Origin of the sequence: Echinicola arenosa (assembly GCF_014841125.1) — a bacterium.
Classification (GTDB): Bacteria; Bacteroidota; Bacteroidia; order Cytophagales; family Cyclobacteriaceae; genus Echinicola; species Echinicola arenosa.
Map to the genome: position 1 here is coordinate 403,701 of NZ_JACYTQ010000002.1, position 115,343 is coordinate 519,043.

Annotated in this window: 86 protein-coding genes and 2 tRNA genes (2 of these 88 cut by a window edge); 37 read left to right on the forward strand and 51 right to left on the reverse strand. The window is 39.8% G+C overall.

Annotated features, from left to right (window positions below; all coding sequences use genetic code 11):
• From IFO69_RS06520 to cysS, 10 genes are all read right to left on the reverse strand, one after another.
• A protein-coding gene (locus IFO69_RS06520) for a RagB/SusD family nutrient uptake outer membrane protein (RefSeq protein WP_225444032.1) crosses the window boundary here: on the reverse strand, positions 1–368 show its 5' end (the start). It extends 1,180 nt beyond the left edge of the window; only the first 368 of its 1,548 coding nucleotides appear in the window; it begins with the start codon at positions 366–368; the stop codon falls past the left edge of the window.
• 11 nt (positions 369–379) lie between these two features.
• A complete protein-coding gene (locus IFO69_RS06525; RefSeq protein WP_225444033.1) occupies positions 380–3,775 on the reverse strand; it encodes a SusC/RagA family TonB-linked outer membrane protein in 3,396 nt (1,131 codons plus the stop codon).
• Between the two features lie 97 nt (positions 3,776–3,872).
• Positions 3,873–4,931 (reverse strand): FecR family protein, encoded by a 1,059-nt coding sequence (locus IFO69_RS06530; RefSeq protein WP_192009266.1) that lies wholly within the window; start codon positions 4,929–4,931, stop codon positions 3,873–3,875.
• Positions 4,932–5,145: 214 nt separating this feature from the next.
• Positions 5,146–5,745 (reverse strand): RNA polymerase sigma factor, encoded by a 600-nt coding sequence (locus IFO69_RS06535; protein WP_192009267.1) that lies wholly within the window; start codon positions 5,743–5,745, stop codon positions 5,146–5,148.
• 409 nt (positions 5,746–6,154) lie between these two features.
• The gene (locus IFO69_RS06540) at positions 6,155–7,204 is read right to left on the reverse strand and encodes a UDP-glucose--hexose-1-phosphate uridylyltransferase (protein WP_192009268.1); all 1,050 of its coding nucleotides are present in this window, start codon (positions 7,202–7,204) and stop codon (positions 6,155–6,157) included.
• 110 nt (positions 7,205–7,314) lie between these two features.
• Positions 7,315–8,469, reverse strand: coding sequence for a galactokinase (locus IFO69_RS06545; protein ID WP_192009269.1), 1,155 nt, complete (start codon positions 8,467–8,469; stop codon positions 7,315–7,317).
• A gap of 17 nt (positions 8,470–8,486) precedes the next feature.
• Entirely contained in the window at positions 8,487–9,566 is a 1,080-nt protein-coding gene (locus tag IFO69_RS06550) for an aldose epimerase family protein (protein WP_192009270.1), read from the reverse strand.
• Between the two features lie 130 nt (positions 9,567–9,696).
• Positions 9,697–10,713, reverse strand: a complete 1,017-nt coding sequence (locus IFO69_RS06555; RefSeq protein ID WP_192009271.1) for a LacI family DNA-binding transcriptional regulator — start codon at positions 10,711–10,713, stop codon at positions 9,697–9,699.
• Between the two features lie 76 nt (positions 10,714–10,789).
• Positions 10,790–11,779 carry a M28 family peptidase gene (locus IFO69_RS06560; protein WP_192009272.1) on the reverse strand — a complete coding sequence of 330 codons (990 nt, stop codon included), beginning with the start codon at positions 11,777–11,779 and terminating at the stop codon, positions 10,790–10,792.
• Positions 11,769–13,262, reverse strand: a complete 1,494-nt coding sequence (gene cysS, locus IFO69_RS06565) for a cysteine--tRNA ligase (RefSeq protein ID WP_192009273.1) — start codon at positions 13,260–13,262, stop codon at positions 11,769–11,771. The genes IFO69_RS06560 and cysS overlap by 11 nt, the downstream gene beginning before the upstream one ends.
• 397 nt (positions 13,263–13,659) lie before the next feature.
• Here cysS and IFO69_RS06570 point away from each other — a divergent pair, with 397 nt between their 5' ends.
• From IFO69_RS06570 to infB, 3 genes are all read left to right on the forward strand, one after another.
• Positions 13,660–14,130 (forward strand): ribosome maturation factor RimP, encoded by a 471-nt coding sequence (locus IFO69_RS06570; protein ID WP_192009274.1) that lies wholly within the window; start codon positions 13,660–13,662, stop codon positions 14,128–14,130.
• A 5-nt stretch (positions 14,131–14,135) separates the two neighbouring features.
• Positions 14,136–15,383, forward strand: coding sequence for a transcription termination factor NusA (nusA, locus tag IFO69_RS06575; protein ID WP_192009275.1), 1,248 nt, complete (start codon positions 14,136–14,138; stop codon positions 15,381–15,383).
• 72 nt (positions 15,384–15,455) lie between these two features.
• Positions 15,456–18,497 carry a translation initiation factor IF-2 gene (gene infB / locus IFO69_RS06580; protein ID WP_192009276.1) on the forward strand — a complete coding sequence of 1,014 codons (3,042 nt, stop codon included), beginning with the start codon at positions 15,456–15,458 and terminating at the stop codon, positions 18,495–18,497.
• Between the two features lie 313 nt (positions 18,498–18,810).
• Here the strand turns inward: infB and IFO69_RS06585 are convergent, their stop codons facing one another.
• From IFO69_RS06585 to IFO69_RS06595, 3 genes are all read right to left on the reverse strand, one after another.
• Positions 18,811–19,344, reverse strand: coding sequence for a macro domain-containing protein (locus IFO69_RS06585; RefSeq protein ID WP_192009277.1), 534 nt, complete (start codon positions 19,342–19,344; stop codon positions 18,811–18,813).
• A 230-nt stretch (positions 19,345–19,574) separates the two neighbouring features.
• Complete coding sequence (locus tag IFO69_RS06590) at positions 19,575–20,774, reverse strand: class I SAM-dependent methyltransferase (protein ID WP_192009278.1); 1,200 nt, start codon at positions 20,772–20,774, stop codon at positions 19,575–19,577.
• A gap of 2 nt (positions 20,775–20,776) precedes the next feature.
• Positions 20,777–21,766 (reverse strand): aspartate-semialdehyde dehydrogenase, encoded by a 990-nt coding sequence (locus IFO69_RS06595; protein ID WP_192009279.1) that lies wholly within the window; start codon positions 21,764–21,766, stop codon positions 20,777–20,779.
• 405 nt (positions 21,767–22,171) lie between these two features.
• Between IFO69_RS06595 and IFO69_RS06600 the strand changes: the two genes are divergently transcribed.
• Entirely contained in the window at positions 22,172–24,265 is a 2,094-nt protein-coding gene (locus tag IFO69_RS06600) for a lamin tail domain-containing protein (RefSeq protein ID WP_192009280.1), read from the forward strand.
• A gap of 53 nt (positions 24,266–24,318) precedes the next feature.
• Here IFO69_RS06600 and IFO69_RS06605 read toward each other — a convergent pair whose 3' ends face one another.
• Entirely contained in the window at positions 24,319–25,413 is a 1,095-nt protein-coding gene (locus tag IFO69_RS06605; RefSeq protein ID WP_192009281.1) for an isoaspartyl peptidase/L-asparaginase family protein, read from the reverse strand.
• 192 nt (positions 25,414–25,605) lie between these two features.
• Here IFO69_RS06605 and IFO69_RS06610 point away from each other — a divergent pair, with 192 nt between their 5' ends.
• The 4 genes from IFO69_RS06610 (at position 25,606) to lpdA (IFO69_RS06625) (ending at position 29,861) form a co-directional block, all read left to right on the forward strand.
• On the forward strand, positions 25,606–25,989 hold the full coding sequence (locus tag IFO69_RS06610; RefSeq protein ID WP_192009282.1) for a TraR/DksA family transcriptional regulator: 384 nt from the start codon (positions 25,606–25,608) through the stop codon (positions 25,987–25,989).
• Positions 25,990–25,992: 3 nt separating this feature from the next.
• Complete coding sequence (scpB, locus tag IFO69_RS06615; RefSeq protein WP_192009283.1) at positions 25,993–26,553, forward strand: SMC-Scp complex subunit ScpB; 561 nt, start codon at positions 25,993–25,995, stop codon at positions 26,551–26,553.
• Positions 26,554–26,705: 152 nt separating this feature from the next.
• Entirely contained in the window at positions 26,706–27,878 is a 1,173-nt protein-coding gene (locus tag IFO69_RS06620) for a pseudouridine synthase (protein ID WP_192009284.1), read from the forward strand.
• 603 nt (positions 27,879–28,481) lie between these two features.
• Positions 28,482–29,861 carry a dihydrolipoyl dehydrogenase gene (gene lpdA, locus IFO69_RS06625; protein WP_192009285.1) on the forward strand — a complete coding sequence of 460 codons (1,380 nt, stop codon included), beginning with the start codon at positions 28,482–28,484 and terminating at the stop codon, positions 29,859–29,861.
• Between the two features lie 59 nt (positions 29,862–29,920).
• Here lpdA (IFO69_RS06625) and IFO69_RS06630 read toward each other — a convergent pair whose 3' ends face one another.
• The 5 genes from IFO69_RS06630 to IFO69_RS06650 all read right to left on the reverse strand — a co-directional run bounded on the left by IFO69_RS06630 (position 29,921) and on the right by IFO69_RS06650 (position 32,981).
• On the reverse strand, positions 29,921–30,394 hold the full coding sequence (locus IFO69_RS06630) for a DUF4252 domain-containing protein (RefSeq protein ID WP_192009286.1): 474 nt from the start codon (positions 30,392–30,394) through the stop codon (positions 29,921–29,923).
• A 40-nt stretch (positions 30,395–30,434) separates the two neighbouring features.
• Positions 30,435–30,974: a DUF4252 domain-containing protein gene (locus IFO69_RS06635; RefSeq protein ID WP_192009287.1), complete on the reverse strand. Its 540-nt coding sequence runs from the start codon at positions 30,972–30,974 to the stop codon at positions 30,435–30,437.
• Positions 30,971–31,408, reverse strand: a complete 438-nt coding sequence (locus tag IFO69_RS06640; protein WP_192009288.1) for a hypothetical protein — start codon at positions 31,406–31,408, stop codon at positions 30,971–30,973. Before IFO69_RS06640 ends, IFO69_RS06635 begins: the two co-directional genes overlap by 4 nt.
• The gene (locus IFO69_RS06645) at positions 31,392–31,895 is read right to left on the reverse strand and encodes an RNA polymerase sigma factor (protein ID WP_192009289.1); all 504 of its coding nucleotides are present in this window, start codon (positions 31,893–31,895) and stop codon (positions 31,392–31,394) included. The genes IFO69_RS06640 and IFO69_RS06645 overlap by 17 nt, the downstream gene beginning before the upstream one ends.
• A gap of 1,013 nt (positions 31,896–32,908) precedes the next feature.
• Positions 32,909–32,981 (reverse strand) — tRNA-Phe (locus tag IFO69_RS06650).
• A 101-nt stretch (positions 32,982–33,082) separates the two neighbouring features.
• Here IFO69_RS06650 and IFO69_RS06655 point away from each other — a divergent pair.
• The 9 genes from IFO69_RS06655 (at position 33,083) to IFO69_RS06695 (ending at position 41,203) form a co-directional block, all read left to right on the forward strand.
• Positions 33,083–34,417 (forward strand): 4Fe-4S dicluster domain-containing protein, encoded by a 1,335-nt coding sequence (locus IFO69_RS06655; protein ID WP_192009290.1) that lies wholly within the window; start codon positions 33,083–33,085, stop codon positions 34,415–34,417.
• A gap of 50 nt (positions 34,418–34,467) precedes the next feature.
• Positions 34,468–35,262: a (Fe-S)-binding protein gene (locus tag IFO69_RS06660; RefSeq protein ID WP_192009291.1), complete on the forward strand. Its 795-nt coding sequence runs from the start codon at positions 34,468–34,470 to the stop codon at positions 35,260–35,262.
• 56 nt (positions 35,263–35,318) lie between these two features.
• Positions 35,319–35,537, forward strand: coding sequence for a PLDc N-terminal domain-containing protein (locus tag IFO69_RS21850; protein ID WP_192009292.1), 219 nt, complete (start codon positions 35,319–35,321; stop codon positions 35,535–35,537).
• Positions 35,538–35,545: 8 nt separating this feature from the next.
• Positions 35,546–35,758, forward strand: coding sequence for a PLDc N-terminal domain-containing protein (locus IFO69_RS06670; RefSeq protein ID WP_192009293.1), 213 nt, complete (start codon positions 35,546–35,548; stop codon positions 35,756–35,758).
• A gap of 12 nt (positions 35,759–35,770) precedes the next feature.
• Complete coding sequence (locus IFO69_RS06675; RefSeq protein WP_192009294.1) at positions 35,771–35,965, forward strand: PLD nuclease N-terminal domain-containing protein; 195 nt, start codon at positions 35,771–35,773, stop codon at positions 35,963–35,965.
• Between the two features lie 109 nt (positions 35,966–36,074).
• Positions 36,075–36,563 carry a hypothetical protein gene (locus tag IFO69_RS06680; RefSeq protein WP_192009295.1) on the forward strand — a complete coding sequence of 163 codons (489 nt, stop codon included), beginning with the start codon at positions 36,075–36,077 and terminating at the stop codon, positions 36,561–36,563.
• A gap of 53 nt (positions 36,564–36,616) precedes the next feature.
• A complete protein-coding gene (locus IFO69_RS06685) occupies positions 36,617–38,545 on the forward strand; it encodes an OmpA family protein (RefSeq protein ID WP_192009296.1) in 1,929 nt (642 codons plus the stop codon).
• A 151-nt stretch (positions 38,546–38,696) separates the two neighbouring features.
• Positions 38,697–39,860 (forward strand): AIR synthase related protein, encoded by a 1,164-nt coding sequence (locus IFO69_RS06690; protein ID WP_192009297.1) that lies wholly within the window; start codon positions 38,697–38,699, stop codon positions 39,858–39,860.
• Between the two features lie 14 nt (positions 39,861–39,874).
• Positions 39,875–41,203: a neutral/alkaline non-lysosomal ceramidase N-terminal domain-containing protein gene (locus tag IFO69_RS06695; protein ID WP_192009298.1), complete on the forward strand. Its 1,329-nt coding sequence runs from the start codon at positions 39,875–39,877 to the stop codon at positions 41,201–41,203.
• Here the strand turns inward: IFO69_RS06695 and IFO69_RS06700 are convergent.
• Together IFO69_RS06700 and IFO69_RS06705 are read right to left on the reverse strand one after the other, a co-directional pair.
• Entirely contained in the window at positions 41,184–41,552 is a 369-nt protein-coding gene (locus IFO69_RS06700) for a hypothetical protein (protein WP_192009299.1), read from the reverse strand. The two genes, IFO69_RS06695 and IFO69_RS06700, sit on opposite strands and share 20 nt — an antisense overlap.
• Positions 41,553–41,622: 70 nt before the next feature.
• Complete coding sequence (locus IFO69_RS06705) at positions 41,623–42,336, reverse strand: class I SAM-dependent methyltransferase (protein WP_192009300.1); 714 nt, start codon at positions 42,334–42,336, stop codon at positions 41,623–41,625.
• 38 nt (positions 42,337–42,374) lie between these two features.
• Between IFO69_RS06705 and IFO69_RS06710 the strand changes: the two genes are divergently transcribed.
• Entirely contained in the window at positions 42,375–43,733 is a 1,359-nt protein-coding gene (locus IFO69_RS06710) for an acyl-CoA dehydrogenase family protein (protein ID WP_192009301.1), read from the forward strand.
• Between the two features lie 5 nt (positions 43,734–43,738).
• Here IFO69_RS06710 and IFO69_RS06715 read toward each other — a convergent pair whose 3' ends face one another.
• Entirely contained in the window at positions 43,739–44,584 is an 846-nt protein-coding gene (locus IFO69_RS06715) for a UbiA family prenyltransferase (protein ID WP_192009302.1), read from the reverse strand.
• Between the two features lie 94 nt (positions 44,585–44,678).
• Here IFO69_RS06715 and IFO69_RS06720 point away from each other — a divergent pair, with 94 nt between their 5' ends.
• The gene (locus tag IFO69_RS06720; RefSeq protein WP_192009303.1) at positions 44,679–45,314 is read left to right on the forward strand and encodes a GDSL-type esterase/lipase family protein; all 636 of its coding nucleotides are present in this window, start codon (positions 44,679–44,681) and stop codon (positions 45,312–45,314) included.
• Positions 45,315–45,369: 55 nt separating this feature from the next.
• Here the strand turns inward: IFO69_RS06720 and gcvP are convergent, their stop codons facing one another.
• Positions 45,370–48,267, reverse strand: coding sequence for an aminomethyl-transferring glycine dehydrogenase (gene gcvP / locus IFO69_RS06725; protein ID WP_192009304.1), 2,898 nt, complete (start codon positions 48,265–48,267; stop codon positions 45,370–45,372).
• 200 nt (positions 48,268–48,467) lie between these two features.
• On the opposite strand from gcvP, the gene IFO69_RS06730 reads away from it, so the two are divergent.
• Entirely contained in the window at positions 48,468–49,964 is a 1,497-nt protein-coding gene (locus tag IFO69_RS06730; RefSeq protein ID WP_192009305.1) for a M28 family peptidase, read from the forward strand.
• Positions 49,965–50,038: 74 nt separating this feature from the next.
• On the opposite strand, the gene IFO69_RS06735 is transcribed toward IFO69_RS06730, so the two are convergent.
• Entirely contained in the window at positions 50,039–50,338 is a 300-nt protein-coding gene (locus IFO69_RS06735; protein ID WP_192009306.1) for a hypothetical protein, read from the reverse strand.
• A gap of 52 nt (positions 50,339–50,390) precedes the next feature.
• Positions 50,391–51,752 (reverse strand): DEAD/DEAH box helicase, encoded by a 1,362-nt coding sequence (locus IFO69_RS06740; RefSeq protein WP_192009307.1) that lies wholly within the window; start codon positions 51,750–51,752, stop codon positions 50,391–50,393.
• A gap of 74 nt (positions 51,753–51,826) precedes the next feature.
• Here IFO69_RS06740 and IFO69_RS06745 point away from each other — a divergent pair, with 74 nt between their 5' ends.
• The 5 genes from IFO69_RS06745 (at position 51,827) to IFO69_RS06765 (ending at position 58,114) form a co-directional block, all read left to right on the forward strand.
• The gene (locus IFO69_RS06745) at positions 51,827–53,167 is read left to right on the forward strand and encodes a dihydroorotase (RefSeq protein ID WP_192009835.1); all 1,341 of its coding nucleotides are present in this window, start codon (positions 51,827–51,829) and stop codon (positions 53,165–53,167) included.
• A gap of 84 nt (positions 53,168–53,251) precedes the next feature.
• Positions 53,252–53,327: transfer RNA gene (locus IFO69_RS06750), tRNA-His, on the forward strand.
• A gap of 364 nt (positions 53,328–53,691) precedes the next feature.
• Positions 53,692–55,608 carry an amylo-alpha-1,6-glucosidase gene (locus IFO69_RS06755; RefSeq protein ID WP_192009308.1) on the forward strand — a complete coding sequence of 639 codons (1,917 nt, stop codon included), beginning with the start codon at positions 53,692–53,694 and terminating at the stop codon, positions 55,606–55,608.
• A gap of 11 nt (positions 55,609–55,619) precedes the next feature.
• A complete protein-coding gene (locus IFO69_RS06760) occupies positions 55,620–56,909 on the forward strand; it encodes a glycosyltransferase family 4 protein (protein ID WP_192009309.1) in 1,290 nt (429 codons plus the stop codon).
• The gene (locus tag IFO69_RS06765) at positions 56,906–58,114 is read left to right on the forward strand and encodes a glycoside hydrolase family 57 protein (RefSeq protein WP_192009310.1); all 1,209 of its coding nucleotides are present in this window, start codon (positions 56,906–56,908) and stop codon (positions 58,112–58,114) included. Before IFO69_RS06760 ends, IFO69_RS06765 begins: the two co-directional genes overlap by 4 nt.
• Before the next feature lie 42 nt (positions 58,115–58,156).
• Here the strand turns inward: IFO69_RS06765 and clpB are convergent, their stop codons facing one another.
• Positions 58,157–60,769, reverse strand: a complete 2,613-nt coding sequence (gene clpB / locus IFO69_RS06770; protein WP_192009311.1) for an ATP-dependent chaperone ClpB — start codon at positions 60,767–60,769, stop codon at positions 58,157–58,159.
• A 238-nt stretch (positions 60,770–61,007) separates the two neighbouring features.
• Here clpB and rlmN point away from each other — a divergent pair, with 238 nt between their 5' ends.
• From rlmN to IFO69_RS06785, 3 genes are all read left to right on the forward strand, one after another.
• Positions 61,008–62,066 carry a 23S rRNA (adenine(2503)-C(2))-methyltransferase RlmN gene (gene rlmN, locus IFO69_RS06775; protein WP_192009312.1) on the forward strand — a complete coding sequence of 353 codons (1,059 nt, stop codon included), beginning with the start codon at positions 61,008–61,010 and terminating at the stop codon, positions 62,064–62,066.
• A gap of 133 nt (positions 62,067–62,199) precedes the next feature.
• Positions 62,200–62,670: an outer membrane beta-barrel protein gene (locus IFO69_RS06780; protein ID WP_192009313.1), complete on the forward strand. Its 471-nt coding sequence runs from the start codon at positions 62,200–62,202 to the stop codon at positions 62,668–62,670.
• Positions 62,671–62,700: 30 nt separating this feature from the next.
• The gene (locus tag IFO69_RS06785) at positions 62,701–63,180 is read left to right on the forward strand and encodes an outer membrane beta-barrel protein (protein WP_192009314.1); all 480 of its coding nucleotides are present in this window, start codon (positions 62,701–62,703) and stop codon (positions 63,178–63,180) included.
• A 50-nt stretch (positions 63,181–63,230) separates the two neighbouring features.
• On the opposite strand, the gene murQ is transcribed toward IFO69_RS06785, so the two are convergent.
• The 7 genes from murQ to IFO69_RS06820 form a co-directional block, all read right to left on the reverse strand.
• The gene (gene murQ / locus IFO69_RS06790) at positions 63,231–64,040 is read right to left on the reverse strand and encodes an N-acetylmuramic acid 6-phosphate etherase (RefSeq protein WP_192009315.1); all 810 of its coding nucleotides are present in this window, start codon (positions 64,038–64,040) and stop codon (positions 63,231–63,233) included.
• Positions 64,037–64,879 (reverse strand): N-acetylglucosamine kinase, encoded by an 843-nt coding sequence (locus IFO69_RS06795; RefSeq protein WP_192009316.1) that lies wholly within the window; start codon positions 64,877–64,879, stop codon positions 64,037–64,039. The genes murQ and IFO69_RS06795 overlap by 4 nt, the downstream gene beginning before the upstream one ends.
• Positions 64,880–64,883: 4 nt before the next feature.
• Positions 64,884–65,111 (reverse strand): cytochrome b5 domain-containing protein, encoded by a 228-nt coding sequence (locus tag IFO69_RS06800; RefSeq protein ID WP_192009317.1) that lies wholly within the window; start codon positions 65,109–65,111, stop codon positions 64,884–64,886.
• Positions 65,112–65,113: 2 nt separating this feature from the next.
• A complete protein-coding gene (locus IFO69_RS06805; protein ID WP_192009318.1) occupies positions 65,114–66,265 on the reverse strand; it encodes a formimidoylglutamase in 1,152 nt (383 codons plus the stop codon).
• A gap of 159 nt (positions 66,266–66,424) precedes the next feature.
• Entirely contained in the window at positions 66,425–67,729 is a 1,305-nt protein-coding gene (gene nqrF / locus IFO69_RS06810) for an NADH:ubiquinone reductase (Na(+)-transporting) subunit F (protein WP_192009319.1), read from the reverse strand.
• Positions 67,730–67,859: 130 nt separating this feature from the next.
• Positions 67,860–68,702: an acetyl-CoA carboxylase, carboxyltransferase subunit beta gene (gene accD, locus IFO69_RS06815; protein ID WP_192009320.1), complete on the reverse strand. Its 843-nt coding sequence runs from the start codon at positions 68,700–68,702 to the stop codon at positions 67,860–67,862.
• Between the two features lie 105 nt (positions 68,703–68,807).
• The gene (locus IFO69_RS06820) at positions 68,808–69,857 is read right to left on the reverse strand and encodes a mechanosensitive ion channel family protein (RefSeq protein WP_192009321.1); all 1,050 of its coding nucleotides are present in this window, start codon (positions 69,855–69,857) and stop codon (positions 68,808–68,810) included.
• A gap of 208 nt (positions 69,858–70,065) precedes the next feature.
• Between IFO69_RS06820 and IFO69_RS06825 the strand changes: the two genes are divergently transcribed.
• Positions 70,066–71,700 carry a carbon starvation CstA family protein gene (locus tag IFO69_RS06825; protein ID WP_192009322.1) on the forward strand — a complete coding sequence of 545 codons (1,635 nt, stop codon included), beginning with the start codon at positions 70,066–70,068 and terminating at the stop codon, positions 71,698–71,700.
• Between the two features lie 84 nt (positions 71,701–71,784).
• Entirely contained in the window at positions 71,785–72,579 is a 795-nt protein-coding gene (locus IFO69_RS06830) for a zinc metalloprotease (protein WP_192009323.1), read from the forward strand.
• Positions 72,580–72,628: 49 nt separating this feature from the next.
• Here IFO69_RS06830 and IFO69_RS06835 read toward each other — a convergent pair whose 3' ends face one another.
• The 11 genes from IFO69_RS06835 to IFO69_RS06885 form a co-directional block, all read right to left on the reverse strand.
• A complete protein-coding gene (locus IFO69_RS06835) occupies positions 72,629–73,750 on the reverse strand; it encodes a transporter family protein (RefSeq protein ID WP_192009324.1) in 1,122 nt (373 codons plus the stop codon).
• Between the two features lie 136 nt (positions 73,751–73,886).
• A complete protein-coding gene (locus IFO69_RS06840; protein WP_192009325.1) occupies positions 73,887–74,138 on the reverse strand; it encodes a DUF4834 family protein in 252 nt (83 codons plus the stop codon).
• A 23-nt stretch (positions 74,139–74,161) separates the two neighbouring features.
• Positions 74,162–76,981 (reverse strand): carbamoyl-phosphate synthase large subunit, encoded by a 2,820-nt coding sequence (gene carB / locus IFO69_RS06845; RefSeq protein ID WP_192009326.1) that lies wholly within the window; start codon positions 76,979–76,981, stop codon positions 74,162–74,164.
• A gap of 279 nt (positions 76,982–77,260) precedes the next feature.
• Positions 77,261–78,916, reverse strand: coding sequence for an LVIVD repeat-containing protein (locus IFO69_RS06850; protein WP_192009327.1), 1,656 nt, complete (start codon positions 78,914–78,916; stop codon positions 77,261–77,263).
• A gap of 360 nt (positions 78,917–79,276) precedes the next feature.
• Positions 79,277–80,677: a dihydrolipoyl dehydrogenase gene (gene lpdA, locus IFO69_RS06855; protein ID WP_192009328.1), complete on the reverse strand. Its 1,401-nt coding sequence runs from the start codon at positions 80,675–80,677 to the stop codon at positions 79,277–79,279.
• Positions 80,678–80,851: 174 nt separating this feature from the next.
• Complete coding sequence (gene odhB / locus IFO69_RS06860) at positions 80,852–82,393, reverse strand: 2-oxoglutarate dehydrogenase complex dihydrolipoyllysine-residue succinyltransferase (protein WP_192009329.1); 1,542 nt, start codon at positions 82,391–82,393, stop codon at positions 80,852–80,854.
• A gap of 123 nt (positions 82,394–82,516) precedes the next feature.
• Positions 82,517–85,315, reverse strand: a complete 2,799-nt coding sequence (locus IFO69_RS06865) for a 2-oxoglutarate dehydrogenase E1 component (RefSeq protein ID WP_192009330.1) — start codon at positions 85,313–85,315, stop codon at positions 82,517–82,519.
• 251 nt (positions 85,316–85,566) lie between these two features.
• A complete protein-coding gene (locus IFO69_RS06870; protein WP_192009331.1) occupies positions 85,567–86,382 on the reverse strand; it encodes an NAD(P)-binding domain-containing protein in 816 nt (271 codons plus the stop codon).
• A 96-nt stretch (positions 86,383–86,478) separates the two neighbouring features.
• The gene (locus IFO69_RS06875) at positions 86,479–87,108 is read right to left on the reverse strand and encodes a sterol desaturase family protein (protein ID WP_192009332.1); all 630 of its coding nucleotides are present in this window, start codon (positions 87,106–87,108) and stop codon (positions 86,479–86,481) included.
• A gap of 158 nt (positions 87,109–87,266) precedes the next feature.
• Positions 87,267–88,406 carry an N-acetyl-alpha-D-glucosaminyl L-malate synthase BshA gene (bshA, locus tag IFO69_RS06880; RefSeq protein WP_192009333.1) on the reverse strand — a complete coding sequence of 380 codons (1,140 nt, stop codon included), beginning with the start codon at positions 88,404–88,406 and terminating at the stop codon, positions 87,267–87,269.
• Positions 88,407–88,501: 95 nt separating this feature from the next.
• On the reverse strand, positions 88,502–91,453 hold the full coding sequence (locus IFO69_RS06885) for a glycoside hydrolase family 3 N-terminal domain-containing protein (RefSeq protein WP_192009334.1): 2,952 nt from the start codon (positions 91,451–91,453) through the stop codon (positions 88,502–88,504).
• 188 nt (positions 91,454–91,641) lie between these two features.
• Here IFO69_RS06885 and IFO69_RS06890 point away from each other — a divergent pair, with 188 nt between their 5' ends.
• The 5 genes from IFO69_RS06890 to recQ all read left to right on the forward strand — a co-directional run bounded on the left by IFO69_RS06890 (position 91,642) and on the right by recQ (position 98,043).
• On the forward strand, positions 91,642–92,052 hold the full coding sequence (locus tag IFO69_RS06890) for a hypothetical protein (protein ID WP_192009335.1): 411 nt from the start codon (positions 91,642–91,644) through the stop codon (positions 92,050–92,052).
• On the forward strand, positions 92,045–93,922 hold the full coding sequence (gene mutL / locus IFO69_RS06895; protein ID WP_192009336.1) for a DNA mismatch repair endonuclease MutL: 1,878 nt from the start codon (positions 92,045–92,047) through the stop codon (positions 93,920–93,922). Before IFO69_RS06890 ends, mutL begins: the two co-directional genes overlap by 8 nt.
• Before the next feature lie 3 nt (positions 93,923–93,925).
• The gene (locus IFO69_RS06900) at positions 93,926–94,717 is read left to right on the forward strand and encodes a rhomboid family intramembrane serine protease (RefSeq protein WP_192009337.1); all 792 of its coding nucleotides are present in this window, start codon (positions 93,926–93,928) and stop codon (positions 94,715–94,717) included.
• Positions 94,718–94,719: 2 nt separating this feature from the next.
• Positions 94,720–95,640 (forward strand): rhomboid family protein, encoded by a 921-nt coding sequence (locus IFO69_RS06905; protein WP_192009338.1) that lies wholly within the window; start codon positions 94,720–94,722, stop codon positions 95,638–95,640.
• 276 nt (positions 95,641–95,916) lie between these two features.
• Entirely contained in the window at positions 95,917–98,043 is a 2,127-nt protein-coding gene (recQ, locus tag IFO69_RS06910; protein WP_192009339.1) for a DNA helicase RecQ, read from the forward strand.
• 319 nt (positions 98,044–98,362) lie between these two features.
• On the opposite strand, the gene IFO69_RS06915 is transcribed toward recQ, so the two are convergent.
• The 6 genes from IFO69_RS06915 to IFO69_RS06940 form a co-directional block, all read right to left on the reverse strand.
• Positions 98,363–99,364, reverse strand: coding sequence for an acyl-ACP desaturase (locus tag IFO69_RS06915; RefSeq protein ID WP_192009340.1), 1,002 nt, complete (start codon positions 99,362–99,364; stop codon positions 98,363–98,365).
• Between the two features lie 323 nt (positions 99,365–99,687).
• Positions 99,688–101,133, reverse strand: a complete 1,446-nt coding sequence (locus tag IFO69_RS06920; RefSeq protein ID WP_192009341.1) for a SusD/RagB family nutrient-binding outer membrane lipoprotein — start codon at positions 101,131–101,133, stop codon at positions 99,688–99,690.
• Positions 101,134–101,145: 12 nt separating this feature from the next.
• Positions 101,146–104,430: a SusC/RagA family TonB-linked outer membrane protein gene (locus IFO69_RS06925; RefSeq protein WP_192009342.1), complete on the reverse strand. Its 3,285-nt coding sequence runs from the start codon at positions 104,428–104,430 to the stop codon at positions 101,146–101,148.
• Between the two features lie 830 nt (positions 104,431–105,260).
• Positions 105,261–106,835 carry a SusD/RagB family nutrient-binding outer membrane lipoprotein gene (locus tag IFO69_RS06930; RefSeq protein ID WP_192009343.1) on the reverse strand — a complete coding sequence of 525 codons (1,575 nt, stop codon included), beginning with the start codon at positions 106,833–106,835 and terminating at the stop codon, positions 105,261–105,263.
• A gap of 12 nt (positions 106,836–106,847) precedes the next feature.
• Complete coding sequence (locus IFO69_RS06935; RefSeq protein WP_192009344.1) at positions 106,848–110,117, reverse strand: SusC/RagA family TonB-linked outer membrane protein; 3,270 nt, start codon at positions 110,115–110,117, stop codon at positions 106,848–106,850.
• Positions 110,118–110,431: 314 nt separating this feature from the next.
• Positions 110,432–111,322, reverse strand: a complete 891-nt coding sequence (locus IFO69_RS06940; RefSeq protein WP_192009345.1) for an SMP-30/gluconolactonase/LRE family protein — start codon at positions 111,320–111,322, stop codon at positions 110,432–110,434.
• A 202-nt stretch (positions 111,323–111,524) separates the two neighbouring features.
• Here IFO69_RS06940 and IFO69_RS06945 point away from each other — a divergent pair, with 202 nt between their 5' ends.
• Entirely contained in the window at positions 111,525–112,781 is a 1,257-nt protein-coding gene (locus IFO69_RS06945) for a dipeptidase (RefSeq protein ID WP_192009346.1), read from the forward strand.
• 55 nt (positions 112,782–112,836) lie between these two features.
• On the opposite strand, the gene IFO69_RS06950 is transcribed toward IFO69_RS06945, so the two are convergent.
• Positions 112,837–114,414, reverse strand: a complete 1,578-nt coding sequence (locus IFO69_RS06950; protein WP_192009347.1) for a M1 family metallopeptidase — start codon at positions 114,412–114,414, stop codon at positions 112,837–112,839.
• Between the two features lie 382 nt (positions 114,415–114,796).
• Between IFO69_RS06950 and IFO69_RS06955 the strand changes: the two genes are divergently transcribed.
• Positions 114,797–115,343 carry the 5' portion of a porin gene (locus IFO69_RS06955; RefSeq protein WP_317173433.1) on the forward strand. 779 nt of this gene lie beyond the right edge of the window, so the window shows 547 of its 1,326 coding nt (coding positions 1–547); it begins with the start codon at positions 114,797–114,799; its stop codon lies off the right edge, out of view.

Consider the following 115,343-nt stretch of genomic DNA (forward strand, 5'->3'; position numbering starts at 1 on the left):
AGCAAAATATTGGCATTACTGATGACCTCATACATATTGTTCCAGTTTAACCGAAAATATCGATTGTTGTCATCATAAGTGAAATTACTCATTTTGGTAGGGTCTCCTGCGGCAGTGGAAAATCCCATATCTGCCGCATAATCAGTAATCATAACCAAATAACCTGCATAGTATAAATAAGCGTCTCCTGGATAAGGTTTTAACTTCGCATATGTACCTGTCAATGCTGCTTCTACATCACTTTCAGTGCTGTAAGCATTTTTTGTGGTGAGGTCACTATATAGTTCGGGTTCCAAATTGGTGCAAGACACAATCAAAGAAGCAACTATACCCGTATAAGTGAAATTGATATATTTCTTAAAATTCATGATATTCCTTTTTAAAATTTAGCACTAATTCCAATGGTAAATGTCCTCATGCTTGGATAGGAATTGAAATCCAGTCCTGCACCGGCATTGGCCGACTGTGCATTTCCACCATATTTGACCAAATTGTCATTCTCATAACCTTTGGTATCCACCTCCGGATCCCAACCTGAATACCCACTGATAGTGAAGAGATTCTCACCCATGGCATAAACTCTGATGGATTGAACTGCATTTGACTGAAGAGGTATATTATAACCTAATGTTACATTTCTCAAGCGCAAAAATGAGGCATCCTCTATGAAGTGATCATTGATATAACCTCCATATTGGGAATAGAAAAAGCCGTTTCTAGGAATATCAGTATCTGTATTTTCTGGAGTCCATCGATTAAGTGATTCAGCTGTCCTGTTCCACTCCAAGTTCATTCTTGTCATGTTCAACAAGTCATTACCGACTTTTCCGTAAAAGAATAGTGATAAATCAAAATTCTTGTACATGAAACTATTATTGAAACCAAATGTGAATTTAGGATATGCCGAGCCTATTATTCCTCGGTCTGCAGAAGTAATCAGACCATCACCATTGAGATCTTCAAACATTGGATCACCGGCTTTTGAATTAGGCTGTGGAGCATATGTTTCTCCTTCTTGAAGCACACCTACGTATTTGTACCCATAGAGTGAACCAAGAGGTTTTCCTTCTTGAATGATAGCGTAGCTTTCTTCAGAGACATTTCCTATTGGCTTTGAAGAGGTCAACAAAATCTCGCTTTGATCTCCAAGGCTAAGTACTTTATTTTTGTTTATGGCAAAATTTAAACCCGTCTTCCAAGAGAACTGATTATTAGTGGGAACTTGATATTCCATATTAAACTCTAAACCCTTATTCTCAGTGGCCCCTACATTGCTAAGTCCAGATGCATATCCAGAATACTTCGGAAGATTAACTCTTATCAGCAAATTGTCAGTTCGCTTATAATATCCATCTATGTTAAATTTCAAGCGATTATCCAACAAACTAAAGTCAAGCCCAGCATTGAATTGATCTGTAGTTTCCCACTTCAATTTACTATTCTCTGGAGAAGAGCTATTTAGAAAGGTACCTGCGGTATTGTTTACCCCATCAAAAGTGTATCTAGCTGTTGATACCAAACCATAAGATGCATAATTCCCTATTCGCTCATTACCAGTACGGCCATAACCTGCTCTGAATTTTAAATCAGAAAATAGGGATTGGTTTTCCATGAAACTTTCATCGATAACTCTCCAAGCAAAAGAGCCCGAAGGAAATATACCCCATTTATTATCCTCACCAAACCTAGATGAACCATCAGACCTAACGGTAAAGGTAAAGAGGTACTTATCGTCCAAGGAATAGTTGGCTCTGCCAAAGAAGGATATTAATATATTTTCAGTCTTGCTTGAACTGACTCCAGTTATGGTCGAGGCAGCACCTACATTGTTATATCCATAAAGATCTGTCGAGAACCCATAAACATTAATTCCATTGCTTTCATTGATGTATTTCTCGTAAGAGTAGCCTCCCATTACTTGAAGTGCATGGCGCTCTTTGATCAATTTTTCGTAGGTAACAAATATATCAAACAAATTATGGGTCAATGAATAATTGGAGAGGTTAGCAACCCCATCGTTAATTCCTCCTTGATAAGAATCTTTGGAAAGATATCCTCCCAAGCGGTCTTCTCTTATTTCTGTACCTGCATCCATTCTAGCCTTAAGCCCTTTTGCCAAGTTTAACTCCAAAAACATGGAACCGTTCAATTTACTTTTTTGTACATCATTTTGTCGGGCTGTAAGGTTGGCCAATGGGTTATCTCCTCGTCCTCCTGGTGGGCGTGCAAAGGAGCCATCCTGATTATAGACTGGCACAGTGGGGTCATAAGTCAAAATGCTATAAAGCACGTTTGAATTCAAAATGTTACCATCATAAACCTGATAATTGGAATTTTCCCGCTGAGCCATGATGGTCGCACCAGATTTGATAAAGTCATTTATTTCGTGATCCACATTGACTCGACCTGATAATCTTGAAAAATTGGTATTCTTCAAGACTCCTTCTTGATCAAAGTACCCAATACTCGTAAGTACCTTGGTTTTTTCGCTTCCTCCAGTTATTTGCAAACTGTAATTTTGAACTAAACTTCTTCTTGTAGTTGCCTCGATCCAATCGGTACTGACATCAGAGGCCAACTGAGAGGGAGTATAGGCACCGTTGTTAATATTCTCTTGACCATCTATTTCTTTATATAGATCATTCGCCAAATACATATAATCTTGACCATTCAACATATCAAATGGCACTATTATATTCTGGGTACTGGTATAGGCATTGACTGCTATATTACCTTGCCCCTCCTTTCCTCTTTTGGTGGTGATCAAAACAACTCCGTTCGCACCCCTTGAACCATAAATTGCCGTAGCAGAAGCATCCTTTAATATTTCCATTGAGGCAATATCTTCAGGATTGATATTAATTCCATTATCAGTTGGAAACCCATCCACAACATATAAGGGTTCATTGGAACTACTTACGGAGTTTGCCCCCCTAATTCTAATTGACATGCTTCCTCCAGGAGCCTTAGAATTTTGAGTAACGACTACCCCTGAAGCTCTACCTTGAATAGCCTGAGCCACATTACTCACAGTACCTCCAGAAGTCAAATCATCAGCATTCAAGGATGAGATTGCTCCTGTCAGGTCACTTTTTTTCTGCGAACCATATCCAACGACCACCACTTCATCCAACTGAGCCGCGTCTTCTTGTAAGACAATATTGAAAACCTCTTGATTGCCTACCAATATTTCCTTAGTAACATAACCCACAAAAGAAACCACCAAAGTTGCATTCTCAGGCACATCCAGTGAAAATTTCCCATCGATATCCGTGGCGGTACCTATAGTTCTCCCTTTCACCAATATGGTGGCCCCTGGTATTGAATTTCCTCTTTCATCCAGTACGCTTCCTGTAATTTTTACGTTTTCAATAAACGCTTCAGGGACAGCGGACTTGGAAAATAGACTTGCATCCCTGATTTGGACTGAAATATTTTCATTGACCTGCTTAAATGAAAGCCCGCTTTGCTCTGCTATTTTGTACAGTATCTTGGAAAGCGTCTCATTTTTCGAAACAAGACTGATCCTTGAAGGGTTATCATTAAACAGTGATTTGTTGAAATGATAGGTAAAACTAAGTCCACTCTTTTGTTCAATTTCCTTGAATACATGACTTAAGTCTTCATTTTCCAACTCCAATGAAATCCTTATTTTATCAATACTTTGAGCATCTGACGTTTTAGCCAGAAGAATTCCGGAAAAAAGACTTGTGATAAAGAGTATTAAGAATGAGTTTACAGTCATCCTAAATAATTTAAATAAATAGTTTTTCATATTTTTGTAGTGGTTTGAATGTAACAATTCGACTAACAGGACTGTTAACACTGATTCGACCCGGTTTAACAGTCCTTATTTATTTTTCATAGGCACTTTACATATTTTGACAATTCCCTCCTTTGATTACAATTTTTTTGGATCGACTATCAATCTCGTATTCAAAACCCAAAGCATACTGCAAGGAAATCAATACATTATCCAAACTTTCATTGTGGTATTTACCTTGAATTATGCAGCGGTTAGTTTGGGGAGATTGATTTTCTATCTCTACACCATACCATCTTTCGAGTTCAAATAGAACTTTTGAAAAAGGATCCTTATCAAAAAGTAATGTTTTATCTTTCCACATGGCTATCTGAGAAGCATCAACTTTCCCCACCTTAATCGTTTCTTCTTCTTTATGAAACGACGCCATTTCTCCAGGAATCAAAATGGCACGCTGATCCCTAGAATTTTGAGAAGAATCTGAAGCAATTACTTGTACTTTTCCTGTAACCACCGAAACGGCGATATTATCTTCATTTTCAAATGAGTTTATATTAAATGAAGTACCAAGCACCTTCGTGGTTACTCTACCTGTGTGCACCATAAAAGGCCTTTCTTCATCTCTTGTTACTTCAAAAAAAGCTTCTCCCTCAAGCCATATCTCCCGCTTTTCATTCGCAAAGAATTCAGGATAGCTCAGTTGGCTACTTGAATTTAACCACACAATGGAACCATCCGGTAAATGGATCTTACTCTTCTTACCAGAAGGGTTACTCTTAGTGTTTAAAGCTACTACAGAATTACTTTTAAAATCACTGGTAGACCTATTATCAGGCAGAAGCTTGTAGAATGCAAATGAAAGCGTTAAAAACAAAAGCAAAACAGCAGCACGGCTAACCCAAAATCCTATGTTTCTTGTTTTCGGAACAAGCTTATTTTCGCTTTGTATAATTTGTCGCTTTAAACGGCCAAAGACTAGCTCTTTGGATTCTTTTTCATACTCACTTAGTTGAAACTGATCTTGCTCGGGATCCATACGCGCAACCAAGGTTTTGTAAGCCTCCATTCCCTTTTGGGTCTGTAATATTTCAAAAACTTGATTGACTTCATCCTGATTACATTTATTAAGGAGAAATTTCTGTAATAAGTAATACTCTTGATGCTTCATTTATATTCTGATTGTATATATTATTACAGAAAATAGACAAAGTCCATATACTCCTTTACAAAATATTTTTTTTTAAATCTTTATCGATATCCGATTAACTGCTTAGTCAAAAAAGATATATGGAAAATGTTTTTTTATTACAAAGTATATTTACAAAATAATATATTAAAACAACAACATCCACTGTGCCAATTCAAAAGAAAACTCACCTTTACTAGACACTAAAAAATAGACTTAATATCATTAAAATTATAGAAACACCTAGCTTAATTAATCTCTCCAAACTCCTATTGGCCTTGATAATATGACTATTTACTGTCCCTTTAGAAATCCCCAAAATATCCGCTGCTTCCTCGTATGATTTCCCTTCCAACTTGCATAAACGGAAAACTTTCTGTCTCACAGGTGGAAGTTTAGCAACAGCGATATTAAAGCTATTTTCAAATTCCCTTTGAATTAGGACATCTTCAGGCCCACTTTCCAAACTGGATAATTGAGAGTCAGTAATTTCTCTTAAAAGAACTGGTTTTTTTGCGGCTTTATCCAATAGGTTGAGGACATGGTTTTTGCAAATTTTGTATAAAAATGGGCTGATTGATCTATCTTCCTGTACACGTTCTCGGCTATTCCATAATTTAAGAAAAACATCATGTACCGCCTCCTCTGCTAGCTCTTTTGATTTAAGAAATTTCAAGGCATACCTGTACAATGAAGGAAAAAAATGATCATATAATGCTCTGAAAGCAACTTCACTTCCTTTTTTGAAAGAAATCAACAGAAGCTTTTCATCAAAGTTGGTGTTTTCAACTGACATGTTTCGTATTCTAAAGAAGGCAACCTTAAGATATGGCACCTGAGCGGATGGACACTAAAATAATCTCCATTATCCATTTAGTTCTTGGACACCTTGATCTATTAGCAATGATAGACAAGTAACGCTGAACACTTCTTACCTAAACAAAGCAAAATGTGTTTTGGCAACCATAAATGGAATATAAAAAACATCATTAAATAAAAGAAACTTTTAATAAAAAAATGATAAGAATTCGAAAAAAATATATTGTTTTAATAAAGTAATGTGCTAGTTATTGATATGTTTCTAATGTATATGGAAGATTTTTCTTGTCACCGTTTCATTCAATTTACTAGGTATAACTAATATCAACTTCAAAAAAGTCCTCTCTCGAAATAGTCAAGAGAGGGCCGCAAATATATTCCACTTTTTATTTACCAGTTTTATAATGCTCCTTCGGTTGGCTTTTTAGAATTTTTACGGCTGATTCAGCGGTGATGTCCCTTTGTGGATTAGCTAGCATCTCATAGCCTACCATAAACTTCTTAACCGTGGCAGAACGTAATAATGGCGGATAAAAAACCATGTGCAAGTCCCACTCTGGATGGTCTTTCCCGTCGGTCATGGCCTGATGGATTCCAGCCGAATAAGGAAAGGACACCTTAAAAACGTTATCATACATAATGGTCAACTGACGATAAGCATCCGCCAATGCTTCCATTTGTGCTTCATCCATTTCTGCCAAAGAGGCAATATGGGTTTTGGGAGCTATCATGGCCTCAAAAGGCCACACTGCCCAGAAAGGAACCAAGCCTACAAAATATTCATTTTCAAAAAGGATTCGTTCGTTTTTCTTCAACTCTTCTTGTACATAATCCACCACCATGCTTCGTCCATATTTCTCAAAATACTGAGAAAACTTCTGCTGCTTTTTTGCTGGTTCTACAGGTACAGATTCTTGCGCCCAGATCTGTCCATGTGGGTGTGGGTTGGAGCACCCCATTACTGAACCCTTATTCTCAAAAATCTGAACGTAATTGATGAAATCCTTTCCGCCCAAACCAAGGTATTCCGCTTTCCACAACTCCACCACCTTGGTAATTGCCTGCACATCCAACTCTGGAATGGTCAAGTCATGTCGCGGAGAAAAACAAATCACCTTGCATATGCCCCGCTCACTTTTGGCTTTGAAAAACTCTCCTTCTGACAATTCCCCTTCTGGAATATCAGCAGTCAAGGCGCCAAAATCATTTTGAAAAACAAAGCTTCCTTGATAATCTGGATTTAGCTCCCCGTTCACTCGGGTATTGGTGGGGCAAAGGTAACAAGCTTCATCATAGGCCACCTTCTTCTCCTCAGCAGTATTTTCTTCCTGACCTTGCCATGGTCGCTTCCCTCGATGTGGAGAAACCTGAAGCCAGTCACCAGTGAATGGGTTGTACCTCCTGTGACTGTGGTCTTCAAAGTTAAAATCTGACATAATTCAATTCTAGGTATAAATAGGTTTAATAGTATTTCTTATTTTTTTAACATGGACCTAAACGTCATAAACTGAGATTAAAGTCTCTTAACAAGCATTGATGCTCTGCCCTAGGCTGTAACCAAACGGGTTCCATCAGTAATATTTACTTCATAGATTTTCAAAGCTTTGCCAAAGGCTTCATAATAAGCGGTGGCCACTTCTTTTTCAAATTGATCCTTACCTGACTTTTCGACCAAGTTGATAGTACAGCCACCAAAACCTCCCCCCATCATCCGCGCTCCAGCGACACTTTCATTTGATTTAGCGAAATCAGCCAAGAAGTCCAATTCCTTACAGCTCACTTCATACATTTCAGAAAGACCATCATGAGAGCCATACATCTGCTGGCCAAAGCCTTTGATATCTCCTTTTTCCAATAGCTCACAGCCCTTCAACAATCGCTCATTTTCTTCAATCACGTATTTGCTTCTGGTGTAAACCACCTCACTGACATCCCCTTTAGCTTCATCAAGCATTTCAAGAGTAACATCTCGTAGACTTTGAACAGCAGGATGGTATTTCTGTACCGCCTCAACCCCTTCTTGACACTCCCTTCTTCGATCATTGTAAGCTGTATCGGCTAAAGAATGCTTGACCTGTGTATCACAAAGCACAATTTGGTAATCACCCAATTCTATTGGAAAATAGCTAAAGTCCAAAGACCTGCAATCCAAGCGAATGGCATGGTTGTCCTTCCCCATCATAGAAGCAAACTGATCCATGATGCCGCATTGTACTCCTGCAAATTCATGCTCTGCTTTTTGGGCAAACTTAAGCATATTGAGTTTTTCAAGCCCCAAATCAAAAAGTGCTGAAAGAGCCAAGCAGACACCATTTTCCACTGCCGCGGAAGATGACAACCCTGCACCTACAGGAACATCGCCACCAAAAACAAGATCAAAACCTTTCAGCTCATAGCCTGCTTTCTGAAGTTGTGCTACCACACCCATGACATAATTTCCCCAGCCGCCTTCCATGCGTTCAAAGTCATTAATATTAAATGTCAAGGATTCTTGAAAATCAAAGGAGAAAAGACGGCATTCCTCTAAATCATTGGCCTGGACAGCAATGACAATTTCTTTGTCAATGGCTGCAGGAAGTACAAATCCTTCATTGTAATCTGTATGTTCTCCGATAAGATTTATACGTCCGGGAGATTTAACGACAATAGGCTCTTTGTCAAAAAGTTCTTTGAACTTTGACTGAATGATAGTAGGATTCATGGTAATCTATATTTGCTTTACTTTTTTACTGAAAATTTAAAGGTAGTGTAGCTTTCAAACCGCTCGTCTGGCCGAAGTATCACTGATGGAAAGTGAGGCTGGTTAGGAGAATCTGGAAAATGCTGCGTTTCCATGGCAATACCTCCGTGTTTTGGATAAATTTTTCCTTTACCACTTACACTTCCATCAAAATAGTTTGCAGTATACAATTGTATGCCAGGCTCTGAACTCTGAACTTCCATTTCAATACCTGACTCAGACGAATAAAGTGTGGCACCTGGATTATTCTTATCAAAAACAATGGTTTGATCCAAGCCATTGGCAATGACCGTTTGCTCATGATCTGAAAACACGGCTTCCTTCACTTTTTTGCTTTGTAGCAAATCAAAAGGTGTTCCTTTAACGGAAAGTATTTCGCCAGTAGGAATACTTCCTGCTACTACAGGGATATAAAAAGGCGCATTTGCCTGGATGTCATGATCAAGAATGGTTTTTGAAAAATCACCCGAAAGGTTAAAATAGGAATGATTGGTAAGATTGATTACGGTACCTTTATCAGTCTCGGCAGTATAGGAAATTTTAAGTTCACTTTCACCTTCCAGGCTAAAGGTAACACACACTCTCAGGTTTCCTGGATAATTTTCCTCACCATCTGGACTGAGATAAGTAAACTTCACTCCACGTTCAACAATTTCCGCTTCCCAAATCTTCTTGTCAAAACCTATCTTGCCCCCATGAAGATGGTGGTCCCCATTCGTAATGGCCAGTTGATAATCCTTTCCATCCAACTCAATTTTCCCTCTGTTGATCCTATTGCAAACCCTGCCAACTGTACATCCCATGAAAGCATTGGCCTTCAAATAGTTTTCGCTGATATACTCTTCAAAAGTATCAAAGCCCAACACGACATCTGTACTTTCTCCTTGCCTGTCAGGGACAAAAAGATGGGTCATTGTGGCCCCATAATTGGTTACACAAACTTTAGTACCATAATTATTGCTCAGGGTAAATAAATGGACATCCGTTCCATTTATTGTTTTGCCGAAAACAGATTGCTCGACTTGTATTTTGGTGTGGTTTGGCTTTTCGGTCGACAAAGAAGTCAGGTTTATTAATTGACAATTTTGATTTTTAGAAATGCCAAATTAATAGATTAAAAAATGTAATTCGGGGCAATGAAGACTTATTTTTGAAAAAAACGTTCCCGAAAACGTTTCCATTAATAATTCATTTTTGTGATGATTTCCTTACAATTAGTTCTGTATCCAAAACAATGGCCTGAGGCTCAAAATCCTCTGGGTTCATCAATTGGTCCAAAAGATTGTTTGCAGCCAATTTTCCCATTTCATATGCTGGCTGATCCACCGTGGTAAGGGAAGGCTCCAAAGCATCCGAGATCGGCATATTGGTAAAGCCCACCAAGGCAACATCAGCAGGTATCTTTAAACCTCTTGATTTTAAAAATTTCATCACATCAATGGCTACAGGGTCATTAATTGCAAAAATAGCATCTGGCATCTCTTCCAGATCCAATAGCTCCTGAGTTAGGATTTGAGTGCAATTTTCCGTCAAATCACTATGTTTCACTAAATCATTCTGGACCTTCATTCCATATTCATCCAGTGCTTTTTCATAGCCGGCCATCCGCTTCTTACTGATATACATTTCTTCCGGACCGGACATAAAAGCTATTCGCCTACAGCCTTGCCCAATCAAATGTTTTGTGACTTTATAAGCACCCAAACTATCGTCCACAGTCACTGTGGAAACAGGCAGCCCCTCATGAATCCGATCAAAAAGTACAAAAGGGATTTCTCTTTCGATCAGGTTATCCAAATGCTCATAGGAGGAAGTCTCCCGAGACAATGAAATCAGCAAACCATCAACACGGCTAGAGATCAGGGTGCGAATATCTGATTTCTCTTGATCAAAACTTTCATTTGACTGGCAAATCATCACATTATAGCCCCTGCTATAAGCCGTATCTTGAATACCACTGATATTGGAAGCAAAAAAATGGGAAGCCAACTGAGGAACAACAATCCCCAAAGTTTTGGTTTTGTTGACCCGGAGGCTTTGGGCCACAACGTTAGGGGTGTAATTCAGCTTTTCAGCCATGGCCAAAACCTTCTTTCTGGTCTCCAGCTTGATTTCGGGAGAATCCCTCAATGCTCTTGAAACCGTAGAAATACTGATTTTAAGCTTTAGCGCAATGTCCCTGATGGTTACTTGTCCCTTTTTCATTTTTTTCTTTGTTGCTCAAAAAATGAATATACATTTTTTACAAGAGAACACCTATTCCCCACACTTGGGACTAAGTTTATTCTTGGTAGATGGTGAATAAAACTGTCTCTCCAACAGCCTTAAGCGTTCGTTTATCAATAACCTCCATGTTATCGGAATGCTTGTGGTGGTACCTACCAAATCCAAAATCAGGGGAATAATCAATGATGTCAATCATTGGAATCCGGGCTATTTCATTTACAGGAATATGATCATCTGTGATCGCATGAGAATCTCTCATCTGAAAAAAATCACTGTGACCTATTGAATGGGCGAAATTCCATACTTTCGTCACAATCCCTTTTGCATATTGCTGAGAAACACCTTCTTTGTAAAAGCGAGCTCCTTTTGCTCCAACCATGTCCACCAAGATCCCATAATAAGCCGCATAGCCACGCTCATGAGGATTTCTGGACCAATATTGAGAGCCCAAACACCACCATTTGGCATCATCTGTCCCACCTTTGGCAGACTCAGGCTTTCCATCATCCTCACCATCAAACAAAATAAAATCAATCCCAATATCAGGTTTTAGTTCTGCATTTGAAATGCTTCTGGCTATTTCTAACAAAACCCCTACCCCACTGGCACCGTCATTGGCACCATCAATTGGTTCATTGATTCGCTCGGTATCTTTATCAGCAATCCTTCTGGTATCCCAGTGGGCTGCCAAAATTACTCTTTTCTTGGCTGATGGATTAAAGGAAGCAATGATGTTCATCAACTCCAGTTTTTTCCCATCATAGGCCTCGGCCTCAAATTCCTGAACCTCTACACCCAGCCCAAATGACTTGAATTTGTCCTGTAGCCAAGCAGCAGTGGCTTTGTGTGATTCGGTATTGGGAACCCTTGGCCCAAAATCAACCTGATCCTGAATGTACTGATATGCAGAGTCCACATTAAATACAGGAACATCACTCAAGGCAACCTCAACCTGAGGTTCTTCTACTACAACTTCACTTTTGTGATCTCCACATGCTCCCAAAAACCATAGTAAAACTATAGCCCAGACTAAATTATTCTTCATATGCCCAATCTACTTTATCTTTCATATCCTTTACCACTACACCAATTGATTTCAACGCAGACCTGATTTCATCTACCTTGTCATAATTTTTGGCCAGTTTGGCTTCTTGGTAAACCCTTAGAAGGATTTCCAGCAATTCCTGCTGCTTGTCAGACTTCTCTTCTAAAAGCCCTAATATTTCCTCTACAAAAACGACGAAAGTAGCATTTAATTTCTCAAAAACATCTTTGCCTAAAACTGATGCCTTCAGCTGACCTGTGTAAAGACTATTAATTTTCTTCAATAAGTTAAACAAATGTCCAATGGCTTGGGCAGAATTAAAATCATCGTTCATCGCCCTATAGGCACTTTCAATACTCTTTTCAATCTGCTGAATTTGCTTTTCATCCCTAACTACACCTTCCTCTTCTGTGTACTCCAAACTTTTAGCAATTCTCAATCCATTGATAATTTTTTTGTATCCTTTTTGTGCCGCCTTCAGAGCTTCGTTGGAGAAATCCAAAGTAGACCTATAGTGCGCCGTCAAAATAAAATACCTGATGGTCATTGGAGAATAGGCTTGATCAAGAAGATCATGCTTGCCAGTAAACAACTCCTGAAGGGTAATAAAATTACCAAGTGATTTGCCCATCTTTTGACCATTGATGGTAATCATATTATTATGCATCCAGTATTTAGCGGGGTCATGCCCATGACCTGCATTACCTTGGGCGATTTCACACTCATGGTGAGGAAACATCAAGTCCATCCCACCACCATGAATATCAAACTGATTGCCAAGATACTTGGAACTCATGGCGGTGCATTCTAAATGCCAACCGGGAAAGCCCAATCCCCATGGTGATTCCCACTTCATCAAATGCTCTGGAGAGGCATTTTTCCATAAAGCAAAATCAATCGGGTTTCTTTTTTCATCCTGACCATCCAACTCTCTGCTCCCACTCATCAATTCATCCACCACCCTTCCGGAAAGCTTGCCATATGGCTTTTCACTATTATACTTGAGCACATCAAAATACACACTACCATTTACTTCATAGGCAAAACCAGCATCCAAAATATCTTTTACCAATTGGATCTGCTCTGGAATGTGTCCTGTAGCCCTTGGTTCAATATTGGGTTTATTGGTATTTAGGGATTCCATATCCCTATGGTAAGTATCAGTATAGTATTGGGCCACTTCCATCGGCTCCAACTGCTCCAGCTTTGCCTTTTTGGCAATCTTGTCCTCTCCATCATCTGCATCTCCCTGTAAATGCCCCACGTCAGTAATGTTCCTTACATACCTTACTTTGTACCCAAGATGACTCAAATACCGATACACGGTATCAAAAGTGACTGCAGGTCGGGAATGTCCTAAATGTGCATCTCCATAAACGGTAGGTCCACAAACATACATCCCAACAAATGGTGGCTTTAGTGGCTCAAAAAGTTCTTTTTCACGCGAAAGCGTATTGTAAATCTTTAATTCTTTGGAAATCATAAACAAATTTAATTAAACCGACAGGAAATTAGCAGTCATTTGGGTCACAAAACTATCTGTTAAAATTCATTTTTCTGCCCTTTGGATGGAATAAAACTCAATCGAAACAAAAAAGATTCAGATTCAAAAATATTAAAATCAGCTTCGCAAAAAAGATAATCGACTTTTTAAATTCAAATATTCTTTAGGTAATACATGCTCCATGTACTGATTAAATGGATAGCACATAGGATTTCCGATCAAAAAAGGAGCTTATGATGAAAAAAACCTCGTTAAAAATATTATATGATCAAAAAGCCACTTTTTTTCCGAAAAAAAATTTATTACATTTGTACCGTATTAAGTCGTTTACGAGAGGGGACACAACGTCCCCTCTTTCATTATAGGTAAGTGTAGTATGAGTTTGAAGCAGACCATCGAGGAGATTGTAACGAAGCATTTGCCCGATGATTCTCATTTTGTGGTAGATGTCCTCATCAATGAGAAAGGCCCTAAGCAAAAAGTCAGCATTCTTATTGATGCAGATGGAGGTTTAAATATCGACACCTGCGCTACAGTCAGCAGAGCTGTAGGCGAAGAATTAGAAGCCAAAGAAATAATAGAAAAAGCCTATGTGCTTGAAGTTTCTTCACCAGGACTGGACCACCCACTTACTGGCAGGAGACAATATCAAAAAAACATAGGGAGGAACCTTCAGGTCACCATGGAAAATGGTGAGAAAATGGAAGGAAAGCTCTTGAGCGTAGACCAATCGGCCATCAACCTATTGGTAAAACAAAAAGAAAAAGGCAAAAAAGCTGTTGAAGTAGAAGCAACAATAGCTTTGGAGCAAATTAAGAAATCAATTGTATTAGTCTCTTTTAAATAAAAAAAATGGATGCTAAAGTTCTGATAGAATCGTTTGCAGAATTTGCAAGATCAAAAAATGTGGATCGTCCTACCATGATCCGCATCTTGGAAGATGTGTTTAGAGCAATGATTCGTAAAAAGTACGAAACAGATGAGAATTTCGATGTAATCATCAACGCAGACAAAGGTGACCTTGAGATTTGGAGGATCAGGGAAATTGTTGACGATAATTCGGAAGACATCTGGGATCATGACAAAATCAGCCTATCCGAAGCCAGAAAAATCGAACCTGATTTTGAAATTGGCGAAGAGACTTACGAAAGAATCGAATTGGAGGACTTTGGAAGAAGAGCCGTGATGATGGCAAGACAGACTTTGATCCAGAAGATCAAGGATTTGGAAAAAGACTTGCTTTTCCAACAATATGAGGAGTTGGTAGGTGAAATCATCACTGCTGAAGTTTACCAAATCTTAGGAAGAGAAATGCTTTTAATGGACGGTGAAGGCAATGAGCTGATCCTTCCAAAAGGAGAACAAATCCCTAAGGACCGTTTCCGAAAAGGAGATACCGTAAAATCCATTGTCCACAAAGTGGAAATGGTCAACGGCAACCCACGAATCATTCTTTCAAGAACTTCTCCAATTTTCTTGGAAAGATTGTTTGAAAATGAAGTACCGGAAGTTTATGATGGATTGATCACTATCAAGAAGATTGTCAGAGAGCCAGGAGAAAGAGCCAAGGTAGCCGTAGAATCTTATGATGATCGTATTGATCCAGTAGGTGCATGTGTGGGTATGAAAGGAAGCAGGATTCATGCTGTAGTTCGTGAACTTCAAAACGAGAACATTGATGTCATTAACTACACTGATAACTTAGAACTATATGTTTCGAGAGCCCTAAGTCCAGCCAAGGTCAGCTCGATTTCAGCCAATGAAGAAGAGAAGAGACTTTCTGTCTTTTTAAAGCCTGATCAAGTATCTTTGGCCATCGGAAAAGGAGGGTATAATATCAGATTGGCCAGCCGTTTGGTGGGCTACGAAATAGATGTCTTCAGAGAACTTTCTGATTACGAGGAAGAAGAAGATGTCGATCTATCCGAATTTTCTGACGAAATTGAGGGTTGGATTATTGAAGAGTTGAAGAAAACAGGTCTGGACACTGCAAAAAGCGTATTAGCATTGTCTACTGAAGACCTAACCAGAAGAACTGAGCTCGAAGAAGAAACTATCGAGGAGATCTTCAGAATATTAAAACAGGAATTTGAACAGTAAATCATTTGCCCTGATGGGATAACATTAGTGGCATATTTACATCAATAAAAAATTAGCAAGAGGTTTTAGCGTATGTCAGAAGAAAAAATGATGCGATTAGGCCAGGTAGCCAGAAAGCTCAATGTGGGGATTTCCTCAATTGTTGAGTCTATGGCCAAGAAAGGCTTTGATGTAGAGAGCAACCCTAACTCCAAGATCAGCCAAGATCAGTTTAACATGTTGGCTAAGGAGTTTAAGTCCTCTGCACAGGAAAAGGAGGAAGCGTCCCACCTTTCCATTGGTAAACGTCACAATGAAAACTTTACCATCAAAGCAGAATCTGAATCTGTGCCTGAAGAAGCAAAAAAAGAAGAACCAAACCAGCCAGTAGCGCCTGCTCCTAAGCAAGAAGAGAAGCAGCAACCTGCACCTGTAGAAACTCCTAAAAAGGAAGAGGGTAGCAAAGTTACTTCCGAAGCAGAGAAGCTTCCTGGCATTAAGGTATTGGGTAAAATTGACCTAAGTGGTCAAAACAAGGGCAAAAAAGAAGAGCCCAAAAAAGAAGAAAAACCAAAAGCTGCCCAGGAAACTCCTAAGCCAGCCGAAAAACCTGCAGAAGCTCCTAAAGCTGAAAAGCCAGTAGAAGCTCCTCCTGCAGTAGAAAAACATCAGGAAAAGACTCCTGAAAAACCAAAAGAAACACCTAAGGCTGAGAAGTCTGAGCAAAAAGAAGACGCTAAAACTACCCCTAAAGCTGAACCTGGGAAGGCTCAGACCTCTGACGCATCAAAAGTACAAAAGCCGCAAGCTGAGAAGCCCGCAGCAACTCCTTCTAACAAACCAGAAGAAAAAACCTCTCCATCAGAAACTCCTAAGACGGAAGTCAAAAAGGAAAATTCTGATTCAGTAATTTCTGCTAAAGCTGACGCGCTAAAAGGCCTAACTGTACTAGGGAAAATAGAACTCCCTAAAGATAAGCCGAAGAAAAAAGCAAAACCTGTAGCCTCCTCAGATGAGCGAGGAAAAGATAAAAAGAAACGCCCACGTAAGCGAATCGATAAGCCAGGAACAGGTGGTCCTGGAGCAGGTCAAGGCAATCGACCTGGTGGTAATGCAGGTGGCCCTCAGGGCAACCGAAACCAACAGGGAGGCGGTAATCGAAACCAACAAGGTGGACGTAAAAGACCTGGAGGCAACCAACAAAAAGGAGGCGGCAACCGATTCCAAAAAGTGGAGCCTACCCAAAAGGAAATCCAAGACCAAATCAAACAAACCCTTGCCCGTCTTCAAGGCGGTGGCAAGTCTGGAGGAGGTAAGAGCAAGAGCAGAAGAGACAAGCGTTCTGAAAGAACCAAAGATCACAATGTAGAAGGACAGGAAGAAAGCAAAGTACTAAAAGTAACTGAGTTTATCTCTGCAAATGACTTGGCTTCTTTATTGGATGTTTCTGTAAACGAGATCATCTCAGTTTGCATGTCATTGGGTATGTTTGTCTCCATCAACCAACGACTGGATGCCGAAGCAATCACCATTATCGCAGATGAATTTGGCTATGAAGTGGAGTTTACCAAAACAGATGAAGAAGAGAGTGAAGTCGAAGAAGTTGATAGCCCAGAAGATTTGGAACCAAGAGCTCCTATCGTTACCATCATGGGACACGTCGATCATGGTAAAACTTCCTTGCTGGATTACATCAGAAGCTCTAAAGTAACCAGTGGTGAAGCAGGTGGTATTACCCAGCACATTGGTGCTTATGATGTTAAAACCGACAATGGCGAAAAAATCGCTTTCTTGGATACTCCTGGTCACGAAGCTTTTACAGCCATGAGAGCCCGTGGTGCGAAAATCACGGACGTGGCCATCATCGTAATCGCGGCTGATGACAGCATCATGCCTCAGACGAAAGAAGCCATCAACCACGCTCAGGTGGCTGGTGTACCGATGATATTTGCTATCAACAAAGTAGATAAGCCAAATGCCAACCCGAACAAAATCAAAGAGGAATTGGCTAACATGAACCTATTGGTGGAAGAATGGGGCGGTAAATACCAGTCTCAAGAAATCTCTGCCAAGACAGGTCAAGGAATAGATGAATTGCTCGAAAAAGTATTGCTAGAAGCCGAAATCCTTGAACTTACTGCCAATCCAAACAGAAATGCAGTAGGTACCGTGGTTGAAGCCTCTTTGGATAAAGGACGTGGATATGTATCCACTGTGATGGTCCAAGCAGGTACTTTGAAAATTGGTGATATCATGCTGGCCGGCCAACACTACGGTAGGGTAAAAGCGATGTTTGACCATACTGGCAAAAAAGTGAAGGAAGCTGAGCCATCTACTCCAGTCCAAGTATTGGGCTTGAGCGGAGCTCCTCAGGCAGGTGACATCTTGAAAGTATACGACACTGAACGTGAAGCCAGGGAAATCGCTAACTCTAGAGAGCAGATCAATAGAGAACAAAGTATGCGTACCAAGAAACATATTACTTTGGACGAAATTGGTAGACGTTTGGCTATCGGAAGCTTTAAAGAACTTAACATCATTATCAAAGGTGATGTGGATGGTTCTGTGGAAGCCTTGTCTGATTCCTTACTGAAACTTTCCAAGGATGAGGTAAGTGTCAATATTATCCACAAAGGTGTTGGTCAGATTTCTGAATCTGACGTCCTTCTTGCTTCTGCATCGGACGCCATTATCCTTGGATTCCAGGTGAGACCTTCTACCAGTGCCAAGAAGTTGGCAGAGCAGGAAGAAATCGAAATCAGACATTACTCTATCATCTACGATGCCATTAACCAAATCAAGGATGCCATCGAGGGTATGCTAGAGCCTGAATTCGAAGAGGTGATTACTGGTAACATCCAGGTAAGGGAAGTCTTCAAGATTTCTAAAGTAGGAACCGTTGCAGGGTGTTATGTAACCGATGGATATGTAACCAGAAAGAATAAAATCAGAATTATCCGTGATGGTATCGTTATTCATGATGGAGAAATTGATCAGTTGAAGCGTTTCAAAGATGATGTAGCAGAAGTGAAAGCAGGTTATGAATGTGGTATTTCCATCAAAGGATATAATGACATCAAACTGGAAGACACTATCGAAGGATACGAAATGCGTGAAATCAAAAGAAAAAAATAATTCAACTAAATACACACGCTTAAAGTCAAAAGGACAGTTTTCTAACTGTCCTTTTTCTTTTTCATTTCCAAAACATTATTTAGCCTAACACAATAAAATTCAATCATGGGTATTGCTCTCGTATTGCTATTAAAAACCCTTTGTTACGCCTCCATTATCAGTATTCTGGCGGGTTTTATCAGACCTGTTTATGTACTTTGGTTTATGGACAGGTGTAACCGGTTAAGAGTTCTTCAAGTGTATGGAACATTGGCAGTATTCTTTTTCATACTGTATGAAGTCCTTAGTCACTTCTTGCTTTAATAAATATACCTTAAGGGATGAGTCTCTTCAACTCTTCTTCATGAATCCTAAAATCATTATCCCCAAACAACACAAAATAAATCTTTCTGATCGATTTTAATTCAGGCAGAATTGCCATGATTGATGAAAAAGCGACTTTTGCTGCTTCCTCCACAGGGTAACCAAAGATCCCAGTTGAGATGGCCGGAAAAGCAATAGAAGTCATTTGATAATCATCCGCCAGCTTCAACGCTTCCCGATAGCAATTACCAAGAATTTTTGCTTCAGGTTTATCCTTCCCATAGACGGGGCCAAGGCAATGAATTATATATTTGTTGGGTAGTCGAAATGCTTCTGTGATCACCGCCTCTCCTGGTTGTATGGGGCCAAGTGGAATGGCAGCTCGCTCGAGGTCTGGTCCTGCAGCTCTGTGAATCGCCCCTGCCACACCTCCGCCAGTCCTAAGCTGCGCATTGGCGGCATTGACAATCACATCAACATCGGATTGTTTGGTAATATCCCCTTGCCGATTGATCAGTTCAATATGATTGATTAACCTAGCCATCAAAAAACTTTCTGATTATCCGCTATGATGCCAGTAACCATAAATCCTTTGCTCAAGTGTCGGAAGCCTGTCAAACTGCCAAATAGAACTGAAGCCTGAAGCAATGGATACTTTAATCAAAAGGATCGCTTCGATTCGTTTTAATCTTTACTGGTAAAATTGCGGATATACATAAAGAACTTTAAACTCAACTAAGTTAACCTAAAAAAGAAGCATAATCAACCACCAGGCTAGCCCACTCGCTTACACTTATAAACCTTTGGTGAATCATCCAAGGTGGTCACTGCAAAAAGATATTCATCTCCTCCGTCCTGAAGTTTATATTTTTTTTTGATCATATCCGGCTTCAAGGGATGGTTCCTAACCAAAACATTTACTTTTCCAGATGGAAATGTCTTTTTGATCTGCTTTTTGTCAAGTTTTTGCTCTTCTAGAATTTCAAATACCCTTCCTTGAACTGGAGCAATCAACTGATCAGAGGTGTAGACATGAGTATTAGGATGCAATTTCTTCAATCCGTATTGTTGGGAAAAGGATTTAAAAGCTCCGGCTTTTAAAATAGCAGCAGAGGGAAGTACCAAATACTTCTCAGGGAAACCAAAAGTTGCCTGAGCAAGTGTTTCTTCCTCGTATGAAAACTCAAAAAATTCATCGAATTCTTCTGATAGGTTCCAGCAGCTTACCTTTGGCGAACCTACTTCAGCGTCTCTCTCCCAAATCAATAAAATCTCTTTTACCTCATTCTTGACACCGACGACATGAAGATGACTGACTGCTGGTATTTCGCGTAAAGCTTCTTTGATGTCCAACATGGGCGAAGCCTTTACCATAATATGCCTAGCCTTCCTAGCCATCATCTTCCAGTGACTGATTATATCTGGCTCACAATCCGCTAACTTATATAACTTCTGATTATGTCCTCCTCTTCTGGCCGGATCCACAAAAATCCAATCAAAAGCGCTTTCCGTTTCCCTCAAATATTCGATCGAATCACCGGACCGGACTTCATATTTACCTCTAATTTCACTAAGCTGGGAAAAATTCATGGCAGCAATTTCAGCCAATTTCGCCTGTCGCTCCAGATAAAGTACCTTATCGAAATGAGCCCCTAAAAAAAAAGTATCTACCCCAAAACCACCAGTTAAATCTACTAGGCTGCCCCCCTTTGCCAATCGGCTTTTAAATTTTGCTGTCAATTCAGAGGAACATTGTTCCAAGGAGATCGATGGGGGAAAAATAACATTATGATTGGCCACCCAAGAAGGCAACTTCACCTGAGCTTTCTTTCGGGCCGAAATTTGTTGGACGGCTTCCTTGACATCCAAGGAAGTATTTTGATGGTGCTTTAAAAGCAATTGTGCAGGATCTTCATGGAGATGATCCTGCACAAATTGAAACAATAATGGAGTATATATTTTGGAAGCTTCCAAATTTACACCAAGCTATGCTCTACTAGGTACTCAGCAATTTGAACTGCATTGGTAGCAGCTCCTTTTCTAAGGTTATCTGCCACAATCCACATGTTCAAAGTATTTGGCTGAGACTCGTCCCTTCTCAATCTACCCACAAAAACCTCATCGCGCTTGTGCGCATTCATTGGCATTGGGTAGACATTATTGGCTACATCATCCTCCACAATTACACCAGGTGTAGCTGACAATAGTTGCTTCACTTCAGCGATATCGAAATCTTCTTTGAATTCCACATTTACTGATTCTGAGTGACCTCCCATTACAGGAATCCTAACGGTAGTAGCCGTCACCTGAATGGATTGATCATCAAAAATCTTTTTGGTCTCATTGATCATCTTCATTTCCTCTTTGGTGTATCCATTCTCTTGGAATACATCAATATGAGGCAAGACATTTAAGTCAATTTTATGAGGGTATGCTTTCTCTCCGTCTTTTCCTTCCCGTTCATCCATCAACTGGTTTACCGCTTTTAAGCCACTTCCTGTAACCGATTGGTAAGTGGATACAACCACTCTCTTAATCCCATATCGCTCACGTAATGGCGCCAAAGCCAAAACCATTTGGATGGTCGAACAGTTTGGATTCGCTATGATCCTGTCATCAATCTTCAGAGATTTAGCGTTGATCTCAGGAACAACCAGTTTTTTGGTAGGGTCCATTCTCCAAGCAGAAGAATTGTCCACTACAATAGTACCTGCCTCAGCAAATTTCGGTGCCCATTCTTTGGACGTCTCTCCACCTGCAGAGAAAATGGCTACATCTGGCTTTTCAGCCACTGCCTGTGCCAGGCCTATCACTGTGTATTCCTTATCCTTGAAAGTAATCTTCTTTCCCGCAGACCTTTCACTGGCCACTAAAAGCAATTCATCAAAAGGGAAATTGTGCTCCGCTAGCACCTCAAGAATCTCTGAGCCAACTAAACCAGTCGCTCCTACAACAGCTAATTTCATCGTTGAAAACTTTCTATTAATTGATTTTTATAGTATTTTAAATTTTTCAGCTTGGTTTTTTTGAAAGATGGCTCCTATTAATAACGGAGTTAGAAATTTCATGGATTCAATTTTTATCTGCTGCCTATTTTGGATTGGCTGATGTTTATTTAGTCTCCCCAATTTAGCAGCCCAAAATTTTTAGGTATGAAATCTTACTGTTTTAATTCACCTACTTCTTTTTTTATTTGCTTTGGAATGCTACTTTTTGCATCCTTCCAAATCTCAAAAAAAGTAGAATCATCGCCCTTCTATTTTTCAAACCAGAGGCCTTCAAATTTTAGTGCCGCAAGTTACGGAAAATCATCCACTAACGGAGTAGAAAATCTTAAAATATCTACCGAACCCGAAAGATTAGATAAAAATTTGAATAAAAGACCGTTAGAGGAAACACCAAACAACCTGATTCACCACACAAATACTTCAATCCCAATCCTCTTTGGATTTACTAATAGCCAATTGAAAACCCAAAATTCAAGGATAGAATCAAAGGGTCAATTCAATTCACCTCCCATCAATCCAGATACAATCCCTGCCAAAATCGTCCATGTTAATCGCAGAAGTAAAAACTCCATCATGGTTACCTTTGATAAACCACTTGATCCTGTTTTTTCAGTTATCCCAAATTTTTATGACATTGATGGCAGGGCACCAATTGAAGTGACTTGGGCCAATTCATCCTTTCAAGTGATTCTGAACTTTGAATATCCAATTGACTCCCTGAATTGTACCCTAAAAGTAAGTGGAGTATTGGACTCAAATGGGAATAAAATTGTTCGCGAAAGCTTCTCCTTTAAAACAAACCGCAAAGCCAACGTTGCCCAAAAAGAGCTGGTCATCAATGAAGTCATGGCTGCACCAAAAAATGGAAACCCACTTCCCTATGCTGAATACATTGAGATCTACAATACGAGTGACCGAACTATTGCGCTTGGAGGCTTTCATTTAAAGAACTCCAGTCGATCAGCTGTGTTTCCAGTTTCTACTGTTTCCCCAGGGGAATATGCTATCATCGTTGATGAGGATGATGCTTCAGCATTTAGTGCCTTCGGAAAAGTGATTGGCCTAAGTACTTGGCCTAGGTTTGTCAACAGTAGCGATCAGGTCATCTTATGCGACCCAAACGACCAAATCATAGACCAATTAAGTTATAATCAGCAAAGCTATGGCAGCTCAGATAAAGCTAATAATGGCTACAGCCTAGAAGTAGTAAATCCCTTTTCCTCATGTAATCAGTCCCTACTTTTAAAAGCTTCAGAAGACCCTTCAAAAGGAACTCCAGGAAGAGAAAACTCCATATTTGACAATACTCCAGACATGGTCGCTCCTCGCCTTCTAAAAGCATTGGCATCAGACCCCTCAACAATTATATTACAATTCAACGAGAGCTTGAATACGGACCTTTCCAATGTTACTTGGGGATTCAATAAGACAGTTGAACTTACTGAAGCATTTGTTTCTCCAGAGAATAGCACTGAAATCATTTTGAAGTTAAAAAACAATTTATCTGAAAAAACAGCCTATCAAATTACCGTAACAGACCTTTATGACTGCGCTGGCAATTCAATTGATCTATCTTTCAATACCGCCAATTTCCAGATTCCTTCGGAAGCAGAAATAGGAGAGATCCTCTTAAATGAAATACTCTTCAACCCCAGAAGCGGAACACCTAAGTTTGTGGAGATTTATAACCACTCCTCAAAATACATTGACTTAGCCAATTGGAAACTTGCCAATGTCTCCCAAGACGCGATTGATAATAGAAAAATTATAGAAGAAAAAACCTTGATTATTGCACCATTTGACTACTTGGTGGTCACAACGGATATCAATCTTCTTCATCAAGAATATCCCAAGGGTGTTGTCTCTAAATGGATTGAAATCAATAATTTGCCCAGTTATCCCATTGCTGAAGGGAGTGTTGTTCTATTAAACCCTGAAGAAAGCCTCCAAGAACGTTTCGACTATTCAGATAAATTTCATCATGAATTGATCCAAAATACAAAAGGAGTTTCTTTGGAGCGCTTCACTCCTGAACATGAAACCAATGAGCCTAAAAACTGGCATTCTGCAGCAAGCACTGAAGGTTTTGCAACACCTGGCTATAAGAATTCACAAAGCCTGGAGCTGAACGATTTAAATCAAGAAATTCAAATTAGCCCTAAAGTCTTCCTACCTGATGCAACGGGCGAACAACCTTTTACAACTATAAGCTATAAAATGACAGAACCAGGTTACTTTGGCTCCATTAAAATCTACGGCACAGATGGACAGCTTATCAAAACCATCTGCCAAAATGAAAGCTGGGGAATTGTTGGTTTTTACACTTGGAGTGGTACCAACGAAGCAGGTATTAAAGTCAGACCAGGATATTATATTGCTTTGGTAGAAATGGTTCACCTAAACGGCCAAGTGTCAACAATCAAAGAAACAATCATAGTTGGAAGTAAATTACAGTAAACCATTTTTAAGAAAACAAGTGACCTCTCCAAGAACCAACGAGGTCACTTCCTTTACAAACCTTCATCCTCATCATTATAGATAAAAGTATTTGCCTTACCTTTCTCTTTAATATACCCTCTATACATCCCCGCGGAATTAAAAGGCATGCTAATATTGGCATCTTTATCGATAGATATAACACCTCCGCTTCCTTCCATTTTCACCAACTGATCCATGACCACTTCTTTAGCAGCTTGATCCAGAGATTTACCAGCATATCGCATGATTGAGGCAATCTCATGACCAACGACATTCCTGATGAAAAATTCTCCATGGCCAGTTGCCGAAACAGCACAAGTCGCATTATCCGCATAAGTACCTGCCCCAATTACAGGAACATCCCCCACTCTGCCATAGCGTTTATTGGTCATGCCACCAGTGGATGTAGCAGCAGCCACATTCCCCTCCGAGTCAACAGCCACTGCACCTACTGTCCCATACTTTCTATCGTTAAAATAAGGATCTTCCCATTCCATCTCACGAAGTGAGGAATGATCCAACTGCTGCTGTTCTGACTCAATGATTTTCATCAATTGTTCGTACCTTTTTTCCTCTCTAAAATAACTGGGATCAACTATTTCCAACCCTTGCTCTTCGGCAAATTGCTCAGCCCCTTTACCCACCATAAAAACATGAGGACTGTTTTGCATCACTTCAAATGCAGCAGTAATTGGATTCTTGACAGTGGTTATACCCGCAACAGCACCTGCATTTCTCGTTTTCCCATCCATTATCGCCGCATCCATTTCATTTCGAGCATCATGGGTAAAAACAGCCCCCTTGCCCGCATTGAAAAGTGGACTATCCTCCATCACCTTGATAGCAGCTATTACAGCATCTACTGACTTACCTCCCTTTTCCAAGACCGCGTATCCATGGTTCAAAGCCTCAGCCAGTTTTTCCCGATAAGCCTGTTCTCTTTCCGGGGTCATATTTTCTCTTTTGATAGTTCCTGCTCCTCCATGTATTACCAAGGCAATGGGCTGCTCTTGACTAACAACTACATTTTGATCTTCTAATTCCTCATTCTCCTCTTTAGTACCAGAACAAGACAAAAGGAATACAAAAAGCAATACAAACAAACTACCTGTTTTCGTTCTAAGCATATAATATATTTAAACCATTCAATGGACAATTAACGTATTAAATTAGTAAAGATATTTATATATATCCTTAGCTTTACGAAACACATTTAATTCTGTTGGTGATATTTTTGATTTTAAAAATGACGCCTTATTTTAGGGGACTTTTTGAAAGTCAAAAATTTATTTAGCCATCGACACTTAACACCTAATACTATGAGTCAAGAAGAGAAAACATCATATTCCAGAGAAGAACTAAAAGAGTTCGAGGAATTGATCAACAACAAGCTAAGCGTGGCCCGTGAAGAACTTCTCTCTTTAAAAGAGACACTTAGCAAAAAAAATGACAGTGGAACAGACTTCACCGCTTCCACTTCGAAACTATTGGAAGATGGAGCTGATACACTTGAAAGAGAAAGCCTGAGCCAATTGGCAGCCAGACAGCAAAAATTCATCATCAACTTGGAAAATGCTTTAATTAGAATTAAAAATGGCACATACGGTGTATGCGTTGATACGGGTAAGCTAATTGCCAAAGAAAGACTAAAAGCAGTACCTCATACCATGCATTCCATTGAAGCTAAATTAGCTAAAAAGTAACTATTGGAATTTTTACACAGACATATTGAAGCTTTGATATTCTGTTCACCTTCTCCGTTGGGCATTGGCGAGATCCAAAAGTGCCTGACGGAGATGTTTGAAACCGATGTCCCCAAAGAGCATGTTGAAGCGGCCATTAATGACTTGATCCAAAAGTATCAGCATGATGATTTTTCCTTCGCATTGGAACACCTTGGTGATGGCTACCAGTTTTTAACAAAGCCTGCCTATCAAACCAGTATATCTATTTTGCTCAAGCAGCAATCCACCAAAAGGCTCTCTACAGCCCAAATGGAGACCTTATCCATTATTGCTTACAAGCAACCTGTAACAAAATCTGAGGTAGAGCAAATACGGGGTGTTAATTGCGATTATTCCATCCAGAAGTTATTGGAAAAAGAACTCGTCACCATCAAAGGAAAATCCGACAGCATTGGCAGACCTCTCCTTTATGGCACTAGTGAAAAATTCATGGAGTATTTTGGCATCAATAGCCTCAGGGACCTTCCCCAGCCTAAAGATTTTTCAGAAGAAGAGAACCAAATCGGAAAAGAGCAGGATTAAACCTGTAGCCCTTGAAAATAAATATTTCTATTCTTTATCATTTATCCGTAAAGAAGTCCGTATCTTTGCACCCTAATTTCAGGAATCACAATTGATTCAATATTAAGGGATTACATTGACAAAACCTTATACAGCAGAGATGCTGCAACACTATGAAAAATCAAAACAGAAACAATCAAGACGGCAACAGAGGCAAAGGAAGACCATCAAATTCTTCCAAAAAAACCGGCCGAAAGCCATATGGCGATAACCAAAGGCCTTCTTCAAAGTCCCGTAGAGGTAAATTTGAAGGATACTCTTCTTCTGAAAGAAAAGAAAACAAATCTGCTGGAGACTTCTCTCCTTTGAAGAAATATAGCAAAGACAAACCATCCTTCCAAAGACCTGAAAATCAAGACAGCTCCAAAGAAAAAGGCGCTTTAAAGACGGTTTACAAGGGAAGAGGCAAAGATCAAAGGCCTGTTTTTGGAACAGAAAGAGTTGATGAAGAAAGAAATTTCCAAAAGTCAAGAAAGTTCAAAAACAACAGATTCATTAAAAACAACAGGGATTTCCAAGAAGAAAAACCTGAATACAACCTAAAAAAAGTAGAACGCAAATTATCCAAATCTTCCAGTTCCGAGATCAGGTTAAATAAATACATTGCCAACTCCGGCATCTGCTCTAGAAGAGATGCCGACAAGCTTATAGAAAAAGGTGAAATCAAGGTCAATGGTGAAGTAATCACCGAACTTGGTCACCGTGTATCCCTAACAGACAAGGTGGTATACAAGGGAAAAACAATCAACCCTGAGAAACCAGTATATGTTCTTTTGAACAAACCCAAGGACTTTATCACTACTACGGATGACCCCATGAACCGCAAAACAGTGATGCATTTGGTGCAGTCCGCATGCGATGAAAGGATTTTCCCAGTAGGTAGGTTGGACAGAAATACCACCGGATTACTTCTCTTCACGAATGATGGAGAATTGGCCTCCAAGCTTTCTCACCCCTCTGAGAAAATCAAAAAGATCTATCAAGTCACCCTTGATAAGCCTATCGGGAAAAGTGAAGTAGAGGCCATTTTGGAAGGACTCACCCTTGAAGACGGCTTAGTTGAGGTTGATGATCTTCAAGTTTTATCTAAAGACAGGACCATCTTGGGAATTGAAATCCACGTAGGGAAAAACCGAATTGTAAGAAGAATCTTTGCTCACTTAGGATTCGAAGTAGTCGCCCTTGACAGGGTTACCTATGCTGGGTTAACTAAAAAAGACCTTTCAAGGGGGCAGTGGAGATTCCTGACTGAAAAAGAAGTAATCAACTTGAAGTACTTCAAATAATATATTTCTCAAACAAACATATTGTTAAGTGCCTAGACTAAGTTTAGGCACTTTTTTTATACTTCAAATTACAATGACATTTTTTTGTAGTTCTATTACATAAGTTCCTTGAGGTGCATTTAAATATCGAATCCTTCAATTCACAAACAACACTTATTGATATAGAAAACAACTATAAACCAATCTTAACTCTAAAAATTGAATTAATTAGTTATTTTATAATACTAAATAGATATTTCTTTAGCAAAACAATCCCCATTAACTTCAATTCAGAACAATTCGTATGTTCTGTTATTCAATTTACGGGGAAGCCGAAAACCATTTTTCATTAAGAGTAGGCATTACTTCAAAATCACAATACCATGGATTTACTTTCATTTTTATTGGAATTGTTACTTTCCCTTTTAGGCGGGCTGTAATTTCAAACCACTAATCGCTCGACCAATCCTTATCGGTCGAAAACGTACTAAAAGCTGCTTTCTAAAACAAAGTGGCTTTTTTTTGCTTTCAAACATTTTTTTTTGATTTTCAAAAAAGAAAAACCTACGCTCTAGACAGGCACAAAAGTTGTTCAATAGATACTAATTCAAAACCTAGGAAATCATGGAAAAGTTTGATGCAATAATCATTGGAGCAGGTCAATCTGGTATGCCCTTGGCCAAAAAAATCAGCCAAAAAGGGCTTTCTGTAGCACTTATAGAGAAAAGAGCAATCGGAGGCACCTGTATCAATGATGGTTGTTCTCCCACCAAAACCATGGTTCACTCCGCCAAAGTAGCACACTTAGTTTCCCGAGCAGAAGATTTTGGAATACGAATCGAGAACTATAAAGTAAGTCAAAAAGGCATCAAAAGCAGGAAAAACCATATTGTGGAACAGTTTAGAGGAGGAGCTGAAAAAGGGCTCAAAAAGTCGGAAAACATCAAAATTATAATGGGGAATGCCCAATTTAAAGACAATCACGTTTTGAGCATCAATACAAATGAGGAGGAATTTGAAATTTATGGGAGTAAAATCTTTATCAACACCGGATCAGAACCCAGAATTCCAGAAATAAAAGGGCTCATCAACTCCCCCTTCCTCACCAGCTCAAGTATAATGGATCTAAATGAAACCCCAGAGCATCTGATCATTTTAGGAGGCGGCTATATTGGACTTGAATTTGCGCAGATGTTTAGTCGTTTTGGCAGCGAAGTGACCATTATAGACAAATCTGAAAGATTGGTTCCCAAAGAAGACAAAGATGTCTGCGAAGAGATCTGCGCTATATTTAACGAAGAAGGCATTTCCACGATATTCAACGCTGGAGTTACTGAAGTTACATTTCACGACAACTCATTTACACTGTCTTATAAAAATTCAGAAAAAGAAGAAAAATTGAGCGGTACTCACCTGTTGATTGCAACTGGAAGAATTCCATCCACGAAAAATCTAGGGCTGGAAAATGCCGGTATAAAAATAACTTCATCAGGACACGTCAAGGTAAATAACTATTTCGAAACCAACATATCCAACGTTTATGCCCTGGGAGATGTAGCAGGAAGTCCTCCCTTTACCCACATCGCCTATCATGATGCATACTTGGCTTTCCAGCATATTTATGAAAAAACTAGTCATTCAAAAGAAGACCGACTGGTACCCTATTGCATCTTCATCGATCCTCAATTGGGCCGAATAGGACTCAATGAAGCAGAAGCGATTGAAAAAGGAATCAAATATAAAACAGGAAAATTCCTAATGAAGCATGCTGGCAGAGCCTTAGAAGTAGATGAAACCAAAGGCTTTTTTAAGGTTTTGGTAGACCCAGAAACAAAACAAATCATTGGCGCCACCATTTTAAGTGTGGATGGTGGAGAAATCCTGGCAGTTTTACAAATGGCTATGCTTGGCCATATTACTTATGACACCATTGCTACATTACCCATTGCCCACCCAACCTTATCAGAAAGCTTAAACAACCTTATGATGCAAATAAAAAAATAAAGCCACTGTTCAAGTGTTCTACTCAAACAGTGGCCTGCAAATCAACTATCAAACTTATTTTACGGCATTGAGCTGGCAATGGCCTTACTCTCAAACGCCCCCTCAAGCTCTATCACTAAATGGCTGTCGTCATCATCTCCTCCGATCAGCAAGACCAAATCACTGATAATATCATCCCCTTTTGAGTAAAAGGCAATCTCACTGTCCTTTTCCGATAACTCCATCATCAACTCATACTTTTCCTTTTTCAACCCTTTGGCTAAGGCTTTAAAATCGGCTTTGGCTTCACTTCCATTTACAGGAAGTTTGAAAAGTTTCATCCTCTCCACCGACTTGGCAATTGCCTTCATCCCTTCTTCATCAAAATCAATATCAAACCCCTCTGCAAAATCAAAAAAGCTTCCTGCCAAATCCAAGTGAAAGAATTCCTCAGTACCCTTATATTTCTCATAAAGTGAAGCAACACTTTTACTTTGTGCCTGAGCAAAAAGACTCATCCCCATCAGGGCTACGATCATCAATAACTTTTTCATATTTATTCCATTTTAATGTTAGGTATCTTATTCACTCAGTCTATTTATTCTTCTTTTTTCCACTACTATACTCGTTCATTCCTGGCAGATCAGTTTTTTCTGCCAGCATGTTGAGATCTTGATAGGTAAAACTTCCCAGCATGCTTAGCAAAGTAAATTCACCTTCAGAGCCAGAAAGCATCAGCAATTCTGCAACTTTTCCATTCTCTTCTCTTACCATAAATTTGAGACTACTCCCCTTGTCCTGAACATCCATCAAATCCTCATATTTATTCCTGTTCAATGTTCCCATTGCTTCTTTGTACAAGGCCATTCCATCCACATCTTCACCGCTCAGAATTCGAATACCCTTTACTTTAGAGATCAACTCTCCCATGTCTTTGGCATCCTGGTCATCGCCATCTGCTGCTGCGGACTTCAAGAAACCACCAGCCATCTGCATCATTTTTGGGCTGATATAAACCCTGGAAAAATCATCGCTCTCCATATACTTGGAGAAGAACTTCACGATGGCATCATCTTGCGCCTGAACTGCAGTTGCCACTAACACCAGCACCAATAGACTAATTATTTTTTTCATTTCTCCTCCTCTTTTATTTCTTTGATATTAAATAGGTCATTTGTCGTATTCAAATATTTCATATCATCCATCACCTGAAGTGACGACGTCCCTTTTTTCATGTTCTTTTGTATCATGGCTAGCGCTTCCACTACCTTCTCATAAGCCTCTTCTTCTTCCATTCGTCTTTGTTGTTCAATAAAAAGCCAACCAAATACCAAAAAGACCAAAACAACAGCCGCTACCCTTTGCCATAATCCCAAACTTCGTTCAGCTTTTGGTGCTGGTTTTTTTGTTGGCTCTTCCCTCTTAAACTCTGATAAACCTAGAAAAAACATTTTTTCACCCTCAAAACCTTCAACCTTTCTTAAAAGCTCCATGAGGAGTTTTTCTTCTTCAAGAGAAGTTTTACCTTCAAAATATTTATCCAATAATGCCCTAACCTGTTCTTCCATAATTTCCTTTTTCCTGTAAAAAAGATTTTAGCCTCTTTCTGGCCCTGAACAAATTTACTTTTACTTGCTCTGTACTGATTTCCAGATATTCAGCAATTTCTTCATAAGTCAAACCCTCCACTTCTCTTAATTGAAAGATTTCCTGTTGCTTTTCAGGCAAATCCTTCAAAAACTTAAAGACCATTTTCAAAGCCGGTGAAACATCCTCTGCGGCATCCATAGGCATTTCTGGCAAATCATCTTGAGTTTCTAAAACCATCCACCGCCTTTGTTCCCTTAACTTTTGAAGACTTTGGTTTCTTACTACCCGGACCATCCATCCTGTTGGGTTTTCCATTTTTTGAAGCTGGTCTCTCTGGGCCCAAGCTTTCTCCAACGCTTCTTGCACAGCATCCTCTGCCTCATCCCGGCTTTTCAACCATAGATAAGCCATGCGATAAAGCTTGCTTCTCAACGACCAGATATATGCTTCAAAAAATGTCTTCATTCATGTAGATAATGAGGATGAATCTCCAATGTTACAGAATTAGCATAAAATATTTATAAATATTTACAAACAACTTACTTCCAGCAAAATACACTTACACACTTTGAATCCCCGTACCATCCATACAGATGATAACTGACCAAATCATAAAGCTGAGGGGACAACATTTACCAATACTTTATGGTAACCTCATATATTCCACGTGGTATCCTTTTTTGCCTTTCTGAAGAACGGGAAAGCCCCGGTTTTAATGCAGCCGACCTACAACTACCCTTCAACATCTTAACAATAACCCTCGGATAAATCGGTTACTCAGTCTACTTTCCTTTGGATCAAACAGGCTTCTCACCCAAATTATCTTCGGATTTCACTCGGTAGTTTCCGAGGGTGATCCGAAGGAGATCCGAAAGAGATCCCTGAGTGATCCGAAGATTATTCTGTTTTCTCCCAAATAAAGGTCTAGACTAGGTAAGGGCTATGTAAGCCGAAATGGGAAGGAACACCTGAATTCCATCAAGGCAGCACTGCCATCAAACCTAAAAATTTGAGAGCTATTAGCTAAGGTTTTACGGAACCAAACAAGACACTGCATGAAGACCATCAACATGCCGATCTTCTTGGTCTGGAGCGGCAGGAGGTATAAAGGTCATTGATTAAAAAAACCGTTGCGTTAGTTGATTAATCCCAAAATGTACAATAGAAAACCTATTACGGGGATTTCGGTCCATGGTAGCCGAACTTTATCCCGTTCCTCATTATCACAATAGTCCTAATGTTCTAAAAATTATATTTCCCCAAAGAGGGAATATTTCAAATTCATTCACCCTCTATAGGCTTCATTCAAACAAAATAGATTAATTTTAAATTATATTTTAAAATAGTATGCATGCGCACTATTTGATTACTTTGTATAAAATTCAAAGCAATAAACTCATGAAAAAGATCATCAAACCTTCCAAAGACAAGCTGAAAAATAAGGGCATAAAAAAAGCCTTGAATTTCTTCAAGGCTTGTGGTGATGAGTGGGCTCGAACCACCGACTCACGGATTTTCAGTCCGATGCTCTACCAACTGAGCTACATCACCGTTGTAAAGTGATGCAAAGGTAGGCAAATGTTCTTTTCATGCAAACCTTATAGACAAAAAAATAACAATAAAACTACAGGGTCTATATTAAATAATTCACTATGAGTATTTTACCTCAGATAATATTTTTACTTTTTTTTGCAGCCACTGGCTATGTGCTTTACAAAAGGGTTTCTTTCCTTAAAAGAAATATACAGCTAGGCAAAGCCGAAAGTAGAAACGATCGATCCACTGAGAGATGGCAAACCATGGCCTTGGTTGCCTTTGGCCAAAAGAAAATGTTCAAGCGTTGGATTCCTGCCCTACTTCACCTGTTGGTTTATCTTGGCTTTATTGTCATCAACCTTGAAGTAGCTGAATTTATCATTGACGGTATCACAGGACAACACCGGATTTTCGCTCCACTTCTAGGGGGAGCTTATACTTTTGCAATGAACTTCTTTGAGTTTTTGGCAGTAGGTGTTCTGATCTCTTGTATTATTTTCCTAATCAGAAGAAATATTACCAAAGTCCCAAGACTTTCTATGAAAGAACTGAAAGGCTGGCCTGCTTTGGACGCCAATTTGATTTTGGTCATTGAAATTTGTTTGATGATGGCCATTCTTAAAATGAATGCCGCTGATCAAATCCTTGCATCTAGAGGAGTGGAACATTACACGCAGCTAGGCCCTCTCTTCTTTAGCAGTCTGCTCAAGCCAATGTTAGTTGGTTTTAGCGATAGCTTTTTGATGTTTATTGAACGGGCAGCTTGGTGGTTTCATATTGTTGGCATATTGGGTTTTGCGATCTATGTTACCTATTCCAAACATTTGCACATCTTCTTGGCCTTTCCCAACACTTGGTACTCCAACCTTAAGCCTAAAGGAGAAATGGCCAATATGCCTGAAGTAACCAATGAAGTGAATATGATGCTGGGAATTCCAACTGAAGGAAATACCGAACCACCCGCTGAAATTGGCCGCTTTGGAGCCAAGGACATCAATGACTTGAGCTGGGTCAATATCATGAATGCCTACTCTTGTACCGAATGTGGACGATGCACTTCAGAATGTCCAGCTAATATTACAGGCAAAAAACTTTCTCCCAGAAAGGTGATGATGGATGTCCGTGACAGGGCGGAGGAAGTAGGCAAAAGTATAGATACTGGAGGGAAAGGCCTAGAAGATGGAAAGTCGCTTTTAGGTGATTACATTTCCCAAGAAGAAATCAATGCTTGTACCAGCTGTAATGCCTGCGTGGAAGCTTGCCCTGTTAACATTGACCCATTATCTATTATTCTTCAAATGCGCCGTTATATTGCCATGGAAGAAAGTGGTTCTCCGGCCCAATGGAATGCGATGTTTCAAAATATGGAAACCAGTTTTTCGCCTTGGAAATTTTCACCATCAGATCGTTTCAACTGGGCCGAAAAGGTGAAAGATGAAGAAATGAAGTAGAGGTAAACAGCTATAGCCTTTTTAATTAAATGAATTTAAAGTAAAGCGATATGTCAAATTATAAAGTACCCACCATGGCCGAAATGGCAGCCTCTGGAGATAATCCAGAAATCCTTTTTTGGGTAGGTTGTGCTGGGTCTTTTGATGAGAGATACAAGGCCGTAACCCAGGCTTTTGTCAAAATCCTAAATAAAGTAGGGGTGAGTTTTGCTGTACTTGGGCCAGAAGAGGCCTGTACAGGAGACCCAGCAAGACGAGCAGGAAATGAATTCCTTTTCCAAATGCAGGCCGTAGCCAACATCCAGGTCATGAATGGCTATGACGTCAAAAAAGTAGTCACTGCATGCCCCCATTGTTTCAACACTATTAAAAACGAATACCCTGCTTTGGGAGGAAATTACGAAGTCATCCACCACAGCCAGTTTCTCCAGACATTGATCAATGAGGGGAAAATTGTCATGAAAGGTGGCGGTGAATTTAAAGGTAAAAAAATCACCTTTCATGACTCTTGCTACCTTGGCCGAGCCAACAATGTTTACGAAGCCCCTAGGGAAATCATCAAAGCCTTGGACGTGGAATTGGTAGAAATGAAACGATGCCGTACCAAAGGCCTCTGCTGTGGCGCTGGCGGTGCCCAGATGTTCAAAGAACCTGAAGCAGGCAAAAAAGACATCAATATAGAGAGAACGGAAGAAGCCTTGCGAACCGGGGCATCCGCTATTGCCGTAGGTTGTCCTTTTTGTTTGACCATGATGTCCGATGGGGTGAAGAACAAAGAAAAAGAAAATGAAGTAAAGGTATTTGACCTTGCAGAATTAATAGCCAAAGATCAGGGACTTTCATAGGTCTCTGATTTTTGTTAACTTTTAACATCTTCTTTCACTTAACTTTTAATAAGTATATGAATCTTTTTATCATCAATTTTTCAGGAATTAGTATCGGCATAATCGCAACTCTTGCAATTCTGCTTCCAGTCTGGGCCATTTTCGATTTGGTGTATTCCAAATTTGTTGGCAAAAACACCAAACTACTTTGGATAGTCCTGATTTTCGCCTTTCCATTTATAGGTCCATTAGCTTATTTTATTGTAGGTAGAAGGGATAAAATCATAAACTCTTAATAAATATTATGGACACTTTCTTCTCTTTAGGCATTGCAGGAATGCTCTTTGGGCTAATTCCCCTTGCCATTTTTATTTGGGCCTTAGTAGATGTCATTCAAGCCAAATTTGCCTCCAGTGATACCAAACTAATCTGGGTGATCGTGATAATTTTGGTGCCTTTTATCGGGTCAATCCTCTATCTGGTAATTGGAAGGAAAAGCAAATTGAATCAATACTAAACTTCAACCAGCATGATGAAAATTATCTTGTTATTCACCCTCATTCCTCTTGCTTTAATGGTCTGGGCATTGGTGGATGTGCTTACCGCTGAATTTGCAGACAGCAACACTAAATTGATTTGGGTAATCGTCATTCTTCTCTTACCATTTTTAGGTTCAATCCTATACCTTTTGATTGGCCGTAAAGAAAAAACGCGGACATTTTGAACAAAAAATCATTCTAAAAGAATCATTAGCACCTTTTTTAACGTTTGATTAAAAGGGGTTTTTCATGCCCAAATACTTAGATTTACATTTTAAAGAATAAAAAGACATTATGTATTTGCCATTTGAAGAAATGCCTGATTCTGCCAGAGTCTGGGTTTATCAAGGAAACAGAAAATTCAACAAAGAAGAAATAGACCTTATTAGTTCCCGCCTTACAGCTTTCTGCAATCAGTGGAACACTCATGGCAACTTGATGCCAACTTCTTTTGACATCAAATATGATCAATTTATTATTCTTTCTGTCGATGAGTCTCAGCTAGGTGCCAGCGGCTGCTCTATTGACAGTTCCGTACAAACGCTTCGTGAACTGGACCAAGTATTACAAGCCAATTTATTAGACCAAGGGAAGGTATCTTTTGTTCATCAGGACGAAGTGACTATCAGCAGCTTGGGTGAAATCAAAGAATATATTCAATCCGGTGCACTAACTTCCACCACCAAAGTATTCAACCCTGTAATTCAGAAAAAAGAAGACCTGAACAGCAAGTGGATCATCCCTGCAGGAGAGAGTTGGTTAAACCGATATTTTAACAACTAATTATTTTAAAAGTTATATATTAGAGGACGTACACTCGATGAAAGCTTGACTTTATGATGAAAAATTGTTTTCTGTGTTTCATTTTTATGGCTCTTTTGACGGTTGGCTGTACCAGTCTTCCACAAAAAGGGAAAAGCCAGTTTTCCGCTGGAGAATATCAAACTGCCATTGGAACTTTTTCAAAAATACTGGCTGACAATCCTGATGATGCTGACGCCAATTACTATGTAGCAGAAAGTTACCGCCTTTCGAACCGCATTGAAAAAGCGCTTCCTTACTATGATAAATTACTCGAGGAAGAAGGATCATTTGAAAACTACTTCAAAAAAGCAAAAAGCCTTCATGATCAAGGGGATTATGAAGCTGCCGCAGAGGCCTACAGACAGGCCAAAGAGTTTACCAATAGTGATTCCTTGTTGGCTTTGGCTGACCTTGGAGCAGAAAACATCTCAAAAATCAAAGAAATCACAGACTATTGGCCTTATCATGAACTTCAGAACTACGAACTGTTAAACAGTTCAGGGATTGACTACGCTCCTATCGTCAGTGAGAACTTCCTTTATTTCACTAGTTCAAGAAGAGCAAGTGGAGCTTATCCTGCAACCGGACAAGGTTATACCAAATTGTTTCGAGCGCGTGCCGATGGAATAAAAGTAGATGTTCAAAATGTACAGGCATTACCAGAATTCAGGAACGAAGAAGGCCTTAATCAAGGCGCAATTGCCATTAGCCCTGATGGCAACACAATCATTTATGCAAGAGGAAATAGCACCAGTAAAAATGACCTTCCTGATGTAAGTCTCTTTATCTCCTATTTTAGGGGAACTGGTTTTACAGATCCAATTTGGATGCCCGTTAATGAAGAAGAGAGCTATTGGAATTCAACTCCAGCATTTAGCACTGACGGTTCCGTACTTTACTTTGCTTCCAACAGGCCTGGAGGTTACGGAGGAATTGACCTTTATAAAGCCACCAAGCTCGCCAATGGCGATTTCGGCAACGCCGAAAACCTGGGACCGCAAATTAATACTCCAGGTAATGAAATGTTTCCTAGACCAATGGGAGATCAGTTTTTCTTTGCTTCTGATGGACATCCTGGCTTTGGTAAGCTTGACCTCTTCGTGGCTGAAACCAAAGACGGCAAAAAAACAATTACCAATCTGGGCAAGAACATCAATTCAGTGGGAGACGATTTTGGAATATTCTTTACTGACTTTCCGAAAGAAGGCTTTCTTACTTCTAATAGAGACGGAGGAGTAGGTGACGACGATATTTATTATTTCCAAGACAATACGCCAAAACCAAAAGTGGTTAATGTATTCTTGAATGTCACCACCCTTCAAAAAACGCCGGAAGGAACAGAAACCACTTTACCTAGTACCAGAGTAGCATTATATGACAGTACCAAAAAAGCTACTGGCGGGGATTTCTCCAACCAACAGGGCAAGCTGAGATTCCGCTTGGAACCCAATGCTGAGTTTACCATGATTGCCTCTAAAAACGGTTACTTTACCAAAAGTATTCCTTATTCTACTGTGGGTAAAACACCCAAGCAAGAGGAGTTGATACAAGATGTCACCAATATCACTTTGGATACCACCATTGTCTTGGATAAGCTTGAATTAGAAAAATCCATTGTTCTAGAAAACATCTATTACGACCTTGACAAGGCTGACATTAGACCTGATGCAGCCGTTGAATTGGACAAGTTGGTTAAAATACTCATGGACAACCCGGAGATCAAGATCGAGCTTAGTTCCCACACCGATGCCCGTTCAAGTGATGAGTACAATAAAGACCTTTCCCAACGTCGTGCAGAATCTGCAGTCAATTATATTGTATCACAAGGAATTTCCAGAGACCGTTTAGTCGCCAAAGGCTATGGTGAGGAACAGTTGATCATAGAAAATGCACAGACTGAAGAAGAACACCAAACAAACAGAAGAACAGAGTTTAAGGTTATTGAAATCGAAGAAAAATAAATCAAAAACCCGGGCAGCAACCCGGGTTTTTTCTTTGCCCCAATTTTATTCTGTTTATTTCCTTAATACTATACAACATTCAAACATATATTTTCTCAATCCTTCTTAAAATCCTTAACTTTACGGCAATATTAACCAAGTCATTATTCTAATGGACGAAAGATATATGCAAAGGGGCGTTTCTGCCTCAAAAGAGGATGTGCACCAAGCCATTTCAAAACTTGACAAAGGACTCTTCCCTAAGGCATTTTGTAAAATAGTAGAAGACACCTTGGGCAATGACCCCAACTACTGTAATGTCATGCATGCGGATGGTGCCGGCACAAAATCTTCCCTAGCCTACTTGTACTGGAAGGAAACAGGAGACCTAAGCGTATGGAAGGGAATTGCACAGGATGCCATCATCATGAATATCGATGACTTACTTTGTGTGGGAGCCATCAACAATATCTTGGTTTCCTCCACCATTGGAAGAAATAAAAACCTAATTCCAGGCGAAGTGATTTCAGCTATCATCAACGGCACTGAGGAAGTCCTACAAATGCTTCGGGAAAACGGCGTAAATGCCGTGCTTACAGGAGGTGAAACTGCCGATGTAGGAGACTTGGTTAGGACCATCATCGTGGACAGTACAGTGACGGCCAGAATGCGCAGGGATGAAGTCATCTCCAATGACAATATCAAAGCTGGCGACGTAGTAGTCGGCATCGCCTCCCATGGACAAGCCAAGTATGAGACCGCTTATAATGGTGGCATGGGCAGTAATGGCCTTACTTCTGCCAGACATGATGTCTTTAACAAGGTCTTAAAAACCAATTACCCGGAGAGCTTTGATCCATCAGTTCCTGACAATTTGGTCTATACTGGCAAATACAACCTTACCGATCCAGCTCCAGGTACTTCCGTTGATGTAGGTAAATTGGTACTTTCTCCAACAAGAACTTATGCCCCTATCATGGTAGAAGCGTTGAAATACTTAAGACCTCAAATCCATGGTTTGGTGCATTGTAGCGGTGGCGCACAAACCAAAGTATTGCACTTCGTTGACAATGTACATGTCATCAAGGACAACCTCTTTGAAACTCCTCCTCTTTTCAAGATCATCCAAGAAGAGAGTGGTACTGACTGGAAAGAGATGTACAAAGTCTTCAATATGGGACACCGAATGGAAGTGTATCTTGAAGAAAAATATGCTGAAGAGATCATCGACATTGCCGAGTATCATGGCGTGGACGCACAAATCATTGGACGAGTAGAACCTCATGATGGTAAAAAAGTAACCATTAAAAGTGAGCACGGAACTTTTGAATATTAATCAAGAGAAATAATATGCTTCGTAAAATACTTAAAACATTGGCCTGGATAACAGGCCTTTTACTTTTACTGGCCTTTTTTCTCCTAGATGAGGTGGATTGGTCAGAACCTCGGGACAAAGCCTATTATCAGGAAACTTTAAAGGCCATTGATCAGCTTGAACCAAGCTCTTCCCAAGGGGATGCCTGGTTGGCAGGTTGGTCGCGTGTAAATGTAACTCCCCAATCACCCGTTGATCTGGTGGGCTATAAACCTAGGGGGAAATATGAGTTTGTGGAGGACAGTAGCTTTGTCAAGGCCTTGGTCTTGGGGAATGGGCATCAAAACATCGCCTACCTCAATTATGAACTTTTGATTGTACATCCATTCCTTGCCTCTTCCATCCAGAAAAGTATCAAAGAATCCAAGCTTCCCATCAACCAAGTCTATTTTACAGCAACCCACACCCACAGTGGCATGGGTGGATACATCCCAGGGCTTATGGGCAAAATTGCTTTTGGAGGTTATGAGGAGGAAATTGTCCAGATGCTTGCAACCAAAACTGTCCAAAGCATTCAAGAAGCCCTTTCCAATCAAGATCACGTACGAATCACTTATGAGCGATATGCCGCTCCTCAGTTTGTAGCCAATAGGTTTATTCCCGATGATCCTGTAGATCCTTTTATCAGGCAACTCATCTTTACTAAACCAAATGGCGCTAAAGGAACTTTATTCACTTATACCGCCCATGCCACCTGCTTGAGCAGCAAGTTCATGGGACTCTCTGGTGATTATCCTTTTTACCTCACAAAGGATATGATGGATGATTATGACTTTTCACTTTTCGCCGCAGGAACAGTCGGAAGTCACCGTCCTTTGGCACCAGGAAACACACCCAAGGATATAAGAACTTATGCCCATCAGTTGGATAGCTTGATGGAAGCCGGACCAATAAGTACTGATACCATTCAATCTAACCTGATAAAACTAGCAACACTCAAGCCCACTTTACCAGAAGCTACTTATAGGGTTTCTAACAATATCAGATTACGGCCTTGGCTATTCAATAGCCTATTTGGAGATACCAACAGCCATTTTGACTTGGTACAAATAGGAAACACCTTGATGATTTCCAGTAGTGGCGAAATATCCGGAGTATTTTATAAAAAGTGGGAAAAATTGGCCAAAGAAAAAGGACTCAACCTAATGATTACTTCCTTCAACGGCGGCTATATGGGGTATATAGTTCCAGATGTTTATTATAACAGAAATTACCACGAGGTTCGGGACATGAACTGGTATGGCCCTTATAGTGGCTCATTCTATGATGCCATCATCACTGCTATTATTTCTTCGGTGAAATAATAGCAGCTTTATCATTACTTTCCTTCAGCTTTACTATCGGCATCCTAGAAAAATAATCAGCAGGGATCTCTACCACTTTGATTTTTCCGCTAAAACTTTTCGACATTTCTAGAATTTTCATATTTGGATCCACAAACACTACCTCATTGGTTCCTTTCATGCTATTTCGAGACAATAAGACTTCTCGAATAGCACCAGGAGACAGAGAAAAGCTAAGACTGTCACTTTTCAAAGGTTCCAAATTAAAAGTTTGAGGAACGGTATCATTGCCTATCAGGCTATCCACCTCTTGAGCATACAATCCCGCAGAAACGAGAAACAGCCCTATAAAAATCAACGGCTTTTTCATATCAATAATTATGTGATCGAGTCATAATATAGCCTCTAAAAAAGGCTTTATCAAAAAAACAACGTTAAAGCTAGTTAATAGGTTTCACACACAGCCAACTCCTTATCCAATCTCCTTTATAGTTCTTTGAATCGCTAATATACCAGCCGTATTTATCAAAAAAGAATTTATAGTTGGGCAAATCATTTCGAGGGTTTTTGGTTATAATTCTAAAAAACTGAATCATCACAAATTGAATCCACCTTCTATCAGATCTATTAAAAAAATCTGTAAAAATCCACTTGGCGCTCTGTGCTAAACGTTTTTGCAATTCACCAAAAAGATTATCCAACTCTTTCTCTGGCAGAATGTCCAGCAGGTATTGTGTGATAATCACATCAAATTTTTTCAAAGGTAAATCTTGAAAATCACTTTGATGGATAAATTCAATATTCCCTTGCCCTACTGCTTTTGTGTTTTTCTTAGCTTTTTCGATCATCTTCTCAGAGGCCTCCACGAAGCATATTTCTCCATTTCCTCCCACCATTGATCGAATATATGAAAGGTTTGAACCTGTCCCTCCTCCAACTATTAGCACTTTGTCTCCATTATTTATATGATCTAAAAATGCCAGTTTGCTTTCTCGATACCCCTTTCCCAAAACCAAAACCGCCAGTTGATCATAAAAAAACACCACTTTGTCATAAAGGTTCTTTTCCATTTTATAAAGATAGTGTTTTGTAATCAGGCCACCTGCTTCAGCAAGAGCAGCCCAAGCAAAATTGGTGGCAATATTTTTGTACATTTAATTTCATCTTTAATTTTTAACAACCCAAAATTGACATGAAAAACCTATTGAAATCTTTTTCTGGCATAAAGTCCCTGATTAAGAATATAGACTTCGCCAAACTCAACGAGCTTTCCCAAAAAGTAGACCTCAACGAAATGGTCGGTGTGGTGTCCAAAATGAGTGAGGAAGACCTCGCCAAAATGATGAAGATGATGAAGGGAGGAGGAAAGAAAAAAGAAATTCCTGAAGTCAATGGAGATTTTTATACACTCGAAAAAACATTGCCTCCTCATGAACAAGAGATCATCGCCCAAGTAAGGGATTTTATGGAGAAGGAAATTCGGCCTATTGCCAATGAATATTGGAATAAGGGGCATTTCCCGATGCATATTATCCCTAAGATGGCTAAGCTGAACATTGCTGGCTTAACTTATAAAGGCTATGGCTGCCCTGGACACTCTGCCTTATTAGAAGGCTTTTTGGCCATGGAAATGGCCCGGGTAGATACTTCTATATCTACCTTTTTCGGAGTTCAATCAGGCTTGGCCATGGGTTCCATATATGTCTGTGGTTCTGAAGAGCAAAAAACGGAATGGTTGCCTCAAATGCAGAAAATGGAGATCATTGGTGCTTTTGGGTTGACTGAACCAAAAGTTGGCTCAGGTGTGGCTGGGGGATTGACCACAACATGTAAACGCGAAGGAGATGAATGGGTGATCAACGGACAGAAAAAGTGGATCGGAAACGCAACTTTCTCCGACATTACCATCATATGGGCAAGGGATTTAGATGATCAGCAAGTAAAAGGTTTCATCGTCAAAAAAGACAATCCAGGCTTTCATCCAGAAAAGATTGAAAATAAAATGGCCTTAAGGACCGTCCAAAATGCACTGATAACCATGAAAGATTGTAGGGTACCGGAAAGTGACAGACTTCAAAATGCCAACTCATTTAAAGACACTTCTGAAATTCTTCGATTGACCAGAGCCGGTGTGGCCTGGCAAGCAGTCGGCTGTGGAAGGGGAGCTTATGAAGCGGCTTTGAGATACACCAATGAGCGAAAACAGTTTGGACGACCGATAGCGGGTTTTCAGTTGGTACAAGACTTATTGGTCACGATGCTTGGAGACCTTACCGCCATGCAAACCATGGTCTATCGACTCTCCCAAATGCAGGATGCGGGAGAATTGAAAGACGAACATGCTTCCCTTGCCAAAGTTTTCTGTACACTGAGGATGCGAACGATAGTAGACCATTCTCGGGAATTGTTTGGCGGAAATGGTATTCTACTGGAATATGATATAGCCCGGTTTGTAGCTGATGCAGAAGCCATTTATAGCTATGAAGGCACTAAGGAAATCAACTCCTTGATCGTAGGAAGGGCAATCACAGGTCAAAGCGCTTTTGTTTAGAATTCTCAAAAAACAAATATCAATAGAAAAGGAAGCATGTATGCAGCATCAATTTGTCTTCGTACAGCTTCCTTATTGTCTTTAGAACGGAGGAAAGCAAGGGCATGAATCAAAAACATGATCAGTAACACCAATGCATACAAATAATACATTGAGCTCAAAAAGAAAAATAAACTGAGGATATAAGCTAGACCAATATATAATAAGCCACTTAATAGATTTTTGGTAAGCCCTTCTCCCAAAACATTCACAATAGAATTCATATTATCCTTCTTGTCACTGTCTTTGTCCATATAGGACAGCAATAGCAAATTAAACCAAGCCATCAGAAAGTAGCCAAATGCAAAAAACCAGAAAGCCTTAGGAAGTCCTCCTTCTGGAAAACGAATCAATGGTACTAGGGTTATTCCGGCAGTATAAAAAGCCGCTGTGGAAAGTTCCTTAAGGAATGTCATTTTCTTACCAAAAAACTTAAGAAACATGATATTCCCTACTATCATGGTTCCTAATAAGAGTCCAAATGTGATCAAACGAGAAAACTTGATGTAATTAAATGCCAAATAAAGTCCTGTAATCCCTACCAAAAAAAGCCAAACCAAAAGTTTATTAAAGTTTTCTTGATGAAAGAGATGCCTTGCAGAACTCGCCTGACCTTCAATATTTCTGGCATCCATCAGGTGGTCAAAAGTATAAATCCCCCAAACAGCTAGAGACATTAAAATATAGACAACCGGTGTCAGGCTAATACCTAATAAATGCTGAAAAAAAAACAATCCCGCACACGCTCCCAGTACCACATCTAAAGAGAGCCATTGAAAATAATTATAATATTTATTAAGTACATGTGCCATCCAATAGTAAATATACAATCCAACTAATAGTTTTGGAATGATATAGTTATATTTAACACAGTCAATTTTATTTCAAACCTAATAAACCATCTAAATGAAAAGAATTCTTTTAAGCAACTTATTTCTTTTTTTCTTAAGCATTGCCGCCATTGCCCAGTCTCCAGTGAAAGTAGCATGCGTAGGAAACAGCATCACTCAAGGACCGGGCAGAGACCATCCGGACAGCTGGCCTTTATTAATGGAAGACATCTTAGGGGAAAGCTTTTTGGTTAAGAATTTTGGTGTTAGTGGAAGAACTTTGCTCAAAAATGGTGACTACCCTTATTGGAATGAACCACAGTTTAAGGAAGTCCAAGATTTTGAAGCAGATATTTTAGTGATCAAACTGGGCACCAATGACTCCAAACCTCAGAACTGGAAATACAAGGATGAATTTGTCGCTAATTATATTGATCTCATCAATACCTTTAAAGCAAGCATGCCTGAAGATGGAGAAGTGTACATCTGTATTCCGGTTCCAGTTTTCAAAGATAACTTTGGTATCACTGAAAGTGTTATGGTAGATGAAATGAGGCCAATGCTAATGGAGGTTGCCAAAAAGACCCATTCAAAATTGATCAACTTATACAAGCCGCTCCAAAAGCACGGAGATCTTTTTGCAGATGGAGTTCATCCCAACAAAGAAGGGAATTTGCTGATGGCTGAAGCAGTCGCCAAAAAAATCAAATAATAAAAAAGCTCCGCAAATTGCGGAGCTTTTCATTCTTATCCTGAAATCGCTCTAATTAAGAAGCCACTTCTTCTTCGTAATCCTCAGTTGGGATACAGCTACAAACCAAATTTCTGTCGCCATAAGCAGAGTCAATTCTTCTCACTGTTGGCCAGAATTTGCTGTTCCTAACATATTCCAAAGGATAAACAGCTTTCTCTCTTGAATAAGGCAAATCCCAATCATCACTCATCACCATCTTAGCAGTATGAGGTGCATTTTTTAGCACATTGTTTTCTGCATCCGCTTTTCCTTCTTCGATTTCTCTGATTTCCTCCCTGATAGAGATCAAGGCATCACAGAATCTATCCAATTCAGCTTTGGTTTCTGACTCTGTTGGTTCGATCATCAAAGTACCTGCTACAGGGAAAGATACTGTCGGAGAGTGGAATCCATAATCGATCAATCTTTTGGCGATATCTTCCACTTCAATACCTACATTTTTGAATTCCCTGAAATCCACAATCATCTCGTGAGCCGCTCGTCCCTGAGAACCTGTGTACAAAATAGGGAAATATTCACTCAACCTTTCTTTGATATAGTTTGCATTCAAGATGGCAGTTTGAGTAGCATGTTTCAAGCCCTCTCTGCCCATCATCGCAATATAAGCATAAGAAATAGGCAAAATACTGGCGCTACCAAATGGAGCTGCAGAGATGGCTGTAATGGCTTCCTGTCCACCAGTCTTCACCAAAGGATTGCTTGGCAAGAATGGTTCAAGGTGCTTGGCCACACAAATAGGCCCCATACCTGGTCCACCGCCACCGTGAGGAATACAGAAAGTCTTGTGCAAGTTCAAGTGACAAACATCAGCACCAATATTACCAGGGCTGGTCAATCCTACCTGCGCGTTCATATTGGCTCCGTCCATGTAAACTTGGCCTCCATTGTCATGGATGATTTGACACATTTCTCTGATGGCTTCTTCAAACACCCCATGAGTGGAAGGATAAGTCACCAAGAAAGAGGAAAGGTTATCCTTATGCTTTTCCGCTTTTTCTTTTAGGTCTTCAATATCAATGTTCCCTAGGTCATCACACTTCACAATGACTACTTTCATACCGGCCATTACAGCGGAAGCAGGGTTAGTCCCGTGAGCAGATGAAGGAATCAAAGCAATATTTCTGTGTGCTTCGCCTCTGCTCTCATGATAAGCCCTAATGACCATCAAACCAGCAAACTCCCCTTGTGCTCCAGAGTTGGGCTGCAAAGAAGTTTCGGTAAAGCCAGTGATTTCTGAAAGCCAGTTTCTCAAGTCTTGAAACAACTCATAGTAACCCGCTGCCTGATCCTGTGGCGCATATGGATGCAATTGGCCGAATTCAGGCCAAGTTACAGGAATCATCTCAGCAGTAGCGTTTAGTTTCATGGTACATGATCCCAAAGAAATCATGGAGTGCACCAATGAAAGGTCACGATTTTCCAATCGTTTGATATATCTCAACATCTCATGCTCGGAATGGAAAGCATTGAAGATCATGTGCCCCATATAATCCGATGTCCTGTTGAGTCCATCAGAAACATTAAAATCAAGGTTTTCGATCAAAGGCTTAAGATCCACCACATCTGCACTCAAATGCGTAGTCCTGGCAAACACTTCAAGGATACCTTTTACATCTTCAATCGTCTTGCCCTCATCAAATGCCAAATACACATAACCTGGCTCATAACGGAAGTTCATCTCATGGGAAAGCGCAAAAGCTTTCACCTTAGATTGTTGAACATCATCTACTTTGATTTTGATGGTATCGAAGAAATTCTTGTTCTCTTGTTTGAATCCAAGCTGCTCCAGTCCTTGCCCAGTCAATTTGGCCAAGCCATGAATCTTGGAAGCAATATCTTTTAGTCCATTTGGTCCATGGTACACACCATACATCCCTGCCATTACTGCCAACAATACCTGAGCAGTACAAATATTAGAGGTAGCTCTCTCTCTTTTGATATGTTGTTCTCTAGTTTGTAAGGCCATTCTATAAGCCTTATTACCATCTTTATCTACAGAGATACCAATTATTCTTCCTGGCACCTGTCTTTTGAAGGCATCTTTAGTGGCAAAATATGCAGCATGAGGTCCACCAAAGCCCATTGGCACGCCAAATCTTTGGGTAGTACCTACTACCACATCTGCGCCCATTTCACCTGGAGGGGTTAAAAGGGTCAAAGAAAGAAGATCAGCAGCAAAGGCTGTATAAACATTATTCGCTTTGGCAGTATCCACCAAGGCTTTATAGTTGATCGCTTCTCCGTCTGCATTAGGATATTGAAGCATTACACCATAAAGATCTGGATCAGTAAGATCCAAATCACTCAGCGCACCTTCAACCAACTCCACTCCTACAGGAATAGCACGCGTCTTCAAGATTTCTTTGGTCTGCACGAAAACTTTTTCATCCACAAAGAACTTCGCAGCTTTTTTCTTATCTCTTGGCCTGGTTGCATAAAGCATGTTCATCGCTTCAGCTGCCGCAGTTCCCTCATCCAATAAAGAAGCATTTGCCATCTCCATTCCTGTCAGGTCCATGACCATGGTCTGGAAGTTTACCAAAGCCTCCAATCTTCCTTGGGCAATTTCCGCTTGATAAGGAGTATAAGCCGTATACCATCCTGGATTTTCCAATACATTCCTTAAAATTACTCCAGGAACGATGGTGTCGTAATAGCCCAAACCAATAAATGATTTGTAGATTTTATTTTTAGATGCTAATTTTCTAAAGTCCTTCAAAAAGGTCGCTTCAGATTTGGCAGTGGGTAAATTCAGTGGCTTTTCCAGCTGAATCGCCTTCGGAATAGTTTGATCAATCAACTCTTCAATAGATGCAACTCCTATCTTTTCCAACATTTCCACCCTCTCCTGTAGAGAAGGCCCATTATGTCGATTTTCAAACTTTACTGAGGGGTTCAAATCAATTTTCATAATCCAGATAATGCGTATTATACTTGGGGAATATTCCTTGTTTTGTACAGATGTGCAAAGGTATAAATTATTGACCGATAATGATTTTCTTTTTCAAGATTTCTACCAAATAAGCAGCCTAAATGATCAATGGTTTTACACATTTACAAAATATTGTCTAGCTTTAGGGGCAAAATTTACCGTTAACTCAAATATAGAGCATGAAGAGAAATTATTTTGTGGCCGCCGCCATGGGTCTAATGGTATCCTGGCAAGCCACTGCACAGCAGCAATCTCTGGCTGACAAATACGCCAGTACAATCAAGGACACCGATCTAGAAGAATATCTTACTTATCTTGCTTCTGATGAATTGGAAGGAAGAGATACCGGTAAAAAAGGACAAAAGTTAGCAGCAGAATACTTATCAAATTTCTACCAAGAAAACGGTCTTGAAGGTCCTGTAAACGGATCTTATACGCAACCATTTTCTCTGGCTAGTGTTTCGTGGGGTGATTTAGAATTAAAAGTAGGCAAGCAAAGTCTTGTAAACAACGAGGATTTTGTATTCATAGGCGATGGAGATGCCAAAAGAACCAAAACCGACTTGGTTTTCTTGGGATTGGCCAATGAAGAGAATCTTGCCAAAGTAGATGTTGAAGGTAAATTTGTAGGTTTGTGGGCCATTGGACAAAGAGCCAATGACTTACTTGACAAGATTTGGGAGGCAGGTGCTACCGGAGTTATTGTCGTAACCATGGAAGGACAGGCTAACTTTGACAGATTGGCCAACAGGTACAAGTCATTGAGTGGCAGAGGCCGTTTGGGCTTTGACAAACCCACCCAGCAAAAACCAGTGTACTTGGTAAGCTCTGAAAAAATGGCAAGTCTTTTTGGCAAGTCCGTTGACGAGCTAAAAGAAGCCGCCAAAAGCAATCCTGAAAGCATTCCTGCCCAGAAAGCTCGATACAAGATAGAAAAGGTTAAGGAAATGGTTTCTACGGAAAATGTTATGGGCTACCTTGAAGGAACTGATAAGAAAGAAGAAGTATTGGTTATTTCTTCTCATTATGACCACGTAGGCATCAACAGCAAAGGTGAAATCAACAACGGTGCTGACGATGATGGTTCTGGAACCGTTTCTGTTATGGAAATCGCTCAAGCTTTTGCTACTGCCGCCAAAGAAGGTAACCGCCCAAGAAGATCTGTCCTTTTCTTGAATGTTACTGGAGAGGAAAAAGGACTTTTAGGATCTGAATATTATACGGACAATCCTATTTTCCCACTTGAAAACACGGTAAACAACCTGAACATTGACATGGTGGGAAGAATTGATTATGAATACCAAGATGCCGAAAACCAGGATTATGTCTATGTAATTGGTTCAGAAATGTTGGCTTCACAATTGAAGACTATCATTGAGTACAACAACATTACTCATACTGACCTCATCTTGGACTATCGTTATGATGCAGAAGATGATCCCAACAGGTTCTACTACCGTTCTGACCATTACAACTTCGCTAAGCACAATATCCCTGTTGCTTTCTTCTTTAATGGCGTGCATGATGATTATCACCAGCCTACAGATACTGTAGAAAAGATTGAGTTTGAGTTAATGCAAAAAAGAGCCCGATTGATTTTCTATACTGCTTGGGACCTCGCCAATAGAGAGCACAAAACTCCTGTAGATGGCAGCAATGACAGAGGTACAAGGTAAAAGAAATAAAGGCGAATAGCTGAACACCAAAATTATAAAGCCGGAAAATCGATCGATTTTCCGGCTTTATAATTTTATTGACTTAATGTAAATATGGAATTAATGCACTTTTGCTTATCTCCATCTGAGGAATAATGATAACCAATTCTCTCTCCTTCTATTTCATAAATGAGCTTTGAGAGTTTCACTTTGTCAGACATTACTTTTCTTATTTCAGGAATATACCTTGCATATTCTATCACCACGTTTTCCTGATAGCCTTGCATTTCTTTTAGGCCGATTGGATCCCAAGCTATTAGTATTTCGTTGATTTTAATGTCTACAGCATCCAGCTTTCTGTAAAATTCTCTAATTCGTTTTCTTGCAGGTATCATGCTTTAAGATTTCCCTATTAAATAAAACCCGCTTTTGACTCAAAGTGCATTTTTACCTTTTACCGCCTTTCTTTTTCATCTGGTTCCTATTCCTTTTGGCCTTACTGTTTTTATTGCCGCGTACTTTTTTCTTTTCTGGATTATAATGAGGGTTTTTATTGGCCCTAGGCTTTTTTTCATGAAAGGCCCCTTTAAAGTCTGGATTTTCCTTCCTCTTTTGGCTATCAATCTCCCGATCATAAATTTGCTTCTCCGCAAAAGGAGTATCTGTAACTTTCACCTCTGCTGGAATTGCGGATTCCTCCACCTCCATACGGATGATCTCTTCTATTTTTTCAAAATGGTATTCTTCTGCTGGGTTGATAAAAGTAAAAGCTGCTCCCTCCTGCTCTGCTCTTCCCGTACGACCAACCCGATGCACATAATCCTCATAAATCAATGGCACATCAAAGTTCACCACATGACTCACCATGCTGATATCCAAACCTCTGGAGGCCACATCTGTCGCCACCAAAATCCGCACATCTCCTGCCTTAAAATCGTCCACCGAGTTGATCCGGGTATTTTGGCCTTTATTGGCATGAATCACCCTGATTTCTCCATGCTTTCTCCTTTCCAAATATTGAAAAACCGCTTCTGCATTTTTTCTGGACTTGGTAAATACAATCACCCTTTTAATTTCCTCATTTTTCAGTAAATGATCCAAAAGGTTAATCTTGGTTTTGAGATTGGGCACAAAATACTTTGTTTGGGCCACTGTATCTGCTGTAGTTGCCTGAAGCGCGATCTCTATTCGCTCTGGAAATTCCAAAAATTCTTGGGAGATTCGCTCCACCCTATCTGAGAAAGTGGCAGAAAAAAGTAAATTCTGGCGCTTAACCGGAATTACTTCCAAAATCGAACGGATCTGCGGCATAAACCCCATATCCATCATTTTGTCCGCCTCATCCAGCACCATGGTCTTGATCTCTCTCACAAAGATGTTACCCTTGCCATAAATATCCATAAATCTTCCGGGCGTAGCGATCACAATATCCACTCCCGCCTGAATTTTCTCTATCTGCGGCGTTGGACCTATTCCGCCATACAAACAGACATATCTCAGGTCTGTATATTTGCCCAGCTCAATAATCGACTGCTCAATCTGCATCACCAACTCACGGGTCGGTGCCAAAATCAAAGCTCTTGGATGCATTCCCTGAGCATATTTGACCTTCATCAAAATGGGCAATACATAAGCCGCAGTTTTTCCTGTACCCGTTTGGGCTATTCCCAAAATATCCTGTCCAGCCAATGCCAAAGGAATGGCCTGCTCTTGAATCGGTGTTGGCTTGGTATACCCCGCCTCCTTTACAGCTTCCAAAAGCTGCTTGTTTATTTTAAAATTCTCAAAAGACTGCGGCCTATCAGACATGATTTATTAATTTTATCTTCAAATTAGATTTAGGGAATATTTGACTCCTATAAACTCCAATCAAAACAAAAATGATGAAGCGCATATTGATCACTGATGCAAATATAGTAAATGAAGGTAAGATTACCCGTGGAGATGTTTTCATCCAAGACGGTTTGATCTTTTCTACAGGTGGTAACCTTAAGGATTTTGAAGCCGACATTACCATTGAAGCTAATGGAAAATACCTACTCCCAGGTCTAATTGATGATCAAGTACACTTCAGAGAACCCGGCCTAACCCATAAGGCAGAAATCTACACGGAAGCCAAGGCTGCCGTAGCCGGGGGGATAACCTCATTCATGGAAATGCCCAATACAGTGCCCCAATCTACCACTTTAGAACTGTTGGAGGAAAAATATAAAATTGCTTCTGAAAAATCATTGGCCAATTATTCCTTCTATCTAGGCGCTACCAATGACAACTTAGATGAGCTTTTGAAGGCAGATCCTGAAAACATCTGTGGCATCAAAGTTTTTCAAGGTTCTTCCACTGGCAATATGCTCGTCGACAATCAAGAAACATTGGAAAATATTTTTGAAAAATGTAAAATGCTTATCGCTACACACAGCGAAAATGATGATATCATCAAAGCCAACCTGGATAAATACTTAGCAGAGTACGGGGAAGATATCCCTATAAAGTATCACCCAAAAATCCGTTCGGCAGAAGCTTGCTATGATGCGTCCAAAAGAGTAGTGGACTTAGCAAGGAAACACGGCACCAAACTACACATCCTGCACATCAGTACAGCCAAAGAAGTCCTGCTTTTTGACAATACTTTACCACTGGAAGAAAAAAGAATCACCGCAGAAGCTTGTGTACACCACTTGTGGTTCTCAGAGGAAGATTATGATGAGAAAGGGACTTTGATCAAATGGAATCCAGCTGTTAAATCCAGTGAAGATAGAGAGGAAATATTAAAGGGTGTGCTTGATGACCATATCGATGTTATTGCCACTGACCATGCTCCCCACACCTTGGAAGAAAAGGATAATGTCTACACCAAAGCTCCTTCTGGTGGGCCTTTGGTACAACATAACCTAGTTGCCTTATTGGAAATGTACCATCAAGGAAAAATAAGCTTAGAAGAAATCGTTCAAAAGACCAGTCATAATGTAGCTATCCTTTTTGAAATTGAGAAAAGAGGCTATATCAGACCCGGATATTTTGCTGACCTGGTGTTGGTTGACCTCGATTCTCCTTGGGAGGTGAATAAAGAAAACATTCTTTCTAAGTGTGGGTGGTCTCCTTTTGAGGGGCAAACTTTCCAGTCAAAAGTCACGCACACAATTGTTTCCGGACACTTAGCGTACGAAAACGAGACATTTCATGAAGAACAAAAAGGACAACGTTTGAAATTTTCCAGAAAATAATCTGATTTAACTATTGTTTGGAAAAAAACCGTGTATTACCTTTGCAATCCAATCAGGAGAAAGACCTGATAAAAGATAAAAAATGGTGGTTGTAGCTCAGCTGGTTAGAGCGCTGGTTTGTGGCACCAGAGGTCGTCGGTTCGAACCCGATCTTCCACCCAAAACCCCTCAAAATTTTGAGGGGTTTTATTTTTATAGAAGCAGCAAGGAACTAAAATGGCATGTATTTTGTCTGTCAGATTAAATAATCAAAAATTATTCTAGTAATGTTTACATTATTCAAATCAACTCCGGTCATCCCAAAGGTAAAACCAGTCAATTTGAAAGATATTCAGTTGTACATGGCAAAATTCGAGGAATCCCTCAGAAACTTTGATGAGATACAAAAAGAGAATGTTAACACAATAATAAGATAACACACAAAAGGTCATGTTTCCATGACCTTTATTTTTTGCCTTTATATTTTTCTTTTCCGACTATTGGAGTATTTTTATATACCACTCAAAATCACTAAATCATACTCCATGAGCTACATCCATTTTGATAAGACGGAATTAATCAATCTTAATTATTCCCTCGAAAAAGAAATTATTCGATCTAACCGATCAGGCTGCTATACCAGCACCACCATAATTGGATGTAATACACGGAAATATCACGGACTGCTTGTTGCTCCCCAACCACAAATTGATTCGCAACTACATGTCCTTCTGTCCACCATCCATGAGACCGTCATCCAACGCGGCGCCAGCTTCAACCTTGGTATCAGCAAATACCCAGGCAACTACTCTCCCAGAGGTCACAAATACCTGGAAGACTATAGCTCAGAACCGATCCCAAATCTGATCTATAGAGTAGGCGGTGTTGTATTACAAAAAGAAATCATCCTTGACACCACCGCTGACAGAATGATGATCAAATACACCTTGTTGGACGCCCACTCCCCTACAACTTTAAGACTTAGTCCCTATTTAGCTTTCAGAGGATACCATGCACTTTCCAAAGCCAATACTTATGTCAACAAGAAATATTTGAAAGTACCTAATGGTGTTCAATTTAAACTTTACGATGCTTACTCTCCACTTTCTTTACAGATCTCCAAAGAAAACGAGTTTGTACCAGCGCCAGATTGGTATTATAATATTGAATACATCCAAGAAAAAGAAAGAGGCTATGACTATCAGGAAGACCTATATGTCCCAGGATTTTTTGAATTTGATATTGAAAAAGGAGAATCGGTTATTTTCTCAGCGGGCCTAGAGGACGCTGACCCTTCGAGTTTGAAAGGTGCATTTAACAGGGAATTGAAGAGAAGAACACCTCGGGATAATTTTGAAAACTGCCTTCGCAATTCTGCAGGCCAATTTATCAGCCGAAGAGGAGATGAAACCAGAGTCATCGCCGGTTATCCATGGTTTGGCTGGTGGGGAAGGGATACTTTTATCTCTCTACCAGGACTAACACTTACACTTGGTGATAAGGATACTTTTTTGGAAGTAATGAAAACCATGTCCAGAGATATCAATGGAGCCATGTTTCCTAATGTCGGCAGTGGTGTTGAGACCAACCAAAAAACAATAGATGCCCAGCTTTGGTATTTCTGGGCATGGCAACAGTATGAAAAATTCACTGGCGATAAAGCCACTATCATCAATGATTATCTCCCCAAATTAAAAGGCATTATTGAGGGTTTCTTAGCCGGTACCGACTTTAATATAAAGGTACTGGACAACGGGCTTCTATACGGAGGCCAAAAAGGTGCTGCCCTCACCTGGATGGATGCTGTCACTTCAGATGGGCCTGTAACCCCAAGGATTGGTTGCCCAGTTGAAATCAATGTTTTGTGGTATAATGCTCTTTGCTTCTATCATGAGCTTACTGGAGAAGATTTTGCAAAAGAACTTGCTGACAAGGTAAAAACATCCTTTTTGGAAACTTTCTGGAGCAGTGAAAAAGGCTACTTAGCTGATGTCGTTAATGATGGCAAAAAAGATTGGTCAATCAGGCCCAATATGGTTTTCGCCACCTCACTTCCTTACAGCCCCCTTGAGGACACACAGAAAGCAGCAATTTTAGAGGTCGTAAAACTTAATCTCCTTACCCCTCGAGGACTAAGAACTCTCGCACCAAGCGACCCTGATTACAAAGGCTACTATCAGGGCAATCAGTATCAAAGAGACAACGCTTACCATCAAGGAACGGTTTGGCCATGGCTGCTTGGACACTTTGTGGAAGGCTATCTTAAAATACATGGTAAATCAGGTAAAAACATGATTGAAAAGCTTATTTTAGGCTTTGATGACACCATGTCCCAATATGGCGTTGGAACCATTGCTGAAATTTATGACGGCGATCCCCCTCACAGACCAAAAGGAGCTATCTCCCAAGCTTGGAGTGTAGCCGAGTTACTTAGAATCATGCATTTAGTTAGTCAACTTTAAATATATTTTTTATGAAGGTATTAATGTTTGGATGGGAATTTCCGCCACATATTTCCGGCGGGTTGGGGACAGCTTGTTATGGACTACTAAAAGGAATGGCCCAATATAACCATGAAGTTATATTTGTTGTCCCCAAGTTATGGGGAGATGAAGACCCTTTGGCTGACTTTGTCAGCGCGAGTGATGTAGAGATTGATTATCGTGAAAAGAGGTTTAAGGAAATCTGGAAAAACCTAACTTATTTGGAAGTCAGTTCTTTTCTCATCCCGTATTTGGGACCAGAAGAATATGCTCGCTTTACAGACAAATCCCTACATGACAGGACTGACGTCGATGAAAGTATCTTTTCCAATAAGTTTTCCTTTAGTGGAAAATATGGCAAAGACTTAATCATGGAAGTATCAAGGTATGCCTTAGTTGCCGCTCAAATTGCAAAAAGCAAAGAGCACGATATCATCCATGCGCATGACTGGCTTTCTTTTCCTGCCGGGATAGCTGCAAAAAAAATAAGCGGCAAACCCTTGGTTGTCCATGTGCATGCGACAGAATTTGACCGTTCTGGAGAAAATGTTAATGATCGTGTTTTTGAAATTGAAAAATCTGGAATGGAAGCGGCAGATAAAATCATTGCCGTAAGCCATTTGACAAAGAGAACCATCATTACCAAATATGGCATTCCAGAAGAAAAAGTCACTGTCATCCACAATGCCGTGCTTGATATCAGCATTATAAAAAGTAATGCCCGAAAAAAAGTACCTGAAAAAATAGTCACCTTCCTTGGGAGAATTACCTTCCAAAAAGGACCTGAATACTTTATCGAAGCCGCCAACAAAGTTTTGAAGAAAGACGACAACGTTCGTTTTGTAATGGCAGGTTCTGGAGATTTGCTTAACCGTATGATTGACAGGGTGGCTGAGTTGCGAATTGCCACCAAATTTCATTTTACAGGATTCCTCAAAGGCAATGATGTAGATCAGATGTTTGCTATCAGTGATGTCTACGTGATGCCTTCCGTATCGGAGCCTTTTGGAATTTCTCCTTTGGAAGCCGTCAGACACAACACACCGGTTATCATCTCCAAACAATCTGGCGTGGCAGAAGTACTGACCAATGCCATCAAAATAGATTTCTGGGATATTGACGCCATGGCAGATGCTATTTTTGCTTTGCTTCATTACCAAGGCATCTCCAACATGTTCCGCAGTTGCGGGAGTGAAGAACTCAAGAAAATGAAATGGGAACATGTCGCTGAAAAAATCTTCTCTCTTTATGCTCAAACCTTAACTGTAAATAATCCATGAGAACCATTTGCTTTTACTTCCAGGTTCATCAGCCCTACCGTCTGAAACCTTATCGCTTCTTCGACATTGGGGAAGATCACTATTATTGGGACGATTTTGCCAACAAAAGCATTATGCGAAAAGTAGCTGAAAAATGCTACTTACCAATGAATCAACTCCTTTTGGAATTAATCCAAAAGTATGATGGAAAATTCAAGGTCAGCTTTTCGCTTTCTGGTGTATTTATGGACCAAATGGAAGAGTACGCTCCTGATGTTTTGGAAAGTTTCCAAAAACTGGTTGCGACTGGACATGCTGAATTATTGAACGAAACCTATGCGCACGCCCTAGCAGCCTTAAAAAGCAAAGAGGAATTCCATGATATGGTGCGGAAGCAACAAGATAAAATAAAAAAACTATTCAATGGCTACACCCCAAAAGTTTTCAGAAACACTGAGCTAATTTACTCAGATGTGATTGGGGAAATGGTAGCTGAGTTGGGTTATGAAGCCATTCTTACAGAGGGTGCCAAGCACATTTTGGGCTGGAAAAGCCCTAATTATGTCTATTGCAATGCCATTGAACCCAAACTCAAAGTGTTGCTCAAAAACTTCCGTCTAAGTGATGACATCGCCTTTAGGTTTGGTGAAAAAGCTTGGGCAGACTGGCCTTTGACCACTGACAAGTTTGTCAATTGGATCAACCAAATCCCACAAGAAGAAGAGGTCATCAATCTATTTATGGACTATGAAACTTTTGGGGAACACCAATGGGCAGAAAGTGGCATTTTTGATTTTATGAGTCACCTCCCGGAAGCAGTTTTTTCCAATTCCAATTTTACTTTCTCCACCCCATCAGAGGTAGTCAAAGAAGTACCACCTGTTGGCAAAATACATGTTCCCGTGCCAATCTCTTGGGCTGATGAAGAACGTGATTTGACGGCTTGGCTTGGAAATGATTTACAGGATGAAGCCTTTGATAGGTTATATGAATTGGAGCATTTGGTCAAGCAGTCCAAAGATCCAGAGATTCAAAAAGACTGGAAATACCTTCAGACCAGCGATCATTTCTATTATATGTGTACCAAATTCTTCTCCGATGGTGACATCCATGCTTATTTCAGCCCTTATGAAAGTCCATATGAAGCTTTTATCAATTATATGAATGTACTTAGCGACTTTATGTTAAGACTGAAGAAAGAACAAGAAACCCCTGTAGTTGAGTAGTAAATATAAAAATAGCCCGGATTTCTCCGGGCTATTCCTTTTCTAGACCTCTACGTCTTCCACATTTTTGAAATAAACTTGTTTATCCGCATCCAAATCGACTAGTACTGCCGCATCATTTTTAATGTAACCACTGAGAATCTGCTTAGACAATTCATTCAATATCAGTCTCTGCATCGTTCGTTTCAACGGCCTAGCACCAAATTGTGGGTCAAAACCTACTTCACCTAAGTAATCCAAGACTTCTCTGGTAGCGTCTATCTCAATGCCTGAATCTGCCAATCTATGTTGGATCTCTTTCCATTGAATATCCACAATCTTACGGGTAATCTCTCTGTTCAATGGCTCAAACATGATTGTCTCATCTATCCGGTTAAGAAATTCCGGCCTTACGGATTTTTTCAACAACTCAAATACTTCTGCTTTGGTTTGATCTAGCACCTGCTCCTTGTTCCACTCTTCCATACTCGCAAATCGCTCCTGAATAAGTGAGGAACCTATATTGGTAGTCAGAATAATAATCGTATTCTTAAAGTTGGCCAACCTACCTTTATTATCCGTCAACCTTCCATCATCCAAAACCTGGAGCAATATATTGAATACATCAGGGTGAGCCTTCTCTAATTCATCCAAGAGAATCACAGAAAAAGGTTTTCTCCTGACCGCCTCAGTCAATTGACCTCCTTCATCATAGCCTACATAACCAGGAGGCGCTCCTACCAACCTACTCACCGCATGCCTCTCTTGGTACTCAGACATATCGATACGAACCATGGCATTTTCGTCATTGAAAAGATATTCTGCCAAAGCCTTTGCCAACTCAGTTTTACCCACACCAGTGGTACCCATAAAGATAAAGCTTCCAATCGGACGTTTCGGATCCTGAAGTCCTGCACGGCTTCTCCTTACAGCGTCCGATAAGGCCGCTATAGCCTCTTTTTGTCCGGCCACTCTTTTACTTAAATGATCCTCCAAGTGTAATAGCTTCTCCCTTTCGCTTTCCAACATCCTTGACAGTGGTATCCCTGTCCACTTAGCCACAACTGACGCTACATCTTCTGCATCTACTTCCTCTTTCAGCAATGGAGACCCTTTTTGCATATCATTTAACTGCCGTTTGAAGGACTCCAGTTTGTTTTCGCTTTCCGTGATCTTTCCATAACGGATCTCTGCTACCTTTCCAAAATCACCAGCACGCTCTGCTTGATCAGCTTCCAGCTTGTATTTATCTATATTCTCCTTTTCCCTTCGGATCCCCATGATCACCGCCTTTTCACTTTCCCACTTGGCTTTCACAGATTGCCTTTTTTCAGAAAGCTCTGCAATCTCCTTGCTCAAGACAGTTTCCTTATCCTTATTTTTTTCCCTTCTGATGGCCTCACGTTCAATTTCTAACTGCATTATCCTACGGTTGAGCTCATCAAGCTCTTGAGGCAAGGAATCAATTTCCATCCTTAGTTTTGCCGCGGCCTCATCCATCAAGTCAATGGCCTTATCTGGTAGAAAACGATCTGAAATGTAACGCTGTGACAGCTCAACAGCCGAAATCACCGCATCGTCTTTTATTCGCACTCCATGGTGCAACTCGTATTTATCCTTGATTCCTCGGAGAATCGAAATCGCATCAGCAGTATCAGGTTCGTCCACCATTACAGCCTGAAACCTTCTTTCCAATGCTTTGTCTTTCTCCACATATTTCTGATACTCCTTTAAGGTAGTTGCCCCGATCGCATGCAATTCACCTCGTGCCAAAGCTGGCTTCAATAAATTGGCCGCATCCATGGCGCCTTCTCCACCACCGCCAGCACCAATCAAGGTGTGAATCTCATCTATGAACAAGATGATTTGACCATCTGAATCTGTTACTTCCTTAATAACCGCTTTGAGCCTTTCTTCAAACTCTCCCTTATATTTGGCTCCAGCCACTAGCAAGCCCATATCCAGAGAAATCAAGGTTTTTGACTTCAAATTCTCAGGGACGTCACCACTAACAATCCTTTGGGCCAAACCTTCCACAATAGCAGTCTTACCTACTCCAGGTTCTCCCAAAAGAATAGGGTTGTTTTTGGTCCTTCTTGCCAAAATCTGAAGTACCCTCCTGATCTCTTCATCTCGGCCAATTACCGGATCTATTTTACCTTTTTTGGCCAATTCATTAAGGTTTTTGGAATACTTCTCCAATGACCTATATTTTGCTTCCGCATTTTGGTCGGTCACTTTATTTCCTTGTCTCAATTCTTTAATAGCTTCAATCAAAGCCTTTTCTGTAACGCCTTGATCCTTAAGCAACTGACTAGTCTTATCCCCAGCTGACAATACCCCCAAAAGCAAATGTTCGATTGCGACAAACTCATCTCCAAAAGTTTTCAAATACCCTTTGGCTTTGGTCAATACCTGATTACCCGAGTTGGAAAGATAGGGTTGTTGTCCACTAACTTTTGGGTAAGAGTTGATGATTTCTTCCAATTTTTGAGTCACCATTTTTTGGTTTACACCCAATTTTTTGAAAACGAAATCCACCACACTCTCATCCTCAGATAAAATACCCTTTAGCAAGTGAGCTGGTTCTATGGCTTGCTGCTGCTCAGCCATGCACAACTCCGCTGCCTTCTGAACAGCCTCTTGTGATTTGATGGTAAATTGTTTGAAATCCATTTTATATCTATCTTTTTTTTTCAAATTTTTATCTGAGCAAACTGCTCGAGAATACTTTAATCAAAAGAAGCACCAAAAGCTAATCCGATCCATTTTCGGAAAAAATGACCGAACTAAAACCTGAAAAATTAATTTTCAGGACTTTTTGACAGTAAAATTGCAAGATTCAAAGAAACTTAAGCCGCTTTGTCCATTCACATACTGTTTATAACTCAATACATTTTCCTACCTTTGCATCATGAGCAAGGGTGAGAAAAAGGATATTAGAAAATTCAGTCTTGAAGAGCTTCAGGATTTCTTTCTTTCTGTAGGAGATAAAAAATTCAGGGCCAAACAAGTTTATGACTGGCTATGGAGCAAGTCATTGAAGAACTTTGATGACATGACCAATATCTCCCTTCCCACCCGTGAAATGCTGAAGGAGAACTTCACCATCAACCATGTAAAGGTTGACCTGATGCAGCATTCCACCGATGGCACCATTAAGAATGCGGTCAAGTTATTTGATGACAAGATCGTCGAATCAGTTTTGATCCCTACGAGCAAAAGGATTACCGCTTGCGTTTCCTCCCAAGTAGGCTGTAGCCTCGACTGCAACTTCTGCGCAACAGCAAGGCTAAAACGTATGAGAAACCTTAACCCTGATGAAATTTATGATCAGGTAGTTGCGATCAAAGAAGAAGCTGACACCTATTTTCAGCGCCCACTTACCAATATTGTTTTTATGGGCATGGGAGAACCATTGCTTAACTACGCTAATGTAATTGAAGCCATAGATAAAATCACTTCACCAGAGGGACTAGGCATGGCACCAAGGAGAATCACACTATCCACCGTAGGCATCCCTAAGATGATCAAAAAAATGGCTGATGATGAAGTAAAATTTAACCTCGCTATTTCTCTACATTCTGCCATCAATGAGACAAGAAGCAGACTGATGCCTATCAATGACAAAAGCCCCTTGGAAGAACTAGCAGAGGCTTTAAAATATTGGTATTATAAAACGAAAAGTAAGGTCACTTACGAATATGTGATCTGGGATGGTGTCAATGATGACGAGGCACACGCAAAGGCCTTGGCAAAATTTTGCAAACACATCCCTTCAAAAGTAAATATCATTCAATACAACCCCATTGACGAAGGCGAATTCCGTCAAGCCTCTCAGGAAGCTGTTGACATGTATGTCCGTATTCTTGAATCCCAAGGCATCATCGCCAAAGTAAGAAAATCCAGGGGGCAGGACATAGATGCAGCTTGTGGGCAGTTGGCCAATAAAAATGAAGTCGCCAGCATCTAAACTAATTTTGAGTCATTAACCTTTTATTTTTTTCATCCTTTTATGGAAAAAGAATAAAGCCCAAGCTATTTAACAAAAACCTTGGTTCAGTTTTTGTGTTTTCTTAAATCAAAACTTTTAAACTTTTATTACCATGAAAAAACTATTATTACTTGGCCTATTTGCATTGACCGTATCTTTTGCACAGGCCCAATCCGTAGGAGATGTTAGATTACAATTTGGAGGCGATTTTGGTTTTGATACAGAAGCTTTTGGATTAAATTTTGGTGGAGAATATTTAATCACCGATCAGATTTCTGCCGCACCAAACTTTACCATCTATTTTCCAGAAAGGGGAAATGCCAGCACGCTCAACATCGACGCAAGATATTACTTTACCCGTGACTTACTTCAGTGGTATGGCCTAGTAGGATTTACAAACAACTGGTGGTCAGTAGATTTTATGGGCGTTACCGCCAAAGAAAGTAGAGCAGGCGCAAATATTGGTGCCGGCGGTGTTCTTAAATTTGCAGATAATTTAGCGTTTAACCCAGAATTGAAATACCAAGCACAAAGTGGTGGTCAAGCTGTATTTAGATTGGCACTGGTCTATTTTTTACCTTAATATCATTCTGAAATCAAAACTTTTACCAGCATGAAAAAACTATTATTACTTGGCCTATTTTCATTGTCTGTATCATTTTTACAGGCCCAATCCGCACGGGATGTAAGATTACAGTTAGGAGCTGATTATAACTTCTATGTTGAAGCGTTTGGTTTGAACTTTGGTGGTGAATATTTGATTACGGATCAGGTTTCAGTGGCCCCTAATTATAGCATCTATTTCCCTGAAAGAGGAAATGCAAGTAATTTAAACATTGACGCTCGCTATTATTTCACAAAGGACATATTACAATGGTATGGCCTAGTGGGGTTTTCCAATAATTGGATATCTTTTTCAGATGATATTTTTGGCGATGTGAAATCAAGTAATGCTGGCGCAAACATTGGAGTTGGCGGAGTCTTAAAGTTTACAGACAGCTTCGCATTTAATCCAGAGTTTAAATACCAAGCCCAGAAACATGGACAGACTGTTTTTAGATTTGCTTTAGTCTATTTTATAAATCATAAATGACCTCTCTAAATTAAATCAAAAAGGCTCCAGTAGGAGCCTTTTTGATTTAATTATATACTACTTTCCCAATCATCCAAAGCTGCTCTTACCGAACCAAACTTCAACAGCCTTTCTTTAGCTGGATTCTCTTCCAGACCAGTTGCCTCCATGATCATTCGAGTACCTCTTTCCACCAATTTTTTATTGGAAAGCTGCATATTGACCATTTTGTTACCTTTAACCTTTCCCAACTTGATCATCACAGCAGTAGAAATCATATTTAGCACCAACTTCTGGGCTGTCCCTGCTTTCATCCTGGTACTTCCGGTCACAAACTCAGGCCCCACCACTACCTCTATGGGATATTCCACTGACGCTGCCAATGGAGAACCAGCATTACAGGTAATACAGCCTGTAAGCAAACCATTTTCCTTGGCTGTCTTTACTCCACCTATCACGTAAGGAGTGGTTCCTGAAGCCGCAATTCCAATGACCGTATCCAACTTATTGATACCATTAGCCTTCAAATCAAGCCAAGCTTGCTTTGGATCATCCTCCGCATTTTCAACAGCCATACGTATTGCAGAATCTCCCCCAGCAATTAAACCAATAACCATATCATGGGAAACCCCATATGTCGGAGGACACTCGGATGCATCCAAGATCCCTAATCTTCCACTAGTTCCCGCTCCTATATAAAACAATCTCCCACCTTGTTTCATCTTAGCCAAGATCTGCTCTATTAGCCTTTCAATTTCAGGTAAGACTTTATTGACAGCTTGGGGTACTGTCTGGTCTTCCCTATTAATATTGGCAATCAATTCCTCAACACTCATTGCCTCCAAATTATCGTAATTAGAGCTACTTTCGGTCGTTCTCATTTTTCGTTTTTGTGGTATAATGTCAATCCCGCTATGGGGCTTTCTAGAATTAAATTAACGGATATCCCAAAATCATTGGCTGCCTTTCTTAGGATATCACTATTATAATAAGCTACTGAGCCAACAAAGCTTACTTTCTTTTTTTCAAAATGAGGATACTTCATCACATGCTTTTTAAAAAAATCCCTAAAAGCATTATAATATAGCATATAACAGTATGGATCTGATACATGTTCTGTGATGAATCTGCAAAAGCTTGCAAGATATCTTCCCGGAAAAGGCTTCTTGTAAACATTTTCCTGAATAGACTGAATATCCAGGTTGAAATAGCTCATGGTTTCCTGCCTAATATTACTAGGCATTTCATCATGGATAAAGTCTTGCAAAAACTTCTTTCCTACATAAGATCCTCCTCCCTCATCACCTAATACAAAACCCGGAGAGGGTCGGCTGTTGATAATATCATAACCGTCATAATCGCAGCTATTAGACCCTGTACCTAAAATACAAGCTATCCCTGCTTCATGCCCACAGGTAGCCCTAGCTGCCGCCAATAGATCATGGTCTACCATAATGTTCGCCTTTCTAAAAATATGTTGTAGCGCCTGGCTTACACTCCTTTTATTAATATCAGAGGAACATCCAGCGCCATAGTAATAAATAGAGAGCACCTCTTCTTTGAGATTGAGCAAAAATTCATCACTTAACTCTGTAGCCATCTCTTCAGGAGATTGATAGTAAGGGTTAAATCCAACCCCTCTAAATTGAGTGACATTCCCTTTCTGGTCAATGCCTCTCCAATCCGTTTTGCTCGATCCGCTATCTGCTATTAATATCATCGTGTTACAACAATTGACCTATGGGTTCAAATTTGTCAAAAACATTTTCATTATGTGGGGCATCTGGCAATTCATCGGTTAAATCCTGCCCTGCCCAGTGCTCATAATGTTTACCATTCTTCCAAAGTCTGGACTGGCTTACATCATATATCTTTCCCTTATATGCCACCCAAATCTCTGGTCTGTCCTGCCCATTTCGCAACGCCAATTGTTGCTTGGTATATGTCTTCATGCTCAGTACAATTTAAGCTGGGCATTGATCCATCTTTCAGGTATTTCACCACGTTGGGCAGTTTGGTAATCCTGATAACTACAAGGAATTATCGTATCCCTTTCAAATTTCTCCCTGCTACCTTGCGGAACTTCCATCCACCACTTCCCGCTCAGTTTACTTTTATAGAAAATGATAGTGGACGGTTTAGAATCCAAAGACACAGTATACTTTGTATAATCATTGCTCTTAAACGAAAGACTGTCCTTCCTATGATAAAATCCTTCAATAAAATACCAAACCATGGTAGCCATGACAGATGCGGTTTTAAACCTTTGGTCATCAAAAAAAGGTTGATAACCATACAGCCCCACTGAACTGAGCTTCTCGTTCATTCCAGCAAACCAGCATATCTGGCAAGCTTCTTCAGCTGTCAAACCGAAGGGTTGCGCATCTGCAGCACCAGGAGCGTCAGCAGACTGAATGGAACATACATCAAAACTCAATAAGTCTGCATTTCTGATCAAAGGCTCAATCTCTTTAAAATTGTCCCTTAACTGGCCCAGCCTTACATGATCAAAATACAATTTTTCCATGACATTAACCAGATCATGATCAGTCAAAAAACTCTGATAAGCTAACTGGGTATAGTTGAAAAGAAAATTGGGCTGGTGCAATATGATATCTTGAGAATGAACCTCATAAGGAGTTCCTTCATCTTCCATATCAACTTTGGCATCCACAGTCAACATACTTACTAACTTCTTCATTCCCTCATAAGAAAGGTATTGACCAAAATCGAGATCGTGAGAGCCACCAATATAAATAGGCAAAATCTGTTGCCTCATCAACTCTTCTCCTACCATTTGGATGCGCAAATAGGTCTCTTTAAGATCCATTCCGTTTCTCAAATTCCCTAAGTCAACTATTTTATAATGGGATTGTCCTTTCTTTAATTTATACAGCTTCCTACGAACTTCATGCGCTGCTTGGTCTACCGTCTCATTCTCTTCCATACCCCTGGATTCCTCTAAGCCAATGATCGCAATCTGAACCCCCTGTAAATCAGGAAACAGTTCACCATGGTAATTAATGTGCTTAAAGAAAGTATTATGAGCATAATTTTTTTGGGTGATGCTCTCAGGTACAGGATCAAAGAATATATTAAAGTCCATATAAGGTTGTTTTGGAAGACTGAACCCTATTCCATCATAATTGGGTGTCCAATCTCCCCTTGGAAATCTAAGGTGAATAATGTGCAAACTCAGTATTCAAAAATAAGCAAAAAAAATGAGGGTAATAAAAAAGTCCTGCTTTTGCAGGACCCTTTTCATTTAACCACCGAAGTCGTCAAATCTGATATTTTCTTTTGGAACACCCATGTCATCCAACAGCTTCAAAACAGCTGAGTTCATCAATGGAGGCCCACAAAGATAGTATTCTACTTCATCTGGCTCAGGATGATCTTTCAAGTAGTTATCATAAAGTACTTGGTGGATAAATCCAACATATCCGTCACCTTCTTTGTCGTCCAATGACTTTTTGATCTTCCAATTATCTTCAGGAAGTGGCTCAGAGAGACCAATATTGAAGTTGAAGTTAGGGAAATCTTTTTCGATATCTCTAAAATGAGGAACATAGAATAGCTCCTTTTTAGAACGTCCACCGTACCAGTAAGAAACTTTTCTATCCGTTTTTTCCGTGTGGAACAAGTGGAAGATGTGAGATCTCAACGGAGCCATACCTGCACCACCACCAATGTAGATCATTTCTCTTTGGGTAGGGTTGATATGGAACTCACCATAAGGACCTGAAATAGTTACTTTATCTCCTTTCTTACGAGAGAACACATAAGATGAACAAACACCAGGATTAACATCCATCCATTTATTATTGGCCCTATCCCAAGGCGGAGTAGCAATACGGATGGTCAACATCACAATATTACCTTCAGCTGGGTGGTTGGCCATAGAGTAGGCTCTGAAAAGCTCTTCGTCATTTTTCATCACCAATGACCAAAGACCAAATTTGTCCCAGTCACTTTGGTACACATCCGCTGGGTGACCCAATTCTGGATGTGGAGTGATGTCTATATCTTTAAAGTTTACAGTAATCGCAGGAACATCGATTTGTATATATCCACCAGATTCAAAATCCAAGGTCTCTCCTTCTGGAAGCTTCACCACAAATTCTTTGATGAATGTGGATACGTTATAGTTAGAGACTACTTCGCATTCCCACTTCTTGATACCGAAGATTTCTTCTGGAATACGGATTCTCATATCCTGTTTTACTTTTACCTGGCATGAAAGTCTAACATTGCTTTGCTGCTCAGAACGGCTAAGGTGGCCAACTTCAGTTGGAAGGACCTCTCCTCCACCATCTTCTACCGTACATTTGCACATGGCACAAGTACCACCACCACCGCAAGCGGAAGGAAGGAAGATTTTCTTTGCACCAAGGGTAGAGAGTAAGGTGGAGCCTGCAGAAGCAGTAAGCGGATTAGCTTCATCTCCATTAATAATGATTTTCACATCTCCTGAAGCCACAAGCTTAGACTGGGCAAACAGCAGAATGAAAACAAGTAGCAAAATAATCAAAGTAAATGCTACAATTGAAGTAATGATTACTGAACTCATTTAATAATGCTTTTTCTAGTTCTCTTTCAGTATATAAAGCGCCTCATTTGAGGAGTACAAATATATTTATTATTCCCTAAAATCGACGACCGTTCGGGTAATTTTTAAACTTAATTACCGCTATAACTCATTAGTTATTCAATAGGTTTAACAATGTAGTCAGCCTATTCTTTAATTGACGTCTATCTACGATAAAGTCCAAAAAGCCATGCTCCTGAACAAATTCCGCACTTTGGAAACCTTTAGGAAGATCCTTACCAATGGTCTCACGAATAACCCTTGGCCCCGCGAACCCAATTAGTGCTCCAGGTTCAGATATATTAAAATCTCCCAACATCGCATAAGAAGCAGTCACCCCGCCTGTTGTTGGATCAGTCAATAGTGAAATATAAGGGATTTTTGCTTCGTCCAACAAGGCCAATTTTGCAGAAGTCTTGGCCATTTGCATCAAGCTAAAACCTGCTTCCATCATGCGGGCACCTCCTGATTTGGATATCATAAGGAAAGGCATCTTGTTCTTCAATGAATAATCAATCGCCCTTGCAATTTTCTCGCCAACAACAGACCCCATAGAACCACCAATAAAGCCAAAATCCATACAAGCCACTACGATGTCCAATCCGTTCATTTTACCATGAGCTGAGCGAACGGCATCCTTGAGGCCAGTTTTACTGATTGTTGCTTCTATTCTGGAAGTATAAGGTTTGCTATCAACAAAGTTCAAGGGATCACCTGAAGTCATTTCAGCATCCAATTCCTCAAACTCATTGTTATCAAACAAAATCTCAAAGTACTCCTTTGAGCCAATTTTTACATGAAAGTCATCATCTGGACAAACAAAAGCGTTGTTCTTTAACTCTCTTGTATGAATGATATTTCCTTTTGGAGTTTTGAACCAAAGACCGTCTGGCGCGTCTTTTTTCTCCTTTGTTGAGGTTTTGATTCCTGCGTCTTTTCTCTTAAACCAAGCCATATATAGTAGTTTTAAGGCTGAAAATTTCTTTTCAGGGACTACAAATTTATATGGAATATCCGTTAAATAAAATGAATTGTCGCTTTCTCGTATTTACCTATACATTTAATCGCTCGATTCATCCTTCTCTTTGTCCATCAAAACCCTTGTTTTAGGCAATGAACTTGGATATTTCTCTTGGATATAGATAATCATTTGTTCCCGGATAAAACACCTTAAGTCAAAAGCAGAGGGGCTATCACGGGCACTCATTAGACACCTTAGTTCTATTGTTGTTTCCTTTATGTCCGTCACCTGAAGTACCTGCACTTTGCCATCCCACAAATCTGTACTCTCCAATAGCTCCTTCAGTTTGTCCTTGAGATCAGAAATAGGGATGGTATGGTCAACATAAATAAATACCGTTCCCCAAATGTCAGCAGTTGTTCTGGTCCAATTTTGAAAAGGATTCTCCAAAAAATAATAAATAGGAAGTACCAATCGACGTTGATCCCAAATACACACCACCACATAAGTTAAATTTATCTCCTCAATCTTGCCCCACTCTCCTTCCACCACCACTACATCATCAATACGGATAGGCTGGGTAAATGCTATCTGGAACCCCGCCAACAAATTGGCTATGGACTTTTGGGCAGCTAAACCAATGATGATACCAGCCACTCCTGCTGATGCCAACAGGCCTTGCCCTATTTCTCTTGCCTGATCAAAACTCATTAAAATTGCTGCAGCGGCTATAATAATAATCACCACGGCCACTAGCTTTTGAACAAAACTAATTTGAGTGATCATCCTTCTCTCCTTTAGGTTATCCTGCTTGTCGAAGGACAAGTGTTCCACAAAGTAATACTTCAAGACATTGACAAACTCCAACAATATCCACGAAAGGTTGATGATAAAGAGAATTTTAAAAATTCTCATCTCACTTAAAAACCTCCATTCTTCTGGAGAAACCCTAGGTTCAACAAAGGGGAAAAGCACAAAAAAAAGCCCCCACTTTACAGCTTGGGAAAATTTTTGAATGGCTTTCTTTCCAGAATGGGAATGAGGTTTAAACAAAAATTTCCTCAAAATTTTAAACACAAGCCATACTAACACATGGCTAATTACAAGTGCTGCAATCGTAATCAGGACAAATAATATCTTGTCATTCATTTGAATGGAGTTTAAGTGACCAATGAATAAGCAAGGTTTTTTTGAGTTTATTACTCTAAGAGATACTCGAAAAACTCTCCTGTCAAGAAATATATGGAGAGGTCATAGAGAATAATTACATTTGTCAATTAATACCTAAAGCAAAAGTTTAAGTATAAAGTAACACTAGGTACGTTATAATATACAGACAAGTAATCTTAAATCCAAAATGACACTTAGCCCACTACTCTTAATTGCTGGAGCCATATTGATAGCTGCCTATTTTCTTTACGGTAAGTTTGTATTCAAAAAATTTGGAATAAATAATCAAAGGAAAACTCCTGCGCACAAGTTTAAGGATGGAGTAGACTACGTTCCCAGCAGACCAATTGTAGTACTCGGCCATCACTTTGCTTCCATCGCCGGGGCTGGCCCAATTGTAGGACCAATCATAGCAGTAACCTTCGGATGGATTCCGGCAGTGATCTGGATATTGGTTGGTGGGATTTTCTTTGGGGCTGTCCATGACTTGGGGAGTATGGTCGCCTCCATAAGAAACGAAGGAAAGTCAATTGGAACCATCATCAAAAACACCATTGGGCAAAAAGGAAAGCAACTATTCATGATCTTTAGCTTTTCAACACTGATCCTTGTCATAGCCGTTTTTGCAGACATTATCGCCAAAACCTTTATTAATAATCCCGGCGTCGCTTCCGCTTCTATACTGTTTATTTTACTCGCTGTAGTTTTTGGGTTTCTAAATAAAAGGATCGCCCACAAAAAAAGTTTGTTTACAATAGTATCCATTATTGGAATCATTCTGATGTATTATTTCGTCTATTTAGGCACACAAATCCCCTTTGAACTTGATTACCAAATTTGGCTCTATCTATTATTGGCTTACGCCTTTATTGCCTCTGTCACACCTGTTTCATTGCTCTTACAACCTCGGGATTACCTAAATAGCTTTTTGCTATATGGGCTGATTATTTTAGCGGTAGTAGGAGTCTTGTATGCTAACCCGACCATTGAGATGGACACGCATGTTCACTTATCTTCAGAAAATCTAGGGTATTTATTCCCTGTTCTTTTTGTCACTATTGCTTGTGGTGCCATTAGTGGATTTCACTCCCTTGTAGCATCCGGCACTACTTCAAAGCAAATTGACAAAGAAGAAGATGTAAAAATTGTAGGCTTTGGAGGAATGCTGATTGAATCATTTCTCGCCATAATTTCAGTTGGGGCTGTAATTATCTTAAGCCGTGAAGACTATACCAGTAGCCTTTCCGCTTTAGGGCCAGTCACATTGTTTTCAAATGGTTTGGGAAGTATGATGGCAAGCCTCGGAATACCCGAAAGTCTTGCCATTAGCTTTGTGGCATTGACCGTTTCAGCTTTTGCATTGACCACACTTGACACTTGCACCAGATTAGCCCGATTTACCCTTCAAGAATTTTTTGAAGGGATAGAGCACCCAGTCGGAAAATCACTTTCCCAGAATAGGTTTATTAGCACTGGTATTGTGGTCATTCTATCAATTTTATTAATTCGCTCTGGAGGCTTTACTACGTTATGGCCTATTTTTGGCTCAGCCAATCAGCTTTTGGCCGCACTTGCATTATTGGCTGTTGCGGTTTGGTTAATCAAGACCAATGTCAACGCCACGTTTGTGATCATCCCTATGTTCTTTATGTTTACAGTTACATTGACTTCCTTAGGTATATTTGCATGGAAAAATTTCGAAGACCAAGCCTATGTTCTTGCTATCATCGCCGCGGTGTTATTTATACTATCATTGGTATTGATCATCCTCGCTAAGAAAAGCCTTGAACAACAATCCCCTATAACACAACCTGGCAACTAAACTTATTGGCAAAATCGTTTTTTGGCTGGTGTTTTGCTTTTAACCAGATTATATTTATTTTAAATGAATTAATTTAGATTCAAAATGCAAAATAAATTATTTGAAAAATATTACATCCATTTTATCCGTTCAATATTTCTACTGGGTCTAATATTCTTTGCCACCTCTTGTTTCAAAGACTCTGAAGTAGATGAGCGCTTAGAAAGTATAAAAGCAGCCAAAAGATCCCCAGGTGTTTCTGCAAATGAAATATTATCTTCCTCAAAGTTCCAAAGCCTTGAATTGGAAATCCAATATATGGAAGGGTATCCATTAAGTGAAACCACCATTACTAAAATTACAGACTGGATTACCCCATTAATAAATAAACCACTTGGAATCACCCTCAAAATATCATCCATACCTACAGTGGGGCAAGATGATTATAGCCTTACTGAAATCCGTGAAATAGAAGATAATAACCGAACAGCTTATAATACTGGAGATAAACTGGGGATGTATATCTTGGTCTTAGATGGCTATTTTGACCAAGACAGTGACACAGAAGCAAGTCTCGGATTTGCTCATAGAAACACCTCTATCGCTCTGTTGGGAAAAAGATTAAAAGAAAACTCTGGGAGTTTTGGAAGACCCAGCAAATCGAATTTAGAAACTACTGTCCTTGAGCATGAATTGGGTCATTTAATGGGTTTAGTAAATTTAGGGTCGGGAATGGTCTCCGACCATGAAGACGGAGAAAACCTTAAACATTGCGATAATGAAGACTGCTTGATGTACTGGGAAGTCGAAACGAGAAGTATATTTTCTTCAGTGGATAATGGCATTCCTACCTTAGATGAAAATTGCCTCAATGACCTCAAAGCCAATGGTGGCAAATAATTGATTGATAATAGAAAAGGGAGCTAAATTGAAGCTCCCTTTTCTATCTCTACATAGTATGAAACGGTTCTGAAACCTTTTTCGATATCTTCCAGGCAAAGCCGATATTAATCAGGTAATCTGCAAAAGCTGCATCCCCATGCCTGTAATTATCCGGAGTAGAACCCTCTATATCCAAATAACTTCTTGTCCTATTTCTTTTTAAAGCAACGGGCACATTAACATTTACAGCAAATGCCCCTTTACCGTAATTGACACCTGGCTCAATAGATGTAACATAGCCTGGCCTTCTAAATCCATCACTTCCGCCAATCAGATCATACACGGGAATACACTCATGACGGCCGCCTAAATAAAAACTCAAGCCTGGCACAGAAGACACATATGTTGCCCCAGCTCTAATGGCATACTGGTCTGGAACAGAAAATTCAGTACCTCTGTTTCTTGCAGATTCCCCATTTGTTTCTCTTGGATTGGCTAAGTAAAAGAAATTTCCATTAAGCATAAAATGATGAGACAGCATTCTATAAGCCTGCAATTCCAATGTGGCTCCAAAACCACCATCTCCTGGCTGTATAGACTGGTCCACGGTAAGCTCTAAAGTCTCATCTCTATTTTCTCCCTGATTGTAAAATGAGTCTGTGGCACCATAATCACCTGTTGGAAATTTCATTCCCAAACCTACAGATAAGTTCCCCTTAGGATTTTTAACTGGATTCATCACCCAATAGGAAGCGCTCATTCTGACATCTCCCAAACCACTTGAAAACGTCTTGTGCCTATCTCCCAAACCATTTGGAGGATTACCTCCATGCTCGTACATGGAAGAGCGCTCATGGTACACCAATGGCAAAACCAAGGTTCCATACCACCGATCGCTAATTCCATATGATACAGAAACATCAAAGAAATATGAATCATTGATTACTTCCGTGCCTTCTTCTACCCGATTGGTTTCCTCTTCTTCTCCCCTAAAGTGCCTAAATGAATGAAAATACCTAAAATTTCCATTTACTAGCCATTCTCCCTTGGGCAAGAACGAATCAGAACCTACTTGGCCATTACACCCTGCAAAGCCCCGAATAGCGACACATCCCTGTGCATAAACTGAAGCAAGGCCTATTACAGAAAAAATAAGTGTAAAAATCAGTGCGTAAATTTTTCTAATCATATCATGGGGTTTATTGTAAATATTAGTTCGTAATAATTACGCATTATAATATTTTTTAGCCCAAAATCCACCAATTACAAAATAAAAAAAGAGCTCCAAAAATGGAGCTCTTTAAATAATTGGCTGAATACGAGAATCAGTCTTTTACTTCTTCATAATCCACATATTCTCCGCCTCGAATATCCTTATTGCTTCTTTCTTGGTAATGCTTGGGCACATAGTCTACATGAATTTCTCCTTCATCTTTTGACCTACGTTGTGCCCTTTCCTCTTCACGAGCGGCAGCTTTTACCTGCTGGGCAAATTGTCCCAACTTGGAACGAAGAAAATACCTAACAAGCTGGCCAAATAGCCACCCAATACAAAGAATTAATATTATATACTTCAAAGCGAATTTTATTTTTATTCAAATTATCTACTTAGATAAAGGTTTCTCTCTGAGTAAATCTTCAGGAAGTAATCATCCATCAAATCATCTATGAAATAAATGGCCTCACCAGTTGATTTCATCTCAGGTCCCAACTCTTTATTTACATTAGGGAACTTATGGAAAGAGAACACCGGCTCTTTGATAGCATAACCTTTTTTCACTGGATTAAATTCAAAGTCCGTCACTTTGTTGGCTCCCAACATCACTTTTACGGCATAATTCACATAAGGTTCTTGATATGCCTTGCAAATAAATGGAACAGTCCTGGATGCTCTAGGGTTTGCTTCAATCACATAAACCTTATCATCCTTGATCGCAAACTGAATATTGATCAAACCAACAGTTTTCAATGCCAGTGCAATTTTCTCAGTATAGGTCTCTATCTGACGAACCACCAAATCTCCTAAATTGTATGGAGGTAATACAGCATAAGAATCACCAGAGTGAATTCCTGCTGGTTCAATGTGCTGCATGATCCCAATGATATAAACATTTTCTCCATCACAAATGGCATCTGCTTCCGCTTCAATAGCTCCTTCCAAGAAGTGATCCAACAAAATCTCATTGTCAGGAATGTCCTTCAATACTTCAACGACATGCTGTTCCAATTCTTTTTCGTTGATCACAATTTTCATCCCTTGACCACCCAGTACGTAAGAGGGTCTTACCAGTAATGGGAAGCCGATGGTTTTGCAAAGTTCAAGCGCTTCATCAGTATTATGAATGGTTCCAAACTCTGGATAAGGAACGTCATTGGCTTTTAGCAAACTAGAAAATTCTCCTCTATCCTCTGCCAAATCAAGTGCTTCGAAACTCGTTCCAAGAATCTTTACACCATATTTCTCCAGCTTCTCAGCCAACTTCAATGCTGTCTGACCACCAAGTTGAACGATAACGCCTTCAGGTTTCTCGTGAAGGATAATCTCATAAATATGCTCCCAGAAAACAGGCTCAAAATACAGCTTATCTGCAATATCAAAGTCTGTGGAGACTGTTTCAGGATTACAGTTAATCATGATGGTTTCGTAGCCACACTCTTTGGCAGCCAAAACTCCATGCACACATGAGTAATCAAATTCAATACCTTGACCTACGCGGTTAGGCCCAGAGCCCAGTACAATTACCTTTTTATTATTGGAAGCAGTTGATTCGTTTTCTTCACCAAAAGTAGAATAATAATATGGAGTTTGCGCCTCAAATTCTGCCGCACAGGTATCTACTAGTTTGTAGACACGCTTGATGCCCATTTCATCCCTTCTCTTATTGAATACCTCGCTTTCCAAGCAACCTAAAAGGTGAGCAATCTGACGGTCTGCATAGCCTTTATGCTTGGCCAACATCATCAAATCCTTAGGAATGGTATCCAAAGTGTACTTTCCTAGAGTAATATCCAAGTGCACCAACTCTTCGATTTGTTTCAGGAACCATTTGTCTATTTTTGTCAAATCTGAAATAGTCCTGAAAGAAATACCCAATTTGAAGGCATCATAAATATGGAAAAGTCGATTCCAACTTGGATGCTCCAAACTATAAAGAATCTGTTCTTGGTTTTTCAACTCTTTGCCATCTGCACCAAGACCATTTCTCTTGATCTCCAGTGATTGACATGCTTTCTGCAAGGCTTCCTGAAAGTTACGTCCAATTCCCATCACTTCACCCACAGCTTTCATAGAAAGACCTAGACGACGGTCAGAACCTTTGAATTTATCAAAGTTCCAACGAGGGATCTTTACGATCACATAGTCAATGGCTGGCTCAAAGAATGCAGAAGTTGTTCCCGTAATGGAGTTCTCCAACTCATCCAAGTTATATCCAATGGCCAGTTTAGAAGCCACTTTAGCAATTGGGTAACCAGTGGCTTTAGATGCCAAAGCTGATGAACGGGATACCCTTGGGTTAATTTCAATACCAATGATGGTTTGGTTATCGGGACTTACAGAGAACTGAACATTACAGCCTCCAGCAAAATTACCGATACCATTCATCATCTTAATGGCCAAATTTCTCATTTCCTGATATACCGTATCAGGAAGGGTCATTGCAGGAGCTACAGTAATAGAGTCTCCGGTATGAACGCCCATTGGGTCAAAGTTCTCAATGGAACAAATCACGACCATATTCCCAATAGAGTCTCTGAGTACCTCCAACTCATATTCTTTCCAACCTAGAATACTCTGCTCTACCAATACTTCGTGAGTAGGAGAGGCTTTCAAGCCACTCATCAGGGCTTTTTCGAAGTCTTCTTCCTTTTCCACAAATCCACCACCAGTACCGCCAAGGGTATAGGATGGACGAATTACCAATGGGAAACCAATTTCCTGTGCTATTTCCTTACCTTGAAGAAATGATGTAGCAGTTCTACCGATACAAACCCCTACATTTAATTCCTCCATCAAGGCCTTAAATTTCTCGCGGTTTTCGGCAGTTTCAATGGCGTCAATATCAACACCAATCATCCTTACATCAAATTTCTTCCAAATACCAGCCTGATCAGCTTCTATAGCCAAGTTCAAGGCAGTCTGTCCCCCCATGGTAGGTAGAACACAGTCAATATCCGGATGCTCAGTCAGGATTTTTACGATGGATTTTTTCTCCAACGGAAGCAGGTAAACATTGTCTGCCGTAACCGGATCCGTCATAATTGTTGCCGGGTTGGAGTTGATAAGGGTAACGGTAATACCCTCTTCCCTTAGGGACCTGGCCGCTTGAGAACCAGAATAATCAAACTCACAGGCTTGGCCAATTACGATCGGGCCACTTCCAATGATCAGTACATGTTTAATGCTATTATCTTTAGGCATGCTTTAGAGAGGTTTGGATAAGATTTTTACTTATGGCTAAATTGGTGCAAAATTAAGTAAATTATTGGAAGTAGCAGGAAGAAAAGGAAAAAACATTCCATCGACCTATATTAATCGAAGTATATAACCATTAGTTATCATGGGATAATGCAATTATCCCATGAATACAGGCTGATCTCACAATTTAAATAATTGCTTTAGCAAGGGCAATTGTTCCAAAAAACAAAAGCGGCTATCGAAAAACTCCAATAGCCGCTAACACTTAAAAGTCAGTTATATTTAAAGCTTTCCTTCTGTATCATTATAGTCTCCAGTAATGGTCGCTCCGTTATTCCAAACATTTCCATATACGGTAACTGATGAGCCTGATCCCAAGAATTCAAGCTTCGCACCACTGTTCAACGTAAGGTTACCATAGATCACCAAACTACCTTCGATTATCATAGTGTCATTGATCTGTAAACCAGTATCTTGACCATATTGCCCAATGACCAATGAACCTCTCATATTGAAAGTACCATTACTATTGACATTGGCCCATCCTTTAACAGAAAGGGATCCACAGAAAGTAAAATCATCATTTACATTCAAGCCATCCACAACCAATGAACCAGCATAACCTTGAGGCTCACCGGAATTGATATTCACCCAACTATTACCTGTATAAGCTGGCAAATCAGTACAAACATTGTCATTGATTTCCTCAGCAAGATTTATTTTCAAGATCTGCAAGCCTTGTAAGCCAGAAGCAACAAAGATGTACTCGTCATTGGCTTTCACAAAGTTGGAAGAACCGAAAAGGTCTAACACACCTAATGTCTCCACGCCATCTTCTTCAAATGCCGCAGCACTCACCCCTGCTGCACCATTGGCCATAAACAAATGTTTTTCATTGGTGGTTACAGCGTTGGTTACTATCTCTTCAGTAAGAAGACCTTCAGAAACAACAGGAATTTCCACCCTCTGCAGCTCAGCTCCATTACTTGTACTGTAAAGACCAGCTCCATTTGCTCCTTCTGACACAACCAATGCTTCATCATGAACATCCATGGTACGCTTAGCGCCTGAATAATCAGGAGATAAAGGAATAGTAATTTCAGTTTCCAAAGAAACTGGATTTAAAATATTAATTCCCTTTTCACCACAAAGAACAAACAACTTGTTCTGATCAATACCGAAAACGGCACTTTGCCCAAAGGTCACCGATCTCAAGTCAGGAAAATCCACTTGGCTAACAATGGTTGAATTAGATTTATCAAATAAGGTAACTTTACCATCAGTACCTGACACCATCACAACATTATTGTTGGTATGATTGATATCTGTTGCCACATAACCATCCACAGTCGAAAACTCAAAGTCTGAAGTAAATTGACCATTAGAAGCAGAAACTGTAATCAAGTTAGCAGGACCATCTACTCCATAACTTCCATATTGGTCAACAGCTGCTGCGATGTATAACTTCCCTTCCACATAATCAACAGCATTTAAATCAGCTTCTTCAAAAATCGCTTGGCTTACAATTACAGGCTTCAATACATTGCTAATGTCAAAAATATCAATAGCACCCAAGTACTTTGCTCCTTGTGTATTATAAGTTACATACGCATAATCTCCATTAATGGTCACATGAGTAGCTTGTAAAGTATTTCCTTCAAAGGTTGGCGCTTCTACCTGAGCGATCAATTCCAAAGGAAGATTACCTATCTCTCCTTCTTCTTCCACTCCAATTCTAGCTCTTTTAGCATTCGCTGCAGACTCAGAAGTAATTCCCACAACACCTGTATTGGTTTGGCTTAATCGAGCGCTTAAAACCGCTTTATCTGTATTAATCAATATTTTGTCATTCCCAGCTTGAGGAGTATTATCTTCTGGGTTACAAGAAAACAATAGAGCCATAGAAGCCAAAACTGCTCCAAATAATTTATTTTTCATTTTAACTGCTTTTTTTCGTGTACGAATAGTTTATTTCAGTTTATGAGTGCAAATATAATACTAAAAATAATTTCTATACTTTTAAACTAAAAAACTTTAACCAACTGATGAGCAGTAAATTATTCAAATGGATTTGATGATAAAAAAAACCTTCTAAATTACGTTTTAAACAAGTTTTTTGAAAAATAACGATATAAAAATTTTCCAACTTTTATTTATTAAGAAAAAGCTAAGCTCAAGTTATAATCTGATATTTTAGTCCAAAAAATAGAAAAAATTCCAATATTTGGAATTCTATCATTAAATAAAACAGCAACCTTAACATTAGGGTTGCTGTTTTATTTAATATTGTTTCTAGGCTTAAACGTGCAATGCTCTATTTTCAGTAGCTGCTAAGCAAGCCTCTTTGAAAGCTTCTGTATAAGTAGGATGAGCATGAGACATTCTAGCTATATCTTCGGCAGAAGCCCTATATTCCATGGCCACAACCGCTTCTGCAATCATATCTGCCGTTCTTGGACCGATCATATGAACACCTAATATTTCATCTGTACTGGCATCAGCAAGTACTTTGACCAAACCATCAGTATCCATAGAGGCCCTTGCTCGACCAGATGCCATGAAAGGGAATTTACCTGTTTTGTATTTAATGCCTTTTTCCTTCAACTGCTCCTCAGTAAGGCCAACGGCAGCCACTTCAGGCCAAGTGTAAACTACACCCGGAATCAGGTTATAATTGATGTGAGGCTTTTGCCCTGCCAATTGCTCCACAACCAAAACACCTTCTTCTTCAGCTTTGTGGGCCAACATGGCTCCTTTGACCACATCACCAATGGCATAAATATTATCCACACTGGTTTTCAAATGCTCATCAACTTCCACTTGACCTCGATCGTTGATCTTCACTCCAGCTGCTTCAGCATTAAGTCCTTCCGTATAAGGTCTTCTACCAATAGAAACCAAAACATAATCACCTTTCACTTCAACCACCTCACCTTTGCTGTTTTCTGCTGTAACAGTCACTTCTTTTCCACTGTTTTTAACAGCAGTAACCTTATGTTTTAAGTAAAATTCAAAACCTAATTTTTTGAGAGACTTTTGCAATTCCTTGCCCATGGTCTTATCCATGGAAGGGATTAAAGAATCCATAAATTCCACTACAGAAACTTTTGCTCCCATACGGGCATATACAGAACCCAACTCCATTCCAATAACACCACCACCAATCACAATCATGTGCTTGGGAACCTCTTTCATCTTCAAGGCTTCAGTAGAAGTGATGATGCGTTTCTTATCTATTTCAATAAAAGGAAGGGAAGACGGCTTTGACCCCGTAGCTATAATGATATTCTTACCGGTAATTTCTTCAGATTTCCCATCATCCTTGGTCACTTTGATGGTATTTTTATCTACAAATGAACCAAGCCCTTGATGAACATCAATTTTATTTTTTTTCATCAAGTACTGAATCCCATCCACATTCTGTTTGACCACATCATCCTTGCGGGCAATCATCTGCTTAAGGTTCACTTTCAAATCTTTCAAGTCAATCCCATGAGTTTTAAAAGTATGGGCAGCATTGTGGTAATGCTCCGTGGAATCCAACAATGCTTTGGAAGGAATACAGCCTACATTTAAGCAAGTACCGCCCAAAGTCGGATATTTCTCCACAATGGCAGTTTTCATTCCGAGCTGCGCGCCTCTTATGGCAGCAACATATCCCCCTGGCCCAGATCCGATTACGATTAAGTCGTATTTCATGATTGTTTTTTTTGTCCCAGAAGCCATTCGTTTGTATGGTCCATCCGGTCTGTGAATATCTTGTATTTATTTGGGAGCAGTCCGCTAAGCTCTTGCCCCATGGTTATTGCTCCATTGAATTAAAAAAGTACCAAGTCTAAATATCTGAGTTTTCAAACTTGGTACTGATTATTTTTATACTCCTAGTAACAACCTGGCTGGATCTTCAAGCAATTGCTTCACCCTAACCAAGAAGCTTACGGATTCTCTACCATCAATAATCCTGTGATCATAAGACAAAGCCACATACATCATTGGAAGGATTTTAACCTCACCATTCACTGCCATTGGTCTTTCCACTATATTGTGCATTCCTAAAATAGCGGACTGTGGCTGATTGATGATCGGTGTGGACATCATGGATCCAAAAATACCTCCATTGGTAATCGTAAAAGTACCTCCGGTCATCTCTTCAATAGTCAACTTTCCATCCCTGGCTTTGGTAGCCAATCTCACCACTTCTTTCTCTATTTGGTCAAAAGAAAGGGCTTCTGCATTTCTTATTACCGGAACTACTAATCCTTTAGGGGCTGAAACAGCAATGGATACATCACAGAAGTCATGGTATACCAATTCATTTCCATCAATTTGCGCATTAACTGCTGGCCACTCCTGAAGCGCCACACAAACAGCCTTGGTAAAGAAAGACATAAAGCCAAGGTTCACATTGTGCTTTTCCTTAAACATCTCCTTATACTGCTTTCTTAGATCCATAATCGGCTTCATGTTTACCTCATTGAAAGTGGTCAACATGGCTGTTTCATTCTTGGCAGCTACTAGTCGCTTTGAAATGGTCTTTCTAAGGGAAGTCATTTTTTCCCTCTTCGTATTTCTCTCACCTGCTACTTTAGGTGCTTCAGGTGCAGTTTCCTTAGCTGGTGCTTTTGATGCTTGAGGTGCAGCTGGTTGAGGAGCAGATTTTTGAGCCTTTTCAGCATCCTCTTTGGTAATTCTACCATCCTTACCAGTTCCTTTCACATTTTTGGCATCAATACCCTTTTCTGCCAATATTTTTGCTGCTGCTGGAGAAGCGTGTCCTGCTGCATAACTGTCTCCATTTGAAGAAGGAGTTGTCTCCGCGGTGCTTTCACTACCAGATTCTGAAGGAGCTTCACCTTCTACAACCTCTATCTTACAAATCATTCCTCCAATCTCCAACGTATCCCCCTCAGCAGCTACATGTCTTAAAATTCCCTGAGCCTCAGCTGGCAATTCGAAAGTAGCCTTATCCGAATCTACTTCCGCTATAATTTCATCCAATTCCACAAAATCGCCATCTTCCTTCAACCAAGTCGCCAAAGTAACTTCAGTGATTGATTCCCCAACGGTAGGGACAACCATATCTTTTACTTCTCCTGTTTTTCCTCCACCAGTGGAAGCTTTCTCTGCAGACTTAGACTCCTCTTTCCTTTCTTCAGCTGGAGCTGCATCTCCTTCTGATGCATTGGTGTCTATTTCACAGATCACTGCCCCGATTTCCAATGTATCACCAGCTTCAGCCTTGGTGGTCAAAACACCAGCAGCCTCCGCTGTCAATTCAAAAGTAGCTTTGTCTGATTCCAATTCGCAGATCACTTCGTCCATTTCGACATAGTCTCCGCTATTTTTAAACCATTGGCCTATGGTTACTTCAGTAATGGATTCGCCCACAGCAGGGACTTTGATTTCTAAACTCATGGCTATTTTTTTTACCCCCCAAACCGTTATGGTCCAAGGCTAATTTCTGATTATTAAACTAAAATAATAAAATTAAACCCAAATCTAGCCCCAGCACATATACATGACTGGGGCTTGGGGGATTTACTTGATTTTTATTGCTTTATTGATAATATTTTGTTGCTCTTCAACATGCACCTTATGGTAGCCTGTTGCTGGAGAAGCACTTGCCTTTCGAGCAATAACCTCCATTGGGAAATCCCTGAACAAAGCCCTCATCATATAGGTCCAGTAGCCCATGTTTTCTGGTTCTTCTTGTACCCAAACCACTTCTTTCTGCTTGCTGAATGATTTAACTACGTCAACAATCTGATTTTTAGGAAGCGGATGTAACTGCTCTACCCTAACGATCGCGACATCTTTCACTTTTTCCTTTTCCCTTGCCTCTATCAGATCATAATAGATTTTACCTGAACAAAGTACTACTCGGGTCACATCCTTTTCGCTTACGGTAGTATCCGTCAAAACTTCTTTAAATCCACCTTTGGTAAACTCCTCAACAGGAGACATCACTTTAGGGTGTCTTAACAAGGATTTAGGAGACATTACAATACAAGGTTTTCTAAACTCCCAAGCCAATTGTCTTCTCAATAAATGAAAGAAGTTGGAGGGTTCAGTGATATTGGCTACCACCATATTATACTCAGCAGAAAGCTGCAAGAACCTTTCTGGCCTAGCATTAGAGTGCTCTGGACCTTGTCCCTCATACCCATGAGGCAACAACATCACAAGCCCATTCATTTTCTGCCACTTGGACTCACCAGAGCTGATAAACTGGTCAATCATCGTCTGAGCACCATTGGCAAAATCACCAAACTGCGCCTCCCAGATGGTCAATGAATCCGGGTTGGCCATAGCATACCCATATTCAAAGCCCAGTACTGCATATTCAGAAAGTAAGGAGTTGTAAATATGGAATTGGCCTTTATTATCCTTTAATTCTTTTAAAGAATTATAAGACTTACTGGTATTGGCATCATGAAGCACAGCATGTCTGTGAGAGAAAGTACCTCTTCTACAGTCCTGTCCGGTCAACCTTACTGTCTTGCCTTCCAGTAGCAAAGAGCCATAAGCCAATAATTCAGCAGCTGCCCAGTTTAGGGACTTGGAATTAAAGAACATGTCTTTACGCTGCTTCATTTGCACCTCAATCTGCTTAATTGGCTTAAAGCCTTTTGGCAAAGTGGTCAATGCTTCGGCTACTTTATTTACTGCTTCTTCCGAAATAAAGGTATCCGGAGACTTTTCAAAATCCTCAGGAGTGGACTTTCTAAGTTCTTTCCAGGCCTGCTCAAAAGGTGAGAAATTATAAGGAAGTGGCTTTTCTTTCACCATATTCAATCTGTCCTGAAGCAATTGACGGAACTCTTTGTCCATTTGCTTAGCCAGCTTGGCATCTACATCTCCTCTTTCCATGAGTCTTTTATTATAGATCTCTCTTGGATTAGGATGTTTCGATATAATGTTATAAAGCTCAGGCTGGGTAAACTTAGGCTCATCAGACTCATTGTGGCCATGTCTTCTATAACAAACCATATCAATGAAAATATCCTGATTATATTTCTGCCTGAATTCCGCAGCCAGTTTTGCCGCAAACACCACTTCTTCCGGATCATCTCCATTGACGTGAATTACAGGAGCATCTATGATTTTAGCTACATCGGTGCAGTAGATTGAGCTTCTTGCATCATCAAAGTCTGTTGTAAAACCGACTTGGTTATTGATCACAAAGTGAATGGTTCCTCCGGTGTTATAACCTTTTAGGTTAGCCATTTGCGTCACCTCATAAACAATGCCTTGCCCAGCCACTGCTGCATCACCATGAATCAGGATTGGAATCACCTTATCCTTGTTTCCCTCATACTGATGGTCGATTTTTGCTCTTACAAACCCTTCCACTACTGGATTTACCGCTTCCAAGTGAGACGGGTTAGGAGCTAATTTCAGGTTGATCTTCTTGCTGGTAGGTGTGGTAATTTCACTGGAAAATCCCATGTGGTACTTCACATCACCATCACCCATGGTAAGGTCAGGCTTGGCAGTTCCTTCAAATTCAGAGAAAATCTGCTCATAGGTTTTACCCATAATATTGGCCAAAACATTCAATCGACCTCTATGGGCCATACCAATCATCACTTCCTCGGCACCTAATTCCGCTCCTTTATTGATAACTGCATCCAAAAATGGGATGGTACTTTCACCACCTTCAAGGGAAAATCGCTTTTGTCCTAAATATTTGGTATGCAAGAAGTTTTCGAAGACAACCGCTTCATTCAACTTGGACAATATTCTCTTCTTCTCCTCAGCTGGAGGATTAAAGGCCAAAGCTTCCTTTTCAATTTTTTGCCTCAACCAATCCAACATTTCCGGATCTCGAATATATAAGTATTCGAATCCCATCGAACCTTCATATATCTTTTTGAGGGCTTCTACGATTTTACTCAACTTGGCATCTCCAATACCAATTTCGTTCCCCGCCTGAAAAACCGTACTTAGATCCGCCTCGCTCAACCCAAAATCCTCTAGGTCGATCAATGCTTTTCTATCCCTTCTTTCTCTTACTGGATTGGTCTTAGACCTTAAGTGTGCTCTGGAACGATACGCATGGATCAAAGCCCTTACCTTAATTTCCTTTGGCAATTGCTCCATGTCCATCATGGTTCCTCTGGTCGCTAGATTGCCATTTGGTGCTGCACTCACTTGCGATGTTGAAGAAACAGCGCCTCCGTTTTCGTCTTCTCCAAACTTGGTAATGGCAAAGTCAAAGCCATCAAAAAATGTTTTCCAACTTGGTTCGATTGATTCTGGGTCCTTTTTGTAATCCTCATATAGCTCATCAATATAAGCTACATGGGCATTGGAAATGTATGAATATTTGTCCATGTTTTGATTATTTCGATATGCAAATATAGATACTTATGAATTTTTAATAAAACTGCTTATTCGCTTAAACAAATAGATCTGATTTTCAACTATATTTATTTTCATTCACAAAACTATACTTGCATTTTTGTTGATTCTTATTGAAATAAATTTGGTTTTTGTATGATTTCAAAATGTGGTTTGGTAGATACGTTATCTAATGGATCAATTATAAGATTAAATCATCTATTTTTCCTAAAGAAAATGTCTTATCAAGGCGTATAACTGAATGAAAGCGGATCTTCATATTTAAACACAAAGCCCTGATCTTGGATTTTTTGAGAAGAAATTTGTTTCCAATCAGCACGCTCGCTTTGATCATAACTCGCAGGTGGATCAAAACCCAGTTCTTTAGCGTTCATTTCATAGACGTCTTTCTTTTTAGGATGCAAAGGACTTACACCATTGAAAATCTCATCCCATAAATTATTGGCAACTACAAACTCTATAAGCCTTACGGCATCCTCTTGGTGGATATAATTGACTGGAGGATGTCCCGTTACATTATTCTTTCCTGAAAAATATTTTCCAGGAATTCTGTCCAACCCTAGTAATCCCCCTAAGCGAATGATGGTAAGTGAGTAACTTTTATCTTTGATCAAGATACTCTCAGCTTCTAACAATGTCATGTTTACTGTCTCTTTCCCGATTAATTTTTCTCTTTCATCCACCTCTCGATTAACATCTGGATAAACAGAAGTAGCACTGGTATAAATGACACATTTTACATTTGATTGTTGTATGAGGGCTTTTAGGAATTTGATTTGCTCCGGATGAAATGTATCGGGTAAAGTTCTTCTTTTTGGAGGGATATTGATAATGACTAGGTCAGCATCAAAAAGTTTTTGAAACCCACTTCCAACAGGATGAGGCTCCAATTTTAAGCATACTGCGTTAACTCCTTCTTTCTCTAACAGCTTTTGCTTCTCTACTGAAGTAGTACTACCAATTACCTGATGCCCCTTTTCAATAAGGAATTTCGCTAGGGGAAGGCCGAGCCATCCTAGACCAATTATACTGATCTTCATCTATTTAGGTACTTTAGGTTGATCAACTTCACAGCTCAAAAATATCTATTTTTGTCCATAAAAAAGCCTTCCTCCAAAAGGAAGAAGGCTTTAATTTTATTTATCTTTCTTAGGCATTGTACCTAAAATAACATCCCAAAGAGGTGAACTTACCCCAAATGCAACATCAGGATTCTTATAGTGATGAATGGCATGGTTGACCCAAAGGATTTTCAAGAAATTCTTGGGTGGCTGAAATGCGTGAACCACATAATGCACCCCAAGGTACAGAGCATAGCCAATCAAAAAACCTGGCAAGAAATAGAAAGCATAATCTCCCATAATAAAGGTAAACACAAAATAAAAGATACAGGCATATAAGCCACTGATAAAAGGCGGCATAGCCAAACGATCTTTGTCCTTGGGATAATCATGATGTACACCATGCACAGAATACTGTAATTTATCTTTCAATTTTGTATTGGGTACCATATGGAAGAAATACTTGTGCATCAAGTACTCCACAAGGGTAAAAGCCAATAGGCCAATCAACACTACTATTAATCCAATCAAAACTGGAATCGTAGTAGTAGTCAAGCCATAGTAAAACGAAACGGAACCTATTACCAAAAACATGATAATAGGAATACTTATATGTGTTCTGGACAACCTTTCCAAAACAGGATTTTGGAACATTTGTGCCGACCCATTGTTATCAGGCCTCTCCAGTCTTCCAATTTTCTTCATCCTATTCTTATTTTCTAATTAATTCTTACTTCAATTAAACAACTGAAAAGCAACAGCTTAATTCGCAAACTACGCTGAAACTTTTAAAATTCCCCACAAATCTAACGGAATGATTTCAAAAGGAGATATTCTTTTCAGGAAATAATGATTAAAATCTCCTATTTGGAAAGAGAAAGGGTTTTCTCTATGGTCTTTTTATAAAATGCCTCATACCTCGGCAATATGTTTGAAACATCAAATTCTTTTGCCCTGGCCAAAGCTCTTTTTTTGAACCCTGGTAAGTTCTTATCGGAAAGAATATGTAAGGCCTTTTCAGTTAAACCTTTGATATCCCCAACATCACACGCAAACCCCGTCACTCCATCAATGTTCAATTCAGGGATTCCTCCCGCATTTGAAGACAATACAGGGACCTCACAGGCCATCGCCTCCAGTGCAGCCAAGCCAAAACTCTCTTTCTCAGAAGGAATCAAAAACAAATCAGCCACCGAAAGCACTTCCTCCACGGCCTCCAATTTCCCCAAGAATCGAGTATCTTCACAAGTCCCCAGCTCTCGACAAAGGCGCTCCATCTTATCTCTTTCAGGTCCATCCCCTACCAATAACAGCTTTGAGGGAACAACTTTCCGCACTTCATAAAACACTTGAATAACATCCTCTACCCGCTTTACTTTCCTAAAGTTGGAGGTGTGAACTAGTAGCTTTTCGTCATTTGGACATATTGCCCTCTTGAAATGCTCCTTTTTCTGCTTCTTGAAGCGATCCAAATCAATAAAGTTTGGAATCACCTCTATCCCATTCTTTATATCAAAATGCTCATAGGTAGCTTTCTTCAAATCTTCTGATACCGCAGTGACACCATCTGACTCGTTGATACTAAACGTAACCACTGGTTCATAGCTGGGGTCTTTCCCCACCAAAGTGATGTCAGTACCATGTAAGGTTGTCACCACAGGAATTTCAATTCCATGACTTTTCAAGATCTGCTTGGCCATGTAAGCTGCAGAAGCATGAGGAATCGCGTAATGGACATGCAGCAAATCCAACCCCTCATATTTGACCACATTCACCATTTTACTGGCCAAGGCCAATTCATAAGGTGCATGTTCAAATAATGGATAACTCTTTATATCTACTTCGTGATAGAATAAATTCTCGCTAAAAAAGTCCAACCTGGTAGGCTGTCTGTATGTTACAAAATGAACCTGATGTCCTTCTTTTGCAAGGGCTTTCCCCAATTCTGTGGCCACTACGCCACTCCCACCAAAAGTGGGATAACAGACAATTCCGATTTTCATGTTTTCTTTACTTAAAAAAAGCTACTTTTTTAAATTTAGAAGCTATAACCGTTAAGGTTTCATTTTTGTTCAATATGCGCATAATTTTTCTAAACCTACCGAATGGATTGATAAATTACATCGTGAATATCAGTTCTGATATTATCCCTCAACAAAGAATTATTGCTTGCATTGGGATAAACTCTATTGGATAAGAACACATAGATCAAATCATTATCAGGGTCTGCCCATACAGCAGTCCCAGTGAATCCAGTATGCCCAAAACTGTTTTTAGAGGCCAATTTTCCAGCAGATCCTCCTCTATCAATTTCTGGCTCAGGCTTGTCCCATCCCCAGGCCCTCCTACTTTCCTTTGACTGTCGTTTCGTAAACTGTTTTACGGTTTTTGGGTCAATTAGGTTCACACCTCCGTAATGCCCATTCTGCAGCATCATCTGCATCATCACAGCCAGATCATGCGCTGTCCCAAACAATCCAGCATGACCAGCAACCCCCCCATACATGGCTGCTCCAGGATCATGCACCGTACCACGAATCACTTCATGCCTGAAAATCAAATCATTCTCTGTAGGGGCAATTCTTTCTATTGGAAACTTTTCCAATGGTAAATAAGTCAATGTGTATAAGCCCAGTGGCTGATAAAAGTTCTGCTCCAAAAACTCATTCATCGGTTGATTCACCATCTTTTCTACCAAACGATGAAGCATGTACATGCCCAAATCCGAATATTTATAATCGTATTTTTTTTTGCCATAGGGAAGTTTTCGCAATTCAGAGTCAACCGTCCACTTCCAAACACTATCAGGCAAAGCATCCATAGCATACATTCCATTGGCAACTTTCACATTAAATCCAGGGCCTGGCTGACTCCTATAATAGGCCTGATCCCATTCCTTTCCATTTATGGTTTTAGTATAGTGGGGAATCCATGGAAGCAGCCCTGCTTCATGTGTCATAATATCCTTGATCACCAGCTTGGCCTTGTTTGAGCCATTAAGCTCTAACAAATAATCTCCTATTGGCCTGTTGATATCAATCAAGTTCCTACTGTTCAAAAACATGATCGCTTGTGTTGTGGCCATTACTTTTGTAATGGAGGCTAAATCATAAATGGTTTCGGTAGTAACAACTTTGGAGCGGTCATAATCCAAGTAACCATACGCCTTTTCAAACACAACTTTTCCATTTTTAGCCACCAAAACACATGCTCCAGGGGTGGATTTATTCCTGATGGCCCCATTAATTATATCATCTATTTTGTTGAGCTGTCGACTATCCATCCCTACTGTTTCAGGGCTGCTATAACCTAAGCGATCTTTAGCTTCATAGGAAAGGTCAGTTCCTGCCTTCAATGAACTGCTAACCGTAGCAGGAAGGCTTCCATTAACCCCTCTTGCTCCAAAAATCACCTGAGGAACCAATTTTTCAGTATATTCATTTTCCTCATAAGCCACAAGGACATGGGGCATGTCATCCAAGTATTTTGCGGCATATGCATTTCCAAAAAGCACAGTGATCACGTTGTACTTTTCACTGAGGTTTTTGATAAAGAACATATCGCTTTCTTTAATCCCAAAATTTCTTCTGGGACTGTTGCTTACGTTCATCACACCTACTACGATAGTATTGTAATCTTTCAGATTTTCTTCTAATGCTCTGTAATTAGCGTTATTGCTATTTCTGGCTAACCTGAAATGATGAAATTCACCATATTTATCCAAATATTTCTGAAAGGTATCTCCTCCATCCCCAAGGGTAATAGATGCCATCTTTAACAAATCCTGATTTCGGATAGGCAGAAATCCCTCCTCATTGGCCGTAAGGGTCATGGATCCGGCATATAACTTTTCAATCAATGCTTGAGTATCATAAGTGCTTATCCTCTCTACCAATTTCTCAGTATTGATTTTTTGAGGCTTACTAAGCCCAGCCCAATATTTAGCTCTCAAAATCTTCCTGATCCTTCCATCAATCTCCTCCTTGCTGATCCTACCTTCTTCGACTGCCTGAAGAATAAGCTGTTTGGATTTGGGTACATCCTCGGCATACAATAAAATATCATTCCCAGCCAAAAGTGCCAGCAAATCTACTTCCCCAGGTTTGTGGAGATTGCTGACGCCTTTCATATTCAATGCATCTGTAAAAACAAGTCCCTTAAACCCAAGGTCTTTTTTCAGCAAATCAGTTACCACACCTTTTGTAAGGGTAGTTGGCATAGAAGCGGTAGTGCCCAAACTTGGTGTGTGCAAGTGAGCTACCATTACACTCATGAGGTCTTCTTTGATCAGCTGCCGGTAAGGATAAAGGTCGACTTCCTGAATACGATCTTTCGTTTTAATGATTACCGGGGTAGTATAATGAGAGTCCGAATTCGTATCTCCGTGTCCTGGGAAATGTTTGGCGTTAGCAATTACTCCATGCTCCTGTAAGCCTTTCATGTAGGCCACAGACTTCCTGGCCACTCTTTCCTTTTGCTCTCCGAAAGCCCGATACCCAATCACTGGATTATCAGGGTTCGAGTTGATATCCACTACTGGAGCAAAGTTGATGTGCATTCCCAGCTCCTTAAACTGATGAGCTATCTCTGTACCCATCTGATATATCAGCTCGTCATCCTCAATGGCTCCCAGCGTCATCTGTTTTGGAAACTGCAAAACACTATCAAGTCGCATACTCACCCCCCATTCTGCATCCATGGCTATAAAAAGTGGGGTTTTAGAAATTGATTGATAGTAATTGGTCAGGTTGGCCTGCCTGACCGGTCCCCCCTGAAAAAATATCAATCCACCCAATTGTTCTTCTTTAATAAGCTCGCTGATTGCTCGCTTGTGCTCTTCCCCTCTATTGGAGTAAGCTGCTACCATAAAAAGTTGACCTAATCGCTCCTCAAATGATAAGCTATTGAAAACACTGTCTACCCACCTGTTTTGGGCCTGAATATCTCGAGTGCTAAAAGGATCATTTGGGATATCAAATTTAGGAAAGCCATTGCTAACAGTTACTTCCAGGATGATCAATATAATGGCCATCCAAACTTTTTGAATCATGCGAATGTTTAATTTTTATTGCTTAAAATTTAAAATAACTTTGTAAGTGTAGTATAGTATACCGCCATTCTTCAGAGTAATTGCGAAACTTACATAAAATTAAAGCTTCTGTCTATCAAAATAGTGATGAGCAGAACCTACGTTATATTTACTAACGTATTAATGGTATAATCGAATCTAAATTCATCATGAAATTTCCCTCTATATTCAGAACCGCCAGGCCTATGCGCTTTGACATAAAGCCAAGGCACTACGATCCGGTCAAAGAAGAAATTGAGCAAAGAACCTCCAGGATTAAAAGACAACTGGAAGCTGATGGGCTTATTTCTTCTGATGAGGAAATCAGTGAAGCTTTTAAAAGCCAAAAATCTTCTTCTATCAGAGGTGCATTTACACAGGGCAGCCCTATTAAAAACAAACCATCCGACTTATTCAGTAGCGCTGGGATGTTACGTTTGATCATTTTACTTTTTCTTGTTGGAAGTATCACTGGATATTTATATTGGGGAGCAAATGTGCTTTATATTTTATTATATGTGGGTATTGGAATAGCAGCTGTGCTATTTTTTCTAAGATTGAAAGGCAGGGGAAATGAGTGATATTATTCAACTTCTTCCTGATGCTATTGCAAATCAAATAGCTGCGGGAGAGGTCGTTCAGCGTCCAGCATCCGCATTAAAAGAATTATTGGAAAACTCCATAGATGCAGGCGCTTCAGACGTTCATGTTTTGGTGAAGGAAGCTGGGAAAATGCTTATACAGGTCATTGACAATGGCAAAGGAATGAGTCTTACAGACGCCCGAATGAGCTTTGAACGCCATGCCACTTCTAAAATCAGGAATTCAGAAGATTTATTTGCCATTAAGACTTTTGGGTTTAGGGGAGAAGCCATGGCATCTATTGCTGCTGTGGCCCAAGTGGAAATGAAAACCAGGCCGCAAGGAGAAGAACTTGGCACACAAATCTGTATAGAGGGTTCTGAAATCAAAAAACAGGAACCAGTTGTCTGCCCCCAAGGCACTTCCATTGCAGTTAAAAACCTCTTTTTCAATGTTCCAGCCAGGAGGAATTTCCTCAAATCCAATCCTGTGGAGATGAAGCACATTGTCGAGGAATTTCAACGGGTAGCCCTGTCCTATCCTGGAATCAGCTTTAGTTTGACGCACAACGACATGGAACTGTTCAGACTCAGCCCTGGAAAACTAAGTCAAAGAATAGTAGGGATATTTGGGAAGAACTATCAGGGACAATTGGTGGCTTGTGAGGAAGACACGCCCCATGTGACGATCAAAGGCTATGTTGGCAAGCCTGAAAATGCCAAAAAGTCGCGGGGAGAGCAATACTTCTTTGTAAACAACAGGTTCATCAAAAGCAATTACCTGAACCATGCTGTTTCCAATGCTTATGAAGGGTTAATGGCTTCAGACCAACACCCATTTTATGTGCTTTTCCTTGAAATCGATCCTTCCCACATAGACATCAACGTCCACCCCACCAAAACCGAAATCAAGTTTGATGATGAAAGGACGATCTATTCTGTGGTGCGGGCTGGGGTAAAGCAGGCTTTGGGTGCTCATAATGTCGTGCCCACCTTGGATTTTAGCCTAGATGTGAATTTTACAGAAACCTGGAAAAACGACGAAGTAAGGAAAGAAGAAGTAAGCCGAGAAAACAGCTATAAGACCTACAGTTCTCCATCCTTTAAGAAACAGGATACTTCAGGTTGGGAAAAACTTTTTGAGGGAGGAAAGAACAGTGCTTCTGACCTCAGTCAAGACGCATTCAAAGAAGGAGCCTCCTCTCCTTCCATTGAGACACTTACTTTCTCCAGCAAGGCCAATGATGAAGAAAAAGAAGCTTTACAACCTGAACAAGCACTTCATTTTCCTCAAGAGGAAACCAATACAGGAACAACTTTTCAAGTAGAAATGAGTTATATTGTTGCTCAGCTCGGCAATGGCATGTTATTGCTTGACCAGCAAGCCAGTCATGAGCGCATCTTGTATGAAAGGTACCTGAAACAATTGAAAAATTCGGGAGGCGCCTCCCAGCAATGTCTTTTTCCACAAAGCATCAATGTAAGTCCAGCAGACTTTGCTCTCGTCATGGATCTTCATGATGAACTGACCAACCTTGGCTTTGTGGTCGAAGAGTTTGGAAAAAACACCTTGTTGATAAAAGGTGTCCCTGCAGACATTCAAATTAATAATGAAAAAGCCCTTTTTGAAGGCCTTTTGGAACAGTTCAAACATTTTAAATCTGAACTTTCCTTGGACAACAAAGAAAATCTGGCGCGATCTTTGGCCAAAAAATCTTCCATTAAGAAAGGGGCAAAACTTAACAGCCAGGAAATGGAAACCATCGTAGGGCAACTATTTGCCTGTCAAAATCCAAATTATGGCTTGTCAGGGAACAAAACCTTTATCAAACTTGATTTAACTAGAATAAGAAGTTTTTTTGAAAAATAATCTATGTTTAGAAACCTAACACCCGTTGTCAAAAACCTGCTCTTGATAAACGTGGGCATTTTCTTTATAGCAACCTACTTCATTCCGCAGTTGCAGGCCATGTTTGCGCTTTACTATATAGAAAGTAGGTTGTTTATGCCTTTTCAGTTTTTGACCTATATGTTTATGCATGCCGGAATCTGGCATTTGTTCAGCAACATGTTCGGTTTGTTTATATTTGGCCCATTATTGGAACAGTTTTTAGGCCCAAAAAAAATCCTAACACTATGGATGATTTGTGGTATCGGCTCCGGTGTGCTTTATTCAGGCTACACGGCCTTCCAAATGCATCAACTGGACAACAAAATTGAATCTTTTTACAATAATCCAGATCCAGAAATTTTCAATCAGTTTGTCTCTGATAACAACTATATGTTCAAGTCAAGCATCTATGACTTTATAGATAAATTTAGCAGAGCTCCTGAAAATGAAAGTTACATTCAGCAAGCTAAAGACAACATGCAAGCTGTCAGGGAAAATAAGTCCAACATTCCTATGGTAGGTGCCTCTGGGGCTTTATTTGGTATTTTGATCGCCTTTGGAATGCTCTTCCCCAATACCCAGTTATTCCTATTATTCCCCCCGATGCCGATCAAAGCAAAATATTTGGTGCTCTTTTATGGGCTCTACACGGTTTACAATGTGATTGTCAATAACCCTACAGATAATGTGGCACATTTTGCCCACTTAAGTGGTTTAATAATAGGTGCGATTTTGGTAACTTTCTGGAAAAAGAACAGAACTAGCTTTTATTAATCATGTACGGAGGATTCTGGTATTATTTAAAAAACGCTTTCAACCATAAAGACAATAGTCTCTATAAGATATTGGCCATTAATATTTTGGTATTTTTGGCTTTTCTGGTGCTTAGGGTTTTCTTGACTATCGGAGGGGGTGAAGCCCTCTATAGCAGGATCCTTTCTTACTTTATGATGCCAGCTGCCTTGGATCACTTCATTCTTCAGCCTTGGTCCATCATCACTTATATGTTTTTGCATGAGGGCATCTTCCATATTTTATTCAACATGCTCTTTCTGTATTGGTTTGGCTTACTGGTTCAAGAATACTTGGGAAGCAGAAAGCTAACCAACCTATATGTCCTTGGCGGAATAGCAGGCGCTCTTTTGTACGTTTTGATGTATAATTTTGCTCCTTATTTCAGTAACCATAGAGATGCCGCATTGATGTTGGGAGCAAGTGCAGGCGTATATGCCATTGTTGTAGGAGCTGCGACACTGACCCCTGACACCACTTTCCACCTTATCTTACTCGGCCCAGTAAAGATAAAATACATTGCCATATTCTATGTAGTGGTGGCATTTGCCAACAGCACTGGCAGCAATGCAGGAGGAGAACTAGCACATTTGGGCGGGGCAGCGTTAGGCTACTTCTACATTTCACTATTGAGAAAAGGAACAGACTTAGGCAGACCAGTTCAAGCTGTGGGCCAGTTTTTTGAGAACCTGTTTTCTGGTAGGCCCAATGTAAAAGTCACTTACCGCAAGAAAAATACTCCCTATAAGAGTGAACCCTTAAAAAAAGAAGATCGAAAAACAGACTCATCTCAAGCCACCACTCAAGAGGAAATTGACAAAATTTTAGATAAAATTGCAGAGAAGGGTTATGACAGCCTTTCTAAAGAAGAAAAGAGAAAGCTATTTGAATACAGTAATAAATAAAATGGTTTTACAAACCTTAATTACCAAAGTACACAGAACTGCTTACTAATTTTCATTCTATAAATATCAATCCGACCCAACCCTCAACTAAGACAGCTTCAGTCTAATGCAACTATAGGCTTGCTGATTTTTGAGGTAAGCAGAAACAATCAAACCGATAGGATTAATTCTTAATAAATACCCCCCTTTCATCTCCATAAGCTTTACTGTAGCAATATTTCATCTGCACCAAAAGATGAGTAACTTAGTGTTAATTTTCATCCACAGTTTAGTTTAATGACTCCAAAAGAGGTACTCAAAAATTTTTACGGTTACGATAACTTTAGAGGTCAGCAAGAGGCCATTATCAAATCCATTTTAAGCGACAAAGACACTATTGTATTGATGCCTACAGGTGGAGGGAAATCGGTTTGCTATCAAGTTCCGGCAATGGTTTATGAAGGGCTTACATTGGTTATTTCCCCCCTCATTGCCCTGATGAAAGACCAGGTGGACGCCCTTAATGCCAATGGCATTCCTTCTGCTTATTTAAATTCCACCCAAAGCACCTCAGAGCAACGCTTTATTCATCAGGAAATACAATCTGGCAAAATAAAACTGCTTTATGTCGCCCCAGAAAGATTATTTGGAGGAGCCTTCCCATTGACCGAGTTATTGCAAGACATCAAGCTAGCACTTGTCGCCATTGACGAAGCCCACTGCGTTTCACAATGGGGACATGATTTTAGACCTGATTATTTACAAATTGGCATGTTGAGGAAGGAGTTTCCTGCGGTGCCATTCATAGCCCTTACAGCCACAGCAGATAAACAAACCCGAAAAGATATAGCAGATAAACTGGGGCTTATTCATCCCAAATGGTTTATTTCCAGTTTTGATCGACCGAACATCACTTATAGGGTCACGCCCAAGAGGAATTCCTTTGAAAAACTTTTAGAGTTTTTAGAATATCACCAAAAGAGCTCAGGCATCATTTATTGCCTTTCTCGGAAAAATGTTGAAGATACCGCCGAAAAGCTTCAAGCAGCCGGACTTTCCGTACTTCCCTATCACGCAGGACTGAACCGAGAAACCCGGGCTGCCAACCAAGAAAAGTTCATTAAAGATGAAGTAAAAATCATGGTCGCTACCATTGCTTTCGGAATGGGGATCGATAAATCGAATGTTCGTTTTGTGGTCCATATGAATATGCCACAAAACATCGAAGGGTATTATCAAGAAACCGGAAGAGCAGGAAGAGATGGCCTTCCTAGTGAAGCTTTGCTTTTTTACAGCTATGGCGATTTTATGACTTTAAAGCGCATGATCGACACGCCAGACAATCCTGAATATGCGTCCATTATGGCCACTAAGCTGACTAAAATGAAAGACTTCTGCCAGAGCAGCAAATGCAGAAGACGATACCTCATGAGCTATTTTGGTGAACAAACTGATGAAGCTTGTGGCAATTGTGACATTTGCTTTTCTGAAGGGAACCAAGAAGACATGACCATTCCCTCCCAGATGTTATTGTCCACACTCGCAAGACTTAAGGAATCATTTGGTATGGGCTATACTATTCTAGTGCTTCGCGGTTCTCAATCTGTCAAAGTCCAAGAGGAACACAAACAACTTTCGGTTTATGGTATTGGCAAAGACAAAACTGAAGACTTTTGGAAGCTTTTAGGGCAACAACTGATTCAAGAAGGCTATATTGCTGAGGCAGGTCAGCAATTCCCTACCCTTAAACTGACCACCTTGGCTTGGACCAAGCTTAAGAAAAAACAAAAGATACTGCTAAGCATGCAGGACAATTCCATGCTTAGAAAAACCAAAAAAGTAGCCTATGAGGAAGCTCTTTTTGAAGAACTCAAGTCTATCCGGTTTGAAATAGCCCAAAAAGAAAACGTTCCTCCCTATGTGGTTTTCTCTGACGCCAGCTTAGTGGAGATGGCTACTTACTTGCCCGTAAACAATGATAGTTTCTTAACGATTTCAGGCGTTGGACAAACTAAGTCTGAAAATTACGGGAGCCAGTTCACAACTGTCATTTCCAAGTATGTCCAAAAGCATCAGCTTTCACCAAGAAAAAAATTAACCTCATCAAAAAAAACGGTAAACACTTCAACAAACGGGATTTCAAGTACGGAGAAAATGACACTAAAACTCCATCAGGACGGTATGGACATTTACCAAATTGCAAAGACAAGGGAAATGGCACTTACTACTATTGAAGGACACCTGACCAAATTAGTTAAGCTTGGAAAAATAGATGCAGAGCAGTTTGTTTCCAAAGATGATCTGCTGAATATTCGCCTTTTTTCTAGAAGGCAGGAAAATAATTACTTAAAACCCATCAAAGAGCATTTTGGAGAAAGATACTCTTACTTCCAAATCAAAGTAGCATTAGCCACTGATAAATAAACACTTATAAAACAATTTATAATAGTTCAGTAAACGATAAAGACAATATTTTTATATACAAATGGCACAAAAACCAAAAAATACCCCAAATGGGGTATTTTTTGGTACTTGAATAAGTTATACATTTGAGGAGGGTGATTAAGCAACTTTTTCCACTTTGTTTTAAGTGTTTAAACGAAATCTCAAGAGGCCATTTTAATTCTTACTTTTTAAGGCCTCTTACTTTAACTTCCCTACATCCTATCCAACGCCCCTTGAAAAAAAGAAAAAGCCAACAATTTCTTGTCAGCTTTTAGTATTTTCTATTGATGCTATTTTCCTATTTCAACCAGGCAAGACTGATTTCATCTGGAGCTTTCATTCGATCGGCCAACCTCATGTATCTGTCTGATAGGCCAGCCAAATAATCTTGTGCTTTGGCCGCGGCTCCCTCAAGACCAGTGATAGACTCAATCTTCCACAACTTCACCAAGTGATCAATAATCCTTGCATAATCCCAACCCGTGTAAACACCAATCTTTTGGGTAATGGCAGAAAACTGATCAAACAAAGTTGGGTTGCTACCTCCTTTGCCCATCAAAACCGCTGGCATAACAATCTGCTTTCGCATCATTTTCTCAAAAGCAAGCATGGCACCATTCGGATCGATTTCAAAGATTCGCTTCATAAAGGACTTGTAAGCCTTTTCATGTCGTGCTTCGTCACCAGCAATCTGCTTACATATCCTTGCCAGCACTGTATCTCCTGCTTTATCAGCTAACTTTCCTGTATTGACATGACTGACCTTAGTGGCCCTTTCCTGAAATGAAGTATAAATGATTGCTTGAAAAGGATCTTTTTCTGATTTAGGGTCAAAACCATTATAGATCAATCTATGAATCGTCTGCTCCACTTTTCGCATATCTGCCCTTCCGGAAAGATAAAGATACTTATTCAACAGGTCACCATGGCGGTTTTCCTCAGCAGTCCAGGCTTTTGACCATCTTACCCAACCCCTGTCGCTCAGAAGGCTTCCTTCTGGATTAATACCTTCCAAGAGATTAAAATACGTTTGATAACTTGGCAAAGCCTCCTCTGTGATCATATTACCAATCAAAGAAGTAATAATCGTATCAGGAATTCCAGCAGCACGCTCTTGAAGCTTTTTCACCTCATCAAAAGCATCAGGCGTACTCATATCAGGGAGAAAATCTGTAGGCTGCCAACAGTCATCTGGATTCAACAAAGTGTTATCCACTGCTTCACCTACAAAGGCATCCAGCTGACTGATCACCTCCATATTTTTCTCCAGTTCGTAATTTATAGCTACTGTATCTTTCATACTATCTTATATAAAGTGTTTCGAAGAAACTTGACCTGCCATTCCCTTCACACATTCATTTTTATTTCACCACTTCAGGCCAATTCAATCGAGTGGTATTTATGAAAACGAACATTCAATTAAGATGTTTTCTAAAACAGCACAAGTTAGGCATTTAAAAGCTAGCACCATAATAATGAGAAAGATTTAAATAAGGCAAGACAATGCATTCAGCCATAGAAAATTTTAAAAAAAGCCACTGTTTAGACATAAAAAAAGTGCTGCATGAATTCATGCAGCACTTTTCCAATATATTGGCCTACTATTTTAAAATAGCGTTCCGATTAATTCATGTCCCAGAAAATGGCTGAAGTTGTTTTATCTCCTCCAAGGGCCGAACTAGCTGATGTATAGTTAGTCGTGTTGATCAATGGCTCATTGGTTGGGAAAATCAACCTTTTCGGGTTGGCAACACCGTTTGAAACAGCTGTTAGCAATTGTGGATAATCCAATCTTCTTGCCTCTGTCCAAGCTTCATGACCTTGATTATAAAGTGCAATGTACTTTTGCATACCGATTTTCTGCTTGTAATCACCAGCAGCAGTAAGATAGTTTACTGATGGTTGCGCCAAATAAAGCGTCGCCTCAGCATCTGTCAAACCCCAAGTGGCAAAAGATGCACGAACACCTGCTTCGTAATACTCAGCCGCACTTCCAGAGATAAAATCTCTCTCAACTGCTTCTGCAAGAGAGAACGCTACAAAAGAGTAGTCCAAAATAGTCCCTGGGAATGTTGCCTCAGCGATAGCCGGATTAATGTGTGTCAAAGAAGCGTAAGCATTACCTGACGCACCATAATTACCACCTACATATCCAGCCTCAATATTATCATCAAAGTAAGCATCCATTCTTGGGTCATTCACATCCTCCAACATATCAATGAAGAATTGAGTAACCACAAAGTCAGAAGCCCTGCTATCTACTTCAAAATAGTCATAGATGGGATTAGTATATGGCTGAGAACTGCTGAATTGGTAAACCGCATTATCTGCATTTGATTCAAACACACCAGCTGCAACTGCCTCAGAAACCAAAGTAGCTGCCTCTGTTGGATTAGAATCAGCCAATCTCATTCCGATTTTCAACTTGATAGAGTTGGCAAACTTCTTCCATGCTGCGATATCTCCTCCATAAAGAATATCAGAAGAAGCACTGAATCCAGCTGCAGTTTCATCAAGGTTTGCTATGGCTACATCTAAGCTATCGATGATTGCACCATATACAAATTCACCATCATCATAAACTGGAGTAACATTAGTTACGTCCAAAGCTTCCGTATAAGGAATGCTACCAAAGTTATCAACAAGATACTGATAAGCATAAACCTCCATTACAGAAATCATTGCCAATTGGTTGTCTCTTTGAGGAACCAATGCTGCACTAACCTCACGAGATTTGATGATGTCTTTGGCTTCTTTCAATTCATACAATGTTTCAGTATAAATATTGTCCCAAAGGCTACCTCCTACATCTCTGTTGGCCGCATCATAACTAGATTCTTGGATATATGTAGTTTGGGTTAGAAAGTTAGCCCAAAATCTGTCCAAGTTATTATTATAGTCAATGTTGACCATTTGGTTTACCAAGTTGTACTGTCCATATGTAAACAACACTTCTGGTTCAACCTCTACCGGATTCTTAGGATCCGTGTTCAGATCGGAAAGATTTTCATCACAAGAAGAAAATAGTCCCGCTGCTGCTATACCTAATATTAATAATGACTTTTTCATTGTGATTCAGTTTTAGAATTTAACATTTACGTTGAAACCGAATTCTCTGGTGGCTGGTAAAGCACCATTCTGGATACCTTGTAGGTTACCTGAACTGGCACTGTACTCAGGATCAGAGTAAGGAAGGTTTTTGTGAATGATCCACAAGTTTCTACCAAAACCACCAACAGATACCTGATTGATGAATAGGTTGTCAAAAAACCTAGTAGGTAGATCATACATCAAGCTAACCTCTCTCAATTTCACAAATGAAGCATCATAAACCAATGCTGCATCTGGAGCATAAGTACCAGTCTCGCTAGAACCACCATAGTATCCAAATGGAGTCAAATAATCCCCAGCATTCGCTCTAATATCATTTGGAGCAGAGTTAGAAACTGTGTAGCTGCCATCCTCATTGAATGCAACATCTCCTTTGACACCTGGAAGAATGACACCTCCTGAAGTTTCATCATTGGTGATAGGGTCTCTCATTGGATTACCCAACTCATTCAAAGCAGCAGTTTCAGCATATAGACCAGTAGCACTACCAAAGCCCATATCATAACTGATCACGTCTCCACCTTTTTGCATGTCAATCAAGAAACTGAATGATAAGCCTTTGTACTTGAAAGTGTTGTTGATACCACCAACCCAGTCAGGCTGGATGTTACCGATCACTTCATTAGTAGATTCAGTTCTTAGGTACTTACCATCAGAACCTACTACTTTCTGGCCAGACTCATCAAATATATAGTTAGTACCAGTGATCGTACCATAAGCTTCACCCTTTCTAGCATTGATCGCAGTAGACCAAGCAGAATAGATCAACAAGTTTTCTCCTCCTTCATAAAGGGATACTACCTTATTTACGTTTTTCGCCCAGTTAACATTTACTCTCCAAGAGAAGTCAGGAGTTTTGATAGGATCACCGAATAAACTTAACTCAACCCCTTTGTTTTCCATCTCACCAGCATTCACATATTTATAGTTAAATCCAGTAGCTGAAGAAACTTCAACAGGAAGGATCTGGTCAATCGTGCTTTTCTGATACAAAGAGATGTCAGCTCCAACTCTATTGTTCAAGAAGTTAACCTCCAAACCAATCTCCATTTCGTCTGTTTTTTCTGGCATAAGATCAGGATTATTAGAAGTGTCAGGAGTAAAGAACATTGGCACACCATCAAATGGAGTCGCTGAACTGAATGTGTTGATTACACTATACGGATCACCTGACCCACGAACACTCGCATATCCAAGTCTCAACTTTCCGAAACTCAAAGCAGAGCTTTCGATCAATTCACTGAACACAAAGCTACCTGCCACAGAAGGGTAGAAATAGCTGTTATTACCGGTAGGCAACGTAGAAGCACGGTCAACCCTTCCAGTCATATCAAGATATAACATGTCCATATAACCAAAAGTCAACTGGCCATAGTATCCATATTTTCTAATATGATAATCACTTTCCGTAGGTGGCTCCAAAGCATTGGCAGAATTGCTCAAGGCATAGATTCCAGGAACAACCAATCCTCCATTTGTAGATGCTCTTGTGGCATTTACTCGGGTATTTCTAATATTAAAACCTAATAAACCTGTCAAAGACAATGATTCATTTAAGTTTTTATCAAATGACAAGATGAAGTCACTGTTGTACTGTTCAAAAGTTCTTTGGAATTTAGAGTATTCAGATTGATCCAAACTTCCTACAGCAATTCTTTCTTCCTGAAGATCAGAATAAGAATCAATACCAAATCTGGCCATAGCAGTCAACCAATCCGTGATTTCGTAATTGGCTTGGAATTTACCAAAGAACCTGTTACGCTGATCGTTCTGATAGTTTTCAAACAATGTCCAATAAGGGTTATCGAAATAGTGAGGAGACGTATCACCAGAACCATTAGGGTTCCAAGTGATGTTCTTTCCTGTCATATTATAAGCCTCTTCCTGAGCCTTGAGGTCCACATTGGTACCAAACCACTGACGCAAGCCCTGAACAACGTTCTTTCCATCATATCCCGTACCATATCTACCCTTACCTTCTACTCTGGTATAAGTAGCTTTTCCGTCAATGGACAATCGATCACTCAGCTTATAGTTGGCATGAATATCTACTACATTTCTTTTGATTTTACTGTTTGGTAGAATACCCGAACGATCATCATTGGTATAACCGAACCTTACGGAACCATTTTCATTTCCACCTTCTAAACCAACATTGGTAATGTTACCAACACCAGTTTGGAAAATATAATCAGGACCATTTTGAGCGGCTACCCATGGAGATGGCGTCAAATAAGTATCCAGTTCAGGATAGAAAGATTCCCATCCATAAACCATCAAATTAGGATCATAAGCAGCTCCAAAAGATGCATCCTCTCCAGCTGGAACTTCAAGATCTAACTCTCCATCACCATTTACATCTACATCGTAGAATCCGCCAGTTTCACCATAAATAGCACCATAACCTTGACCGTACTTATTTTGGTATTTAGGGAAGGTGCTTTTATCCACCATGCTGAAGTTGGTCGCATGGCTTAATGTAACACCTAAACCGTTCTTCTTCTTAGATCCTTTTTTAGTAGTGATCATGATCACACCATTTACAGCATCAGAACCATAAAGAGCAGCAGCAGTAGCACCTTTCAATACAGATATTGATTCGATAGTTTCAGGATCAATATCAGAAGCAGCGTTACCGTAGTCATAACCTCCGCCTCCAGACATCTGGCCAGAAGTGTTCAGGTTAGAGTTACTAATTGGAATACCATCTACAACGAACAAAGCTTGGTTATTTCCTGTAAATGAGTTAGATCCTCTGATTACAGCATTTACAGAACCACCGATGGAATTACTCTTCTTAATACTAAGACCAGCAACCTTACCGGATAAAGAACTGATAAAACTTGACTCTTTCGCCTTGCTTACCTCATCGCCTGTCACTTCCTGAACAGAATAGCCAAGAGATCTTTCTTCTCTTTCAATACCCAATGCAGTCACTACAACTTCAGACAATTCTTCAGCGTCAGAAACCAAAGCAACATCAATAACCGATTGATCACCGATAGTCACTTCTTTGGTAGTCATACCAATAAATGAAAAAATTAAGATCTTTCCTTCAGATGGTACAGAAAGGGTGTATTTACCATCAAGATCAGTTACAGCACCTTTTGAGGTACCTTTTACCAGGATACTTACGCCTGGGATCGGCTCTCCATTATCTGCTGAAGTCACCGTGCCTCTTACTGATGCAGTCTGTGCAAAAGAAAATTGCAAAAACAGGCATAGCAAGAGGGTTAATTGTACTCTTTTCATCATATGCGGTTGATTTGATTTTGCCACAAAGTAGAAATCCATACTCGAAAAAAAAATTTTATGATTTTTTAACATTAGATTAACAATAGAAAATAACTCCATAAAAATCTGGTTTACAGTTGTTTATGAATTTAAAAAAAAATTAAAAAAAATTTGTCCTTTTCTAATACACAATATGAATTTCCTAACGAATAAAATTCGTTAGGAAAACCATTTCTCTACAAATAAAAGAGGTTCATTTTTGAACAAAACGCAATTTTGTTCAGGTATTATAATAAAAACCCATTTTTAATTCTAAAGTTTCCATTACGATCACGTTGCATCCAACTAAATATTACATTAAAGCTATTTTTCAGACTATTACGATTATTAAATTCAGAATATTATTTGGTTTTCTTAAATTCAAGAGCCAACTGAATACCAAGTAAAATAGCTTAAAATCATGTCAAAAAACTAACAATTAAACCTAATAACGAAACAAAACAATGTCATTTCATAAGTGATTTCACATAAAATATTTACTATAATCATCAAAAATCACCAGTAAAGATAATTGAATTTAACCAATAAACTACATAACAATATTTAGTAAAACGCAATTAGAACACAGTAAGATAAAGGACAAAAATTGTATATTATACACTAATAGAAACACTTATCACACAATATATTGCTCTTTAAAATTTGAGACGTCTACCACGACCATCTCGATCATTGAAATAGATGTACTCCATCAAAAAATACTTACACCATCATCCTTTACAAGACGCAAATAGTAAAAAAGCCACTCCAAGGGAGCGGCTTTCCTGTTGTTAAAGTCTGGAATTACCAATTTAATTCACATCCCACCAAAGTTTTGAATTCAGTACATCACCATTGGACAAACGACTCACAGCCTCACTTCTATTGGAACCATTTAAGGTCCTTTCAAAGTCAGGATACTGCAACCTAAAAGGAATATCTGTAAGTCCTTCCACCAATGAAGAAAATGTATAATCAATGGTAGTACCAGGTACAGGAGTCACGCTAAAATCTGTTCCAGGCAAAATCAAGGTATGCGGATACCCTGTTCGTCTATACTCCTGCCAAGCCGTATGCGCATCCATATAGAGGGCAATATATTTCTGCGTCAGTACATTCTCTTCGTTTGCAGGTGGTAATGCCGCTATGTAAGCATCAATTTCACTTGTAGCCACTCCCCATTTCTCCATAGATGCCCTAACCCCATTCTCATAGTGAGCCTGATCCCAACCATTCAATTCAGATAGAATAAAAGATATTTCAGCAAATTCGATTACAGATTGACTATAATCCGGCTTATTGATGATATCATCTCCAGGAGAGCTTTCCCATGGGAAAACACCAGCATCTGCTGAGTTTTCACTCACTGGCATTCCAACATAATTGCCATCTCTATTAGGAATAGCAAACTTTTCCAGACGTGGATCTTCAGTCCCAAAGAACGGATTTGCAGTAATATCCACACCATTATGATCTACCAAGTTATTTCCTAAAAGCAATTGACAAAACGGATGGGAGATAGCAAAATCAGTTCTATTGTTGACATTAAATGCCCTATAAAAAGGGGATGCATTCACATCACTGGATTCATATATAAATCCAGCATTATCCGCATTGGAGGTAAAAACACCTTTCGATAAGGCATCCGCAATGTGGGAATCAGCCAAAGAAGGGTTTATTCCCCTAATCTTTAAAGCAATCCTTAAACGCAGAGAGTTGGCAAGTTTTTTCCACAAAGCCATTTGCTCATCCTGTCCTCCATAGATATTGTCTGCCTGCACCTCCAATGCATCCACATCGATCATTGCCTCAGCATCTTGCAGTTCATTCAATATATCTTCATAAATCTTGGACTGTGCAGCATAAACAGGAGAAAGGATTTCCTCCTCCGAATCTGCAACTTGCAAGGCCTGAAAATCAGGATCATCTGAACCATAAGAGTAATAAGGTATATCTCCCCAGGTGTCAGCCATAATATTAAATGTCCAAGACATTAAAATTCGGGCCACCGCTATTTGGTTTTCATTGGATCCATACTGGCTATTTTCCACCATGGTCTCTTCATTGCTGTTTAAGTAGATGACCTTTCTTAAATTTTCCAAATTGGCATAGAAGTCCTCCCAAGTTTCCCTTTGAGACTCCCGATACACATAACGGTCTTCATCAGCGTAGGCAGTCTGCGTCCAATACTGCATACCTACCAAAGTAAACCTACCTTGAAACCACTCATCGTAAAAGTCATCCATCATCTTCTTTACTGCATCATTTAGCAGGCCCGTCGTTGGAGGATTATTAGTCTCATTCGGGTTTTGCTCATAATCCAGATCACAAGCAACCATCAATGCTGTCAATCCAAATACAAATATTTTTATTTTGATGCTTTTCATACTGTTGAATATTTATAGTCCAATATCTACCTTAAACCCAAATGTTCTCGAAGTAGGCATAAATGCACCTTCAATTCCTTGAATATTACCAGAACCGTTGACCGCTATTTCAGGATCCAAGCCTTTGTAATCCAATCCAAAAGTCCAAAGGTTTCTTCCATAGGCAGAAACTCTTAAGCTTCTGATAAACTCATTGCTTCCCATATCAAAGTTGTAACCCAGAGCCAATTCCCTGACTTTGATGTAATCTGCATCAAAAACACTCTGGGCACTTGGCATCCCAAATCCATGATAATAACGGGCCGCCCATCCCTGTCCTGATACATAGGTTTCATTTGGAGCAGTGTTACTGACAGAATATGAACCGTCCTCATTGAACTCTATATCTCCTGTGACACCTTCAAGCTTGATGCCACCTCCATCAGCTACCGGCGAACGTATTTCATTGCCTTGATCATTGATTCCTGCGGTAGGCCCCCATGTACCTGCATAATGACCCCACATATGGGAAACTGAATAAAACTTACCTCCTTTTTGGATATCGATCAGTGCACTCAAATCAAATCCTCCATAAGTAAAATAGTTTCTAATCCCCATATTATAATCAGGCATAACCGAACCCAGTGGAACCAGGTTTTGAGTCCTCGCCCAATAACCATTATCCTGAACTACTCGGTTACCTTGATCATCGTAGATGTAATCATATCCCCACAACTGGCCATACCTTTCACCCACCGAGGCCCTCAATGTAACTCCATCAAATGGTGCACTACCAATATCCATTGCTTCAATACCATCTATTATACTGATGACCTCATTGTCGATTTTAGTATAGTTAACCGTAATGTCCCATCGGAAATCCCTAATCTGAACAGGGGTACCCCTTAGCATGATCTCAATGCCTTTGTTCACTATCTCACCGGCATTAATAAATTTGGCATCATAACCTGTGGCTCTAGAAAGCTCCAAAGGAATGATCTGATCCGTTGTAACATTTTTAAAATAAGTAACATCAAAGCCTACCCGGTCTTTAAATAAACTTGCCTCAAGCCCAACCTCCCAAGTATCGGTATTCTCTGGCTTCAACTCACTATTTAACAATTCTTCCGGAGTATAAACCCTTGGAGAACCTTGAAACGTACCGTCTGTATTGAACTTATAGGTGGTATATACATTATAAGGATCAGTATCTTTAGAAACCCTTGCCGCACCGATCCTCACCTTACCAAAGCTTAACCAAGGCAAACTGACCACATCAGAGAATAAGAAACTCAAAGAGGCTGAAGGATAAAAATAACTGTTGTTGTCCTCAGGCAAAGTAGTAGACCAGTCATTCCTCGCTGTCAAGTCCAAATACAACATGTCCTTGTAGCCGAGGTTTGCTGTAGCAAACAAACTATTAATTGATTTTTTGGTTGTCTCGTCATTGACCAATACAGCTCCTGCTGAATTCAGCAAATTATACAATTCAGGAACTACCAGTCCACCCGAAGTCTCCCCTCTGTTCAAATGGAGCCTTTGCCTCATTTGGTTACCACCTACCAAAGCACTTAAGTTCAAGTCTTCATTAAGTTGCCTTTGGTATCTCAGGGTCAGTTCATAATTGTACTCATAATTGTTCCTTACCGCCTCATAATAATAGGATTGCGCTTGCGACCCTACGGCAACCCTTTCACGATTGTAGAAAGTATACAAATCGCCACTGACTCTACCTCCTAGATTTAAGCCTTCAATTATTTCATAACTCAAACCTACATTTCCATAGAACCTATCCCGCTCATCATCGGCATAGTTTTTATAAGCAGCCCAATAATGATTGTCTGAATAATGCGGAGTTGGATCATCCCATGAGTTTCGGTTCCATGAACGCTGTGTACCGTCACTGTTCAGGTATTTTTTGGAACGTTCATAATCGATTTGTCTTTGGGTCCACTGAAACAAAATTTGCCCTAAAGGACTACCATATGGCTGGTTAGAAGCTGGGTACCCCAATAATGGCCGGCCTTTGGTAGCAGTTCGGACATAATTCAAAGAAGATTGCGCAGTCAGCTTCTCTAAAACCTTGGTCTGACCGTTAATAGAAAAATTGTTTTTGGTAAGTTCAGAGCCAGGTAAAGTTCCCGAAGTTTTCGTGTTGGAATAGGCCAAGCGAACCGAAGAATTCACGTTAGAACTTGATACAGAGACGGAGTTTACATAGGACACACCTGTTTCAAAAAAATCTCGAACATCATTTGCCGGTGCTACCCATGGTCTGGGCTGTAAGTAATCTTCCGGATAATCTTCACTAAAAGCATCCCAATGTAAAACCGAAATATTAGGGTCATACCTGGGCCCCCAACTCTCATCCACTCCATATTGAACGACCTTATAATCTGTTCCATTGATATTTGCTACTTCAAAACCATCTTGGCCGCCGTCCTCATCACTGATGATCGCACCTCCACCATACTTCCTTTGTAGTTCTGGCATCAAGTACACACTCTCGAAATTTACCGAAGAACTAACATCGACACTAAAGCTTTCTTGGCCCGGTGTACCTTTTTTGGTTGTAATCACAATCACACCGTTTGCAGCTCTCGAACCATACAAAGCCGCGGCTGTACCTTTCAAGACAGAAATACTCTCTATATCATTAGGATTAAGGTCATTCAACATATTCCCATAGTCAAATCCACCATTCCCTTCCTGCATGTTCTCATCATTGAAATTGGAATTGTTTACCGGCAGACCATCAATAACAATCAATGGCTGATTTTCCCCAAAGAAAGAACTGGCTCCACGAATGGTAATCCTTTTAGAGCCTCCCATATTGGTAGATGAAGATAGTTGCACCCCAGAAACCCGGCCAGCAAGAGAACTCAATACATCAGTCTGCTGAGACTTATTCAGCTCTTCTGACTCAACAGCCTGTACTGAATAGCCCAAGGAAGCTTTCTCTCTGGTGATACCCATAGCAGTCACCACCACCTCTGTCAATTCCTTGGCATCAGATGCCAAAGCAACATCAATCTGAGTTCTTCCTCCAATTACCACCTCCCTAGTGGTCATTCCAATAAAAGAGAAAATCAACACTTCTCCACCTGATGGTACATCCAAAGAGTACACACCATCCAAATCTGTGACGGCACCTGTAGAGGTCCCTTTCACCAGAATACTAACACCCGGAATCGGTTCTCCATTATCCTCTGAAGTCACCGTTCCTGTCACTGTAACTGATTGTGCAAAAGCATAATGCACCATCATACATAGCAACAAGGCTAAACGTACACTTTTCTTCATAAGAAACTGATTTGATTTGATTAGTTTGTTTCCGTTAAATGCCCATGCAAAAAATCATTAGTGCAAGCTGGCATCATCATTCTTCCGAATACCTAAACGACTGATTAACATTAATTTAATCAAAACAATATCAATATCAAACAAGGATTGTATTTTTTAAATATTATATGTAATTAACAATATACACCAGGTGATTTTTTATTCTAATCGGTGATTTTTTAAGAAATCATACAATAATAAATATGAATTTTATGTCATAAAAAAAGAGTGAAGAAGGCCTTCACTCTCAAGTATTTCATCTCAAATTAGATAGCTTAATATACCAATTTGTATGCTACTACCTTGTTTTTCATAAATGTAGGTACCAAAATGATTTTTTCATCCTCCAAATAACCAATATCGGCCGTATTAGATCCAGCATCTTTTGTATCTAATAGCTTTGTTTCCCCATTTTCATCTATAATCCATATCTCGCCAACCCATCTACTAGCAATATAAGTATCATCGCCTAAGATGATCAAACCATCACCACCAGTCACTTTGCTGTTAAGAATTTCGGCAGTACCACTTTCTCCATACTTTTTAAGTCCCTCACCGTCCAAACCATATAAGGTACCATCTTCAGATAATCTCACACCATTGATACTAGCTTGGCCTTCTGCCACAACACTTATCTCCCCGTCTGCCAACACATGAATAAGCCCTTTTTCCATATCGGAGAAATAGACCTTCCCTCCATGCACATCAACATCATTTAGAAAACCCGCACCTTCAATAGGATAAGTATTGGATACTTTTGCACTTTCCACATCTATCTCTACTAACTCATCTATATTGGTCACATACAACTTTCCATCAAGAAGTCCCATTCCTTTGGGAGCATCAATTCCTGAAACCCACTCTTTTTCTATGATTTCTCCATCTTTTGAAATAATCGAAATGAAGCCCTCTCCATCTTTAGCCCTTGGATCTCCTGCAATATTTGAAACATAGATGGTTCCTGATTTCTCATCCACCAAAACAGACTCACAAGTAGTGAGCTCATCCGGCGTTTCCCACAATAATGTCAAAGATGGCTGCACTTCCTCTTTCACCTCCACCATTGGTTCTTCTTTTATCACTTCCTTTTTTTCGGCACCTCCACATTGCCAAAAAAGCAAGGGCGCAGCTATTAACAGCAATAATAATTTGTTTGTCTTTTTCATGTTTTAGTTTTTTATGGTTAAAGTTCTTTTTGAAAAATTATTCTCTAAACTTAGTAAAAATCCTTCCTATTTAATAAGTTTTGACCTTCATAGAAGCAACTGACTTCTTAAAAATTTGTTTAAAGAATATTTACACCGTTTATAAATCTTTTCAGAAAAAGGTCTTATCCTATATTAACTTAAGACCTAAAATTATCCGTATATGAAAAAATCACTACTAACAAAAGCATCTGTACTCTTACTTGCCTCAGCAATAGGCTGCCAAGAAAAGCCAGTAGAAGTTGACTACACCATTATGAGTGACGAAGAAAGGCTGGAAGCTGCTAAAGAAATAGCTCATGAAACAATCATGGTAGATGGCCATGTCGACTTACCCTACAGGATGAAAGTTGGAGGTTTTACCCTGCAAAGGGAAATACTGGACGTTTCTGAAAGAACAGATGGAGGCAACTTTGACTTTCCTCGATCCAAAGAAGGAGGCCTTGATGCCCCATTTATGTCTATCTACCTTCCTGCAAGGTATCAGGAAATGGGAGGTGCCAAAAATTTGGCTGACTCTTTAATACTGATGACCAAAAGACTGGCTGATACATGGCCTGAAAAATTTGCCATGGCCTACAGCCCTGACGATATAGAAGCCAATTTTAAAGCAGGGAAAATCTCCCTTCCAATGGGTATGGAAAACGGAGCAGGCATTGAGGATGACATTGAAAATGTAGCCTACTTTCATGAAAAAGGTATTCGGTACATCACGCTAACCCACGGCAAAGACAACCTTATAGGAGACTCTTCTTATGATACAGCAAGAACACATGGAGGCCTCACTGAATTTGGCAAAGAGGTGGTCAAAGAAATGAACAAGGTGGGTATTATGGTTGACATTTCCCATGTTTCAGATGACACTTTTTATGATGTGATGGAGCTGACTGATGTTCCTGTTATAGCATCTCATAGTTCTTGCAGAAAATATACCCCTGGCTTTGAACGAAACATGGATGATGATATGATCAAGAGACTAGGTGAGGAAAATGGCATTATCATGATCAATTTTGGTGGCAGCTTCATTGATGGAAACTACAATGACAGAACAGCCGAGGTCAGAGAACACATCGTAAACTGGCTGGCTCAAAATGAATTCAGCAGAAGCGACTCTGCGGCACAAGCTTACATCGAAAAATACACAGCAGAACATAATGTCTTTCCTGATGTGAAATTGGTAGCTGACCACATTGACCATGTTGTAAGCATTGCAGGCATCGACCATGTTGGTTTCGGCTCTGACTTTGATGGGGTAGGTGATTCATTGCCTAATGGCTTGAAGGACGTTTCCATGTATCCCAACTTGATTGCAGAATTACTAAAAAGGGGATACAGCAAAGAGGATATTGAGAAAATTTGCTACAAAAATGTATTCAGAGTTTGGAGAGCGGTTGAAGATGCTGCAACAAAAATGAGCTAATCCCAATCTCGAGGTGCTTTCTGGAATTTCATTTCCAGAAAGCACTTTAATCCCCTTACTTATCCAACAAATACCAGCCATTAGGATCCACCACTATTGGCCGATCACTTTTTACTCTTACCGCTTCTTTACTTAAAACTACCTTTTCAATCCCTTCCGAAGTTTGAATTTCCATTGGCAAGCTTAAATCAACATTAGTCAATTTAATGTCAAACCTGTTTTTCCCCTTTGGGTTAATCTTAACTTTTGGAAGGTCAGTTGAATACAGATAAATTTGAAAAAAATCTTCTAAATCTTTTCCGCTGTAATTCTCCACAAAATCTATAAAATCTTTTGTATTGACTTGATTTGTATAGGTATAGCGACTATCAACAGCAAAAGCTTTGATCATTGGGAAAAACATCTCATCGCCTAACAAAAACCTTAATGAATGCATTATATAAGCCCCTTTAGTATAAATATCTCCTTGGTAAGCTTCTTCTGAAGTTTTATTGGGAGTCAGTGCTATTGGCTGTTTGTTTTCTATACCTCTTGCAGCGGTCAATACATGTTCATGGTAAGCTTCTTCCCCTCCATGTTCAAGGTAAAATAACATATCCCCATAGGAGCATATTCCCTCATGTATCCAAAAATCGGCCCAGTCTGAAACGGATATTTTGTTCCCCCACCATTCGTGACCTAATTCATGATGCAACAACCAATCGAAATTTACATCACCCACTTGGGTATATTGAAAGTTATTGCCATAGCCATTGATGGTTTGATGCTCCATTCCCAAATAAGGAGTTTCTACTACAGCAATTTTGTCATCTGGAAAAGGATATGGACCAAAATATTTTTCCTGGGTTATTACACTTCTTTCCAATACTTCCAACAAGCCAGAAGCTTTTGCCTTGTTTTCTTCCAAAACAAATACCTTCATAGGTATTTCCCTTCCACTTGTTGAACTAAATTTCTTGGACAATTCAAAAAAACGCCCCATCGTGAAATTGATATTGTAATTATTGACAGGATAAGCTGTTGCCCAATGAAAATAATTATAACCTAAGCCTGTTCCTTGATTTAACAATCTTCCATTTGCAGCTACAAAATACGGGAAGGGAACTTTAAAATACATGTCCACACCATGAGATGGTTCACTGGAAGGATGATCTAGACAAGGCATAAAAATCTTCGCCCCTTCATGCTGGCAGGAAAGTCCTACCCAATAATTCCCATTTTGGTCTTTTTCCCAAGTAAAGCCTCCCGACCAAGGAGGATTCTTAGCAACAGGTGGCTTGCCTCTATAATAAATCTTTACACTATTAGCATTCTCTGGGGGAAGCATATCCAAGACTTTACCATGGTGATTAAAACTTATCTCCTCATCTCCAACCTCCACCTTGGTCACTTGGTAGTTATCGATAAGATTGAGCCTCAAGGTATCTAATTTCCCTATCCTACGAAAAGTCATCTCCATAGAAGCATTGATACCTTGAATCTTAGGTAAGATCTCAATATCAAGTGAATAATGTATTACCTCATATCGCTCTTGAAGCGGATCCATTTTTCCTCCCCATGTCCATTTGTGCTCTTGGGCAACTACCTCAAAAACACCAACAAAAATCATAATTATCGAAAAAATTAGTTTCATTTTACTCAATCTAGGCTAATCTTTACTGTTTCAAACACTTCAAACATCAATTTACGGACACTCGTACAGAAAATGATGAATATCCTAAGATTTCACTAAATAAATACTTGAACGGTATATTTATTCTCACCTACTGTTTATCAACACTTTCATATCAAATATTCTATCTACCCTATAAAATCAAATCCATTTTATCATATATTTTCTTTATTTAATACATTACTATTTTCTTCTTCAAGAAAAAAATAGTAAATTGATATGTGTCAAATACAAGCTTGATATTCAAGTTTAATTTTTGAAATAAGTCTTTTGTTCAAAGCCATAGCGCAATGCCAAAATGTACTATCTGATTAAACCTTATTTCTTTTTTATCTCCTTTTTTGTGGCTTTAATAATTTCCTCTTCCAGCTACGCAAAATCAACGGATATACTTTTGTCAAAAGATTCTATAGAATCCAAACTGTCAAACTCTTCATTGTTCAGCAAAGACTACGGAATACATAAATCAAGCCTTGAAAATGTAAGTTCTTTGTATCATCAAACCAAAAAAGACACCTCTTGGCTTAAAATCGGCGGAGCACTTAGACTCAATACGATTTATGCTATCTATGAAGGGCAAACTTTCCCACTGGGAACTGACTCAAGAAATGAATGGACTTGGGACACCTGGAGAATCAATGTTGACTCCTACGCTAACGGATTGCGATTTGCTTTCGAATACAGATTTTATCCCACTTTCAACACCCATTTCATAAAGTATGGTTGGATAGGCTATCGTTTTTCAGACCAATACAACTTGCAGTTTGGCATCACCCAAGTACCTTTTGGCTTATTGACCTATGCCTCCCATAGTTGGTGGTTTCAGGCTCCCTATTATTTAGGGCTTGAAGACGATCATCAGATTGGCTTCAACTTAACCAAGAAATTTG

Bases quoted from the DNA above. Each gene is read 5' to 3' on its own strand.
- IFO69_RS06525 (WP_225444033.1), bottom strand. From the start codon at position 3,775: ATGAAAAACTATTTATTTAAATTATTTAGGATGACTGTAAACTCATTC.
- IFO69_RS06530 (WP_192009266.1), bottom strand. From the start codon at position 4,931: ATGAAGCATCAAGAGTATTACTTATTACAGAAATTTCTCCTTAATAAA.
- IFO69_RS06535 (WP_192009267.1), bottom strand. From the start codon at position 5,745: ATGTCAGTTGAAAACACCAACTTTGATGAAAAGCTTCTGTTGATTTCT.
- IFO69_RS06540 (WP_192009268.1), bottom strand. From the start codon at position 7,204: ATGTCAGATTTTAACTTTGAAGACCACAGTCACAGGAGGTACAACCCA.
- IFO69_RS06545 (WP_192009269.1), bottom strand. From the start codon at position 8,469: ATGAATCCTACTATCATTCAGTCAAAGTTCAAAGAACTTTTTGACAAA.
- IFO69_RS06555 (WP_192009271.1), bottom strand. From the start codon at position 10,713: ATGAAAAAGGGACAAGTAACCATCAGGGACATTGCGCTAAAGCTTAAA.
- IFO69_RS06560 (WP_192009272.1), bottom strand. From the start codon at position 11,779: ATGAAGAATAATTTAGTCTGGGCTATAGTTTTACTATGGTTTTTGGGA.
- cysS (WP_192009273.1), bottom strand. From the start codon at position 13,262: ATGATTTCCAAAGAATTAAAGATTTACAATACGCTTTCGCGTGAAAAA.
- IFO69_RS06570 (WP_192009274.1), top strand. From the start codon at position 13,660: ATGAGTTTGAAGCAGACCATCGAGGAGATTGTAACGAAGCATTTGCCC.
- nusA (WP_192009275.1), top strand. From the start codon at position 14,136: ATGGATGCTAAAGTTCTGATAGAATCGTTTGCAGAATTTGCAAGATCA.
- infB (WP_192009276.1), top strand. From the start codon at position 15,456: ATGTCAGAAGAAAAAATGATGCGATTAGGCCAGGTAGCCAGAAAGCTC.
- IFO69_RS06585 (WP_192009277.1), bottom strand. From the start codon at position 19,344: ATGGCTAGGTTAATCAATCATATTGAACTGATCAATCGGCAAGGGGAT.
- IFO69_RS06595 (WP_192009279.1), bottom strand. From the start codon at position 21,766: ATGAAATTAGCTGTTGTAGGAGCGACTGGTTTAGTTGGCTCAGAGATT.
- IFO69_RS06605 (WP_192009281.1), bottom strand. From the start codon at position 25,413: ATGCTTAGAACGAAAACAGGTAGTTTGTTTGTATTGCTTTTTGTATTC.
- IFO69_RS06610 (WP_192009282.1), top strand. From the start codon at position 25,606: ATGAGTCAAGAAGAGAAAACATCATATTCCAGAGAAGAACTAAAAGAG.
- IFO69_RS06620 (WP_192009284.1), top strand. From the start codon at position 26,706: ATGAAAAATCAAAACAGAAACAATCAAGACGGCAACAGAGGCAAAGGA.
- lpdA (WP_192009285.1), top strand. From the start codon at position 28,482: ATGGAAAAGTTTGATGCAATAATCATTGGAGCAGGTCAATCTGGTATG.
- IFO69_RS06630 (WP_192009286.1), bottom strand. From the start codon at position 30,394: ATGAAAAAGTTATTGATGATCGTAGCCCTGATGGGGATGAGTCTTTTT.
- IFO69_RS06635 (WP_192009287.1), bottom strand. From the start codon at position 30,974: ATGAAAAAAATAATTAGTCTATTGGTGCTGGTGTTAGTGGCAACTGCA.
- IFO69_RS06640 (WP_192009288.1), bottom strand. From the start codon at position 31,408: ATGGAAGAACAGGTTAGGGCATTATTGGATAAATATTTTGAAGGTAAA.
- IFO69_RS06645 (WP_192009289.1), bottom strand. From the start codon at position 31,895: ATGAAGACATTTTTTGAAGCATATATCTGGTCGTTGAGAAGCAAGCTT.
- IFO69_RS06655 (WP_192009290.1), top strand. From the start codon at position 33,083: ATGAGTATTTTACCTCAGATAATATTTTTACTTTTTTTTGCAGCCACT.
- IFO69_RS06660 (WP_192009291.1), top strand. From the start codon at position 34,468: ATGTCAAATTATAAAGTACCCACCATGGCCGAAATGGCAGCCTCTGGA.
- IFO69_RS21850 (WP_192009292.1), top strand. From the start codon at position 35,319: ATGAATCTTTTTATCATCAATTTTTCAGGAATTAGTATCGGCATAATC.
- IFO69_RS06670 (WP_192009293.1), top strand. From the start codon at position 35,546: ATGGACACTTTCTTCTCTTTAGGCATTGCAGGAATGCTCTTTGGGCTA.
- IFO69_RS06675 (WP_192009294.1), top strand. From the start codon at position 35,771: ATGATGAAAATTATCTTGTTATTCACCCTCATTCCTCTTGCTTTAATG.
- IFO69_RS06680 (WP_192009295.1), top strand. From the start codon at position 36,075: ATGTATTTGCCATTTGAAGAAATGCCTGATTCTGCCAGAGTCTGGGTT.
- IFO69_RS06685 (WP_192009296.1), top strand. From the start codon at position 36,617: ATGATGAAAAATTGTTTTCTGTGTTTCATTTTTATGGCTCTTTTGACG.
- IFO69_RS06690 (WP_192009297.1), top strand. From the start codon at position 38,697: ATGGACGAAAGATATATGCAAAGGGGCGTTTCTGCCTCAAAAGAGGAT.
- IFO69_RS06695 (WP_192009298.1), top strand. From the start codon at position 39,875: ATGCTTCGTAAAATACTTAAAACATTGGCCTGGATAACAGGCCTTTTA.
- IFO69_RS06700 (WP_192009299.1), bottom strand. From the start codon at position 41,552: ATGAAAAAGCCGTTGATTTTTATAGGGCTGTTTCTCGTTTCTGCGGGA.
- IFO69_RS06705 (WP_192009300.1), bottom strand. From the start codon at position 42,336: ATGTACAAAAATATTGCCACCAATTTTGCTTGGGCTGCTCTTGCTGAA.
- IFO69_RS06710 (WP_192009301.1), top strand. From the start codon at position 42,375: ATGAAAAACCTATTGAAATCTTTTTCTGGCATAAAGTCCCTGATTAAG.
- IFO69_RS06715 (WP_192009302.1), bottom strand. From the start codon at position 44,584: ATGGCACATGTACTTAATAAATATTATAATTATTTTCAATGGCTCTCT.
- IFO69_RS06720 (WP_192009303.1), top strand. From the start codon at position 44,679: ATGAAAAGAATTCTTTTAAGCAACTTATTTCTTTTTTTCTTAAGCATT.
- gcvP (WP_192009304.1), bottom strand. From the start codon at position 48,267: ATGAAAATTGATTTGAACCCCTCAGTAAAGTTTGAAAATCGACATAAT.
- IFO69_RS06730 (WP_192009305.1), top strand. From the start codon at position 48,468: ATGAAGAGAAATTATTTTGTGGCCGCCGCCATGGGTCTAATGGTATCC.
- IFO69_RS06735 (WP_192009306.1), bottom strand. From the start codon at position 50,338: ATGATACCTGCAAGAAAACGAATTAGAGAATTTTACAGAAAGCTGGAT.
- IFO69_RS06740 (WP_192009307.1), bottom strand. From the start codon at position 51,752: ATGTCTGATAGGCCGCAGTCTTTTGAGAATTTTAAAATAAACAAGCAG.
- IFO69_RS06745 (WP_192009835.1), top strand. From the start codon at position 51,827: ATGAAGCGCATATTGATCACTGATGCAAATATAGTAAATGAAGGTAAG.
- IFO69_RS06755 (WP_192009308.1), top strand. From the start codon at position 53,692: ATGAGCTACATCCATTTTGATAAGACGGAATTAATCAATCTTAATTAT.
- IFO69_RS06760 (WP_192009309.1), top strand. From the start codon at position 55,620: ATGAAGGTATTAATGTTTGGATGGGAATTTCCGCCACATATTTCCGGC.
- IFO69_RS06765 (WP_192009310.1), top strand. From the start codon at position 56,906: ATGAGAACCATTTGCTTTTACTTCCAGGTTCATCAGCCCTACCGTCTG.
- clpB (WP_192009311.1), bottom strand. From the start codon at position 60,769: ATGGATTTCAAACAATTTACCATCAAATCACAAGAGGCTGTTCAGAAG.
- rlmN (WP_192009312.1), top strand. From the start codon at position 61,008: ATGAGCAAGGGTGAGAAAAAGGATATTAGAAAATTCAGTCTTGAAGAG.
- IFO69_RS06780 (WP_192009313.1), top strand. From the start codon at position 62,200: ATGAAAAAACTATTATTACTTGGCCTATTTGCATTGACCGTATCTTTT.
- IFO69_RS06785 (WP_192009314.1), top strand. From the start codon at position 62,701: ATGAAAAAACTATTATTACTTGGCCTATTTTCATTGTCTGTATCATTT.
- murQ (WP_192009315.1), bottom strand. From the start codon at position 64,040: ATGAGAACGACCGAAAGTAGCTCTAATTACGATAATTTGGAGGCAATG.
- IFO69_RS06795 (WP_192009316.1), bottom strand. From the start codon at position 64,879: ATGATATTAATAGCAGATAGCGGATCGAGCAAAACGGATTGGAGAGGC.
- IFO69_RS06800 (WP_192009317.1), bottom strand. From the start codon at position 65,111: ATGAAGACATATACCAAGCAACAATTGGCGTTGCGAAATGGGCAGGAC.
- IFO69_RS06805 (WP_192009318.1), bottom strand. From the start codon at position 66,265: ATGGACTTTAATATATTCTTTGATCCTGTACCTGAGAGCATCACCCAA.
- nqrF (WP_192009319.1), bottom strand. From the start codon at position 67,729: ATGAGTTCAGTAATCATTACTTCAATTGTAGCATTTACTTTGATTATT.
- accD (WP_192009320.1), bottom strand. From the start codon at position 68,702: ATGGCTTGGTTTAAGAGAAAAGACGCAGGAATCAAAACCTCAACAAAG.
- IFO69_RS06820 (WP_192009321.1), bottom strand. From the start codon at position 69,857: ATGAATGACAAGATATTATTTGTCCTGATTACGATTGCAGCACTTGTA.
- IFO69_RS06825 (WP_192009322.1), top strand. From the start codon at position 70,066: ATGACACTTAGCCCACTACTCTTAATTGCTGGAGCCATATTGATAGCT.
- IFO69_RS06830 (WP_192009323.1), top strand. From the start codon at position 71,785: ATGCAAAATAAATTATTTGAAAAATATTACATCCATTTTATCCGTTCA.
- IFO69_RS06835 (WP_192009324.1), bottom strand. From the start codon at position 73,750: ATGATTAGAAAAATTTACGCACTGATTTTTACACTTATTTTTTCTGTA.
- carB (WP_192009326.1), bottom strand. From the start codon at position 76,981: ATGCCTAAAGATAATAGCATTAAACATGTACTGATCATTGGAAGTGGC.
- IFO69_RS06850 (WP_192009327.1), bottom strand. From the start codon at position 78,916: ATGAAAAATAAATTATTTGGAGCAGTTTTGGCTTCTATGGCTCTATTG.
- lpdA (WP_192009328.1), bottom strand. From the start codon at position 80,677: ATGAAATACGACTTAATCGTAATCGGATCTGGGCCAGGGGGATATGTT.
- odhB (WP_192009329.1), bottom strand. From the start codon at position 82,393: ATGAGTTTAGAAATCAAAGTCCCTGCTGTGGGCGAATCCATTACTGAA.
- IFO69_RS06865 (WP_192009330.1), bottom strand. From the start codon at position 85,315: ATGGACAAATATTCATACATTTCCAATGCCCATGTAGCTTATATTGAT.
- IFO69_RS06870 (WP_192009331.1), bottom strand. From the start codon at position 86,382: ATGAAGATCAGTATAATTGGTCTAGGATGGCTCGGCCTTCCCCTAGCG.
- IFO69_RS06875 (WP_192009332.1), bottom strand. From the start codon at position 87,108: ATGAAGAAAATTGGAAGACTGGAGAGGCCTGATAACAATGGGTCGGCA.
- bshA (WP_192009333.1), bottom strand. From the start codon at position 88,406: ATGAAAATCGGAATTGTCTGTTATCCCACTTTTGGTGGGAGTGGCGTA.
- IFO69_RS06885 (WP_192009334.1), bottom strand. From the start codon at position 91,453: ATGATTCAAAAAGTTTGGATGGCCATTATATTGATCATCCTGGAAGTA.
- IFO69_RS06890 (WP_192009335.1), top strand. From the start codon at position 91,642: ATGAAATTTCCCTCTATATTCAGAACCGCCAGGCCTATGCGCTTTGAC.
- mutL (WP_192009336.1), top strand. From the start codon at position 92,045: ATGAGTGATATTATTCAACTTCTTCCTGATGCTATTGCAAATCAAATA.
- IFO69_RS06900 (WP_192009337.1), top strand. From the start codon at position 93,926: ATGTTTAGAAACCTAACACCCGTTGTCAAAAACCTGCTCTTGATAAAC.
- IFO69_RS06905 (WP_192009338.1), top strand. From the start codon at position 94,720: ATGTACGGAGGATTCTGGTATTATTTAAAAAACGCTTTCAACCATAAA.
- recQ (WP_192009339.1), top strand. From the start codon at position 95,917: ATGACTCCAAAAGAGGTACTCAAAAATTTTTACGGTTACGATAACTTT.
- IFO69_RS06915 (WP_192009340.1), bottom strand. From the start codon at position 99,364: ATGAAAGATACAGTAGCTATAAATTACGAACTGGAGAAAAATATGGAG.
- IFO69_RS06920 (WP_192009341.1), bottom strand. From the start codon at position 101,133: ATGAAAAAGTCATTATTAATATTAGGTATAGCAGCAGCGGGACTATTT.
- IFO69_RS06925 (WP_192009342.1), bottom strand. From the start codon at position 104,430: ATGATGAAAAGAGTACAATTAACCCTCTTGCTATGCCTGTTTTTGCAA.
- IFO69_RS06930 (WP_192009343.1), bottom strand. From the start codon at position 106,835: ATGAAAAGCATCAAAATAAAAATATTTGTATTTGGATTGACAGCATTG.
- IFO69_RS06935 (WP_192009344.1), bottom strand. From the start codon at position 110,117: ATGAAGAAAAGTGTACGTTTAGCCTTGTTGCTATGTATGATGGTGCAT.
- IFO69_RS06940 (WP_192009345.1), bottom strand. From the start codon at position 111,322: ATGAAAAAGACAAACAAATTATTATTGCTGTTAATAGCTGCGCCCTTG.
- IFO69_RS06945 (WP_192009346.1), top strand. From the start codon at position 111,525: ATGAAAAAATCACTACTAACAAAAGCATCTGTACTCTTACTTGCCTCA.
- IFO69_RS06950 (WP_192009347.1), bottom strand. From the start codon at position 114,414: ATGAAACTAATTTTTTCGATAATTATGATTTTTGTTGGTGTTTTTGAG.